The 113,612-nt window shown below is 56.7% G+C and carries 105 protein-coding genes, 1 tRNA gene, 2 pseudogenes and 1 riboswitch (1 of these 109 running past the window's edge); of the genes and pseudogenes, 65 read left to right on the forward strand and 43 right to left on the reverse strand.

Features of this window, described 5'->3' with window-relative positions; genetic code table 11:
- Nucleotides 1-194 precede the first annotated feature (194 nt).
- Genes ACHH0Z_RS13445 through ACHH0Z_RS13460 form a run of 4 tightly spaced genes read right to left on the reverse strand, consistent with a single transcriptional unit; the run spans nt 195 to nt 5,732 of the window.
- Complete coding sequence (locus tag ACHH0Z_RS13445; protein ID WP_017384060.1) at nt 195-623, reverse strand: hypothetical protein; 429 nt, start codon at nt 621-623, stop codon at nt 195-197.
- A gap of 3 nt (nt 624-626) precedes the next feature.
- Nucleotides 627-2,744, reverse strand: coding sequence for a hypothetical protein (locus tag ACHH0Z_RS13450; RefSeq protein ID WP_017384059.1), 2,118 nt, complete (start codon nt 2,742-2,744; stop codon nt 627-629).
- Nucleotides 2,732-4,498, reverse strand: a complete 1,767-nt coding sequence (locus ACHH0Z_RS13455; RefSeq protein ID WP_007897920.1) for a hypothetical protein — start codon at nt 4,496-4,498, stop codon at nt 2,732-2,734. The genes ACHH0Z_RS13450 and ACHH0Z_RS13455 overlap by 13 nt, the downstream gene beginning before the upstream one ends.
- Nucleotides 4,485-5,732: a site-specific integrase gene (locus ACHH0Z_RS13460; protein WP_007897923.1), complete on the reverse strand. Its 1,248-nt coding sequence runs from the start codon at nt 5,730-5,732 to the stop codon at nt 4,485-4,487. Before ACHH0Z_RS13460 ends, ACHH0Z_RS13455 begins: the two co-directional genes overlap by 14 nt.
- 589 nt (nt 5,733-6,321) lie before the next feature.
- On the opposite strand from ACHH0Z_RS13460, the gene ACHH0Z_RS13465 reads away from it, so the two are divergent.
- Nucleotides 6,322-6,981 (forward strand): hypothetical protein, encoded by a 660-nt coding sequence (locus ACHH0Z_RS13465; RefSeq protein WP_223826471.1) that lies wholly within the window; start codon nt 6,322-6,324, stop codon nt 6,979-6,981.
- Between the two features lie 135 nt (nt 6,982-7,116).
- On the opposite strand, the pseudogene ACHH0Z_RS13470 reads toward ACHH0Z_RS13465, so the two are convergent.
- Nucleotides 7,117-8,292: pseudogene (locus ACHH0Z_RS13470) on the reverse strand (YgiQ family radical SAM protein); the annotation flags it as partial.
- 199 nt (nt 8,293-8,491) lie between these two features.
- On the opposite strand from ACHH0Z_RS13470, the gene ACHH0Z_RS13475 reads away from it, so the two are divergent.
- Nucleotides 8,492-9,967, forward strand: a complete 1,476-nt coding sequence (locus ACHH0Z_RS13475; protein WP_008502992.1) for a TrkH family potassium uptake protein — start codon at nt 8,492-8,494, stop codon at nt 9,965-9,967.
- Between the two features lie 31 nt (nt 9,968-9,998).
- Here the strand turns inward: ACHH0Z_RS13475 and ftsP are convergent, their stop codons facing one another.
- The 4 genes from ftsP to ACHH0Z_RS13495 all read right to left on the reverse strand — a co-directional run bounded on the left by ftsP (nt 9,999) and on the right by ACHH0Z_RS13495 (nt 15,149).
- Complete coding sequence (gene ftsP, locus ACHH0Z_RS13480; RefSeq protein WP_008502991.1) at nt 9,999-11,411, reverse strand: cell division protein FtsP; 1,413 nt, start codon at nt 11,409-11,411, stop codon at nt 9,999-10,001.
- Between the two features lie 58 nt (nt 11,412-11,469).
- Entirely contained in the window at nt 11,470-12,207 is a 738-nt protein-coding gene (gene plsC / locus ACHH0Z_RS13485; protein ID WP_008502990.1) for a 1-acylglycerol-3-phosphate O-acyltransferase, read from the reverse strand.
- Nucleotides 12,208-12,370: 163 nt separating this feature from the next.
- Complete coding sequence (parC, locus tag ACHH0Z_RS13490) at nt 12,371-14,629, reverse strand: DNA topoisomerase IV subunit A (protein WP_045408929.1); 2,259 nt, start codon at nt 14,627-14,629, stop codon at nt 12,371-12,373.
- Between the two features lie 118 nt (nt 14,630-14,747).
- Nucleotides 14,748-15,149, reverse strand: a complete 402-nt coding sequence (locus ACHH0Z_RS13495; RefSeq protein ID WP_008502988.1) for a YgiW/YdeI family stress tolerance OB fold protein — start codon at nt 15,147-15,149, stop codon at nt 14,748-14,750.
- Between the two features lie 138 nt (nt 15,150-15,287).
- Between ACHH0Z_RS13495 and qseB the strand changes: the two genes are divergently transcribed.
- The 4 genes from qseB to ACHH0Z_RS13515 all read left to right on the forward strand — a co-directional run bounded on the left by qseB (nt 15,288) and on the right by ACHH0Z_RS13515 (nt 18,326).
- Complete coding sequence (gene qseB, locus ACHH0Z_RS13500; RefSeq protein ID WP_023326078.1) at nt 15,288-15,947, forward strand: quorum sensing response regulator transcription factor QseB; 660 nt, start codon at nt 15,288-15,290, stop codon at nt 15,945-15,947.
- Nucleotides 15,944-17,293, forward strand: coding sequence for a quorum sensing histidine kinase QseC (gene qseC / locus ACHH0Z_RS13505; protein WP_045408926.1), 1,350 nt, complete (start codon nt 15,944-15,946; stop codon nt 17,291-17,293). The genes qseB and qseC overlap by 4 nt, the downstream gene beginning before the upstream one ends.
- A gap of 105 nt (nt 17,294-17,398) precedes the next feature.
- Nucleotides 17,399-17,980, forward strand: a complete 582-nt coding sequence (locus ACHH0Z_RS13510; protein WP_014833281.1) for an NAD(P)H-dependent oxidoreductase — start codon at nt 17,399-17,401, stop codon at nt 17,978-17,980.
- A gap of 31 nt (nt 17,981-18,011) precedes the next feature.
- The gene (locus tag ACHH0Z_RS13515; RefSeq protein ID WP_008502984.1) at nt 18,012-18,326 is read left to right on the forward strand and encodes a putative quinol monooxygenase; all 315 of its coding nucleotides are present in this window, start codon (nt 18,012-18,014) and stop codon (nt 18,324-18,326) included.
- 96 nt (nt 18,327-18,422) lie between these two features.
- Here ACHH0Z_RS13515 and ACHH0Z_RS13520 read toward each other — a convergent pair whose 3' ends face one another.
- From ACHH0Z_RS13520 to ACHH0Z_RS13540, 5 genes are read right to left on the reverse strand one after another with little or no spacing between them, the layout of a single operon-like run.
- Entirely contained in the window at nt 18,423-19,310 is an 888-nt protein-coding gene (locus ACHH0Z_RS13520) for a MurR/RpiR family transcriptional regulator (protein WP_021242303.1), read from the reverse strand.
- Nucleotides 19,307-20,257 (reverse strand): iron-siderophore ABC transporter substrate-binding protein, encoded by a 951-nt coding sequence (locus ACHH0Z_RS13525; protein WP_045408937.1) that lies wholly within the window; start codon nt 20,255-20,257, stop codon nt 19,307-19,309. The genes ACHH0Z_RS13520 and ACHH0Z_RS13525 overlap by 4 nt, the downstream gene beginning before the upstream one ends.
- Before the next feature lie 9 nt (nt 20,258-20,266).
- Entirely contained in the window at nt 20,267-21,307 is a 1,041-nt protein-coding gene (locus ACHH0Z_RS13530; RefSeq protein WP_045408922.1) for an iron ABC transporter permease, read from the reverse strand.
- Nucleotides 21,304-22,287, reverse strand: coding sequence for an iron ABC transporter permease (locus ACHH0Z_RS13535; RefSeq protein ID WP_045408919.1), 984 nt, complete (start codon nt 22,285-22,287; stop codon nt 21,304-21,306). The genes ACHH0Z_RS13530 and ACHH0Z_RS13535 overlap by 4 nt, the downstream gene beginning before the upstream one ends.
- Complete coding sequence (locus tag ACHH0Z_RS13540) at nt 22,284-23,096, reverse strand: ABC transporter ATP-binding protein (RefSeq protein WP_045408935.1); 813 nt, start codon at nt 23,094-23,096, stop codon at nt 22,284-22,286. Before ACHH0Z_RS13540 ends, ACHH0Z_RS13535 begins: the two co-directional genes overlap by 4 nt.
- A 386-nt stretch (nt 23,097-23,482) precedes the next feature.
- Here ACHH0Z_RS13540 and ACHH0Z_RS13545 point away from each other — a divergent pair, with 386 nt between their 5' ends.
- Nucleotides 23,483-25,624 carry a TonB-dependent siderophore receptor gene (locus ACHH0Z_RS13545; protein ID WP_045408917.1) on the forward strand — a complete coding sequence of 714 codons (2,142 nt, stop codon included), beginning with the start codon at nt 23,483-23,485 and terminating at the stop codon, nt 25,622-25,624.
- Between the two features lie 83 nt (nt 25,625-25,707).
- Here ACHH0Z_RS13545 and parE read toward each other — a convergent pair whose 3' ends face one another.
- From parE to nudF, 5 genes are read right to left on the reverse strand one after another with little or no spacing between them, the layout of a single operon-like run.
- Complete coding sequence (parE, locus tag ACHH0Z_RS13550) at nt 25,708-27,600, reverse strand: DNA topoisomerase IV subunit B (RefSeq protein ID WP_045408915.1); 1,893 nt, start codon at nt 27,598-27,600, stop codon at nt 25,708-25,710.
- Between the two features lie 28 nt (nt 27,601-27,628).
- The gene (gene yqiA / locus ACHH0Z_RS13555; RefSeq protein ID WP_008502976.1) at nt 27,629-28,210 is read right to left on the reverse strand and encodes an esterase YqiA; all 582 of its coding nucleotides are present in this window, start codon (nt 28,208-28,210) and stop codon (nt 27,629-27,631) included.
- Nucleotides 28,210-29,037, reverse strand: a complete 828-nt coding sequence (gene cpdA / locus ACHH0Z_RS13560) for a 3',5'-cyclic-AMP phosphodiesterase (RefSeq protein WP_045408914.1) — start codon at nt 29,035-29,037, stop codon at nt 28,210-28,212. Before cpdA ends, yqiA begins: the two co-directional genes overlap by 1 nt.
- 27 nt (nt 29,038-29,064) lie before the next feature.
- Nucleotides 29,065-29,487, reverse strand: a complete 423-nt coding sequence (locus ACHH0Z_RS13565) for a DUF1249 family protein (RefSeq protein ID WP_003862516.1) — start codon at nt 29,485-29,487, stop codon at nt 29,065-29,067.
- Nucleotides 29,484-30,116: an ADP-ribose diphosphatase gene (nudF, locus tag ACHH0Z_RS13570; RefSeq protein ID WP_008502974.1), complete on the reverse strand. Its 633-nt coding sequence runs from the start codon at nt 30,114-30,116 to the stop codon at nt 29,484-29,486. Before nudF ends, ACHH0Z_RS13565 begins: the two co-directional genes overlap by 4 nt.
- Before the next feature lie 204 nt (nt 30,117-30,320).
- Between nudF and tolC the strand changes: the two genes are divergently transcribed.
- The 3 genes from tolC to ACHH0Z_RS13585 all read left to right on the forward strand — a co-directional run bounded on the left by tolC (nt 30,321) and on the right by ACHH0Z_RS13585 (nt 33,822).
- Nucleotides 30,321-31,799, forward strand: a complete 1,479-nt coding sequence (tolC, locus tag ACHH0Z_RS13575) for an outer membrane channel protein TolC (protein WP_008502973.1) — start codon at nt 30,321-30,323, stop codon at nt 31,797-31,799.
- A gap of 194 nt (nt 31,800-31,993) precedes the next feature.
- Nucleotides 31,994-32,659, forward strand: coding sequence for a DUF1190 family protein (locus tag ACHH0Z_RS13580; protein WP_008502972.1), 666 nt, complete (start codon nt 31,994-31,996; stop codon nt 32,657-32,659).
- A gap of 2 nt (nt 32,660-32,661) precedes the next feature.
- Nucleotides 32,662-33,822 (forward strand): glutathionylspermidine synthase family protein, encoded by a 1,161-nt coding sequence (locus ACHH0Z_RS13585; RefSeq protein ID WP_021242309.1) that lies wholly within the window; start codon nt 32,662-32,664, stop codon nt 33,820-33,822.
- 79 nt (nt 33,823-33,901) lie between these two features.
- Here ACHH0Z_RS13585 and ygiD read toward each other — a convergent pair whose 3' ends face one another.
- The gene (ygiD, locus tag ACHH0Z_RS13590; RefSeq protein WP_045408912.1) at nt 33,902-34,690 is read right to left on the reverse strand and encodes a 4,5-DOPA dioxygenase extradiol; all 789 of its coding nucleotides are present in this window, start codon (nt 34,688-34,690) and stop codon (nt 33,902-33,904) included.
- Between the two features lie 196 nt (nt 34,691-34,886).
- Here ygiD and zupT point away from each other — a divergent pair, with 196 nt between their 5' ends.
- From zupT to ACHH0Z_RS13615, 5 genes are all read left to right on the forward strand, one after another.
- Nucleotides 34,887-35,660 (forward strand): zinc transporter ZupT, encoded by a 774-nt coding sequence (gene zupT, locus ACHH0Z_RS13595; RefSeq protein ID WP_008502969.1) that lies wholly within the window; start codon nt 34,887-34,889, stop codon nt 35,658-35,660.
- Between the two features lie 332 nt (nt 35,661-35,992).
- Nucleotides 35,993-36,553, forward strand: a complete 561-nt coding sequence (locus ACHH0Z_RS13600) for a fimbrial protein (RefSeq protein WP_021242311.1) — start codon at nt 35,993-35,995, stop codon at nt 36,551-36,553.
- 78 nt (nt 36,554-36,631) lie between these two features.
- Nucleotides 36,632-39,070, forward strand: a complete 2,439-nt coding sequence (locus ACHH0Z_RS13605) for a fimbria/pilus outer membrane usher protein (RefSeq protein WP_045408910.1) — start codon at nt 36,632-36,634, stop codon at nt 39,068-39,070.
- 9 nt (nt 39,071-39,079) lie between these two features.
- A complete protein-coding gene (locus ACHH0Z_RS13610; protein WP_045408907.1) occupies nt 39,080-39,841 on the forward strand; it encodes a molecular chaperone in 762 nt (253 codons plus the stop codon).
- Nucleotides 39,825-40,886: a type 1 fimbrial protein gene (locus ACHH0Z_RS13615; RefSeq protein ID WP_021242314.1), complete on the forward strand. Its 1,062-nt coding sequence runs from the start codon at nt 39,825-39,827 to the stop codon at nt 40,884-40,886. The genes ACHH0Z_RS13610 and ACHH0Z_RS13615 overlap by 17 nt, the downstream gene beginning before the upstream one ends.
- 44 nt (nt 40,887-40,930) lie before the next feature.
- Here the strand turns inward: ACHH0Z_RS13615 and ribB are convergent, their stop codons facing one another.
- Nucleotides 40,931-41,584 (reverse strand): 3,4-dihydroxy-2-butanone-4-phosphate synthase, encoded by a 654-nt coding sequence (ribB, locus tag ACHH0Z_RS13620; RefSeq protein ID WP_008502964.1) that lies wholly within the window; start codon nt 41,582-41,584, stop codon nt 40,931-40,933.
- A 106-nt stretch (nt 41,585-41,690) separates the two neighbouring features.
- A riboswitch (FMN riboswitch) is annotated at nt 41,691-41,841 on the reverse strand.
- Nucleotides 41,842-41,960: 119 nt separating this feature from the next.
- Here ribB and ubiK point away from each other — a divergent pair.
- Nucleotides 41,961-42,257: a ubiquinone biosynthesis accessory factor UbiK gene (gene ubiK, locus ACHH0Z_RS13625; RefSeq protein WP_008502963.1), complete on the forward strand. Its 297-nt coding sequence runs from the start codon at nt 41,961-41,963 to the stop codon at nt 42,255-42,257.
- Between the two features lie 114 nt (nt 42,258-42,371).
- Here ubiK and hldE read toward each other — a convergent pair whose 3' ends face one another.
- The 3 genes from hldE to ACHH0Z_RS13640 are packed head-to-tail and all read right to left on the reverse strand — an operon-like array spanning nt 42,372 to nt 48,021.
- Nucleotides 42,372-43,802, reverse strand: a complete 1,431-nt coding sequence (gene hldE, locus ACHH0Z_RS13630; RefSeq protein ID WP_008502962.1) for a bifunctional D-glycero-beta-D-manno-heptose-7-phosphate kinase/D-glycero-beta-D-manno-heptose 1-phosphate adenylyltransferase HldE — start codon at nt 43,800-43,802, stop codon at nt 42,372-42,374.
- A 40-nt stretch (nt 43,803-43,842) separates the two neighbouring features.
- Nucleotides 43,843-46,698: a bifunctional [glutamate--ammonia ligase]-adenylyl-L-tyrosine phosphorylase/[glutamate--ammonia-ligase] adenylyltransferase gene (gene glnE / locus ACHH0Z_RS13635; protein WP_045408903.1), complete on the reverse strand. Its 2,856-nt coding sequence runs from the start codon at nt 46,696-46,698 to the stop codon at nt 43,843-43,845.
- Between the two features lie 21 nt (nt 46,699-46,719).
- Entirely contained in the window at nt 46,720-48,021 is a 1,302-nt protein-coding gene (locus ACHH0Z_RS13640) for an inorganic triphosphatase (RefSeq protein ID WP_023294576.1), read from the reverse strand.
- 229 nt (nt 48,022-48,250) lie between these two features.
- Here ACHH0Z_RS13640 and ACHH0Z_RS13645 point away from each other — a divergent pair, with 229 nt between their 5' ends.
- Together ACHH0Z_RS13645 and ACHH0Z_RS13650 are read left to right on the forward strand one after the other, a co-directional pair.
- Nucleotides 48,251-48,871, forward strand: coding sequence for a TIGR04211 family SH3 domain-containing protein (locus ACHH0Z_RS13645; protein WP_025912514.1), 621 nt, complete (start codon nt 48,251-48,253; stop codon nt 48,869-48,871).
- 60 nt (nt 48,872-48,931) lie between these two features.
- On the forward strand, nt 48,932-50,173 hold the full coding sequence (locus tag ACHH0Z_RS13650; protein WP_045408933.1) for a multifunctional CCA addition/repair protein: 1,242 nt from the start codon (nt 48,932-48,934) through the stop codon (nt 50,171-50,173).
- A gap of 10 nt (nt 50,174-50,183) precedes the next feature.
- On the opposite strand, the gene bacA is transcribed toward ACHH0Z_RS13650, so the two are convergent.
- Nucleotides 50,184-51,005 carry an undecaprenyl-diphosphate phosphatase gene (gene bacA / locus ACHH0Z_RS13655; protein WP_039265445.1) on the reverse strand — a complete coding sequence of 274 codons (822 nt, stop codon included), beginning with the start codon at nt 51,003-51,005 and terminating at the stop codon, nt 50,184-50,186.
- A 106-nt stretch (nt 51,006-51,111) separates the two neighbouring features.
- Nucleotides 51,112-51,480 (reverse strand): bifunctional dihydroneopterin aldolase/7,8-dihydroneopterin epimerase, encoded by a 369-nt coding sequence (gene folB, locus ACHH0Z_RS13660; RefSeq protein WP_045408901.1) that lies wholly within the window; start codon nt 51,478-51,480, stop codon nt 51,112-51,114.
- Nucleotides 51,481-51,587: 107 nt separating this feature from the next.
- Between folB and plsY the strand changes: the two genes are divergently transcribed.
- The 10 genes from plsY to ureG all read left to right on the forward strand — a co-directional run bounded on the left by plsY (nt 51,588) and on the right by ureG (nt 59,454).
- A complete protein-coding gene (plsY, locus tag ACHH0Z_RS13665; RefSeq protein ID WP_008502955.1) occupies nt 51,588-52,202 on the forward strand; it encodes a glycerol-3-phosphate 1-O-acyltransferase PlsY in 615 nt (204 codons plus the stop codon).
- A 90-nt stretch (nt 52,203-52,292) separates the two neighbouring features.
- Entirely contained in the window at nt 52,293-53,759 is a 1,467-nt protein-coding gene (locus ACHH0Z_RS13670; RefSeq protein WP_045408898.1) for an MFS transporter, read from the forward strand.
- Nucleotides 53,760-53,968: 209 nt separating this feature from the next.
- Entirely contained in the window at nt 53,969-54,796 is an 828-nt protein-coding gene (locus ACHH0Z_RS13675) for an urease accessory protein UreD (RefSeq protein ID WP_045408896.1), read from the forward strand.
- Between the two features lie 10 nt (nt 54,797-54,806).
- Nucleotides 54,807-55,109, forward strand: coding sequence for an urease subunit gamma (locus ACHH0Z_RS13680; protein WP_045408892.1), 303 nt, complete (start codon nt 54,807-54,809; stop codon nt 55,107-55,109).
- A gap of 10 nt (nt 55,110-55,119) precedes the next feature.
- Nucleotides 55,120-55,434, forward strand: a complete 315-nt coding sequence (locus tag ACHH0Z_RS13685) for an urease subunit beta (RefSeq protein WP_024906478.1) — start codon at nt 55,120-55,122, stop codon at nt 55,432-55,434.
- Complete coding sequence (gene ureC / locus ACHH0Z_RS13690; RefSeq protein WP_045408889.1) at nt 55,427-57,130, forward strand: urease subunit alpha; 1,704 nt, start codon at nt 55,427-55,429, stop codon at nt 57,128-57,130. The genes ACHH0Z_RS13685 and ureC overlap by 8 nt, the downstream gene beginning before the upstream one ends.
- 9 nt (nt 57,131-57,139) lie before the next feature.
- Nucleotides 57,140-57,604, forward strand: coding sequence for an urease accessory protein UreE (ureE, locus tag ACHH0Z_RS13695; protein ID WP_023294583.1), 465 nt, complete (start codon nt 57,140-57,142; stop codon nt 57,602-57,604).
- A 9-nt stretch (nt 57,605-57,613) separates the two neighbouring features.
- Nucleotides 57,614-58,153 (forward strand): HupE/UreJ family protein, encoded by a 540-nt coding sequence (locus tag ACHH0Z_RS13700; protein WP_032664479.1) that lies wholly within the window; start codon nt 57,614-57,616, stop codon nt 58,151-58,153.
- Nucleotides 58,153-58,827 (forward strand): urease accessory protein UreF, encoded by a 675-nt coding sequence (locus ACHH0Z_RS13705; protein ID WP_044597623.1) that lies wholly within the window; start codon nt 58,153-58,155, stop codon nt 58,825-58,827. The genes ACHH0Z_RS13700 and ACHH0Z_RS13705 overlap by 1 nt, the downstream gene beginning before the upstream one ends.
- A 9-nt stretch (nt 58,828-58,836) precedes the next feature.
- Nucleotides 58,837-59,454, forward strand: a complete 618-nt coding sequence (gene ureG / locus ACHH0Z_RS13710; protein ID WP_045408887.1) for an urease accessory protein UreG — start codon at nt 58,837-58,839, stop codon at nt 59,452-59,454.
- 87 nt (nt 59,455-59,541) lie between these two features.
- Here the strand turns inward: ureG and tsaD are convergent, their stop codons facing one another.
- The gene (tsaD, locus tag ACHH0Z_RS13715; protein ID WP_045408885.1) at nt 59,542-60,555 is read right to left on the reverse strand and encodes a tRNA (adenosine(37)-N6)-threonylcarbamoyltransferase complex transferase subunit TsaD; all 1,014 of its coding nucleotides are present in this window, start codon (nt 60,553-60,555) and stop codon (nt 59,542-59,544) included.
- Between the two features lie 236 nt (nt 60,556-60,791).
- Here tsaD and rpsU point away from each other — a divergent pair, with 236 nt between their 5' ends.
- The 3 genes from rpsU (at nt 60,792) to rpoD (ending at nt 64,869) form a co-directional block, all read left to right on the forward strand.
- Complete coding sequence (gene rpsU / locus ACHH0Z_RS13720) at nt 60,792-61,007, forward strand: 30S ribosomal protein S21 (RefSeq protein WP_001144069.1); 216 nt, start codon at nt 60,792-60,794, stop codon at nt 61,005-61,007.
- Between the two features lie 114 nt (nt 61,008-61,121).
- A complete protein-coding gene (gene dnaG / locus ACHH0Z_RS13725) occupies nt 61,122-62,867 on the forward strand; it encodes a DNA primase (RefSeq protein WP_023294585.1) in 1,746 nt (581 codons plus the stop codon).
- 154 nt (nt 62,868-63,021) lie between these two features.
- The gene (rpoD, locus tag ACHH0Z_RS13730) at nt 63,022-64,869 is read left to right on the forward strand and encodes an RNA polymerase sigma factor RpoD (protein ID WP_008503184.1); all 1,848 of its coding nucleotides are present in this window, start codon (nt 63,022-63,024) and stop codon (nt 64,867-64,869) included.
- 98 nt (nt 64,870-64,967) lie between these two features.
- Here rpoD and mug read toward each other — a convergent pair whose 3' ends face one another.
- Nucleotides 64,968-65,474, reverse strand: coding sequence for a G/U mismatch-specific DNA glycosylase (gene mug, locus ACHH0Z_RS13735; protein ID WP_032675517.1), 507 nt, complete (start codon nt 65,472-65,474; stop codon nt 64,968-64,970).
- Between the two features lie 124 nt (nt 65,475-65,598).
- On the opposite strand from mug, the gene ACHH0Z_RS13740 reads away from it, so the two are divergent.
- From ACHH0Z_RS13740 to ACHH0Z_RS13755, 4 genes and pseudogenes are all read left to right on the forward strand, one after another.
- A tRNA-Ile gene (locus ACHH0Z_RS13740) sits at nt 65,599-65,674 on the forward strand.
- A 164-nt stretch (nt 65,675-65,838) separates the two neighbouring features.
- Nucleotides 65,839-65,976: pseudogene (locus ACHH0Z_RS13745) on the forward strand (site-specific integrase); the annotation flags it as partial.
- 24 nt (nt 65,977-66,000) lie between these two features.
- Nucleotides 66,001-66,252 (forward strand): DUF2542 family protein, encoded by a 252-nt coding sequence (locus ACHH0Z_RS13750; protein WP_110915166.1) that lies wholly within the window; start codon nt 66,001-66,003, stop codon nt 66,250-66,252.
- Between the two features lie 478 nt (nt 66,253-66,730).
- Entirely contained in the window at nt 66,731-67,900 is a 1,170-nt protein-coding gene (locus ACHH0Z_RS13755; RefSeq protein WP_023326128.1) for a molecular chaperone DnaJ, read from the forward strand.
- On the opposite strand, the gene ACHH0Z_RS13760 is transcribed toward ACHH0Z_RS13755, so the two are convergent.
- The gene (locus ACHH0Z_RS13760) at nt 67,901-68,665 is read right to left on the reverse strand and encodes a siderophore-interacting protein (protein ID WP_045406995.1); all 765 of its coding nucleotides are present in this window, start codon (nt 68,663-68,665) and stop codon (nt 67,901-67,903) included.
- Nucleotides 68,666-68,813: 148 nt separating this feature from the next.
- Here ACHH0Z_RS13760 and ACHH0Z_RS13765 point away from each other — a divergent pair, with 148 nt between their 5' ends.
- Nucleotides 68,814-69,308 carry a PadR family transcriptional regulator gene (locus tag ACHH0Z_RS13765; protein WP_008503175.1) on the forward strand — a complete coding sequence of 165 codons (495 nt, stop codon included), beginning with the start codon at nt 68,814-68,816 and terminating at the stop codon, nt 69,306-69,308.
- Here the strand turns inward: ACHH0Z_RS13765 and ACHH0Z_RS13770 are convergent.
- Nucleotides 69,305-70,864 (reverse strand): methyl-accepting chemotaxis protein, encoded by a 1,560-nt coding sequence (locus tag ACHH0Z_RS13770; RefSeq protein WP_045406998.1) that lies wholly within the window; start codon nt 70,862-70,864, stop codon nt 69,305-69,307. The genes ACHH0Z_RS13765 and ACHH0Z_RS13770 overlap by 4 nt on opposite strands.
- 337 nt (nt 70,865-71,201) lie before the next feature.
- Entirely contained in the window at nt 71,202-72,722 is a 1,521-nt protein-coding gene (locus ACHH0Z_RS13775; RefSeq protein WP_045407000.1) for a PAS domain-containing methyl-accepting chemotaxis protein, read from the reverse strand.
- 436 nt (nt 72,723-73,158) lie between these two features.
- Between ACHH0Z_RS13775 and ygjG the strand changes: the two genes are divergently transcribed.
- From ygjG to ACHH0Z_RS13825, 10 genes are all read left to right on the forward strand, one after another.
- Nucleotides 73,159-74,538, forward strand: a complete 1,380-nt coding sequence (gene ygjG / locus ACHH0Z_RS13780; protein ID WP_008503172.1) for a putrescine aminotransferase — start codon at nt 73,159-73,161, stop codon at nt 74,536-74,538.
- Between the two features lie 510 nt (nt 74,539-75,048).
- Entirely contained in the window at nt 75,049-75,591 is a 543-nt protein-coding gene (locus ACHH0Z_RS13785; RefSeq protein WP_008503171.1) for a fimbrial protein BcfA, read from the forward strand.
- A 72-nt stretch (nt 75,592-75,663) separates the two neighbouring features.
- A complete protein-coding gene (locus tag ACHH0Z_RS13790) occupies nt 75,664-76,197 on the forward strand; it encodes a fimbrial protein (protein WP_021242352.1) in 534 nt (177 codons plus the stop codon).
- Nucleotides 76,198-76,242: 45 nt separating this feature from the next.
- Nucleotides 76,243-76,950 (forward strand): fimbria/pilus periplasmic chaperone, encoded by a 708-nt coding sequence (locus ACHH0Z_RS13795; RefSeq protein ID WP_008503169.1) that lies wholly within the window; start codon nt 76,243-76,245, stop codon nt 76,948-76,950.
- A 77-nt stretch (nt 76,951-77,027) separates the two neighbouring features.
- Nucleotides 77,028-79,655, forward strand: a complete 2,628-nt coding sequence (locus tag ACHH0Z_RS13800; protein ID WP_045407004.1) for a fimbrial biogenesis usher protein — start codon at nt 77,028-77,030, stop codon at nt 79,653-79,655.
- Nucleotides 79,656-80,663, forward strand: a complete 1,008-nt coding sequence (locus tag ACHH0Z_RS13805) for a fimbrial protein (protein ID WP_008503167.1) — start codon at nt 79,656-79,658, stop codon at nt 80,661-80,663. It begins immediately after the preceding gene.
- A gap of 10 nt (nt 80,664-80,673) precedes the next feature.
- Nucleotides 80,674-81,219, forward strand: coding sequence for a fimbrial protein (locus tag ACHH0Z_RS13810; RefSeq protein ID WP_021242355.1), 546 nt, complete (start codon nt 80,674-80,676; stop codon nt 81,217-81,219).
- A 9-nt stretch (nt 81,220-81,228) separates the two neighbouring features.
- Nucleotides 81,229-81,759 carry a fimbrial protein gene (locus ACHH0Z_RS13815; protein ID WP_023294617.1) on the forward strand — a complete coding sequence of 177 codons (531 nt, stop codon included), beginning with the start codon at nt 81,229-81,231 and terminating at the stop codon, nt 81,757-81,759.
- Between the two features lie 10 nt (nt 81,760-81,769).
- Nucleotides 81,770-82,471: a fimbria/pilus periplasmic chaperone gene (locus ACHH0Z_RS13820; protein ID WP_045407083.1), complete on the forward strand. Its 702-nt coding sequence runs from the start codon at nt 81,770-81,772 to the stop codon at nt 82,469-82,471.
- A 9-nt stretch (nt 82,472-82,480) separates the two neighbouring features.
- Nucleotides 82,481-82,768: a hypothetical protein gene (locus ACHH0Z_RS13825; protein WP_039265432.1), complete on the forward strand. Its 288-nt coding sequence runs from the start codon at nt 82,481-82,483 to the stop codon at nt 82,766-82,768.
- 101 nt (nt 82,769-82,869) lie between these two features.
- On the opposite strand, the gene lsrG is transcribed toward ACHH0Z_RS13825, so the two are convergent.
- The 6 genes from lsrG to lsrA are packed head-to-tail and all read right to left on the reverse strand — an operon-like array spanning nt 82,870 to nt 88,555.
- Entirely contained in the window at nt 82,870-83,163 is a 294-nt protein-coding gene (gene lsrG, locus ACHH0Z_RS13830) for a (4S)-4-hydroxy-5-phosphonooxypentane-2,3-dione isomerase (RefSeq protein ID WP_008503162.1), read from the reverse strand.
- On the reverse strand, nt 83,160-84,047 hold the full coding sequence (gene lsrF / locus ACHH0Z_RS13835; RefSeq protein WP_032664489.1) for a 3-hydroxy-5-phosphonooxypentane-2,4-dione thiolase: 888 nt from the start codon (nt 84,045-84,047) through the stop codon (nt 83,160-83,162). The genes lsrG and lsrF overlap by 4 nt, the downstream gene beginning before the upstream one ends.
- Before the next feature lie 11 nt (nt 84,048-84,058).
- Nucleotides 84,059-85,060, reverse strand: coding sequence for an autoinducer 2 ABC transporter substrate-binding protein LsrB (gene lsrB, locus ACHH0Z_RS13840; RefSeq protein ID WP_023326137.1), 1,002 nt, complete (start codon nt 85,058-85,060; stop codon nt 84,059-84,061).
- Between the two features lies 1 nt (nt 85,061).
- The gene (lsrD, locus tag ACHH0Z_RS13845; RefSeq protein WP_045407007.1) at nt 85,062-86,039 is read right to left on the reverse strand and encodes an autoinducer 2 ABC transporter permease LsrD; all 978 of its coding nucleotides are present in this window, start codon (nt 86,037-86,039) and stop codon (nt 85,062-85,064) included.
- Nucleotides 86,040-87,071, reverse strand: coding sequence for an autoinducer 2 ABC transporter permease LsrC (lsrC, locus tag ACHH0Z_RS13850; RefSeq protein WP_023326139.1), 1,032 nt, complete (start codon nt 87,069-87,071; stop codon nt 86,040-86,042).
- Nucleotides 87,068-88,555 (reverse strand): autoinducer 2 ABC transporter ATP-binding protein LsrA, encoded by a 1,488-nt coding sequence (gene lsrA / locus ACHH0Z_RS13855; RefSeq protein WP_045407009.1) that lies wholly within the window; start codon nt 88,553-88,555, stop codon nt 87,068-87,070. The genes lsrC and lsrA overlap by 4 nt, the downstream gene beginning before the upstream one ends.
- Before the next feature lie 215 nt (nt 88,556-88,770).
- On the opposite strand from lsrA, the gene lsrR reads away from it, so the two are divergent.
- From lsrR to ACHH0Z_RS13870, 3 genes are all read left to right on the forward strand, one after another.
- Nucleotides 88,771-89,742 (forward strand): transcriptional regulator LsrR, encoded by a 972-nt coding sequence (gene lsrR / locus ACHH0Z_RS13860; RefSeq protein WP_008503156.1) that lies wholly within the window; start codon nt 88,771-88,773, stop codon nt 89,740-89,742.
- A 33-nt stretch (nt 89,743-89,775) separates the two neighbouring features.
- On the forward strand, nt 89,776-91,356 hold the full coding sequence (gene lsrK, locus ACHH0Z_RS13865) for an autoinducer-2 kinase (protein WP_045407011.1): 1,581 nt from the start codon (nt 89,776-89,778) through the stop codon (nt 91,354-91,356).
- A gap of 185 nt (nt 91,357-91,541) precedes the next feature.
- Nucleotides 91,542-93,563 (forward strand): NADPH-dependent 2,4-dienoyl-CoA reductase, encoded by a 2,022-nt coding sequence (locus ACHH0Z_RS13870; protein WP_045407014.1) that lies wholly within the window; start codon nt 91,542-91,544, stop codon nt 93,561-93,563.
- Nucleotides 93,564-93,653: 90 nt separating this feature from the next.
- Here the strand turns inward: ACHH0Z_RS13870 and rlmG are convergent, their stop codons facing one another.
- Entirely contained in the window at nt 93,654-94,790 is a 1,137-nt protein-coding gene (gene rlmG / locus ACHH0Z_RS13875; RefSeq protein ID WP_008503153.1) for a 23S rRNA (guanine(1835)-N(2))-methyltransferase RlmG, read from the reverse strand.
- Nucleotides 94,791-94,873: 83 nt separating this feature from the next.
- On the opposite strand from rlmG, the gene ACHH0Z_RS13880 reads away from it, so the two are divergent.
- From ACHH0Z_RS13880 to sstT, 4 genes are all read left to right on the forward strand, one after another.
- Nucleotides 94,874-95,377: a YgjP-like metallopeptidase domain-containing protein gene (locus tag ACHH0Z_RS13880; protein WP_008503152.1), complete on the forward strand. Its 504-nt coding sequence runs from the start codon at nt 94,874-94,876 to the stop codon at nt 95,375-95,377.
- Nucleotides 95,378-95,447: 70 nt separating this feature from the next.
- Complete coding sequence (locus tag ACHH0Z_RS13885; RefSeq protein ID WP_021242366.1) at nt 95,448-96,446, forward strand: Gfo/Idh/MocA family protein; 999 nt, start codon at nt 95,448-95,450, stop codon at nt 96,444-96,446.
- 251 nt (nt 96,447-96,697) lie between these two features.
- Nucleotides 96,698-97,663 (forward strand): TerC family protein, encoded by a 966-nt coding sequence (locus ACHH0Z_RS13890; protein WP_021242367.1) that lies wholly within the window; start codon nt 96,698-96,700, stop codon nt 97,661-97,663.
- A 255-nt stretch (nt 97,664-97,918) separates the two neighbouring features.
- Nucleotides 97,919-99,160 (forward strand): serine/threonine transporter SstT, encoded by a 1,242-nt coding sequence (gene sstT / locus ACHH0Z_RS13895; protein ID WP_008503149.1) that lies wholly within the window; start codon nt 97,919-97,921, stop codon nt 99,158-99,160.
- Between the two features lie 86 nt (nt 99,161-99,246).
- Here sstT and ACHH0Z_RS13900 read toward each other — a convergent pair whose 3' ends face one another.
- Complete coding sequence (locus tag ACHH0Z_RS13900; protein WP_045407016.1) at nt 99,247-100,734, reverse strand: UxaA family hydrolase; 1,488 nt, start codon at nt 100,732-100,734, stop codon at nt 99,247-99,249.
- 17 nt (nt 100,735-100,751) lie between these two features.
- Complete coding sequence (gene uxaC, locus ACHH0Z_RS13905) at nt 100,752-102,164, reverse strand: glucuronate isomerase (protein WP_045407019.1); 1,413 nt, start codon at nt 102,162-102,164, stop codon at nt 100,752-100,754.
- Nucleotides 102,165-102,638: 474 nt separating this feature from the next.
- Between uxaC and ACHH0Z_RS13910 the strand changes: the two genes are divergently transcribed.
- The 11 genes from ACHH0Z_RS13910 to ACHH0Z_RS13960 all read left to right on the forward strand — a co-directional run bounded on the left by ACHH0Z_RS13910 (nt 102,639) and on the right by ACHH0Z_RS13960 (nt 110,001).
- Nucleotides 102,639-103,937, forward strand: coding sequence for an MFS transporter (locus ACHH0Z_RS13910; RefSeq protein WP_008503146.1), 1,299 nt, complete (start codon nt 102,639-102,641; stop codon nt 103,935-103,937).
- A gap of 180 nt (nt 103,938-104,117) precedes the next feature.
- Complete coding sequence (exuR, locus tag ACHH0Z_RS13915) at nt 104,118-104,894, forward strand: transcriptional regulator ExuR (RefSeq protein ID WP_008503145.1); 777 nt, start codon at nt 104,118-104,120, stop codon at nt 104,892-104,894.
- Nucleotides 104,895-105,238: 344 nt separating this feature from the next.
- Complete coding sequence (gene yqjA / locus ACHH0Z_RS13920) at nt 105,239-105,901, forward strand: DedA family general envelope maintenance protein YqjA (RefSeq protein ID WP_008503144.1); 663 nt, start codon at nt 105,239-105,241, stop codon at nt 105,899-105,901.
- A 2-nt stretch (nt 105,902-105,903) separates the two neighbouring features.
- Complete coding sequence (gene mzrA, locus ACHH0Z_RS13925; protein WP_023294631.1) at nt 105,904-106,287, forward strand: EnvZ/OmpR regulon moderator MzrA; 384 nt, start codon at nt 105,904-105,906, stop codon at nt 106,285-106,287.
- A 143-nt stretch (nt 106,288-106,430) separates the two neighbouring features.
- A complete protein-coding gene (locus ACHH0Z_RS13930; RefSeq protein WP_008503142.1) occupies nt 106,431-106,799 on the forward strand; it encodes a DUF1090 domain-containing protein in 369 nt (122 codons plus the stop codon).
- A 29-nt stretch (nt 106,800-106,828) separates the two neighbouring features.
- Nucleotides 106,829-107,134: a YqjD family protein gene (locus tag ACHH0Z_RS13935; protein ID WP_008503141.1), complete on the forward strand. Its 306-nt coding sequence runs from the start codon at nt 106,829-106,831 to the stop codon at nt 107,132-107,134.
- Between the two features lies 1 nt (nt 107,135).
- Nucleotides 107,136-107,534: a phage holin family protein gene (locus ACHH0Z_RS13940; RefSeq protein ID WP_014885329.1), complete on the forward strand. Its 399-nt coding sequence runs from the start codon at nt 107,136-107,138 to the stop codon at nt 107,532-107,534.
- Nucleotides 107,531-107,827 (forward strand): YqjK-like family protein, encoded by a 297-nt coding sequence (locus ACHH0Z_RS13945; protein WP_008503139.1) that lies wholly within the window; start codon nt 107,531-107,533, stop codon nt 107,825-107,827. Before ACHH0Z_RS13940 ends, ACHH0Z_RS13945 begins: the two co-directional genes overlap by 4 nt.
- 251 nt (nt 107,828-108,078) lie before the next feature.
- The gene (locus ACHH0Z_RS13950) at nt 108,079-108,471 is read left to right on the forward strand and encodes a DoxX family protein (RefSeq protein WP_023294633.1); all 393 of its coding nucleotides are present in this window, start codon (nt 108,079-108,081) and stop codon (nt 108,469-108,471) included.
- A 71-nt stretch (nt 108,472-108,542) separates the two neighbouring features.
- Nucleotides 108,543-109,529 carry a glutathione S-transferase family protein gene (locus tag ACHH0Z_RS13955; protein ID WP_023326148.1) on the forward strand — a complete coding sequence of 329 codons (987 nt, stop codon included), beginning with the start codon at nt 108,543-108,545 and terminating at the stop codon, nt 109,527-109,529.
- A 106-nt stretch (nt 109,530-109,635) separates the two neighbouring features.
- On the forward strand, nt 109,636-110,001 hold the full coding sequence (locus ACHH0Z_RS13960) for a DUF805 domain-containing protein (RefSeq protein WP_023294635.1): 366 nt from the start codon (nt 109,636-109,638) through the stop codon (nt 109,999-110,001).
- A 41-nt stretch (nt 110,002-110,042) separates the two neighbouring features.
- On the opposite strand, the gene yhaJ is transcribed toward ACHH0Z_RS13960, so the two are convergent.
- On the reverse strand, nt 110,043-110,945 hold the full coding sequence (gene yhaJ / locus ACHH0Z_RS13965; RefSeq protein WP_045407022.1) for a DNA-binding transcriptional regulator YhaJ: 903 nt from the start codon (nt 110,943-110,945) through the stop codon (nt 110,043-110,045).
- A gap of 104 nt (nt 110,946-111,049) precedes the next feature.
- On the opposite strand from yhaJ, the gene ACHH0Z_RS13970 reads away from it, so the two are divergent.
- The gene (locus ACHH0Z_RS13970) at nt 111,050-111,751 is read left to right on the forward strand and encodes a pirin family protein (RefSeq protein WP_008503134.1); all 702 of its coding nucleotides are present in this window, start codon (nt 111,050-111,052) and stop codon (nt 111,749-111,751) included.
- 61 nt (nt 111,752-111,812) lie between these two features.
- On the opposite strand, the gene ACHH0Z_RS13975 is transcribed toward ACHH0Z_RS13970, so the two are convergent.
- Nucleotides 111,813-113,114, reverse strand: coding sequence for a serine dehydratase subunit alpha family protein (locus ACHH0Z_RS13975; protein ID WP_045407026.1), 1,302 nt, complete (start codon nt 113,112-113,114; stop codon nt 111,813-111,815).
- Between the two features lie 20 nt (nt 113,115-113,134).
- Nucleotides 113,135-113,612: the 3' end of an amino acid permease gene (locus tag ACHH0Z_RS13980; RefSeq protein WP_045407029.1), read on the reverse strand. The gene runs 854 nt beyond the window's last position; the window shows 478 of its 1,332 coding nt (coding positions 855-1,332); its start codon lies beyond the right edge, outside the window; its stop codon occupies nt 113,135-113,137.

Here is a 113,612-nt window from a genome sequence, read left to right on the forward strand (position 1 = left end):
TAACCGCGTTCTGTTATCTGACGGACGGCTTCTTCCTTAAATTCAGGTGTAAATCGTGGTGTGCCCATACGCTCCTCCTATGCTCAAACTATAGGGCAGGATCGTCTACCGGGGCGGGGTCAGTCCATAAATGACTCTGAGGTGTCTGTTAAACGCGTGGCGATTCACCTCGCGTCCTTCCGTTCAGTATAGCCTCAGTCCCTGACACCACCCGAGAACGGAATGACGTCCCCTTTCTCCCTCCCGGTGTTGCGTTCAAGCTCCCTGACATACTGCTGTAAAAGTATAAGGTTATGTAACAGCTCTACATTTTCAGCCATCATCTTTTTGATTTCTTCCCTCAGCTCATTTCTCTGACGGCGATACTTTTCTTTCAGCTTGATCTGCTGCTCAATGCCCTGCTCATCAACCGGCGCGGTGCCCTGGCACGTTTTTTTCAGACTGCGGATAGCCTCCCTGACCTGCCTGTACTCAGGACAGTTATAATTCAGGGTGCCGTTTGCCAGCCCCGCTCGTTTTTCCACAGCATACTGGCTGATACGCTCCCCTGATAACATCAGTTCCCTCAGGGCCTGCTCTGCTCTTGCCTGTGTTTTTTTAACCCCCGACTGTTCGTTCGTCATGCTCTATTCATCCTTTTCAAAAAAGCGGACAGCATCTGCATAAAAATCTCTCTCAAGCATCAGAAAATCCCTGTCAGCCTGAGGAGCATTATTTCGCACGGCAATCTCCAGAAGGTTGTCATAATGAGCCATCCTGCGTTTCCACACGGGAACAGAATCAGCTCCGGCCAGCATGTTCTCACATCCCGGATTGCAGGACGCTGACTGAACAACCGCCTTAAACTCGCAGTCATGGCCATTCATGCAATAAAAACCGTTTCCAAGAGATACCAGTTTTTGCCCGCCTCGTTTAGCCATGCTCATCGCTTTTTTCAGTGTAGGAAACGTCATCTGATGTAAGTGCCCACCTCTCTGGGACATCAGTAACTTCCCGCCTTCGCCATAAAGCAGGCCTTCATGCTGATAAGAAACAGCCCTGGAAGCTGAGAGTTCGGTATCAACCCTTTCAATCTCGGCAGCGAATGCCTGAGGGATCGCCCGGCTAAAATGCGAAGCGTTGAGTGCACCGGACATATACCACTCCGTCATGCCTCTGATTAAGTGCTTAAACTGCCGGATAAGATCATTAGTAGAAATCAGATCAAGACGCCTGAGGTGTACAGCAAGTGAACGGCGAAACTGATGGGTTCGCAATGGCCAGAAAGCCCCCTCCCGAATCTCCATCGCAACGCGTTCATCATCACGTATGTTTGGATTTAAAAGCCTGAACTCATCAATATGGTCACGTCGGATGAACAGATGGTGTCTTTTCACAAATTTCTTTGCCCACTCAGTCTGGCGCTGCGTCCCCATAAAAGAGAGTTTTTGCTCCGAGAACCACGACCTGATATTTAAAGACAATGGAACATTGTCCAGCGTCTTCCCGTCCAGGCCTGTCATGATTTGATTAATTCTGCGTAAATGCTGAAAAGGCTTTTCCACATAGCGACAAACAACCCAGTCTTCGTGACTTCCACCTTCCGGGGCGAACTTATGCAACACCGAACGAAGTCCCAGGATATCACCATCATAAATCAGTGAACCGTGCATCACGCCAAGCACTTCGCTGTGTCTCATCCCCGACATGGCCTGTATCACATTCATGACTTTTAACGTCAGCTCAAAATGCCAGGTGTTCAGCTTTATGTGATCAACGCCAATAAAATCAGATCTCCAGCGCTTATTTTTATGTACCGAGAACCAGCCCTGCATCCCGGGGCCAAGTGTCGCGAAAAGCGCCCGAATTTCCCCGGCAACAATATTGTAGTAATACGCGGCCCGGTAATCCGGTATGCTTTTTGCTGTCCCTCTTTTACGGGCTTCCAGCATCGACGTATAGTAAGGCGAATCATAAAAACCGTTTATGATAGCGCACAGCCGGGAAAACCCGTCAAAATCGAAATCACTGATTTCAGCATCCAGTTCAGTAATCAGCCCTTCCCAGACAGACATCATAAGACTGAAAGGCATACAATATGTCTGGTTTGAATCATCCACACTGTTGTAACTGTCGAAGCTAATATCAGGAAAGTAACCGTATTTTCGAAGACGGGTATGACCTGTCAGCGAGATATCCGCCAGGTCCATAAAGTAATTACGTAATGTTCTTTCAGAACGCTTCCTGCCGTGCTCATCCTCCTCCTTCATCTTTACAATGAAAGCATTCCGGACAAGCGGAAAACGAAGCTGAAACAGACTGCGATACCCCATAGACTCAATAATACGGGCTCCCGCCACAATGTTTGCACATTTCCGGATCAGTGACTGCGTCTTCGCGGTCCTGCCGACAATCCAGAGCAGGCTGGCTGAGATGATTTTGGCTTCAAGACGCAGTTCAGGATCCCGTATGCCTGAAAAATTAACGGTTCTTAACGTTTCACCAATATGGGTTCTGACATAGCGATTGGTCCAGACATCATCCCTGAAATAAATATTCAGCGTCTCCTCATTGATAAAACGCATATCATGTTCATCTGAGCTGGCGATAACCAGGCAGTTATTCAGACGTTCAAAGCTTTTGTTTTCTAGTGCCTCACAGATGATATCCTCAGTCGGAAACTCATCCCCTGAACGAAGCGGCGTTCCGGCAGGAAACTCCGCCATTCGACTACGGCTTACCTCTTTTTTCTTCAAATCTGCCATACCGGAGCCACACCTTCTCGCTGAAGTTTAACGCGCGCTTTTTTCAGGGTCGCCTCATCTACCAGCCCAAGCCGTAAATCAATCTTCAGGAGTAACGTTTCATAACGCTCCACAGCATTGACCGAACCGATGTACAACGGTTTTCCATACTCGATAGCATGCCTGAATGACAGCAGGAGCCATACAGACTCCAGCGTTTCCACAACGCAACTTTTTGAACATTCGACACAATGAGAAAAATCCGCACAAGCCTTTGGTGTCCGGCCAAATCGTTTTTGCTTTTTTATAAAGCGCAATTCAATATCTGTAGGCGGCTCCTGCGATCGACATCCCAGGCCATTCAATAAAAGATCCACACCCTCATCGCTTCCACGCAGATCGATCCCCAGCTCATCAGCAACTTTTACCCGCTCGGATAACGCACGTGTCGCAATCCCCTGATTCATAAGCGTATCAAGTGCAGCACTGAAGTTTTCCTTCGCCCCCTGTGGGTTACCTGCAGCATAATTCCGCCTGTAAGTGCCCCAGTTATGCTGTGCTTTTTCCGCCGTAATCAGACCATTCTTTAATGTTCTGTCCGTATACTGCTCAGACGTTTTGCGCAAGCCAGAAACGGTAATTGATGGAAGCGAGGGATTAAGCTGCCGCATCGTGGCCCACGCCCCCTCAGAGTTAGAAAATTTAGTCAGATGACTGGGATTAAGAGAATAAAGCTTACGGAATTTCACCTGCGGCTCACTCAGAAACAGCGCCTGTACCGGAGGGAAGTTATCTGCGGAAACCAGATAGTTAACGATGTCGTCCCTGAGCCTGATAAAAGACAGAAACCAGTAATAGCCCGCACGTTTGGTCACATACTCCGATTTACCTATCGTCAGACGTATATACTTATTCGCTCTCCCCTTATAAACATAATCAGTGCTGATACCCTTTTCATCCAGATGTATATCATCCCGCGTCAGACCCAGAACCTGAGAGGTGTTTCCCCATGTGTGGTAACAGAACAGAAAAAAAGAAGTAAGAAAGTAATTTTCCAGAACGTCCCTGATGATGATCTCTGCCCTGCTGACCCCGTTCTCTCCCGGATACCGGAAATACGCTTCATAAACAGGTGCCAGCAAAGACGGTGAGAAATGCCGCACCCCTTTTTCCGATTTAGCGATATGCTCCCGGATACATCCCGCAAGGAACTCATTCATGGATGACAACTGCCTCAGGATCTCGGAAAGTTCATTCCTGGTATAGCTATCCCTTCCCTGCTGCTGATACGTTCCTTTCGGTAAGAATTCATATTCATACCGCCTCTGAATCTGCCCGCCCGTAAGCAAAAACCGGTTGACCACGGACAAGTAGTGTCTTGCCATCCTGACTGAAATTTTTCGCCGACGAATATCGTTCATGAGATGTTTAATATACATTTCAACGCCTTCAGCCGTGCCATAGTCATACTGATTGACTGACTGCCATATAAAAAACATATTGAGATAACGGAAAATGGTTAACCTTCCGGCGGGACGGTAAGACAGAAGAAATCGTTTCAGAGAGGCAATAAAATCGCGTTTTTCAGGGCGGGCAAGATGCGAATGTTCACTAAACCATCCGGGGAGCAACACATAATCTGAAAAATGAGCCTGAAGATAAACGTCAAGTAAATAATATCGGTTCAGATCCCGCTGAGTGATGTGTCCGCTGACCGTCTCCCATGACAGCACATTTTCGGCCATCCACGTTATCTGCGTTTCACTCCGGCTCATATATGGCTCCATCGCGACCTGCAGCACCGTCAATCAATGCGTCCATGACCCCGGCGACTGCATCAGAAATCTGGTTTTGCTGAAGAAAGACGATGTATTTCATCGTCGTATTTTCGCTTTTATGGCCCATCCAGTATTTTACTGTACCCAGCGCATTTGCGGCCTGATCGGGATAGCAACTCAGTGCCGAGCGTAAAAAATGGGTCGCAAACGTTGCCCGCAAATCATGGGGTTTATGTCTGAACACATTTCCCGGAGCAGACCGGGCCAGGCGATGGCGAAAACTGTACCAGCGGGAGTAAAAGGCTTTTTCAGACATCCGTTTCCCGTTTGCCATTAAAAATAAAGGCTCGTGCCGCCCTTCCCCACCCTGTCGTGCACGCCATTTTTGGATCTTCTTTTCATACTCCTCATCCGCCAGATAATCCAGAACCTGCTCGTACAATCGTCTGGTGATGAAGAGTTCTCGCGTCATCCCAAACTTCGTATGAACTCCGCATCTCGGACCAATATGAAGCCCCCTGATGGTCAACTCAGATACAGGGACACTGGCAAGGTACTCTTCAGTAAAGAGTGACGACGGCAGGGTCAGCATTTCATCCAGCCGTAGCCCACAATTTTTCATCAGCACAATCATTAAACTGAACAACCCGGACTCAGATTTCAGTGCCTCATCCAGGATATGAACCTCTGCATCATTCAGTGGGTTGATTGTCCTTTTTGTTGTGCTGGTTATCCTGATGGCAAGATCCGAACTTATCACCTTGCGTCGCCCGTCAACGACTTTTTCGACCAACGTAAAAAATGAGCTGGCAGCCAGCTCACCACACTTGCCCAGAAATACGTAAAACCGTCGGATAACGCTGATGTACACCGCCGCGGTGGATGAGGCGATGCGCCCCTGCCTTACGGCCCCCAGAAGATACTCCCTGAAGCCATATGTAGGGCTTTGGTATTTCAACGTTCCCGGGGTGAAAGGGTCAAGTCCGTTATCCTCCAGCCACCTTATCCAGCGTAAAAATGCCCGGGCTAAAGGCTTTAAATCCCTGGCCTGCAGGATAGCTTTATCCATAAGATAAAAGTGTACATATCGGCTCAGTTTTCGATTCTGGATGCCGCTAATATAAGGTATTTCAGCATACAGAAATCCGGGTTCAAATTTCAGTTTCGGCTCTGTTGCATCCAGTTTGCTGACACGCCCATAACGCGCATGAATGTTAGTGATTATCCTCACAGTCTGTCGCCCTGAAACGCCACCTCATGCCTACACTATAAATCCGGAAGAAGAAAAAACAAACAACCAGGTTGCCGGGAGTGAATATGCAAATCAGGAGGAAAGTAAAAGATGTAACGACACCATCACGATGCAATACATTGACCTCAACACGTTACCCGGACCATACGTGATAAACATCACAAATCCTTTGAGTGAAGAACTTAAGATGTGATTTTCATTTCCCGGCACAAACCGTGCCCTTAAAAAACAGGCAACGGATACATCTTAATGCCAGAAGTAAACCTTAATTGATTGAATACAGCCTGAGTCCATTGCAAAAATAACACACAGGGTAAATTCGCATATACAGAACCCAACGAAAAGCAAAAGAAACCTGTAACACATTTCGTTTACCTGTCACTTTCAATTGTAAAAGCCAGCAGAAAAAGCGCATATAACTATATTTATCCCTGCGGGGACTTTTGTTTGTGCTATATATTTTTTACAGAGAACCGCAACGCGTCCAAACACAAGAATATATTTACCTCTGGAAAATGGTCTGACTCCCTTTCACGTGGTTGTAGTGACCTGTTCTGTGATTCATGTAATGTCTTTTCTGGATGAGGAAAATATGTCATCACTGATATTTTATACAGACGAAGCACAAGCACTGATTGTAACAGATACCCTTGCCGTCACCGATAATGGGGAGCCGTTATCTTTTGTTTCCAAAGCAGGTTACATCCCCCAGCTAAGAACCATCATAGCAGGAACGGGGGCAGGTGGATTTTCTAACACCTGGTTGCTTGAAGCATCAACCAGAATGGTCGTATCAGGTATACAAAATCTCAATTATCATACATCGGCCTGTCTAAGGAGGCTGTGGAAACAATACAAGCATGACCATGCAATTCCCTCTTCTTCAACGGTGACAACCAGTGTTTATCAGTTCGCAATTTGCGAGGAAACAGGAAATATCGTTTCGTTCGCCTATCGCTCAGTCCATGATTTCGAATCAGAGCAATTACAATACGGAACAGGAGTAAAACCTGAGTGCCAAATCTTGGATGGGGATTTGTTGCAGACAATTCCTGTAATGATGAATGAACAAAGGGCTATACAGGCGACATACCCACACCCGGAACGGATCCATATTGGCGGTGAGATGATTGCGCATTATCTGACATCATCTATGTATCAATGCTTTAAGATTGGGGAATTTGAGGATTTCAGAACTCAGGGAGAGTATATATTGAGCAGGATTTAGGCAAAACGCGGTTCAGATAAAGTGCTTTTAACAGGCTTGCTGAACATTAAAAGGATATCTCTCAATTACGATGAATAGCTTGAATTCTAAAAATAGAAAAGTAGAGTTTAACTCTAAATACATAAAAACAAGAGTAAAGGAACAGCCACCGAAGCAGCCGCGCATGATGTTGATCGAGAAGCGGATCATCTCATACGCCGGGATGCGGGCGTTGCCGTACGCCGGGTGCGGCACGCGCTTGTACGGCAGCGCAAAGACGCTGTCCATCTCTTCGGTGGAGAGCGGGATCGCCGGCGGGTTGATCCAGATAAAGCGCTCGCCGTGCTTCTGCATCAGCGCGCGGGCGCAGCCCGGGTTGGTTTCATGGTGCAGAATACGGGACGCGTGCGCGTAGAGCACCTTGTCGGCTTTCACCTTCTCGTAGGACGGCAGCAGTACGTAGGTCTTTTCCCACGGCTTCGGACGCGGCGGCTGCACGACGATCGCCTTCGCTTCCGCCTTCTTTGGCTCTACCGGTTTGTTATCGGCACACGGCAGATCGTCGCCGTACGGATGTGGGATCGGGTCGATTTTGCCCGGCATATCGATGATGCGGGAATCTACCCCGCGCCAGCCCGGCAGCGCCTCTTTCACCATAATGGCGGTATTGCGCACGTCGCGGATGCTGCTCACCGGCTCGCCCTGCGACAGGCGGTGCGCCACTTCCACCAGCGGACGCTCGCCGTTTCCGTAAATCAGCATGTCGGCCTTGGAATCCACCAGCACCGAGCGGCGCACGGTATCTGACCAGTAGTCGTAGTGTGCGGTACGGCGCAGGCTCGCCTCGATGCCGCCCAGGATCACCGGCACGTCTTTCCAGGCTTCTTTGCAGCGCTGGGTGTAGACGAGGGTTGCGCGGTCCGGACGTTTGCCCGCCACGTTATCCGGCGTGTAGGCGTCGTCATGGCGCAGCTTACGGTCGGCGGTATAGCGGTTGATCATCGAGTCCATGTTGCCTGCGGTCACGCCGAAGAACAGGTTCGGTTTACCCAGACGCATAAAGTCGTCTTTGCTGTTCCAGTCGGGCTGGGAGATGATCCCCACGCGGAAGCCCTGCGCTTCGAGCATACGGCCACAGATGGCCATGCCGAAGCTCGGGTGGTCAACGTAGGCATCGCCCGTGACCAGAATGATGTCGCAGCTGTCCCAGCCCAGTTGGTCCATCTCTTCCCGGGACATCGGCAGGAACGGCGCCGGTCCAAAGCAGGCCGCCCAGTACTGGGGCCAGGAGAAGAGGTCACGATCCGGCTGGATCAGGGAAATTGCGCTCATAATGCTTCCGAAGAAAAAATAAACAAAAGGAGCGGGATTATACGCTGTTCATCTGCCAGATTTGAAGAAAAGGATGCAGGAAGCAGGCAGATATTCACGGAAGTCGTTAAAATACGCCGCCCTGATAATTTTGGATCATAATATTCACTCTATTTTCCGGTGATTTGCCCCGGAATGCGTGTTTGTGCGGAGCTCAGTTGTGAAGCCCAACGATTCGTTACATGTCTCCCAGCTGCGGGTTGTCCTGCACCTCTGCGGTTTCCTTGTGCTGCTGTACAGCCTTTCCATGCTGCCGCCGATGGTTATCGCCCTGCTGAACAAAGAGCGGACCTACTTTGCCTTCCTGACCACTTTTTTAACCTTTTTTAGTCTCGGAGGCTTAACCTGGCGGGCAACCCGTCACGCCGGCATCCAGCTGCGCACCCGCGACGGTTTCGTGATTATCGTGCTGTTCTGGCTGCTGTTTTCATTGATTAGCGCCATGCCGCTCTGGATGGATGACGGGCTTCAGCTCTCCTTTGCTGACGCGCTCTTTGAAGGGGTTTCCGGGATCACCACTACCGGAGCGACGGTGATCGGGGACGTCAGCGCCCTGCCTAAGTCGTACCTGTATTACCGCGCTCAGCTGAATTTCATTGGCGGGTTAGGCGTCATCGTGCTGGCCGTCGCGGTCCTGCCGCTGCTGGGCATTGGCGGCATGAAGCTCTATCAGTCAGAGATGCCGGGGCCGTTCAAGGAGGAGCGTCTGACGCCCCGCCTTGCCGATACCGCGCGCACGCTGTGGGTGACCTACTTCGCGCTGGGCGTGGCCTGCACTCTGGCCTACTGGCTGGCGGGAATGTCCTTTTTTGACGCCGTCTGTCACGGGCTTTCGACCGTGTCACTGGGCGGCTTCTCCACCCGCAGCGAGAGCATTGGTTTTTATGACAGCCACGCAATCGAGCTGGTTGCCGGGGCGTTTTCGCTGCTCTCCGCGTTTAACTTCACCCTCTGGTACGTCGCCATTGTCCGACGCACCCTGAAGCCGATTCGTCGCAGCCCGGAGGTTAAATTCTTCCTGAGCGCCGCTGCGGCGATTATCCTCATCACCGCCTGGCAGGTCTGGCATGCAGGCATGTACAGCCCCACGGATAGCCTGGTGCACGCCTTCTTCCTTGCCAGTTCGATGATGACCGATAACGGCCTGTCGACCGCCGACTACGCCCAATGGCCCACCCACACCATCTTCCTGCTATTGAGCGCCAGCTTTTTTGGCGGCTGCGTAGGCTCGACCTGCGGCGGGATCAAAGCCCTGCGTTTTTTGATTATGTTCAAGCAGAGTATTCAGGAGATGAACCAGCTGGCGCATCCGCGCGCGCTGCTGAGCATTAAGGTGGGCAAAAGCGTGGTGAATGAACGCGTCCTGCGCTCGGTCTGGAGCTTCTTCTTTCTCTACGTGATGATCACGGGCTTTTTTGTCTGGGCGCTTAATCTGATGGGCTACGATCTGTTTACGTCATTCGCGACGGTCGCCGCATGTATCAACAACATGGGGCTGGGATTTGGCGAGACGGCGTCGACGTTCGGCACGTTAACAGAAGGGGCTAAGCTGTTGATGTGCGCGGCGATGATCTTAGGGCGTCTGGAAATTTACCCGGTGCTGATTCTGTTCTCGCGCTTTTTCTGGCGGGCATAAACCATTCCCGGCGAACCGGGAATGTCAGTGGTTATGGCGCGGGGTTGATCAGCATCTGCCCTACGGAGCCCCTGTCCATCATCTCCAGCGTCTGGCTGTGGAACAGGAACGGGAAGTGCGGCCACGAAGGCTGGCCGTAGTAGACGAGCAGTTCAACCTGACCGTCCACCCAGACGGTGTCTTTCCAGCCGCGATCTTCCGGGAACGGCATCGCGCCGTTAACGTTGCGGATCAGGAAGCTTACCCCTTCAATATGGAACGACTGCGGCATATCTGAACGCACCGTCCAGCGCTCCCAGGTGCCCTGCTGCGCGGTGATGTCGATACGGTTGACGTCCCACAGCGCACCGTTGATGCCCGGATCGTCGCCCAGGCTGATATCACGGCTGCGCACCGGGGAGCCGCTCATGATCTCCTGCGGCAGCAGGCGCATGGGCAGGCTATCGGTCACCAGCGGCAGCAGGCCGGTTGGACGCAGGGTCAGCACCAGGGTCGAGACAAGAATGCTCGACGGTTCAAAGAACCCGCGAATACGGTCAACAATGCTTGCCGCTTCGCCGCAGGTCACAGAGACTTCATCCCCATTGGTCATATCAATGAGAATTTCGCGACGCTCACCCGGCGCGAGCGCCAGCTGTTTGACGGACACCGGTGCCGGTAAAAAACCCTGATCGCCGGAGATCACGTGCAGCGGACGGCCATCGCTCATTTGCAGCTGATAGCGGCGCGAGTTAGACGCGTTGAGCAGGCGCAGGCGCACCCAGCCACGGGACACTTCGACATACGGGCTCTGCGCGCCGTTAACCAGCAGCGTATCGCCAACGAAGCCACCGCTCCCCGGTTCGCTGTATTCCGGCGTACCGAAATTATCCAGACGTTTGTCCTGGATGATAATCGGGAAGTCATCCACGCCGTAGTGGTTCGGGATCGGCAGGGATTTGCTGACTTCATCTTCCACCAGCCACATGCCGGCCAGGCCGTTATAGACCTGCTGCGCCGTGCGGTTAGGGGTGTTGGCGTGATACCACAGGGTTGCCGCGCTCTGGCGAATCGGCAGAACGGGCGCCCAGTCGGCGCTGGGCGACATCATGCGCGCCGCACCGCCAATCAGCGGGCCAGGCACCTGCAGGCCGCTGATGGTCATGGCGACATTTTCAGGGGTACGGTTACTGTAGATGAGCTTTACGTCATCGCCATTCCACACGCGTATGGTCGGCCCAAGGTAACGTCCGTTAATGCCCCAGACCGGCGCACGCGTCCCCTGGGTAAAGGACCAGTGGCTGCGCTGCAGCGTCAGGAAAAGCGGCTGGCCGCGACGGGATTCAATGAGTGGCGGAATAGGCAGCGGCTGTTGCTGCCCGGCGGCGCTGGCTGTCAGCGGCATCGCACCCGCACAAAGGGCGATCCCCGAAGCCTGAATAAACTGACGCCGACTGAGTGACATATAAGCTCCATCTGAAACGACTAACAACGCGGGAATTCGTTTTCCCTTCAACGCCGGGTTAGATCTTACCGGCGGCTTCTCTCTCTGCGACTTCTTTGTCGAGCAGCGCAATATGCTCAGCCATCAGATCACGGCAGTGCGCTGCCAGCTCGCGCACCTGATCTTTACCGTATTTGCTGGTATCGACGGGTGGCAACATTTCGACAATCACCAGCCCGTTATTCAGGCGGTTAAGATTAATCTTATTCGAAGTATTGGAAACGCACACAGGAATAATTGGAACACCTGCCGCAATTGCGGCATGAAACGCACCGGTTTTAAACGGCAGCAGGCCGCGGCCGCGGCTGCGCGTCCCTTCCGGGAACATCCAGATTGAGATCCTGCGCTTTTTAAAATGATTCACCACTTCTGCAATGGTGCCGTGCGCTTTTGCACGGTTATTACGGTCAATCAGCAGGTTACCGGTAAGCCAGTACAGCTGACCAAAAAACGGGATCCACAGCAGGCTTTTTTTGCCCACCGTCACGGTCGGTGGAAGCACGATATTGGAGGCCGTCACCATATCGTAGTTGTTCTGATGGTTGGCGATATAGATGGCGTTACCGAAATTCTCCGCTCCTTCCGGCAGGCGTTTTTCAACTTTCAGACCAAACAGCGGCGCAAGACGCCCGAACATATGGCCAAAGGTGGCGACATGCTTCGGATTACGCGGGCTGAACAGGCAATAAATAGAGCCGAAAATACAGACCAGAATACAGTAGATAACGGTAAGAATAAGACGAACAATATATAGCATAGCGACCTCTGAAGCCCTGACAGCTGACAATTATACTTCACCTGTGGCCAGGTAAGGACTTTATTACGAGCGCGTATTGTTAATCGCAACGCACGAATTAACAACGATTTTACGGGAAATTTTATTGAAATTCCCCCTCCGGACAGAGGGGGATATCATGACATTACTCTTCGCTGTCACCCGCCGCGCTGCGTGCAGGAGAGTCAATCTCCACGCGGTCGATACGCTGCAGGCCGCGCATCAGCGAGCCGCGGCGACCGCGCTCGCCCACCACCTTCTGCAGCTCTTCCGGACGAAGCTTGATTTTGCGCTTGCCGACGTGAATGGTCAGCGTGCTCTGCGGCGGCAGCAGGAAGAGGTGCGCCAGGCCATCTTCGCCTTTCGCGGCCTCCGCCGACGGGATGTTGATGATCTTGTTGCCCTTGCCTTTTGACAGCTCCGGCAGATCGCTGACCGGGAACATCAGCATACGCCCGGCGGTGGTGATCGCCAGCAGCATGTCGCTTTCGTTCTCGATCACCAGCGGTGCCATTACGTGAGCGTTGTCCGGCAGGCTAATCAGCGCCTTACCGGCACGGTTGCGGGAAACCAGATCGTTGAAGGTACAGATAAAACCGTAGCCCGCGTCAGACGCCAGCAGCAGCTTCTGGTCATCGGCTTCCATCAGCATATGGTCAACCGTCGCGCCCGGCGGCAGCGTCAGCTTGCCGGTCAGCGGTTCACCCTGCCCGCGCGCGGAAGGCAGCGTGATCGGGTCAATGGCATAGCTGCGACCGGTGGAGTCGATAAACGCCACCGGCTGGTTGCTCTTGCCTTTCACCGCCGCTTTGAAGCTGTCGCCCGCTTTGTAGCTGAGCCCCGGCGCGTCGATATCGTGGCCTTTGGCGCTGCGCACCCAGCCGCTCTGCGACAGGACAATGGTCACCGGCTCGGACGGCTGCATGTCGTGCTCGTTCATCGCCTTCGCTTCTTCGCGCTCGTGCAGCGGAGAACGACGGTCGTCACCAAACGCGTCGGCATCAGCCTGCAGCTCTTTCTTCAGCAGGTTATTCATCTTGCGTTCGGACGCGAGGATCGCCTGCAGCTGATCGCGCTCTTTTTCCAGCTCGTTCTGCTCGCCGCGGATCTTCATCTCTTCCAGTCTGGCGAGATGGCGCAGCTTCAGCTCGAGGATCGCTTCGGCCTGGGTTTCGCTGATGCCAAAGCGCGACATCAGGGCGGGCTTCGGCTCGTCCTCGGTACGGATGATCTCAATCACCTCGTCGATATTGAGGAACGCCACCAGCAAACCTTCGAGGATATGCAGGCGCTTAAGCACTTTCTCCAGACGATGGTTCAGACGACGGCGTACCGTATCGCGGCGGAACGTCAGCCATTCGGTGAGGATCTCCAGCAGGTTTTTCACCGCCGGGCGTCCGTCGAGGCCGATCATGTTCAGGTTAATGCGGTAGCTTTTTTCCAGATCGGTGGTGGCGAACAGGTGGTTCATCACCTGCTCCATGTCCACGCGGTTAGAACGCGGCACGATCACCAGACGGGTCGGGTTCTCGTGGTCAGATTCATCACGCAGGTCGTCCACCATCGGCAGCTTTTTATTGCGCATCTGGGAGGCGATCTGCTCCAGCACTTTGGCACCGGAAACCTGATGCGGCAGCGCGGTGATCACCACGGCGCCGTCTTCTTTATTCCACACCGCGCGCATGCGCACGGAGCCGCGACCGTTCTGGTAGATTTTGCGGATTTCCGCGCGCGAGGTGATGATCTCGGCTTCGGTCGGGAAGTCCGGGCCCTGCACGATATCCAGCAGATCGTCGAGCGAGGTTTTCGGCTGCTCAATCAGGGTGATGGCGGCTTTCGCCACTTCACGTAGGTTGTGCGGCGGAATGTCCGTCGCCATACCGACCGCAATCCCGGTGGTGCCGTTCAGCAGGATGTTCGGCAGACGCGCGGGCAGCATCTTCGGCTCCTGCAGCGTACCGTCGAAGTTCGGTACCCAGTCAACGGTCCCCTGACCCAGCTCGCCCAGCAGCACTTCGGCATATTTAGAGAGGCGGGACTCGGTATAACGCATCGCCGCGAAGGATTTCGGGTCGTCCGGCGCCCCCCAGTTCCCTTGACCATCCACCAGCGGGTAGCGGTAAGAGAACGGCTGCGCCATCAGCACCATTGCTTCATAGCAGGCGCTGTCGCCGTGCGGATGGTATTTACCCAGCACGTCACCGACGGTACGGGCGGATTTCTTGAACTTGGCGGTGGCATTCAGCCCCAGTTCGGACATCGCATACACGATGCGGCGCTGAACGGGCTTCAGGCCATCCCCGATAAACGGCAACGCCCTGTCCATGATGACGTACATGGAGTAGTTCAGGTAGGCGTTTTCCGTGAATTCATGTAGCGCGAGGCGCTCTGCCATATCGCTCATTACGTGTGATTCCTCAACTCAGAAACCGAAGGGTTTCAGGCAATATTGCCGCAGATACTACCCTATCTGACGAGTTGAGTCACAAAGAAAAAGGGCCGCTTATGCGGCCCTTTTCGGGTTATTTGTTCAGCTTGATGACCTGCTTCACGTCGATTTCAAAATCGTTCCACTCTTTATCGACCTTGCCCTGGATTTCCACTTTATCCTGCGGGGTGACGGTCACGCCGTTCCAGCGCTTGTGGTCAATTTCCACGTTCACCGTGCCGGTCTCATCGCGGAAGGTGTAGCGGTCATCGGACAGGCGCTGGGTGATGTTCCCGCGCAGCTTCACCCAGCTGTCGTCCTTCATCTCTTTCACCTTCACCGCGGTGGTGAGGTTGGCGTCGTTATCGACAAAACCGCCTGCCTGCGTCTGGGTCTGGGTTTGCGTGGCGGACGGGCCGTTAAATCCGCCCTGCGCAGCAAAAACGGGGGCAGTGGCCATCATCATGATGGCGGCAATGGCAGCGAATTTTTTCATATTAACTCTCCCTTTAATCTGGTTTCGCAGTCCATTAAACAGGGTAATCCTTAACAACTTCTTAAGGGAAAAATTTATTTATTATTGCTGTACAGCAGGCGCTTACAGAGGGTTTACTGACGGCATCAAGGAGGGAACATGCGCATTTTACTGGTAGAAGACGACACGTTAATCGGCGACGGTATCAGGGCGGGTTTAAGCAAAATGGGCTTTAGCGTGGACTGGTTTACCGATGGTAAAACCGGTCAGGCCGCGCTCGCGTCTGCACCCTATGATGCCGTGGTGCTGGATCTGACGCTGCCGGAAATCGACGGCCTGGACATCCTGCGCGCGTGGCGCGAAAGCGGGCGCAGCGAGCCGGTATTGATCCTGACCGCGCGGGATGCGCTTAACCAGCGCGTGGAAGGTCTGCGTCTTGGCGCGGATGATTATCTCTGCAAGCCGTTCGCGCTGATTGAAGTGGGTGCCCGCCTCGAGGCGCTGGTCCGCCGCAGCCACGGCCAGACGCATAGCGAGCTACGCCACGGCAAGGTCACGCTCGATCCGACCCGTCTCGTCGCCACGCTGGACGGTGAACCGCTGACGCTGAAGCCGAAAGAGTTCGCGCTGCTGGAACTGCTGATGCGCAATGCAGGCCGCGTGCTCCCTCGCAAGACGATTGAGGAAAAACTGTATACCTGGGACGACGACGTCTCCAGCAACGCGGTAGAAGTCCACGTTCATCATCTGCGCCGCAAGCTTGGCAGCGAGTTTATCCGCACCGTGCACGGCATCGGCTATACCCTGGGTGACGCATGAAGCTGACGCAACGCCTGAGCCTGAAGCTGCGCCTGACGCTCCTCTTTTTAGCGCTCTCCCTGACGGCATGGTTTGCCGCCAGCCTGGTGGCCTGGCAGCAGACCACCCACAAGCTGGATAAGCTCTTCGACACGCAGCAGATGCTGTTTGCCAAACGGCTGCTGACGATGGATCTGGACGAGATCCGCGCCCCCGAGCGGATGCGCGAGATCCCGAAAAAAGTGAAGCATGGCCGTCTCGATGACGACGCGCTGGCTTTCGCCATTTACAGCGTCGAGGGCAAAATGCTCCTGAACGACGGCGAGAACGGGCGCGATATTCCGTACCACTATCGCCGCGACGGGTTTGCTAACGGGCAGCTCCAGGACGACAACGACGAATGGCGCTTCCTGTGGCTGACCTCACCCGACGGGAAATACCGCGTGGTGGTCGGTCAGGAGTGGGAGTACCGCCAGGATATGGCGCTGGACGTGGTCAGCTCGCAGCTCACGCCCTGGCTGGTGGCGCTGCCGGTGATGCTGCTCTTGCTGGTTCTCCTCCTGATCCGGGAGCTGAGGCCGCTCAAAAAGCTGGCGCAGACCCTGCGCTCCCGCTCGCCGGATGCGACCGAGGCGCTTGTGCTTCAGGGTGTGCCCACGGAAGTGCGCCCCCTGCTCGACTCGCTGAATCACCTCTTCGCACGTACCCAGGAGATGATGACCCGCGAGCGCCGCTTTACGTCCGATGCCGCCCACGAGCTGCGCAGCCCGCTGGCGGCCCTGAAGGTGCAAACTGACGTGGCGCAGCTCTCGCAGGACGATCCGCAGGCGCGGGAAAAAGCGCTGGCACAGCTGCATGCGGGAATCGACCGCGCTTCGCGGCTGGTGGATCAGCTCCTCACCCTGTCGCGTCTGGACTCGCTGGATAACCTTGACGATGTCGAACCGATAACGCTTGCCGATTTACTTCAGTCGGCGGTGCTGGATATCTGGCATCCGGCGCAGCAGGCAGGGATTGATATTCGCCTCTTCAACCATGCCCCGCAGGTCAAACGTCAGGGGCAGCCCCTGCTGCTCAGTCTGCTGGTGCGCAACCTGCTGGACAACGCCATCCGCTACAGTCCGCGCGGCAGCGTGGTGGACGTGACGCTGGACGCGCGTAGCTTTAGCGTGCGCGACAACGGTCCCGGCGTTGACCCCGAGGTGCTGGCGCGCATCGGCGAGCGTTTTTATCGGCCACCGGGGCAGAACGCCACGGGCAGCGGGCTGGGGCTTTCTATCGTCAGGCGCATTGCCGCGCTGCACGGGATGCGCGTCTCGCTGAGCAATGCGGCGGAAGGCGGCTTTGAGGTGAAGGTCAGCTGGTAACGGATTATTGCATCTCCAGCAAAAGACTTTGCACATTTTGCTCATTTTTCCGCTCCGTCCTCGCGCGTAGAATACCCGGCATACTCTCATCGTCGAGGACAAAAAATGAGCAACATTCTGATTATTAACGGTGCAAAAGAATTTGCGCACTCTAAAGGCCAGCTGAATGACACCCTGACCGAGGTCGCGGACGGTTTCCTGCGCGACGCCGGGCATGATGTTAAGGTCGTGCGTGCAGACAGCCACTACGACGTGAAAGCCGAAGTGCAGAACTTCCTGTGGGCTGACGTGGTGATCTGGCAGATGCCAGGCTGGTGGATGGGCGCGCCGTGGACCGTGAAAAAATACATGGACGACGTGTTCACCGAAGGTCATGGCTCGCTGTATGCCAGCGATGGGCGCACCCGCTCTGACGCGTCCAAAAAATACGGTTCAGGCGGCCTGATTCAGGGCAAAAAATATATGCTATCACTGACCTGGAACGCCCCGCTGGAAGCCTTCACCGAGAAAGATCAGTTCTTCGAGGGCGTGGGCGTGGACGGCGCGTACCTGCCGTTCCACAAGGCGAATCAGTTCCTGGGCATGGATCCGCTGCCGACCTTTATCGTCAACGACGTGATTAAAATGCCTGATGTCCCGCGCTATATCGCAGAATATCGCAAGCATCTCGCGGAAATTTTTGCTTAACTGGTAGCCTGGAATTAAAGGAGTAGTAAACATGCTTACCGTTATCGCAGAAATCCGTACTCGTCCAGGTCAACATCACCGTCAGGCGGTGCTGGATCAGTTCGCGAAAATTATCCCGACCGTACTGAAAGAAGAAGGCTGCCACGGCTACGCGCCGATGGTGGATGCCGCCACTGACGCCAGCTTCCAGGCGACCGCGCCGGACTCGATCATCATGGTTGAGCAGTGGGAAACCGTCGCGCATCTTGAAGCGCATCTGCAGACCGCGCACATGAAAGCGTGGAGCGACGCGGTGAAGGGCGACGTGCTGGAAACCCACATCCGCATCCTGGAGCAAGGGGTTTAGGTTCGTGGAATTTGCCGGGTGGCACTGCGTTTACCCGGCCTACAAAACCTGAACCGTAGGCCCGGTAAGCGCTAGCGCCACCGGGCTTTGTTGTTTTTAGCTGCTTTTCTTCCCCGGCTTTAACCCGCGATGGAGTTCGTTGATGCGCTTCATCGACTTGATGGCGCGCTGCGGTTCGGTGGCGGCGACGGATAAAATGATCATCTCCAGACAGAGCAGCACCGTGCCGTGGAGCGGGATTTTACCCTTTTCACCGCCGCGCGGAACGTGGATCACCACGCTGGCCTCCTTACTGAAACGCGAATCAAGGGCGTTGGTCAGCAGGATGGTGGGAATGCCCAGACGTTTAGCTTCACGCAGGGTGGTTTGCCCTTCCCGGTGCGCGGATTTCTGCGCCATCATCACCAGCACGTCACCGCGCTGAAGCGCAATCAGCTGTTCGGCAAGCCCGATCCCGGTGCGGTTAAGCGGCGTGGCGGGTAACCCCATACGGCTGAACAGCCTGGCGGTGTACTCGGCCAGAATGCCGGAGGCGCCAATGCCAAATATGGCAACCTGCCTTGCCTGCGCCAGCAGTGAGACCGCCTGCGCCATCGCGTAGCGGTTGTGGGGCTCGGATAACACCTCGCAGGTGTGCTGATGCCCCTCCAGCACGAAATCAATGCTCGCGTTGACGTCGCTGGCGAGCGTGTTCACCGTGGTGGACATCTTTTCGCTGGAGGTGACCACCGGGCCAAACCACTGCTCCAGCGTCTGCTTGAGATCGCGCAGCCCGGCGAACCCCAGCGCCTGTATGGCGCGGACCACCGTGGCATCCGAGGTTTTCACTACGGCGGCAATCTCCATGGCGGTCTGCTCCATCACCGCTTCGCGGTTGTCATGGATATAGCGTGCGACCTGCAGCAGACGCGGCGTCAGCTGATGCGCCCGCGCGCGAAAGCGGTCGCCATAGACATCCACGCGCCCCTTCTCTTTGCGGATCACCGTGAGGCCTCCGGCAGCGGACGCCCGGCAATCTGTGACTGCACCTGCGCGGCCATCAGCCCTAAAGACGCGAACGAATTCGAGATCGCCTCTTCACGCGAGATCAGCACGTAGTACCCGCGCCGGCAGGCAGTCAGGAACTGACACCAGCCCGGCATCACCGCCTCCATCGCTGCCAGCTCGTCCTGCGGTTTACCGCCCGTATCCCCGCGCCAGGTAGCAAAGACGAAATCGGCATCCAGCTCCGGCAGGCGCTCGGCGCTGACGTCGATGCGCCCCCCTTCCGGGATGGCCTCAATCAGTGGCGGGAATTTGAATCCGGCGTCGCGCAGAACGCGGCCCAGCGAGTGGTAGCTGTGCATGGCGTTGATTTTCCCCTGATTGGCCTGAATCACCGATACGGTGATTTTGCGCGTGTCGATGGTCGCCTTCAGCGCCTTGATTTGCTCCTGATATCGCCGCTCCAGAACCTTGAGCCGCGCCTGCGTTCCTGTCAGTTGAGCCAGCTTGCGGTAGATTTCCGGCGCGCCGCCGTCGAGATGATCGATGCTCACCGTCGGGGCAATTTTCGCTAATTGTTCCACCGGCGTGTTGCGGGTCGGCTCGGTAACGATCAGGTCAGGTTTGGCGGCGGCGATGGCTTCGATGTCAATATCCGCCGTACCGATAAATTTGATATCGGAATTATCGAAGTCGACGCCGGTTAACATGCCGCTGGAGCGCAGAAAATGGCTGCCGTCCGGCCGCGTGCGGCCATGGCTCGCCACCGGCGGCACGCCAAGCTCAATCAGCGGAATGGTGATGTCCAGATCGTGTAAGGAGACAATCCGTTTCGGGTGCACCGGCACCACCACCTTTCGGTTCAGATCGTCAGTAAAGGTCTGCGTCGGCTCCGCCGCGCTCACCGCGAATCCCACCAGCAACAGCATCGAAAACAGTACGCGCATCATAATCCCCTAAAATCTGTCCCGACGCTGCCAGAGCAGCAGCAGGAAAAACGGTCCGCCAATCAATGAAATCACAATCCCCGCCGGCAGCTGCAGCGGGAGGAATGCCAGACGTCCGACGTTATCCGCCAGCAGCACCAGCAGCGCGCCCAGCACGGCGCTTCCCGTCAGGAGCGCGGTCTGACCACCGTGCAGCAGCAGGCGCGCCATATGCGGGGCAATCAGCCCCACGAAGCCAATGCTGCCCACGCAGGAGACGCAGGCCGCCGTCAGCACCACCGGAGCGAGAACCCGCAGCAGCGCCAGCCGGGTTGTGCGCACGCCAAGGCCCGTAGCGGCCTGATTGCCGAGCAACGCCACGTCCGCGGCCCGGGCGGTAAACAACAGCAGCGCAAACGCGGGGGCGGCCCAGAGTGCGGCCAGGCCCACCAGCGTCCAGTTTGCCGCATGCAGGCTTCCCGCCAGCCACAGCATCGCCGTCTGCACGTCGCGCACGTCGGCGGTGGTCATAAAGACGCCCATCGCTGCGGCAAACGCCCACGACACGCCGATGCCGATCAGGATGAACCGCGGGCGCGAGATATCGCGCGCCAGGACGATCACCAGCAGCGCGGTGAGCAGCCCACCGGCCATGCCGACCAGCGGACGCCAGGCCAGGCTCAGCGCCGGGAACTGAAAAATCAGCAGCAGTACCGCCGCGCTACAGCCCTCCTTCACGCCGATAAGCCCCGGGTCAGCCAGTCCGTTGCGGGTGATGGACTGCATCGCCGCCCCCGCCATCCCGAGCATCGCGCCGCACAGCACCGCCATCAGCAGGCGCGGCAGGCGGATATCCATCACGACGTAGCGCGTCTCCGCCGTCAAAGTTTCAGGCGAAAACAGCGCCCGCCCGATGGCAGAGGCGGGAATGGGCAGAGAACCGTGCGTCAGGCCAAAGCCCAGCAGGCCTAGCGCCATCAGCGCGAAAAGCGACAGGCACGCCAGCGCCTTCGGGCGAACCAGCGCCGACAGGCGACCAACACGGATCGCGCGGAGTCCGGCCCGGTTCATTTGAACATCCTCGAGGCCATAAGGATGAACACGGGCGCGCCGACAAGGGCCGTCATGATGCCGGTTGCCAGCTCCCAGGGGGTAAACAGCGTGCGGGCAGCGATATCCGCCAGCAGCAGCACCAGCGCGCCGCACAGGGCCGACAGCGGCACCATCACGCGCAAATCGACCGACACCAGACGGCGGATGAGCTGCGGCACCACAAGGCCGATAAAGCCAATCGGTCCGGCGAGGGAGACGGCCGCGCCGCAGAGCAGCGCAATGGCCAGCAGGGCAAGGAGGCGGGTTTTCAGCAGCGACACGCCAAGCCCCTGCGCCATTCTGTCGCCCAGCGCCAGCATGTTGAGTGAGGGCGACAGCCCGATAGCAAGAACAAAACCAGCGGCTGCCGCCCACAGGGCGCTCTGGAGCATCTGCGCGTTGATCCCGGCGATATCACCCGCCAGCCAGGTGCGCAGAGAGAGTAGCGTCTGTTCATCCAGGATTAACACCGCGGCGGTAATCGACGAGGCAAACGCCGACATCGCCACGCCGCACAGGGTGACCTTCATCGGCGTGAGCCCGGTGCGACCGGTCGAGGAGAACATCAGCACCAGCAGAAACAGCGCGGCGGCACCGGCGGCGGCAATCAGCGGACGACCAAACGGCAGCGAAAGCCCAAGCGCGCTGGTCACCACCACCGCGAGCGCTGCCCCGGCGTTGAGCCCCAGAATATGCGGCTCGCCGAGCGGGTTGCGGATCACGGACTGCAGCAGCACGCCCGCCACGCCGAGCGAGGCGCCGGTAACCATTGCGGCGCAGAGGCGCAGCAGCCGTAGTCTGATGATGATGTTATGGTCGAAATTGCGCGGGTCGAAGTGAAAGAATGCCTCCACTACCGTTTGCGGGGCGATAAAGCGTGCACCGATCCCCAGATGAGCAATCGCCCCCATTGCCAACAGCAATGTAAACATCAGGAAGGCGAGAGAAGCGCGCATCATGGCTGTTCAAGGCTCTGGCGAAACGGCATAAAGAACGGTTTTCCGGTTAGCGGGTTAATCGACATATGCACGTCCACATCAAACACCGCTTTGATCAGATCCGGCGTGCAGGCGTCGCCTTCATGTAACACCCCCTCGACTTTTCCCTGGCGTAAAAAGACCAGGGAATCACCGTAGTTCACGGCAAAGTTAAGATCGTGCAGCACCACCACGACGGTACGCCCGTGCTGGCGGGTCAGGGCGTGCAGCAGTTCCAGGATCTCCACCTGATAGCGAAGATCGAGGAACGTGGTGGGTTCATCCAGCAGGATATACGGCGTTTGCTGCGCCAGCGCCATGGCGATCCAGCAGCGCTGACGCTGGCCGCCGGATAAGCTTTCCACCGGCATATGGGCAAACGCTGCCGTGCCGGTCAGGCGCAGGGCCTCTTCCACCGCCAGTTCGTCCTCGTCGCTCCACTGGCGCATAACGTTTTGCCAGGGAAAGCGCCCGCGCGAGACCAGCTCAAAAACGGTTAACCCTTCCGGGAGCAGCGGGGACTGCGGGAGAATACCAAGCTGGCGAGCGACGGCTTTGGTCGGCTGCTCGTGGATCGCCTTGCCGTCGAGAACCGCCGCGCCGCCAAGCGGATGGAGCAGCCGCGCAATGGTGCTCAACAGCGTGGATTTCCCGCAGCCGTTTGCGCCCACCAGAACGGTTATTTTCTGCTGGGGGATCGCAAGGGAGATATCATCAACGATGATTTTTTTCTGATAGCCCGCAGAGAGGTTCTCCAGAACCAGTCCCGGTTGTTTTGTGTTGTGAGCCACGTGAACGCCAACGTAATAAAAAAAGCGCAACAAATATAAATAAAAATCATTCTCTTTTGAGAGTTTGACGCCACGCCATGTAGTAGTCAAGAGAAGAAACACCCTGAAAAAACCAGGGGTAACGGAGCGTTACCGTGCAGACCACAAAATTAATAAATCATTATTTTTCAATTAAATAATTCATTACCCTTGTACTTTCCCGTTGCGTTTCATGCATGTAGCCGATTTTTATCATTTTTCATTTACTACTACATTCCCGCATGATTGAATGATTCTCAATTACATGTTCGATGCCGGTTCTGGCTAACGAGCAGAGCATAAAAGGGCAATGACTCACACATTCTTCCGTGAAGGTGATTCACGGATATTTTGGGATAACAGATGTAATGGCTACGTTCACACCTTCACTCTCTGGGGTAAAAGGGCGCGCGCTCTTTTCACTGCTGTTTATGGCGCCGCTGGCCCAGGCGGCGGACACCACCGCGGCTAAAGACGGCGAAACGCTTACCGTCACTGCCGATCCAAATACGCCGGCGGAAGCCACCAACGGCTACCAGCCGCTGAACACCTCCACCGCAACGCTGACCAACATGCCGATGCTGGATATCCCGCAGGTGGTGAATACCGTCAGCGATAAAGTGCTGGAGGATCAGCACGCCACCACGCTGGATGAGGCGCTCTACAACGTTAGCAACGTGGTCCAGACGAATACCCTCGGCGGTACGCAGGATGCCTTCGTGCGCCGCGGGTTTGGCGCGAACCGGGACGGCTCGATCATGACCAACGGCCTGCGCACCGTCCTGCCGCGCAGCTTTAACGCCGCCACCGAGCGCGTGGAGGTACTTAAAGGCCCGGCCTCAACGCTGTATGGCATTCTCGATCCGGGCGGCCTGATTAACGTCGTCACCAAACGCCCGGAGAAAACCTTCGGTGGTTCTTTGTCCGCCACCTCCTCCAGCTTTGGCGGCGGCACCGGACAGGTCGATGTGACCGGCCCGATCGACGGCACGCGTCTGGCGTATCGCCTCACGGGTGAGTATCAGGACGAAGATTACTGGCGTAATTTTGGCAACGAACGCAGCACCTTTATCGCCCCGTCGCTCACCTGGTTCGGCGATGATGCCACCGTGACCGTGCTCTATTCGCATCGCGACTATAAAACGCCGTTCGATCGCGGAACGATCTTCGATCTCAACACCAAAAAGGCCGTTGATGTCGATCGTAAAACCCGCTTTGACGAGCCGTTTAACGTGACCGATGGTCAGTCCGATCTGGCGCAGCTGAACGCGGAATACCGTCTTAACAGCCAGTGGACCGCGAAGTTCGACTACAGCTACAGCCAGGACAAATACAGCGATAACCAGGCCCGCGTGATGGCCTACGATGCAAAAACCGGCAACCTGACCCGCCGCGTGGATGCGACCCAGGGCTCGACCCAGCGCATGCACAGCACCCGCGCGGATCTGCAGGGGAATGTCGATATTGCAGGCTTTTACAATGAGATCCTGACCGGCGTGTCGTATGAGAATTACGATTTGCTGCGTACGGACATGATGCGCTGTAAGAACGTCAAAGGTTTCAACATCTACCATCCGGTTTACGGCAAACTCAACAAGTGTACAACCGTCTCCGCCGCAGACAGCGACCAGACGCTCAAGCAGGAGAGTTATTCGGCCTACGCGCAGGATGCCCTGTACCTGACGGATAAGTGGATCGCCGTCGCCGGGATGCGCTACCAGTATTACACCCAGTACGCGGGTAAAGGTCGTCCGTTCAACGTCAACACCGACAGCCGCGACGAACAGTGGACGCCAAAGCTGGGGCTGGTTTACAAGCTCACGCCATCCGTCTCGCTGTTTGCCAACTACTCGCAGACGTTTATGCCGCAGTCGTCCATTGCGAGCTACATTGGCGACCTGCCGCCGGAAACCTCAAACGCCTACGAAGTGGGCGCGAAGTTCGACCTGTTCGACGGCGTTACCGCCAATATCGCGCTGTTTGATATCCACAAACGCAACGTGCTGTACAACGAAAGCGTGGGAGGTGAAACCATCGCCAAAACGGCGGGCCGCGTGCGATCCCAGGGCGTGGAGGTGGATCTTGCCGGATCGCTGACCGAGAACACCAATATTATCGCCAGCTACGGCTATACCGACGCGAAGGTGCTGGAAGACCCGGACTACGCGGGCAAACCGCTGCCGAACGTGCCGCGCCACACCGGCTCCCTGTTCCTGACGTACGACATTCATAATGCGTTTGCCGGGAATACCCTGACGTTGGGCGGCGGCGGACACGGCGTGAGCCGTCGTTCAGCGACCAACGGCGCGGATTATTATCTGCCGGGCTATTTTGTGGCGGATGCCTTTGCGGCCTATAAGATGAAGCTGCAGTATCCGGTGACGCTGCAGGTCAACGTGAAGAACCTGCTTGATAAGACCTACTACACCTCGTCCATTGCGACCAACAACCTGGGCAACCAGATTGGCGACCCTCGCGAAGTGCAGTTTACGGTGAAGATGGAGTTTTGATGTAAAAAAGCCCGGTGGCGCTGGCGCTTACCGGGCCTACGATCCATTCCCTCTCCCTGCGGGAGAGGGTTAGGGTGAGGGCATCAAGCCTCAATATCCGCCATATCACCTTTCTCCTGCAGCCAGTTACGACGGTCTTCCGAACGTTTCTTGGCAAGGAGCATATCCATCATGGCGTTGGTCTGCTGTTCGTCTTCATCGCTGATCGTCAGCTGCACCAGACGGCGCGTGTTCGGATCCAGCGTCGTTTCGCGCAGCTGCATCGGGTTCATCTCGCCCAGCCCTTTAAAGCGCTGCACGTTCGGTTTGCCCTTCTTGCGCTTCAGCTGTTCCAGCACGCCCGCTTTCTCTTCTTCCGTCAGGGCGTAGTAAACCTCTTTGCCGAGGTCGATACGGTACAGCGGCGGCAGCGCCACGTAAACGTGACCGTTTTTCACCAGCGTACGGAAGTGCTTCACAAACAGTGCGCACAGCAGCGTGGCGATGTGCAGACCATCGGAGTCCGCATCCGCGAGAATGCAGATCTTGCCGTAGCGCAGCTGGCTCAGATCGTCGCTGTCCGGATCGATGCCGATCGCGACCGAGATATCGTGGACTTCCTGCGAGGCCAGCACTTCATCAGACGAGACTTCCCAGGTGTTCAGGATCTTACCCTTGAGCGGCATGATCGCCTGATATTCACGATCGCGCGCCTGCTTGGCCGACCCGCCCGCCGAGTCCCCTTCCACGAGGAACAGCTCGGTGCGGTTGAGATCCTGCGCGGTACAGTCCGCCAGCTTGCCCGGCAGCGCAGGGCCGCTGGTCAGCTTTTTACGCACCACTTTCTTGGCGGCACGCAGACGACGCTGGGCGCTGGAGATCGCCATTTCGGCCAGCATCTCCGCCGCCTGAACGTTCTGGTTCAGCCACAGGGTAAAGGCATCTTTCACCACGCCGGAAACGAACGCCGCGCACTGGCGTGACGACAGACGTTCTTTGGTCTGACCGGCAAACTGCGGATCCTGCATCTTCACGGAGAGCACGTAGGCGCAGCGGTCCCAGATATCTTCCGCCGACAGCTTCACGCCGCGCGGCAGGATATTACGGTATTCGCAGAATTCGCGCATCGCGTCCAGCAGCCCCTGACGCAGGCCGTTGACGTGGGTCCCGCCGAGCATGGTGGGGATCAGGTTAACGTAGCTTTCGGTCAGCAGCTCGCCGCCTTCCGGCAGCCACAGCAGCGCCCAGTCCACCGCTTCGGTATCGCCGCTAAAGTTGCCGACGAACGGTTTTTCCGGCAGCGTTGGCAGGCCGTTTACCGCTTCGCACAGGTAGTCGTTCAGGCCATCGGCGTAGCACCAGGTCTGCTCAGTATTGTTAACGTGATCTTTAAAGGTGATTTCCACGCCCGGGCAAAGCACCGCTTTGGCTTTCAGCAGGTGCGTCAGGCGGGATACGGAAAAGCGCGGGCTGTCGAAGAAACTCTCGTCAGGCCAGAAGTGGACGCTGGTGCCGGTGTTGCTTTTGCCGCACGTGCCGACAACCTGCAGATCCTGCACCTTCTCGCCGTTTTCAAACGCGATGTTGTAGACCTGACCATCGCGACGGACGTTCACTTCCACGCGTTTGGACAGGGCGTTGACGACGGAAATCCCCACGCCGTGCAGGCCACCGGAGAACTGGTAGTTTTTGTTGGAGAACTTACCGCCAGCATGCAGACGACAGAGGATCAGCTCAACGGCCGGGACGCCCTCTTCCGGGTGGATATCCACCGGCATGCCGCGCCCGTCGTCAATAACTTCCAGCGACTGATCGGCATGCAGGATGACGTCAACGCGTTTGGCATGGCCCGCCAGCGCTTCGTCCACACTGTTATCAATAACTTCCTGGCCCAGATGGTTTGGGCGCGTCGTATCGGTGTACATCCCCGGGCGGCGGCGAACCGGCTCAAGCCCGGTGAGGACCTCAATGGCATCAGCGTTATAGGTTTGCGTCATGATTTAAACTAGCAATTCGCATTGATTGTCAGTGGCTGTGCAGTCCAAGAAAATCGACAATCTGGGTGAAATGATTCTCAAAGCCCGTGAAAGCATGGTTTCCGCCCTCTTCTATAGTCTGGCGGCAGGAGGCGTAATACGCCACTGCCTGGCGGTAATCCAGCACTTCATCACCCGTCTGCTGCAGCAGCCAGATGAGATCCGGCGCCTCGAGCGGGTCGACCTGCATAACTTTGAGATCGTAAATATGGCGTGACTCTAGCACATATTGCTGGCCGGTGTAGGGGTTCTCGTTTTCGCCAAGAAAGTCCCGCAGCAGCTCAAATGGCCGTACCGCCGGATTAACCACCACGGCGGGCAGCATAAAGCATTGCGAGAGCCAGGTGGCGTAATATCCCCCCAGCGATGAACCGACCACACCAAAGGTTTCGCCGCCGTGCGCAAGCACGATGGATTCCAGCATTTCCGCGGCTTCTGCCGGGTAAGGCGGCAGCTGTGGGATAATCATCTCAACGTCAGGGTGATGCTCGCTCAGCCACTGGCGAAACTGTGTCGCTTTTGCGGAGCGCGGCGAACTGTTGAATCCGTGCAGATAAAGGAGCGTAGACATCAATAGCCTTCTGAAGCGGTGTCCGGGCGGAACTGTGCGCCGGTCAAACGGCAGACTTCCGTGGTCAGCGTGCCATCGGGATGCAGTTCCAGCCAGCGCCAGCCTGGCGCGATGGTATCCAGCGTAAAGTTGGCGCAGTGCGGCTTAAACTGAACGCAGGTCGACGGCGTCGCCAGCATGCGGCGTCCGTTCCAGTCGAGATCCTGCTCCTGGTGAATATGCCCACACAGCAGATTTTTCACCCGCGGGAACTTCGCCAGCACGCGATCCAGCGCCGCGGAGTTGCGCAGGCTGTGCTGATCGAGCCAGCTGCAGCCCGCCGGCAGAGGATGATGATGAAGCAACAGCAGCGTGTGACGTTCAGGTTCAGCGGCCAGTTTGGTCTCCAGCCAGTCGAGCTGAAACTCACTTAGTTCACCGTGCGGGACGCCGAACAACTGGCTGTCCAGCAGCAGGATCTGCCACTGTTCACCCGCAAAAACACATTTCGCCGGAGAAATCCCCGCATCCTGGAGAGAACTGTACATTGCGGGCTGAAAATCGTGGTTACCCGGCAGCCAGACGCAGGGCGCGCTAAAGCTCGCGATGCCTTCAGCAAAATGCTGGTAGGCCGCGGAAGATTGGTCCTGCGCCAGATCGCCCGTTGCGACAATCAGATCGCATGCACGGTTTTCAGCGTGAATGGCGCTCAGTACCGCCTGATAACTCTCCCAGGTATTCACCCCCAGCAGCGTTTCATGCTTTTCGGCAAAAAGGTGGGTATCGGTGATTTGTAATATCCTGACTGGCGCCCCACCAGCAACAGTCAGGTTCAACAGGCTTTCCAAATGGTGTCCTTAGGTAGGTTTATGACGCTAACAAACCGGAATCGCCATTGCTCCATGTGCTAAACAATACCTTAGCCAGTCGGCTAAAAACTGGTTAATTTGATGCTTTTCGTCGCGTTGATGCAACTTTTTATTCGGGTAATCATACCGCGCCTTGAAGCGAAAGATCTGCTGGCTTGAACACACTTCAGCGACCATCGCGTCGTGATAGAGGCGTACCGTCATCGACGGCAGGCTCCAGTAGCTAATACTGGGTGCCGTTTGCTCAATCTCCACCAGCGTAGTGTAGCGCGTTGATTCTGTTATCGTTAATCGATACTGCGCGTTGCTCACCTGATAGCTTACCGTTTCGCCGGGTGCGTCGTTTCTCGGCAGCAGGCGGCGCAATTGTGCGAAATTGGTTTCGCACAGGCGCATCATTTCTGGGAAGTCAGGCGTATAGCGCTTCATTTTTTCCACTCGTTTCGTAATGTCTGATAATGCAGCTGCAGCCATTGCAGGGCGATGACAGACGCTGCGTTGTCGATTTTCCCCTCTTCTACCCACTGATAAGCCTGTTCCCGGCTCACCACATGAACCCGAATATCTTCGTTTTCATCAGCCAGACCGTGAATGCCTTCCGCGGTCGTGGCATCCACTTCGCCCACCATAATGGATAAGCGTTCGCTGGTGCCACCCGGACTCGCCAGATAGCTCAACACCGGTTTGGTGCGGCCCACCACCAGCCCCGCCTCTTCCAGCGCCTCGCGCCGGGCGACGTCTTCAACCGTCTCGCCTTCTTCGATCATCCCGGCCACCATCTCCAGCAGCCAAGGGCTCTCACTGACGTCATAAGCGGCGATGCGGATCTGCTCCACCAGCACGACTTCGTCACGCACTGGGTCAAAGGGTAGCAAGACTGCCGCATGCCCGCGCTCAAAAATTTCGCGTCTGATTTCGCCGCTCATTTCACCGTTAAACAGGCGATGCCTGAAACGGTAAAGATCCATTGAAAAAAAACCGCTATAAAGCGTTTCTCGTGCAATAATTTCTACATCGTTTTTGGCGAATGTCACGGGCAACTTTTCTGGTTTTTGCATGAGTCGAGTCCTGGTAGCAATGGTGATGAAATTGTGAATTTCAAGGCTGTTTGGCTGCCGTTTGTAAGGCTATATGATAGATTGGTGCAAATTACCGCCAGATGGCACGTAACGCCAACCTTTTGGTGTGGATGATTCTGTTAGAATCGGCAATTATTTTTTAATTAGATCAGCGCTAATACTGCTTCACAACAAGGAATGCAAATGAAGAAATTGCTCCCCATCCTTATCGGCCTGAGCCTGACGGGCTTCAGTGCAATGAGCCAGGCGGAAAACCTGTTACAGGTCTACCAGCAGGCACGTCTGGGCAACCCTGATTTACGTAAATCAGCGGCCGATCGTGATGCTGCGTTTGAAAAGATTAACGAAGCGCGTAGCCCCTTGCTGCCACAGTTAGGGTTAGGTGCAGATTATACCTACAGCAACGGTTTTCGCGACGCTAACGGCGTAAACTCCAATGCTACCAGTGCCTCACTGCAATTAACACAGACGCTGTTTGATATGTCCAAATGGCGTGCCCTGACCCTGCAGGAAAAGAGCGCGGGCATCCAGGATGTGACCTATCAGACCGACCAGCAGACGCTGATCCTGAACACAGCTACGGCGTACTTCAACGTGCTGAGCGCCATTGACGCGCTCTCCTACACCGAAGCGCAGAAACAGGCCATTTACCGTCAGTTAGATCAAACCACCCAGCGCTTCAACGTTGGTCTGGTGGCGATCACCGACGTGCAAAACGCCCGTTCACAGTACGACACCGTGCTGGCCAACGAAGTGACCGCGCGTAATAACCTCGACAACGCGCTGGAATCCCTGCGCCAGGTGACCGGGAACTACTATCCTGAGCTGGCCTCCCTTAACGTCGACAGCTTCAAAACGGATAAGCCGCAGGCCGTTAACGCCCTGCTGAAAGAGGCGGAAAACCGCAACCTGACGTTGCTGCAGGCGCGCCTGAGCCAGGACCTGGCCCGCGAGCAAATTCGTCAGGCGCAGGACGGCCATCTGCCAACCCTGAGCCTGAGCGCCTCTACCGGCGTTTCTGACACCACCTACAGTGGCTCTAAAACCAATTCTGCCCAGTATGACGACAGCAATATGGGTCAGAACAAAGTGGGCCTGAGCTTCTCCCTGCCGCTGTATCAGGGCGGTCAGGTTAACTCCCAGGTGAAACAGGCGCAGTACAACTTTGTTGGCGCGAGCGAGCAGCTGGAAAGCGCCCATCGTAACGTGGTGCAGACCGTACGTTCATCCTTCAACAACGTGAACGCCTCAATCAGCAGCATCAACGCCTATAAACAGGCCGTTGTGTCTGCACAGAGCTCCCTGGACGCGATGGAAGCGGGTTACTCGGTCGGTACACGTACTATCGTTGACGTGCTCGACGCGACCACCACGCTGTACAACGCGAAGCAGCAGCTCTCAAGCGCGCGTTATCAGTACCTGATTAACCAGCTGAACATTAAGCAGGCTCTGGGTACGCTGAACGAGCAAGACCTGCAGATGCTGAACAGCGCACTGGGCAAGCCGGTCTCTACCTCACCGGACAGCGTTGCACCGGAGAACCCGGAGCAGGTTGCCGCGGTTGATAACTTCAACGCTAACGGCACTACCCCTGCTGCACAGCCTGCTGCCGCGCGCACCACAGCGCCTGCCAGCAAGGGCAACAATCCGTTCCGTAACTGAGCATTGCCCGATGGCGCTTCGCTTATCGGGCCTACTGAATCGTAGGCCGGGTAAGCGCAGCGCCACCCGGCGCAAAATCCCCCTCGAACGTAAGCCAACGTAAAGATCCCCCTGATTCCGCCCCTCTTCGCTTCATTTTCAACCACTCATCCTCTATCCTGAGCGTTATTACCACTGGGTCCTGGAAGACAAACATGAAACGGACAAAAACGATCAATCACGCGTCGTTCCGCAAGAGCTGGAATGCACGTCACCTCACCCCTGTTGCGCTGGCGGTTACCGCTGTCTTTATGCTGGCAGGCTGTGAGAAAAACGATGAAACGGTTTCGCTGTATCAAAACGCAGACGACTGCTCTGCCGCCACCGGTAAAGCGGCCGAATGTAAAACGGCCTACACCAACGCGCTGAAAGAAGCGGAACGCACCGCGCCGAAATATGCCTCACGCGAAGACTGCGTAGCGGAATTTGGTGAAGGTCAGTGCCAGCAGGCACCGGCTCAGGCAGGCACGGCACCTGAAAATCAGGCACAGGCGCAGTCCAGCGGCAGCTTCTGGATGCCGCTGATGGCAGGCTACATGATGGGCCGTCTGATGGGCGGCGGTGCGGGCTACCAGCAGCAGCCGCTGTTTAGCTCGAAAAACCCGGCCAGCCCGGCTTACGGTCAATATACCGATGCCAGCGGTAAAGGCTACGGCGCAGCGACTCCGGGCCGCACCGTAACCGTACCGAAAACCGCGATGGCGCCGAAGCCTGCGACCACCAGCACCATCACCCGCGGCGGGTTCGGTGAGTCTGTGGCGAAACAGACCAGCATGCAGCGCAGTGCATCAGGCACCTCTACTCGCTCAATGGGCGGCTGATCATGGAACGAGTCAGTATTACCGAGCGCCCGGACTGGCGCGAAAAAGCCACCGAGTACGGCTTTAACTTCCACACCATGTACGGCGAGCCGTACTGGTGTGAAGACGCTTACTACAAGCTCACCCTGGCCCAGGTTGAGAAGCTGGAAGAGGTCACGGCTGAGCTGCACCAGATGTGCCTCAAGGTGGTGGAAAAAGTCATCGACAGCGACGAGCTGATGGCCAAGTTCCGCATTCCAAAGCACACCTGGAGCTTTGTCCGCCAGTCGTGGAAAACGAATCAGCCTTCGCTTTACTCTCGCCTGGATCTGGCGTGGGACGGCGTGGGTGAACCGAAGCTTTTAGAAAACAACGCCGATACGCCAACCTCCCTCTATGAAGCGGCATTCTTCCAGTGGATCTGGCTGGAAGACCAGATGAACGCCGGAAACCTGCCGGAAGGCAGCGACCAGTTCAACAGCCTGCAGGAGAAGCTGATCGAGCGCTTTGCCGAGCTGCGCGAGCAGTTTGGCTTCAACCTGCTGCATCTCGCCTGCTGCCGCGACACGGAAGAAGATCGTGGCACGGTTCAGTATCTGCAGGACTGCGCCGCCGAAGCGGAAGTGGCGACCGAGTTCCTCTATATCGAGGATATCGGCCTGGGTGAAAAAGGTCAGTTTACGGACATGCAGGATCAGGTCATCAGCAACCTGTTCAAGCTCTACCCGTGGGAGTATATGCTGCGCGAGATGTTCTCCACCAAGCTGGAAGATGCGGGCGTGCGCTGGCTGGAACCGGCCTGGAAGAGCATTATCTCCAACAAGGCCCTACTGCCGATGCTGTGGGAGATGTTCCCGAATCACCCTAACCTGCTGCCAGCGTACTTTGCGGAAGATGATTACCCGCAGATGGAGAAATACGTCGTTAAGCCGATCTTCTCCCGCGAAGGCGCGAACGTGTCGATCATCGAAAACGGTAAAACGCTGGAAGCGGTTGAAGGGCCTTACGGCGAGGAAGGGATGATCGTCCAGGCGTTCTATCAACTGCCGAAATTTGGCGACAGCTATACGCTAATTGGCAGCTGGCTCATTAACGATCAACCTGCCGGAATTGGCATTCGCGAAGATCGCGCGCTGATCACGCAGGATCTGTCGCGGTTCTACCCGCATATTTTTGTGGAGTAAGATCTGCCGGGTGGCGGCTTCGCCTGACCCGGCCTACGGTTTTGTAGGCCCGGTAAGCGTAGCGCCACCGGGCATATTTTCACCCTACCTGCACCGACAGCATACTCAGACTTCCCATCTCTATTCCATCGACCGGGATCGTAACCGGCTCCTGACCGTCCCACGCGCCAAGCACGTACAGCAGCGGCAGGAAGTGTTCCGGCGTCGGGTTAGAGAGCGAACCGCCCTCATGCTCCAGATAGTTCACCAGCGGATGCGCCTCAGCCGGGCCTTGCCAGGTCAGGTTCGCTTTAACGTAGTCGTTAAAAGCGGTCGCCCACGGATATGGCGTGTTTTCGCCATGCCAGCGCGCCGTACGCAGGTTGTGCACCACGTTGCCGCTTGCCACCAGCATGATGCCTTCATCACGAAGCGTCGCCAGCTTGCGCCCCATCTCCAGATGCCAGGCAGCCGGTTTGGTGCTGTCGATGCTCAGCTGCACCATCGGGATATCCGCATCAGGATACATTTTTATCAGCACGCCCCATGAGCCATGGTCATAGCCCCAGGCTTCTTTATCCAGCGCAACCGGAACAGGCGACAGCAGATCCACCAGCCTTTGTGCCAGCTCAGGCGAGCCGGGGGCCGGATAATGCGTGTCATACAGCGCCTGCGGGAAGCCACCAAAATCATGAATGGTCTTTGGCGCTTCCATGGCGGTCACGCCCGTGCCGCGGGTGAACCAATGCGCAGATACCACCACAATCGCTTTTGGACGCGGCAGCGTCTCGCCCAGATGACGCCATGCGCGGGTATAGACGTTATCTTCCAGAACGTTCATTGGGCTGCCGTGGCCTAAAAACAGGGCTGGCATACGGGATGAAGTCATGATGATATCCTTACAGAAGGTGTCAATTTAATGGTGCTACATTACGCGCAATCGGACAAAGATGAACGCTGATAAGCGTGAAGATCATCATCAGGAATTTTGAATGTAAGGAATGTGTAAAGCCGGGGTTCGCCCCTCGCTTTGCCAGAAATGAATCATTTATATTAATGATAATCATTATCATAAGGAGCAATCCATGTCAGTCCCTCTGATCCTGACCATACTGGCGGGCGCCGCGACCTTTATCGGCGCAATCCTCGGCGTGCTTGGTCAGAAGCCGTCAAACCGCGTGCTGGCCTTCTCGCTGGGCTTTGCTGCCGGGATCATGCTGCTTATCTCCCTGATGGAGATGCTCCCTGCTGCGCTGGGGACCGACGGGATGTCTCCCCTGCTTGGCTACGGCATGTTTGTCGTTGGCCTGCTGGGTTACTTTGCCCTCGACCGGATGCTACCCCACGCGCATCCGCAGGATTTAATGCAGAAAAACGTAACGCCTGTGCCGCGGAATATTAAGCGAACGGCGGTTCTGCTCACGCTGGGGATTAGCCTGCATAACTTCCCGGAAGGGGTCGCGACCTACGTGACGGCCAGCAGCAATCTGGAAATGGGCTTTGGCATCGCGCTGGCGGTGGCCTTACACAATATTCCTGAAGGACTGGCGGTCGCCGGACCGGTGTATGCCGCCACGGGCTCGAAACGTACCGCGGTATTCTGGGCAGGAATTTCCGGGATGGCTGAAATCCTCGGCGGTGTCCTGGCCTGGTTGATTCTCGGAAGCCTGGTCTCCCCTGTCGTGATGGCCGCCATTATGGCCACAGTTGCCGGGATTATGGTGGCGCTTTCCGTCGATGAATTAATGCCGCTGGCGAAAGAGATCGATCCCAATAACAACCCCAGCTATGGCGTGCTGTGCGGAATGTCGGTCATGGGCTTAAGCCTGGTGTTATTGCAATCTGCAGGTATCGGTTAGGATTAGTCTGCCTCCGTATAATACGGAGGCAGACTTTCGAAACGTTAAGATATAGATAGAAATGATACGTTATTTTGTTGCCTACAAAGCCCTTGCAAAATATATAGCTCATAGAAATAGAATGATGAAACTTTATCAGTCCATTATCTGAGTTACTGCATATATTATGAATGTTAGCCGATGCTTACAATCAACATTAATTATATATTAATATAATCTTAAAATAGCTTTAAGATGCAGTAATCGCATCTCCCCTTCGTCCTCCCATATACTCCATTTGCGTTTTGAAACTTATATTCAGAGTATGAATTCGTTTGAAAAAGGATATTTTCATGTATATGGGTAAAAAAATTCTATTAGCTGTAACTATCGCTGCCGCAGTATCGGGTTCCGCCTTTGCTGCCGAGCAGGGGTCGGGAAAAATCAAATTCAAAGGCGTTGTGATTGATGCGCCTTGCAGCATTGCACCAGACAGCGTTGATAAAGAAGTCGATCTCGGTGAAGTGACCACAGCCGTGATCAATGCCAACAAGAAGTCTTCCGCAGTTCCGGTTGATATCAATCTGGAAAACTGCCAGCTCGACGATCCAGCCGACGAGACTGACACACCAGTGACCAAAGTCGATGTCACGTTTACCAGTTCAGCGACAGACGCGACCGACACCAGTCTGATGACCAATACCTATGCAAGTGGTGCACAGAACGTGGGCGTTCGTCTTCTGAATAACGCCGAAGCCAACATTACGCTGGGTGCTGCTAATGAGGTTGCTCTGCTGGCAGGTTCAACGACTCAAACGCTGCACTTCAAAGCATTAATGGAAGTGGTAACGGGTAAAACGGCGACTGCTGGCCAGGTGGAAGCTACAGCCAACTATATTCTGGCGTATAAATAACTACGCCATGTTTCAAATTAAACCGGCTGGCATTTAATGTCAGCCGGCGTTGAATGTATTTATTTGAGTAACAGGGCGATGACATATAAATTACAATGCATAATTATTATGACGTCCCTGTTTATGGTGGAACTTGCCTCCGCCACCGAATTTAACATCAATGCCATCGATAAAGATCAGCGTGGCAGCGTTGATTTATCTCTTTTTAAAGATCAAATATCGATCACACCAGGCGACTATTTTGTTACCGTTTCAATTAATGATATCCCGCTGGCAAATGGCTGGCAGCTCCGCTGGCAGGAGATAAACAAGAGCGTACAAGTCTGTATTCCAACTGAACTGGCCGATACATTTGCTCTGCAGGACAATATCCGTAGCGCATTGGCGGAAAAAGACGGGTGCGTCGACTTTGCATCAAAACCGGATATTAAATTTAATTTTGAGCAATCCAGCCAGACGCTGAAGGTCACGATACCTCAGGCCTGGTTACAGTACCGTGCCGCAGACTGGATGCCCCCTTCAACCTGGGACAACGGCGTGCCGGGCGTACTACTGGATTACAATCTTTTTGCCAGTCATTACCAGCCGAACGATGGCAGCAGCACGGATAACGTCAACACTTATGGCACTGCCGGCGCGAATATGGGCGCGTGGCGACTGCGCGGTGATTATCAGTATACTCAAACCCATACCGACGCAGGTTCAGAGAATGACGGGCGCTTTTCACGCCTCTATATGTTCCGTCCTCTCCCCTCGCTCGGAGCCAAACTCACACTGGGTGAAACGGATTTCCAGTCCGCTATTTTTGATGCCTTCACCTATACCGGAGCCTCCCTGATTAGCGATGAGCGCATGCTGCCATGGTCGCTGCGCGGCTACGCGCCACAAATTACCGGCATCGCGCAAACTAACGCCACGGTAACGGTTAGCCTGGCTGACCGTGTCATTTACCAAAGCAACGTTCCGCCAGGGCCGTTTGTTATTCAGGATCTAAACCAGTCTGTACAGGGTACGCTGGACGTCAAAGTGACAGAAGAAGATGGGCGCGTAAGCACCTTCCAGGTTTCTGCGGAATCGGTGCCTTTTTTAACCCGCAAAGGTCAGGTTCGCTATAAGCTGGCGGCAGGAAAAGCACGCAAAGACGCCTCGCATGACGTTGAAGATAACGCGTTTATGAGCGGCGAATTCTCCTGGGGGATGCTGTCACAAACCTCCCTCTACGGCGGTACGCTCGCCGATGGCGATCGCTACCGGTCCGTTGCCGCCGGAATAGGTCAAAACATGGAGTACCTGGGCGCGCTCTCTTTTGACGTGACGCAGGCAACCAGCCAGTTGCCCAATCAGAATAGCCAGACAGGTTACAGCTACCGTTTCAACTACAGTAAGCGTTTCGATACCACCGGCAGCCAGCTTACGCTCGCCAGTTATCGCTATTCCGACCCGCAGTTTCTCAGCTACGCCCGTTTTCTGGATGATGACAATAACGATCGGCAGTCAGAAAAACAGACGCTCAGCGTGACGGCAAGCCAGTACATTTCGGCGCTATCGCTCAACCTCTATGTGAACATGCTGCGTCAAACCTGGTGGAACGATTCCTCCTCCACGACGGGCAGCGTGACCGCAGGCTATAACTTTGATATCGGTCGCTGGAAAAATCTGGGCCTCACCGTGTCGTGGAGTAAAACCCACTATGAGGACGAAGACGACGATACGCAGTTCTATCTCTCACTGAGCGTACCGCTCGATCCCGATCATCGTCTGAATTACGACCTGCGCAACAGCGAGAGTCTGAGCCAGAACGTATCGTGGTACGACACATCAGACCGCAACAACACCTGGGGCGTTTCGGCAGGTACCGAAAGCGAGAAGTCAGATGCCGGCGCGCAGGTGAGCGGCAACTATCAACATTATTCTCCTTATGGCGACCTGAATCTCTCCGGGAGCGTTAAGGCTAACGAATACAATTCCCTGAGTGCCAGTTGGACCGGTTCATTCACCTCGACGGCAAAAGGCGCTGCGCTGCACCGCCGCAGCTACGGTAACGAGCCGCGCGTGATGGTCAGTACCGATGGCGTAGGCAACATCCCGCTGAACATGTCGCGGGATGAAACCAATCGCTTCGGGATTGGCGTTTTACCGTCCATCTCCAGCTATTCGCCTTCCAGCGTGCAGGTCAATATGAACAACCTGCCCGATGGCGTAGACGTTGACACCCGCGTCGTCACCTCAACCTGGACGGAAGGTGCCATCGGGTACCGTCAGATTGCGACGCGTGCAGGCAATGATATCGCAGGCATCTTACGTACTTCATCTGGCACGCCGCCGCTGGGCGCCGTTGTTCGCCAGCTTGAAGACGATCGGCAGATTGCCATGGTCGCCGATGACGGCCACGTCTGGCTCGGCGCCGTAGAGCCACAACAACAGTTTCGCGTGACGTGGGGAGACAATCAGCAGTGTCGCTTCACGTTACCTTCACACCTTGAAAACAGTATGCAGTTGATACTGCCATGTCAGTAAGAAATCATGATGAAATTAACCTTACTCAAAAGCCTGTGCCTGATGCTGGTCGGCACAGCATTCACCACTCACGCGGCCGTAAACCTGGACCGCACGCGCATTGTCTTTCCGGAAAGCGACAAGGCCAGCAGCCTGAAGATTGAAAACCAGAGTAAAGCGCTGCCCTATCTGGCGCTCTCCTGGATTGAAGATGAGAAAGGCCGTAAAGAAGACAGGCATTTCATGGCGCTGCCTCCAATTCAACGCATTGAAGCGGGTTCCGCATCGCAGGTCAGGATCGTTAAGCAAGCGGCCACCAGTCAGTTACCGAAAGACAGAGAATCCCTGTTTTATTTCAACCTGCGCGAAGTGCCGCCGAAAAGCACCAGCGCCAGCGATGCACGCAGCGTCATGCAGGTGGCGATGCAGAGCAGGATCAAGCTGTTCTGGCGCCCTAAAGCGATTACCAAAAAACCCGGCGAGCAGGCGGAAATGCGGATGGAAATTTCAGCTACTGCGAAAGGGCTGACCATACATAACCCGACGCCGTACTACATCACGCTGGCGTGGCTCAGTAAGAATGCCAGAACCATGCTGCCGGGCTTCGACAGCCTGATGCTTGCGCCTTTCGCGACAGCAACAACCTCTACGGGTGACTACCACGGTAACTATTACAGCATCGGTTATATCGACGATTACGGCGCGCTGAAAAAGGTCGACGTACAGTGCGCGGGAACGGCGCAGTGCTCGCTCACCGAACGGAAGATCGAAAAAGATGCGCAATCTCGCTAACGTATTGTTCATAGTGCTGCTCTCAGTGCTGCCTTTAAGAGAAGCGCTGGCGCTCGACTGCTACCTGGGCGGTTCGGGCGGCCCCGTAGAAGAAACTAAAACGATCTCGCCGTTTGCTATCCCCAGTAATGCACAGGCAGGTGAGAAAATTTGGGAATCGGATGACATCAAAATCCCGGTGACATGCAACCACAATGTCACAAGCAGCTTTCAACCGGAGGATATTTTTGGCTGGGTGAATCCTTATCCTTCAACCTCCGATCCCTATTATGAACTGGGCGTAACCTATGAAGGGATAGACTACGATGCAAAAGGCCAGCCTAACGGCGTCGATACCCGACAATGTCTGGACAACCAAAACATCACGATTTATACCCCCGAGCAGATCCGACAAATGGGATGGGAAAATCGTATCTGTTCCGGTAACCCGGATGATATCCACACTTCACGAACCTTCATTGCTCGTCTGCGCTTATACGTAAAAATTAAAGCCATGCCGCCTCACGGCTACGTCAGCTCGCTGAGCGATTACATCGTTGTCCAGTTTGACGGAAAAGGCGGCGTGAACCAGATGTCGGATGCGAAAAACCTCAAATATCACATCAACGGGCTGCAAAATATTACCGTTCTGGACTGCGGGGCAACGTTCAGTATTTACCCTGAGAACCAGGAGATTGATTTCGGCACCTTTAGCGCACGCGATATTGTGAATCAACAGACGCGTAAACGGACCTTTTCGGTGAAGACGACGAAAGTGCAGGATGCCCAATGTTCAGATGGCTTCAAAATGGACTCGTCGTTCTATACAAATGAAGCGCTTACCGCCAACGATACCGCACTGCTGATAGGCAATGGCCTGAAGCTGAGGATCCTTAACGGAACCGAGCCCTACACCTTTAACCACTACAACGAATACGTGGATTTTACGGGCAGCACGCTTGAGCATGAGCAGCAATACACCGCAGAGCTGTCGCCGGTCGAAGGAAAAGCGATCCAGTCCGGGCCGTTCGAAACGGTGGTGCTGTTCAAAATTAACTACCACTAGAGACAAAAAAGCCGGGTTTCCCCGGCTTTTTCACATCAGCCATTTCAGCTGGCTTTGCGCTCGTGCGCCTGGCGATACTCGATCAAATCTTCAATCGTTACCACCGGCATGTTGTGCAGACGTGCGAAGGTGATGCACTCTGGCGCACGCGCCATGGTGCCGTCATCGTTGGTCAGTTCACACAGCACGCCCGCAGGTTTGAAGCCAGCCAGCGTCACCAGGTCGATCGTCGCTTCGGTGTGACCGCCGCGGGTCAGCACGCCACCCGCCTGCGCGCGCAGTGGGAAGACGTGGCCTGGACGATGCAGATCGGATGGCTTCGCATCATCAGCAATCGCGGCACGTACGGTGGTCAGACGGTCAGCCGCAGACACACCGGTGGTCACGCCATGCGCCGCTTCAATGGTCACGGTAAATCCGGTACCAAAGGCGCTGGTGTTGTTTTCGACCATCATCGGCAGCTCGAGCTGCTTACGACGATCTTCGGTAATACACAGGCATACGATGCCGCTGCCGTGACGGATGGTCAGCGCCATCTGTTCAACGGTCATGTTTTCGGCGGCGAAAATCATGTCGCCTTCGTTTTCACGGTTTTCATCGTCAAGCACCATCACACCGCGGCCTTCGCGCAGTGCATCCAGTGCATGTTCAACACGTTGAGTTGAAGTGCCAAAAGAGGAAAGTAGCGTCTGATTCATGGTAAAAAAACCTCATTAACATTATGGTTACCAGAATCAGGGCAGTCTTAGGAGCGCCGTATAAGCGGCAAAAAGATAACGTGAGCGGGCCCATGCCCGACTGGATCGTTACTCTCTCCCATCCGGACTCTAACCGTCGGCCCCGGAATTACACCGGATCTGCTGACCTTTGAGAATTCACCCAAAGCGCTCGCGGGCTTTCAGCGTTAAGCTGATTTACCGCCGGTGGGGAATTTCGCCCCGCCCTGAGAATAAGCGAGATAACTATAACGCTATTGATTATCCTGGGCAATGCATAAGCATCAAACAATTTTGTTTACCCCGGGCATGACGCGCTACAATGGACACTAACACCTTTTCATCAAGGGAAACGACAATGATTGACCCGAAGAAAATTGAGCAAATTGCGCGTCAGGTTCACGAGTCTATGCCAAAAGGCATTCGTGAATTTGGTGATGACGTTGAGAAGAAAATCCGCCAGACGCTGCAGGCGCAGTTGGTTCGCCTTGATCTCGTCAGCCGCGAAGAGTTTGACGTGCAGACCCAGGTTCTGCTGCGCACCCGCGAGAAGCTGGCACTGCTGGAACAGCGTCTGACCGAGCTGGAAAACCGCAATGCGCCGGAAGAAGTGAAGCCAGCGCCAGCCATTCCGCCGGTGGATAACCAGGAGTAAGTGCGGCCTGTTGAGCCCGGTGGCGGCTACGCCTTACCGGGCCTGAATGAACGCGTAGGTCGGGTAAGGCGCAGCCGCCACCCGACATAAAAAACGGGCCAATAGGCCCGTTTTTTACTGACTGTCTTTCTGGATCTTCTTGATGATGTTGGTGGTGGAACACCCATCCTCAAAGTTAAGCACCATCACCTCACCGCCGTTGGCCCAGACCTCTTCGCTACCCGCGATTTGCTCCGGCTTGTAATCCCCGCCCTTCACCAGCAGGTCCGGCAGAATACCGGCAATCAGGCGCTGCGGGGTGTCTTCTTCAAACGACACCACCCAGTCCACGGCTTCCAGCGCGCCGAGCACGATCATACGCTGCTCAAGCGGGTTCACCGGACGCGTTTCACCCTTCAGGCGCTTCGTCGACGCATCGCTGTTCACCGCCACAATCAGGCGATCGCCCAGCTTTCGCGCATTCGCCAGATAAGAGACATGGCCCGCGTGCAGGATGTCGAACACGCCGTTAGTCATCACCACTTTTTCACCGCGCTTGCGCGCGGCAGCAACGGCCACTTTCAGTTCCTCTTCGGTCATCACACCGAAACCGGTGTCCGCACGGCCGCGCACCGCGTTTTCCAGCTCGATTGGGGAAACGGTTGAGGTACCGAGTTTACCGACGACCACACCTGCCGCGGCGTTGGCGAAGTAGCACGCTTCTTCCAGGGAGTTCCCCGCCGCCAGCGTCGCTGCCAGCACGCCGATCACCGTATCACCGGCACCGGTCACGTCATACACTTCCTGCGCCTGGGTTGGCATATGCAGCGGCGCCTTGCCCGGCTGCAGCAGCGTCATCCCCTGCTCGGAGCGGGTCACCAGCAGCGCAGATAATTCGAAGTCAGCAATGATCTTCATGCCGCGCTCAACCAGCTCTTCCTCGGTTTTGCATTTGCCCGCCACCGCTTCAAACTCGGAGAGGTTTGGCGTCAGGAGGGTTGCGCCGCGATAGCGCTCAAAGTCGGTGCCCTTAGGATCGATCAGCACCGGTACGCTGGCCTTACGCGCCAGCTGGATCATCGTCTGCACGCTGGCCAGCGCGCCTTTCGCGTAGTCGGACAGCACCAGCGCGCCGATATTGCCTAACGCCTGGTTAATGCGCTCGTGCAGCGGCTCGGGATCAACGCCTTCGAACCCTTCTTCAAAGTCAAGGCGGATCAGCTGCTGGTTACGTGACAGCACGCGCAGCTTGGTGATGGTCGGGTGGGTCGGAACAGAAACGAAGTCACACTTCACGTTCACGTCCGCCAGCGACTTGCTCAGCGCGCGCGCCGCATCGTCGATACCGGTCAGGCCAACCAGACGCGAGTGCGCGCCCAGAGAGGCTATGTTCATCGCCACGTTTGCCGCGCCGCCGGGACGCTCTTCAATGGTGTCGACCTTAACCACCGGTACCGGTGCTTCCGGAGAGATGCGGCTGGTCGGGCCGTACCAGTAGCGATCCAGCATCACATCCCCAACAACCATTACCCCAGCACGTTCAAACTCTGGCAGTGTTACTTTCATTCCTGACTCCAGAAAGATTCACAATTTGCGCGCGATAATATCACACTTGATTTGTTACGCACGGTTCCACCAGCCACTTCTGCCAGCTGGCCGTTACCTGAGCGCGCTCTGCGACAAAACAGTCCAGCGCCACGTGCCCCGGCTGCTCCTGTAGCGCCAGGTGATGCAGCTCGTCGCGCAGCGTGGTGTAGGCGCGGGTTAAAGCCTGCGCCTCCTGCTCGTCCATAATGTCGTTTTGCGCCAGCAGCTCCAGAATGCGCACGTTATCCGACCAGCGGGTCAGCTTCGGCTTGTCGTGCGCGTGGAGCAGCACCAGATACTGGGTAATGAACTCAATATCGGTAATCCCGCCCTCGTCGGCTTTGATATCAAAGCGATCGCGGTGTTTATTACCCAGGTGCGCGCGCATTTTCTCGCGCATTTCGCGCACTTCCGTCTGCAGCGTACTGCCCTCGCGCGGGGTGGTCATGACCTCCTTACGGACGGCATCGAACTGCGTTTTAAGCTGCGGATCGCCATACACCACGCGGGCGCGCACCAGCGCCTGATGCTCCCAGGTCCAGGCTTCATTCTTCTGATAATCGGCGAAGGACTCCGTTGAGGTGACCAGCATACCCGCCGCGCCGGACGGACGCAGGCGGGCATCGACTTCATACAAAATGCCCGACGAAGTGCGGGTGCTGAACAGGTGCATGATGCGCTGGGCCAGGCGCAGATAGAACTGACGCCCGTCAATCTCACGCTCGCCGTCGGTCATCACGTCCGCCGGGCAGTCGTGCAGGAAAATTAAATCCAGATCGGAGCTGTATCCCAGCTCCCAGCCGCCGAGCTTGCCGTAACCGACCACGGCAAAGCCTCGCCCCTCCCGGTCAGCAAGGTGCTTCGGCTGGCCGTAGCGGGCCACCATCTGCACCCACGCCTGCTGCACGACCGCGTCGATGATCGCTTCCGCGAGCCAGGTTAAGTGATCGCTCACTTTCATTACCGGCAGCGTTCCGGCGATATCCGCCGCCGCCACGCGCAGCATCTGGGCCTGCTTAAACTGTCGCAGCGCCTCCAGCTGCTGCTCTTCGTCCTCTTCCGGCACGCGCAGCAGATACTGACGCAGCTCGTCACGGTAGGCATCCGTCGCCGTGGGTTGATACAGGGTGTTCGGGTCGAGCAGCTCATCCAGCAGCAGAGGGTAGCGCGCCAGCTTGTTGGCCACCATCGGGGAGGCGGCGCAGAGGGAAATCAGGTGCTTCAGCGCCCCCGGAAACTCGCTCAAAAGCTCAAGGTACGTGGTGCGCGTGATGATCCCGCTCAGCAGCGGCATCATGCGCGACAGCGGCACCGGCGCATCCGCCCGCGAGCAGACCTCGCTCAGCAGGTGCGGCATCAGGTGATCCAGTACCTGACGGCCGCGCGGGCCAATGGCGCGCTTGTTCAGCTCAAGACGGAAATCGGCAATCAGCGCCACCACGCGATGGCGCGCGTCGTCGGTTAGGTGCGACAGCACCGGCGTGGTGTCATCTTCCTGGAGCGCGTCCTGCCACAGCTCACGCCAGTGCTCGGAAAGGGCATCGTCCTGCGATTCGCTTTCGTCATCACCGATCAGCTCGTTGAAGATGCGGCGCACGCCTGCCATATGGGCATCGAGCCGTTCGGTCAGCGTTGACCAGTCATCCACGCGCATCCCCCAGGCCAGACGCGCCCGGTTAAGGTCATCCCCCGGCAGGGTCTGGGTCTGTTCGTCGTTGATGCTTTGCAGCAGGTTTTCCAGACGGCGCAGGAAAAGATAGGCCTCGCGCAGGGTTTGCGCGTCGCCGTCCGGCAGCAGGTGAAGCTGCTCAATGGCGCTCAGCGTCGGCAGCAGCGAGCGGGACTGTAGCGACGGCTCGCGCCCGCCGCGAATCAGCTGGAAGACCTGGACGATAAATTCGATTTCGCGAATGCCGCCCGCGCCGAGCTTGATGTTGTCCTTCAGACCGCGACGGCGCACCTCACGGGCGATCATCCCTTTCATATTACGCAGGGACTGGATGACGCTGAAGTCGATGTAGCGACGGAACACGAACGGGCGCAGCATGGCGCGCAGCTCGTTGGCGTAGGCGTCATCGCTGTCGCCCATGATCCGCGCTTTGACCATCGCGTAACGCTCCCAGTCGCGCCCCTGCTCCTGGTAGTAATCCTCCAGCGCGGCAAAGCTCAGCACCAGCGGCCCGCTGTCGCCGAACGGACGCAGGCGCATGTCCACGCGGTAGACAAAACCGTCCTGCGTCGGCTGATCCAGCGCCTTAATCAGACGCTGACCGAGGCGGGTAAAGAACTGGGCGTTGTCCAGCTCGCGACGGCCGCCGCGCGTGGAGCCGTTCTCAGGCCAGGCGAAAATCAGGTCGATATCGGAGGAAAAGTTCAGCTCGCAGCCGCCCAGCTTGCCCATCCCCAGAATCAACAGCGGCTGAGGAACCCCTTCCTCGCTGCACGGCGTGCCCCACTCTTTACAGCAGGCGGCGTAGAGCCAGTCGCGCGCGGCGACAATCAGCGTCTGCGCCAGCTCGCTTAACTGCTGCAGCGTACTCTCTTCACTCACCAGCTCCAGCGCCTGCGCCCAGGCAATGCGCACCATCACACGACGGCGGAACTGACGCAGGACGCGCATCAGCGTCGCCTCATCCGCGACGTCTTCAAGCGCGGCATGCAGCCAGCCGGCATAGTGCCGCCACTCGTCCGCCTGCGGCGGTGCGTTCTCAAGCTCCGCCAGCCAGTCCGGGTAGACGGCGATGCTTTCCTGCACAAAATCACTGAAGACGAGCACGCTTTTCGCCTGCTCGCTTAACGATGACGCCGGTAATGACTCAGGCAGACGTTCGCAAACGGTCTGCCACTGCTGCTGTAACGGTGAAGAAAGCGGCATTCTAGGGGTTCCTTGCCAGAGTTAACGTTTTCCGCTGTGCAGCCAGTACGGCTCCTGCGAAATGGCCTCGTTACGGAAATGCTCTATCTCAATATGCTGACGGGTTTCGATGGCATGCTTCAGCCCCTGCCAGTTTTCCAGCCACGCCTGCGCCTGTGGCCCGTCGTAGGCACCGGAAAGGAGCAGCATGCTGTCGATGTTGCGCGAAAGACGGGGAAGCTGATCGCCATACTTATCGCCGAGCGGATATGCAAAGGTGCTCTTCAGTTCGGCCGCATGACGGGAAAGATGAATATCTGCGAAACGCTTAAAGTTTTCCGCGATTTTAGCCTCGGCTTTCGCATCCAGGAAGGCGCGCCAGCCGCGCGTCACCAGAAACTCGGTCAGCGCCAGTTTTGCCGAAGCGGCTTGCGGACTGTAGATCGCCGTCTGCGCAGAGACGTCCGAGAGCATCAGCGTTTCGGTTTGCGTCAGCAGATCACGTAAGTGAGCGCTCGCTTTGCGAGGAACAATACCGCCGAAGAGCGTCAGGGTATGGCGCACCAGGGCAATGGCCGCCAGCACGTGGGATTTGGCGTTTTTCACATTTCGTACCCACAGCTCTTCATGGTACTGCCACTGAGAAAGCGCCAGCTCCAGCGCGGCTTCCAGCCCCTGCTCAACGCTGGCTTTCGGCGCAACGCGCAAAATGGTCGTCTCTTTCAGCACGCGCGGCGCATTTCCGGCGGCCAGATGGTAACCCCGCGCGGCTTTGCTCAGGCTCCCCTGGCGCAATCCGGACTGGTTCACCAGCCTGCGCGCCAGCTTCAGCACGTCATTTGCATCCCCTTCCAGCAGCTCAAGCTCCAGTTCGCAGATCGGCTCCTGGTACTCACCCGCCTTCACCTCACCCAGATCGAGGGCGATTTCGATGCGGCTTTTACCTTCCGTCACCAGCCATTTCTCGCGCCAGAAATCGGTGCTGAACAGCGGCTGCACCTGCTCCGCCAGCGTGGCAGGCAGCTCGCCTTCCGGCCAGACGTCCGCCGGAAAACGTTCCAGCTCAAGTTCTGGCTGACTGATGTCGATATTGTATTCCGGACGCTGATGTAACCCGCCGACCACGCGGCCGGCAATTTTCATCGTCATCTCGTAGCGCCCACTCGCGCCACGGATGCGCAACCCCATATCGTGGCGGCGTAGCCAGTTATCCGGCGTTTCGTAATAGATATTAAGCAGTTGTACCGGTGCATGGTGTTCGCCGGAGAGCGTATGCAGATGCTGGCGGAGTGCGTCAACGCTGTCTTTTTCGACGATAAATTTTAATTCGATTTCCTGAGCCATAGCCTTGTACTTTTGCGGGCGTCACAGACGCGTCAATGAGGGCGAACTTCCTCGCCATTTGTTTGTCAGTACATAGTATTTTGCGCCAAATTGCCATGCAATGAGCAATTTGACGGGCGTAAATGTGTAGAGTCGTGACACAGATGATTCTGATTGCTGATGAATGCTTTGCGTAGAGACACTGTTGCCACTACTATCGTTCCACTATTTATGAAAATAACGACTAATGATGCTTAAATTACGCCTGATTGGACTTACTTTACTCGCTTTTAGCGCCGCAACCGCAGTGCACGCTGAAGAGAAGCGTTACGTTTCTGACGAACTGAACACCTGGGTACGCAGTGGCCCCGGAGATAATTATCGCCTCGTGGGTACGGTGAATGCCGGCGAGGAAGTCACCCTGTTACAGACCAACGCGGACACCAACTACGGTCAGGTTCGCGACAGTTCTGGCCGTACGTCCTGGATCCCGCTGAAAGAGCTGAGCACCGTGCCAAGCCTGCGCACCCGCGTACCGGATCTGGAAAATCAGGTGAAAACCCTGACCGACAAGCTGAACAATATCGACGGAACCTGGAACCAGCGTACCGCCGAGATGCAGCAGAAAGTGGCGCAGAGCGACGGGGTGATTAACGGCCTGAAAGAAGAGAACCAGAAGCTGAAAAACGAGCTGATTGTCGCGCAGAAGAAAGTGAATGCCGCCAACCTGCAGCTCGATGACAAACAGCGCACCATCATCATGCAGTGGTTTATGTATGGCGGCGGCGTGCTGGGCGTCGGCCTGGTGCTGGGTCTGGTTCTGCCGCACCTGATCCCAAGCCGTAAACGTAAAGATCGCTGGATGAACTAATTCGTCTTCTCTGCCAGACTTACGTATCATTCTGGAAAAGAGAAAACGGGAGTGTCAGGCGTGAAGAGTTATCTGGTCGGTGGTGCGGTACGTGATGCGTTGTTAGGTCTGCCGGTCAAAGATAAAGACTGGGTGGTGGTTGGCGCCACCCCGGAAGAGATGCTCGACGCGGGCTACCAGCAGGTAGGCCGCGATTTTCCCGTCTTTTTACACCCGAAAAGCCGCGAAGAGTATGCCCTGGCGCGTACCGAGCGGAAGTCAGGTTCGGGCTATACGGGCTTCACCTGCTATGCCGCGCCGGACGTCACGCTGGAGGACGATCTCCTGCGTCGCGATCTGACCATTAACGCGCTGGCGCAGGACGAGCACGGCCAGATTATTGACGCTTATGGCGGCCAGGACGATCTGCGCAACCGTCTCTTACGTCACGTCTCTCCGGCGTTTTCTGAAGATCCGCTCCGCGTGCTGCGCGTGGCGCGTTTTGCCGCGCGTTACGCCCATCTCAGCTTCCGCATTGCCGATGAGACCATGGCGCTGATGACCGTCATGACCGAGGCGGGCGAGCTTGAACACCTGACGCCAGAGCGCGTCTGGAAAGAGACCGAGAATGCGCTCACCACGCGTAACCCGCAGGTCTTTTTCCAGGTGCTGCGCGACTGCGGCGCCCTGAAGGTGCTGTTCCCGGAAATAGACGCGCTGTTTGGCGTACCGGCTCCGGCGAAATGGCATCCGGAGATTGACACCGGCGTGCACACGCTGATGACCCTGAGCATGGCGGCCATGCTCAGCCCTGACGTGGACGTGCGCTTTTCCACCCTGTGCCACGATCTCGGCAAAGGCTTAACGCCAAAAGAGCTTTGGCCGCGGCATCACGGGCACGGTCCGGCAGGGGTGAAGCTGGTCGAAGGGCTGTGCCAGCGCCTGCGCGTGCCGAACGAAATCCGCGATCTGGCGAAACTGGTGGCCGAATTCCACGACCTGATCCACACCTTCCCGATCCTGAAACCGGCCACCATCGTTAAGCTGTTCGATAACATCGACGCCTGGCGCAAACCCCAGCGCGTGGAGCAGATCGCGCTCACCAGCGAGGCTGACGTGCGCGGGCGCACCGGGTTTGAAGCCTGTGACTACCCGCAGGGACGTTTACTGCGTAAAGCCTGGGAGGTAGCCAAAGCGGTGCCGACGAAGGACGTTGTCGAGGCGGGATTCAAAGGACCGGAGATTCGGGAAGAGCTGACAAAACGGCGAATTCAGGCGGTATCAGAGTGGAAGGAAAAGCATTGCCCTCAGCCAAAAGACTGAGGGCAGTCGGTCAGAAGAAGACCACGTACACCGCAGCGGCAACGATAAAGCGGTAGATCGCGAACGGAATGAACGAGATACGCTTAATCAGCTGCAGGAAGGTTTTGATGGCAATCAGCGCCACGATAAACGCGGTGATGAAGCCGACGGCGAACATCGGAATGTCGCCCGTGGTGAGGAAACCGATGCTTTTATAGAGGTCAAGCGCGGTGGCGCCCATCATCATCGGCACCGCCAGCAGGAATGAGAACTCTGACGCGGCGTAACGGCTTACGCCCATCAGCATCCCACCGGAGATGGTTGCGCCTGAACGGGAAAAGCCCGGCCACAGCGCCAGACACTGGAAGCAGCCAATGATAAACGCCTGACGATACGTCATATCATCCAGACCTTCCGCGCGCGGCGTTTTTGGCTTCAGCACTTCCGCAGCGATCAGCAGGAAGCCGCCCACCACCAGCGCGTACATCACGTTAATCGGGTTGAACAGTGATTTAATGGTGTCGTGGAATACCAGGCCCAGCACCACCGCCGGGATCATCCCGAGCAGAATATGGATCAGCGACAGGCGGCCTTTACTCATCCCTTCGTGCTGCGGCGGGCGGCCAAAATGGATACCGATCAGGCCAAACAGACGGCGCCAGAACATCACCACCACCGCCAGAATCGAACCCAGCTGGATAACCACTTCAAACGTTTTTGCAGTATCGCCTTCAAAGCCCAGCAGATGACCAACAATAATCATATGGCCGGTACTGGAAACCGGTAAAAACTCCGTCAATCCTTCGACCACACCCAGTATTGCCGCCACCAGCAGCGAGTGCATATCGCTCATCTATAAACCCCTAAAAAAATATAAAAAAAACGGTCGCCCCAACGGCTACCGTGAAAGATACAGCTTTAAGACCGGTATAACCTAAAATGGTTTAGCTATTATGACGTTAAATCTTGCCTTTCAGATTTGTGCCACGCTCGATAATGACGCCCACGTTGGCCGCGCGCGCCACCGCGCCCGGTTTGCTCAGCTTGATGCGCACCCACGGTGAGTTGAATTTTTCCAGCAGCAATTCTGCGACCTCTTCCGCCACCCGTTCGACCAGCGCAAAACGTTGCCCTTCCACGTGGCCGATGACCGTTTCACTGATGTCGGCGTAGCTGAGACAGTCGTTCACGTCATCGCTTTTTGCCGACTTGCGGTTATCCCATCCCATTTCGATATCGAACACGAGCTTCTGCTCGATGGTCTGTTCCCAGTCGTAAACACCAATAGTGGTGATTACCGAAAGTTGCTCTATAAATACAATATCCATCACGACCTGCCTGCTTTTTGGCTAAACCGGATACCACTTCCGGCGAATTATGCGTATTATCCACAGATGCTGAGAATACAGATACATTTTCAAAACGGAACAGCGTTATGAGTGCAATCGCGCCTGGAATGATCCTCCTCGCCTATCTTTGCGGCTCAATCTCCAGCGCCATTCTGGTCTGCCGCATCGCCGGGTTACCTGACCCGCGTGAAAGTGGTTCCGGGAATCCGGGAGCGACCAACGTACTACGAATTGGCGGCAAGGGAGCAGCCGTAGCGGTTTTGATTTTTGATGTTCTGAAAGGGATGCTACCCGTCTGGGGCGCGTATGCGCTGGGCGTCACGCCGTTCTGGCTGGGCCTCATTGCCATTGCTGCCTGTGTCGGCCACATCTGGCCCGTATTCTTCGGTTTTAAAGGCGGTAAAGGCGTGGCAACCGCCTTTGGTGCCATTGCACCTATCGGCTGGGATTTAACCGGCGTGATGGCTGGCACCTGGCTGCTCACCATTCTGCTGAGCGGCTATTCGTCGCTGGGCGCGATCGTCAGCGCGCTGATTGCCCCGTTCTACGTCTGGTGGTTCAAACCTCAGTTCACCTTCCCGGTATCGATGCTCTCCTGCCTTATCCTGCTGCGTCATCACGACAATATTCAGCGCCTGTGGCGTCGTCAGGAGACCAAAATCTGGACGAAGCTCAAGAGGAAGAAAAAAGACGCTCCGTAAGGTTAGTTATGCCTTATAGCCAAATGTGATTTTGGTCACCTTCTGCCTGTGGTAACTGTTAATGACACAACACAACCACATAAGAAGAAAATGGCAGAAATCACAGAAACAACTCCCCTTTCAACGGCAGGAAAACGTTCCGATGGCGACATCCAGTGGGTGCGCAGCGCATCGGATGTTTCACGCCTCGTTAATGATGGTTCTCAGGGCCGGGCCAATGCTCGCATCGTGATCGGTATCGCGCTGGGCGGGATTTTCCTCGATGCCTACGATCTGGGCGCGCTGGCCTTCGGCATAAAAGATATCACCCGCGAATTTAACCTGACGCCCGCCGGTACCGGCATGGTGGCGTCCGCCATTACGTTTGGCGCGATTGTCGGGGCGCTGCTCGGCGGTTATCTCACGGATAAAATCGGGCGCTATCGCGTCTTTATGGCCGACATGCTCTTCTTCGTGGTGGCCGCCATCGCCTGTGCGCTGGCCCCGAACGAATATGTGCTGGCGGGTGCCCGCTTTGTCATGGGGCTTGGCGTCGGGATCGACCTTCCCGTGGCGATGGCATTTTTAAGCGAGTTCGCCAGGCTAAAAGGCCCCGGCAATAAGGCCTCCAGCGTCGCCATGTGGTGCCCCACCTGGTATGCCGCCATCAGTATCTCCTACCTGCTGGTGCTCTTCTTCTACGCCGTACTGCCGGAAAGCCACAGCGACTGGCTGTGGCGTTTGATTCTCGGCTTTGGCGCAGTGCCCGCGCTGGTGATTATTGCCATCCGCAGCCGCTACATGAGCGAATCGCCGGTCTGGGCGGCAAATCAGGGCAACCTGAAGGAGGCGGCGTCCATTTTACGTCAGTCGTATAACATCAATGCCCACGTGCCGCAGGATGCGCTCAGCCAGCCAGCTCCCGTCGTGAATAAAGCGAAATGGTCCAACTATCTGAACCTGTTCCGCGGCGTCTACTTACGCCGCACGACGCTCGCCACGCTGCTGTCCGTCGTCTCTTCGTTCGCCTATAACGCGGTGGCGTTTGGTCTGCCGGTGATCATCTCCAGCTTCTTCGTCCAGTCGATGCTGACCACCATCCTGATTTCTCTGGCGCTTAACCTGCTGTTTGCCTTCGTTGGCGGACTGCTGGCGGTACGCTACGTGCCGCGCTTCGGCGCCTGGCGGATGTCGCTGGCGGGTTACGCCTGTCAGCTGGTCGCGCTGCTGGGCCTGGGGCTGATTGGTCGTCCGGAAGGCGCCACCGAAGGCGTGCTTGCCGTGGCAATGCTGGCGCTCTTCCTGTTCGGCCAGGGCTTCGGCCCGGGCGCGCATACCATGACGTTTGCCTCACTGAGCTACCCGACCTCGCTGCGCGGCGTCGGCGTTGGCCTTAACCAGACGCTGATGCGCACCAGCTCGACGCTGTCGCTGTTCCTGTTCCCGCTGCTGGTCGCCTCACTCGATACCGCCGTGTTCTGGGTAATTGCACTGGCGCCGTTTATCGGCCTGGCCTCGCTGCTGGCGATCCGCTGGGAGCCGTCGGGGTATGATGTGGATGCGGAGGATTACCGCTAGCCTTTCCTGCCGGGTGGCGCTGCGCTTACCCGGCCTACATTGCGCATTCTCTTGTATGCCCGTGCAAGCGTAGCGCCGCCGGGCGATTATCAAAAGTTTGAAACCGGCTCATATGAGCCGTTTTTTTATCCATAAGCGACTCATATGACAGCCTTCAATTCTGCCAGGGCATACTGAAACGACCCCGATGATGCGCAGATGGATGCAGCATGTTAGCAGCTCAGGTCACTGATAATTCTTACAAAGGCTGGCAGGCGTCGCTTGCCCTGCAGTTTTGTCACACCCCTGAGAAAACCCTCCTGCACTCCGCTCATCACGTCGGGCCGCTTACCGTTCAGCGTCCGTTTTACCCTGAAGGCGAGACCTGCCACCTTTACCTGCTGCACCCGCCGGGCGGGGTTGTGGGCGGCGATACGCTGGACATTTCCGTTCGGCTGGACGCCAAAAGCCACACGCTTATCACCATGCCCGGCGCCAGCAAGTTTTATCGCAGCAGCGGCCCGCAGGCGCGTCTGAGCCAGCACTTTTACCTTGATGAAGACGCCACGCTGGAGTGGCTGCCGCAGGACACCATTATCTTCCCCGGGGCGAATGCCGCGCTGCGCTCCGTCTTCCACCTGAAGGCCTCCAGCACGCTGCTGGCGTGGGAGCTGTACTGTCTGGGACGCCCGGTGATCGGTGAGACCTTCAGCCACGGCACGCTGGAGAGCCGCCTTGAAGTCTGGGTTGAGGACGAGCCGCGCCTGATTGAGCGCCAGCACCTCGGCGACGGCGATCTCACGCCCGTTGCCGGACACCCGTGGATCGGCACGCTGCTGTTCTATCCGGCCAATGAAGAACATCTCGACGCGGTGCGCGCGCTGCTCGCGCCTCTGGGCCATTTTGCGGGGGCAACGCTCACCGACGAGCTGCTGTCGGTGCGTTTTCTCTCCCACGATAACCTGATTTGCCAGCGGGCGATGCGCGACATCTGGCAGTCGCTTCGCCCGCTCCTCACCACCAAAACCGCCTGTTCGCCGCGTATCTGGCAGACATAAGAGAAACGTTATGGAACTGACCTCCAGAGAAAAAGACAAGCTGTTGCTGTTTACCGCCGCGCTGGTTGCCGAACGCCGCCTTGCGCGCGGGGTAAAGCTCAATTACCCGGAATCGGTCGCGTTGATCAGCGCCTTCATCATGGAAGGCGCGCGCGATGGTGAAACCGTCGCCTCGCTGATGGAGGCGGGCCGCCACGTCCTGACGCGCGACCAGGTAATGGAGGGCGTGCCGGAGATGATCCCGGATATCCAGGTGGAAGCCACCTTCCCGGACGGGTCCAAGCTCGTCACCGTCCACAACCCGATCGTCTAAGGAGCGCGTGATGATCCCAGGCGAATACCAGATCCAGCCCGGCGCGATTGCGATCAACGTCGGGCGCGAAACCCAAACCGTGATTGTCGAAAACCACGGCGACAGGCCGATCCAGGTCGGATCGCACTATCACTTTTACGAGGTCAACCCGGCGCTGAAGTTTGACCGTGAGGTCACCCGGGGCTACCGGCTGAACATCCCGGCAGGCACCGCCGTGCGCTTTGAGCCCGGCCAGAAGCGCGAAGTGACGCTGGTTCAGGTCACGGGTGCGCAGCGCATTGTCGGCTTTCGCGGCGAGGTAATGGGTGAGGTGAAACATGGCTGAGATTTCGCGCCAGGCCTATGCCGATATGTTCGGCCCCACCACCGGCGATAAAGTGCGGCTGGCCGACAGCGAGCTGTGGATTGAAGTGGAAGACGATCTCACGATCTACGGCGAAGAGGTCAAGTTCGGCGGCGGGAAGGTGATCCGCGACGGCATGGGTCAGGGGCAGATGACCGCAGACGACTGCGTGGATCTGGTGCTGACCAACGCGCTGATCGTCGATCACTGGGGGATCGTGAAAGCCGATATCGGCGTCAAGAACGGGCGGATCTTTGCCGTCGGTAAAGCCGGGAACCCGGACATCCAGCCCGGTGTGACGATCCCGATTGGCGCGGCGACGGAAGTGATTGCCGCCGAAGGGAAGATCGTTACCGCTGGCGGGATCGACACCCACATCCACTGGATCTGCCCGCAGCAGGCGGAAGAGGCGCTGGTCTCCGGCGTCACCACCATGATCGGCGGCGGCACCGGTCCGGCGGCGGGTACCAACGCCACCACCTGCACGCCGGGGCCGTGGTATATCGCCCGCATGCTGCAGGCTGCCGATACGCTTCCGGTGAATATCGGCCTGCTCGGCAAGGGGAACGGCTCCAACCCGGATGCCCTGCGCGAGCAGATTGCCGCGGGCGCCATCGGGCTGAAGATCCACGAAGACTGGGGCGCCACGCCTGCGGCGATCAACTGCTCGCTGGAGGTGGCCGAAGAGATGGACATTCAGGTGGCGCTGCACAGCGACACGCTGAACGAGTCCGGGTTTGTCGAAGATACGCTGGCCGCCATTGGCGGGCGCACCATCCACACCTTCCACACCGAAGGGGCGGGCGGTGGCCACGCGCCGGATATCATCACCGCCTGCGCACACCCGAATATTCTGCCCTCCTCCACCAACCCGACGCTGCCCTACACGGTCAATACCATCGACGAGCATCTCGACATGCTGATGGTTTGTCATCACCTCGATCCGGATATCGCCGAGGACGTGGCGTTTGCCGAATCCCGCATTCGTCGTGAAACCATCGCCGCGGAAGACGTGCTGCACGACATCGGCGCGTTTTCGCTAACGTCGTCAGACTCGCAGGCCATGGGCCGCGTCGGGGAAGTGATTATCCGCACCTGGCAGGTCGCGCACCGCATGAAGGTTCAGCGCGGCGCGCTGCCGGAAGAGACCGGCGATAACGACAACTTCCGCGTGAAGCGCTATGTCGCCAAGTACACCATTAACCCGGCGCTGACCCACGGTATCGCCCATGAAGTGGGCTCGATTGAGGCGGGCAAGCTGGCAGATCTGGTGGTCTGGTCCCCGGCGTTCTTCGGCGTCAAGCCCGCCACCATCGTCAAGGGCGGGATGATCGCCTGCGCGCCGATGGGCGACATCAACGCTTCAATCCCCACGCCGCAGCCGGTCCATTACCGCCCGATGTTTGGCGCGCTGGGCGCCGCGCGCCACGCCACGCGACTGACGTTTGTCTCGCAGGCGGCTCACGCGAACGGTATCCCCCAGCAGCTCAACCTGCAGAGCGCCACGGCGGTGGTGAAAGGCTGCCGGACGGTGAAAAAGGCCGACATGATCCATAACGCTCTGCAACCGAACATCACCGTCGACTCGCAAACCTACGAGGTGCGCGTCGACGGCGAACTGATAACCAGCGAACCGGCTGACGTTCTGCCGATGGCGCAACGCTATTTCCTGTTTTGAGGAGTGATGATGATTTATCTGACCCAACGTCTGGACCACGCGCACCCGACTACCGCCAGCGTCACGCTGCCGATTGACGTGCGGGTGAAAAGCCGCGCCCGCGTAGCGCTGAACGACGGGCGCGAAGCCGGGCTGATGCTGCCGCGCGGCCTGCTGCTGCGCGGGGGGGACCTGCTGACCACCGACGACGGCAGTGAGGTGATCGAAGTGATCGCAGCGGCTGAGTCCGTCTCCGTGGTGCGCTGCGCCGACCCGTTCCTGCTGGCCCGCGCCTGCTACCACCTGGGCAACCGCCACGTGCCGCTGCAGGTGATGCCCGGCGAGCTGCGCTATCACCACGATCACGTTCTCGACGATATGCTGCGCCAGTTTGGGCTGGAGGTGACCTACGCCAGCCTGCCGTTTGAACCGGAAGCGGGCGCGTATGCCAGCGATGCCCATAGCCATAGCCACGCTCACGCCCATTCACATTAAGGATCCATCATGCGCAAGTTACTCCCCCTGTTACTGCTGGCTTTTTCCGTTCCCGCGCTCGCGCATCCCGGCCACGGTGCCGACAGCTTTCAGGCTGGTTTTTTCCATCCGCTGACCGGGCTCGATCATCTCCTGATGCTAGCGGGCGCAGGCGTGCTCTCGGCACTGAGCGGCCGCAAGCTCCTGCTGCCGTTTGCCACCCTCGGGATGATGCTTGTCGGCGCCGTTGCGGGCAGCCTGCTCGGCGGCTTTAGCGGCATGGAGATGCTGATTATCGCCTCGCTGGCGGTCAGCGGCGTGATGATGTTTAAGACTGAAAACCGTCTGCTGCTGGCGGTGCCTGCCCTGGCGATGTTCCACGGCTGGGCGCACGGCGTGGAGATGTCCGGCCATAACTTCTGGCTCTTCACCAGCGGGTTTATGTTCGCCAGCGCCACGGTGCTGTGCGCCAGTTTCGCCGCAGGCTTGCTGCTGCGCCGTCACGACGGGCTGCGTAAAACCTTCGGCGGCGGGCTGATCGTCTCCGCCCTGCTGGCGCTGATGAGCTGATGGAGCACGCCCGCCAGTGGCTGCGCCTGATGCAGCTCTCCAGCAGCAGCCTGCCGGTCGGGTCGTTTACCTGGTCGCAGGGGCTGGAGTGGGCCGTGGAGGCGGGCTGGGTCACGGACGCCGACGCCTTTAAACGCTGGCAGATCCAGCAGATGGAGCAGAGTTTTTTCTGCGTCGATCTGCCGCTGTTTCACCGTCTCTGCCAGGCCTGCAATCGGAACGACCTGGCGACGGCCAAACGCTGGACGGCATACCTGCTCGCCTGTCGGGAAACGCGCGAGCTGCGCGAAGAAGAACGCAACCGCGGAGCGGCCTTTACGCGTCTCATCAAAAGCTGGGAGCCGGACTGCCCGACAGAATGGCTGGCGCTGTGCAGGCAAAGCCAGCTCTGCGGCATGGCGTGGCTCGGCGTGCGCTGGGGCATTGACGTGCGCGAGCTGGCGCTGAGCCTCGGTTACAGCTGGATTGAGAGCGCGGTCATGGCAGGCGTCAAGCTGGTGCCGTTTGGGCAGCAGGCCGCGCAGCAGCTGATTATCGAGCTGAGCGACCATTTTGCCGCCGGGCTTGAACAGGCATTTTTACGTCGCGACGACGCGCTGGGGGCAGCTACGCCGCTGTCCGCCATCGCCTCCGCGCGCCACGAAACCCAATATTCACGACTATTCCGTTCCTGAGGAGTCAACATGGCTGATTACAAACATCCCCTGCGCGTGGGCGTGGGTGGCCCGGTAGGGTCGGGCAAAACCGCGCTGCTGGAAGCGCTCTGCAAGGCAATGCGCGACACATATCACCTGGCGGTGGTGACCAACGATATCTACACCAAAGAGGATCAGCGCATCCTGACCGAGGCGGGCGCGCTGGCGCCGGAGCGCATCGTGGGCGTGGAGACCGGCGGCTGCCCGCATACCGCCATCCGCGAAGACGCCTCGATGAACCTGGCGGCGGTGGAAGCGCTCAGCGAGAAGTTCGGCAATCTGGATCTGATCTTCGTGGAAAGCGGCGGGGACAACCTGAGCGCGACCTTCAGCCCGGAGCTGGCGGATCTGACCATCTACGTGATTGACGTGGCCGAAGGGGAAAAAATTCCGCGCAAGGGCGGGCCGGGGATCACCAAGTCCGATTTTCTGGTGATCAACAAAACCGATCTCGCGCCGTACGTCGGCGCCTCGCTGGAGGTGATGGAGCGCGACACCAACCGCATGCGAGGCGAGCATCCGTGGACCTTTACTAACCTGAAAGCGGGAGACGGTCTGGGAACGATCATTGCGTTTCTGGAAGAGAAAGGGATGCTGCGGGTGTAGTGCGGGTTATTGCCGGGTGGCGGCTTCGCCTGACCCGGCCTACGGTTTTGTAGGCCCGGTAAGCGCAGCGCCACCGGGCAAAAAAACTCACGCCTCAGGCAGTTCCGCCAGCGGCCAGCGCGGACGCACGGACACGCTCAGGTCAGACGTTGCGCCAGCGTTCAGGCGCACCATACCGGCGTAGGCAATCATCGCCCCGTTATCGGTACAGAATTCGGGACGGGCGTAGAACACTTCCCCACGACGCTTTTGCATCATCTCGGCGAGCTTCGCGCGCAGCGTGCGGTTGGCGCTGACGCCGCCCGCCATCACCAGACGCTTGAAGCCGGTCTGTTCCAGCGCGCGCTTGCACTTGATCATCAGCGTATCCACCACCGCATCTTCAAACGCGCGGGCGATATCGGCGCGGGTCTGCTCGCTGTCGTCGTTATTGCGGATCGTGTTGGCCGCGAAGGTTTTCAGCCCGGAGAAGCTGAAGTCCAGCCCCGGACGGTCGGTCATCGGACGCGGGAAGACAAAGCGCCCTTCCGTTCCCTGCGCCGCCATTTTGGACAGCATCGGGCCGCCTGGGTAATCGAGTCCCAGCAGCTTGGCGGTTTTGTCGAACGCTTCACCGGCAGCGTCGTCGATTGACTCGCCCAGCAGCTCGTACTTGCCAATGCCCGTGACGCTAATCAGCTGCGTATGGCCGCCGGAGACCAGCAGCGCCACAAACGGGAATTCAGGCGGATTCTCTTCCAGCATCGGCGCCAGAAGGTGCCCTTCCATATGGTGAACCGGGATGGCCGGCACATCCCACGCGAAGGCCAGCGAACGGCCAACCGTCGCGCCGACCAGCAGCGCGCCGACCAGACCCGGCCCCGCGGTGTAGGCTACGGCATCAATATCGGTTGAACTTAACCCGGCCTCTTTCAGCGCCGCCTGAATCAGGGGAACGGTTTTACGCACGTGGTCACGAGAGGCCAGTTCAGGCACGACGCCGCCGTAGTCAGCGTGCAATTTCACCTGACTATACAGTTGGTTGGCCAGAAGCCCTTTTTCGTCGTCGTAAATGGCGATGCCGGTTTCATCGCAGGATGTTTCAATACCCAGTACACGCATGACTTGTTTTACCTCGTTTCAATACCGCGCAGTGTAGAGCCTGGGCGGGTTGATGTAAAACTTTGTTCGCCCCAGGAAGAAGGCTCGTGTATACTCCTCCCCCTTATTAAAGTCCCTTTCAAAATCGCATCGGTGCTTTACAAAGCAGCAGCATTTGCAGTAAAATTCCGCACCATTTTGAAATAAGCTGGCGTTGATGCCAGCGGCAAACCGAATTTATTAAAGGTGAGAGTTACATGCCGGTAATTAAAGTACGTGAAAACGAGCCGTTCGACGTAGCACTGCGTCGCTTCAAACGTTCATGCGAGAAAGCAGGTGTTCTGGCTGAAGTTCGTCGTCGTGAGTTTTATGAAAAACCAACGACCGAACGTAAGCGCGCTAAAGCTTCCGCTGTGAAACGTCACGCGAAGAAACTGGCTCGCGAAAACGCACGCCGTACTCGTCTGTACTAATTGGTTGAGGGCCTCAGCCCTCAATTGACAGACAGAGTAGTAGTCGTAAGGCCGTGCTTCCGGAAGGAATGCGCGGCTTGTTTTCGTTTATAAGTCGCTTAAATTTTGGGGCATATGGCCGGAAGAATCCCACGCGTTTTCATCAATGACCTGCTCGCCAGAACCGACATCGTCGATCTCATCGACGCGCGGGTAAAGCTGAAGAAGCAGGGCAAGAATTACCATGCGTGCTGTCCGTTCCATAACGAAAAAACCCCCTCCTTCACCGTAAACGGTGAAAAGCAGTTTTACCATTGCTTCGGCTGTGGTGCTCACGGTAATGCCGTCGATTTTTTAATGAACTACGACAAGCTCGAGTTCGTTGAAACCGTCGAAGAGCTGGCGGCAATGCATAACCTTGAAGTGCCGTATGAAGCTGGCAGTGGGCCAAGTCAGATCGAGCGCCATCAACGGCAAACGCTGTATCAACTGATGGATGGCCTGAATTCGTTTTACCAACAGTCTCTTAAGCACTCTGCGGCTGAACCTGCGCGTCAGTATCTGAACAAGCGCGGACTGAGCGACGATGTCATTGCGCGTTTCGCTATTGGCTACGCCCCGCCCGGCTGGGACAACGTGTTAAAACGTTTTGGCGGCAATAGCGAAGATCGTAAGTCTCTCATCGATGCAGGCATGCTGGTCACCAACGACCAGGGACGAAGCTACGACCGCTTCCGCGAACGGGTAATGTTCCCAATCCGCGACAAGCGAGGCCGGGTAATTGGTTTTGGTGGTCGCGTGCTGGGTGATGCCCTGCCGAAGTACCTCAACTCCCCGGAAACCGATATTTTCCATAAGGGCCGCCAGCTTTACGGCCTTTATGAGGCGCAGCAGGATAACGCGGAACCTCCGCGTCTTCTGGTCGTCGAAGGCTATATGGACGTCGTTGCGCTGGCGCAGTACGACATTAACTACGCGGTTGCGTCGTTAGGAACGTCCACGACGGCGGATCACATCCAGCTGCTGTTCCGCGTGACCAACAACGTGATTTGTTGTTACGACGGAGACCGCGCCGGACGCGATGCCGCCTGGCGCGCGCTGGAAACCGCGCTACCCTATATGACCGACGGGCGTCAGTTGCGCTTTATGTTCCTGCCCGACGGTGAAGACCCGGATACGCTGGTGCGTAAAGAGGGCAAAGCGGCGTTTGAAGCGCGGATGGAGCAGGCACAGCCGCTCTCCACGTTTTTGTTTAACAGCCTGATGCCGCAGGTTGATTTGAGTACCCCTGACGGGCGCGCGCAGCTCAGCACGCTGGCGCTGCCGTTAATCAGTCAGGTGCCCGGCGAAACGCTGCGCATCTACCTGCGTCAGGAGCTAGGCAACAAGCTCGGCATTCTGGATGACAGCCAGCTTGAACGTTTAATGCCTAAACAGGCTGAAAACGGTGCGGTTCGCCCCGCGCCTCAGCTAAAACGCACAACCATGCGTATACTGATAGGGTTACTGGTACAAAACCCCGAGCTGGCGCCACAGGTGCCGTCGCTGGCGGGTTTGAACCACGAAAAATTGCCTGGGCTTGGCTTATTTTCAGAACTGGTCAACACCTGTTTGTCTCAGCCAGGTCTGACCACCGGACAACTTTTAGAGCATTATCGCGGCACAAAAGAGGCCGCTACCCTTGAAAAATTGTCGATGTGGGACGATATAGCAGATAAGGACATTGCAGAAAAAACGTTCACCGACTCACTCAACCATATGTTTGATTCGATGCTTGAGCTGCGCCAGGAAGAGTTGATAGCTCGCGAGCGCACACACGGTTTGAGCAGCGAAGAACGCCGGGAGCTCTGGATGATTAACCAGGAACTGGCGAAGAAATAAATAAATTTAACGGCTTAAGTGCCGAATATCGATCGGGAAGCCCCCGGCAGCCGCACTGAGAGGCAGCGGCAAAAATATAAGTACGCCCTCGCTTTAAAGGTTGGCAGCCCCATCGCCGACACCAATCAAACGAATTAAGTGTGGATACCGTCTTATGGAGCAAAACCCGCAGTCACAGCTGAAACTTCTTGTCCAACGTGGTAAGGAGCAAGGCTATCTGACCTATGCCGAGGTCAATGACCATCTGCCGGAAGATATCGTCGATTCAGATCAAATCGAAGACATCATCCAAATGATCAATGACATGGGCATTCAGGTGATGGAAGAAGCACCGGATGCCGATGATCTGTTGCTGGCTGAAACCTCCAACAACACTGACGAAGATGCGGAAGAAGCTGCTGCACAGGTACTGTCCAGCGTGGAATCTGAAATCGGGCGTACCACTGACCCGGTCCGCATGTACATGCGCGAAATGGGTACCGTTGAACTGTTGACCCGCGAAGGCGAAATTGACATCGCAAAACGCATCGAAGATGGGATCAACCAGGTTCAGTGCTCTGTTGCTGAGTACCCGGAAGCGATCACCTATCTGCTGGAGCAGTACGATCGCGTTGAAGCGGAAGAAGCGCGCCTGTCTGACCTGATCACCGGTTTTGTCGACCCGAACGCTGAAGAAGATATGGCGCCTACCGCCACTCACGTCGGTTCTGAACTGTCTCAGGAAGAGATGGATGATGACGAAGACGAAGATGAGGAAGAGAGCGACGACGACAGCGCCGATGATGACAACAGCATCGACCCGGAACTGGCGCGCGAGAAGTTTGCCGAGCTGCGTACTCAGTACGAAGTGACGCGTGACACCATCAAAGCGAAAGGCCGCAGCCACGCAGCCGCTCAGGAAGAGATCCTGAAACTGTCTGAAGTGTTCAAACAGTTCCGCCTGGTGCCAAAACAGTTCGACTACCTGGTGAACAGCATGCGCGTGATGATGGATCGCGTACGTACCCAGGAACGCATCATCATGAAGCTGTGCGTTGAGCAGTGCAAAATGCCGAAGAAGAACTTCATCACCCTCTTCACCGGCAACGAAACCAGCGAAACCTGGTTCAACGCGGCTATTGCGATGAACAAGCCGTGGTCTGAAAAACTGCACGACGTGAAAGAAGACGTGTATCGCGGCCTGCAGAAGCTGCAGCAGATTGAAGAAGAGACCGGCCTGACCATCGAGCAGGTTAAAGATATCAACCGTCGCATGTCCATCGGTGAAGCGAAAGCCCGCCGTGCGAAGAAAGAGATGGTTGAAGCGAACCTGCGTCTGGTTATCTCTATCGCCAAGAAATACACCAACCGCGGTCTGCAGTTCCTGGATCTGATTCAGGAAGGCAACATCGGTCTGATGAAAGCGGTAGACAAGTTTGAATACCGTCGTGGTTACAAGTTCTCCACCTACGCAACCTGGTGGATCCGTCAGGCTATTACCCGCTCTATCGCGGATCAGGCGCGCACCATCCGTATTCCGGTGCATATGATTGAGACCATCAACAAGCTCAACCGTATTTCCCGCCAGATGCTGCAGGAGATGGGTCGCGAGCCGACGCCGGAAGAGCTGGCCGAGCGCATGCTGATGCCGGAAGACAAGATCCGTAAAGTGCTGAAGATCGCCAAAGAGCCAATCTCCATGGAAACACCAATTGGTGATGATGAAGATTCGCATCTGGGTGATTTCATCGAGGATACCACCCTCGAGCTGCCGCTGGACTCTGCCACCACCGAGAGCCTGCGTGCCGCAACGCACGATGTTCTGGCTGGCCTGACCGCCCGTGAAGCGAAAGTGCTGCGTATGCGTTTCGGTATCGATATGAACACCGACCACACGCTGGAAGAAGTGGGTAAACAGTTCGACGTTACCCGCGAACGTATCCGCCAGATCGAAGCGAAGGCGCTGCGTAAGCTGCGTCACCCAAGCCGCTCTGAAGTGCTGCGTAGCTTCCTGGACGACTAATCTGTTCTGACAGTGAAAAAGCTCCCCTCGGGGAGCTTTTTTTATTGCCTCGACCTGTGGGAAAGGGTCAGGGTGAGGGCATCAGGCCGTAGAGGTCCCTAAAGCCCCCGCACCATCAGCGCCTCATCCAGCTCCCTGTAGGCCTCCACCAGCTTGTCCAGCGTCGCCCTGTTGAGCCCGCTCGGGTTCGGCAACACCCACACCTGCGTAACGCCAATCATGATGCTCTGCTTACCCCACTTAGCCCCGCGCTGGCTGAATGCCTGCTCGTAGGCCTGCTTGCCGAGGATCGCCAGTGCGGCCGGCTGGTAGTCTTCAATCTTCTTCACCAGCTCCCGCCCGCCGCTGCGCAGCTCATGCAGGTTGACCTCGCTTGCCTGCACCGTCGGCCGCTCGACCAGCATGGTAATTCCGCAGCGCGTATCCAGCAGGTGCAGCTCCTCTTCGGGCTTGAGTAACCTGTCGGTAAATCCGGCCTGATAGATCACCTTCCAGAAGCGATTGCCCGGATGGGCAAAGTGAAAACCGGTGTGCGCCGAGGACTTGCCCGGGTTGATTCCGCAGAACACCACCCGCAGGCCAGGGGCCAGAATGTCGTTGATCATCTTTACTCCCGCTGATACATCGTTATGGAAGTATAAAGGATTGATTATGCGTTGTTTATAAAAACAGCAGGCAGGTGTGAATGGCTGGATTGCTGCGGGGAGTTACTTTATAATTCACCGCCACGGCCCCTTAGCTCAGTGGTTAGAGCAGGCGACTCATAATCGCTTGGTCGCTGGTTCAAGTCCAGCAGGGGCCACCAAATTTTATCAGTAAATACATATACTTAGGCCACTCACGCGAGTGGCCTTTTTGTTTATTTAAATCCCGTTGGCAGCGAAATGGCAGCAGGAGTTCCATAAAAAAACCCGCCAGCAGCGGGCTAGTACGAAAGTTGTTGATGCAACCCCTTCGGATGCAGAGGTTATGATGCGCGGGGGCAACATCCTTGTACTCCAGCGCATTCCTGGACACACTGATATTAAGGTAACGATGCGCTACGCTTACTTTGCACCTGACCACCTGAACGAAGCGACATTGCCCAACCCTCCAACAATTTTATAAGACATTGTTTTTAGAAGACAATATATGGAATGGGATACATTATTAGTATTGATCTGTGTACTTCTTTGCGGATTGTGGATGATTTTTCATTCAGCAAAAGCTCTTAGAAGTGGGGTCTTCGTCGGTTGGTATAAAGGCACATATGAAAACTACTACATCTACCGATCCGAAACACCTATCTACTTCTACTGGTATAACACTGTGTTTTCGCTGTTCGGCTCCTTTATGATTGGTTTAGCCCTTTACCTATTGAATGGCGATTATCATTTTTTATAGGCATCGTTGGCAGCAAACCTATTCACTATGCTTTCATATTTGACATTATTCGATGCAAAAACCCATAAAAAAACAAACTAACTTATTGTTTTATAAATCTTTAAAATGGAGCTCAGAATCGCCAGGTCGCGAGTTCTAGTCCAGCAGGGGATATCAAATTTAAGCTGTAGAATCATATGATTAAGCCACTCGATTGAGTGGCTTTTTTGTTGGCTGAATAACGGGTGCCCCCTTGTTGTCCCCTGAGTTTTCCCCCAAGCATTCGCCAGGCTGTATCCCGCCTCTGATTTTTGCTGCACCCTATGCAAGCACATACGTAATTAATCACACATAGTCCGGCCTGCCGCTCACCCTCACAAACCCTAAAAACTAAAGAAATCCCCCATCGCGCCGATCATCATCCGTGTGTATTATTTCCTGTAGCTTTTACAACAACTAACCTTAACTCAAATACTTAAGCGCCAAAGCGAAAGGCATCATGAGCACACCGATCAAACGGCTAGAAATCATTAAAAATGCCATTGAACTGGAAGATGACGACATCATCCAGAGCCAGCTGACACGCCTGAAAAATGAAGCGTTTGACGATGATCTACAGGCAATCGTCGTGGCGCTTGAGGAGAAGAACTACACCGCGGCCATGGCGGCCATTACCGCCTGGCTGCAGGGCCAGCGCGCCGTGACGCCGTGGCGCGATCCGCAGGTGGCGGCCAGCAAGCTGGAGCTGAAGGCGCTGGAAGAGCGTCTGCGCGATCTGATTGACCGCCGCAACGCGCGGGTGCAGCAGCTTGATGAGTTCAACGATCTCTATTTCTCCCGCCTGGGGCCGCTGATGCAGCAGATCCTCGCCCTGCGTAAAACGCTGGCGGAGCTGAACCTGCGTCGTCAGCAGGCGGAAGCGCGTCGTCGCGAGGAGGATTACCGTCGCTGCCAGCACTATATGGCGCAGGCGGTAGAGGTGCTGGCGACGCTGACCCAGCGCTGGCGCGATCTCCCGGCGGACTCCGTGCAGGCCGCCGAGGCGCGTAAGCATCTGGAGCAGCAAAGCAATCTGATTGCCAACCTGCTGGCCGAAGCGCTGGAGCTGGAGAGCGGCTTAACGCGCGAAGAGGAGCCTGCGCGTCAGGCGCGCGACGAGGCGAACGAAGAGTACGAGAAGTATCGCGAACAGCATCACGATGCCGAAGTGCGGCTGCGCAAAGGTAAGCATCTTTCACAAGAGGACCAGAACGAGCTCAAGCGTCTCTGGCGGCAGGCGAGCAAGCTCTGCCACCCGGATCTGGTGGCGGACGATTTGAAAGAAGAAGCCAACAACATGATGGTACAGCTTAACCAGGCGAAGCAGCGCGGCGATGTGAAAGCCATTCGTTCGTTGGTGGCCCGCCTGCAGCAGGGCTTCGAGCCATTGATGGCAAGCGACAGGCTGAACGATCTGGAACGTATCCGCAAAAAAATGGCGCAGGTTCGCGAGCAAATCGACATTTTAGTGAACGAGCTGGCGGAGCTGGAGAAAGAGGAGTCCTGGCTGCTGGTCTCGTCGCTGAGCAATATGGAAGCGTACTTTGCTCAGCAGGAGAAAGCGCTGCACGAGGTCCGCGCCTCGCTCGAACATCAGGTGAGCGAAGCGCAGCTGGATTCGGCAGCCTGATTATTTGGCGTGCCAGTATGCGCTGGCACGCACCAGCTGTGGGTCAATGGCGTCGGTTTCAAACTGACGGCTCAGGCGTTTCACCACCTTCCCTTCCCCGGTCAGCCAGATAAAGTAATCGTCCTCCGGAACGGTCAGCGCCGCCAGATGGTCAGCGACTGCCTGCTCGCTGTGGCCCACCACCCACGTGATATTGAACGCGCTCAGGTCCGCCAGATAGTCCTGGTACGATTCATCCCCAACCGTCACGACCGCGTGTATGTCCGGGCGAACCGGCAGTTGAGCAATGCTCTCTAAGCGTCGGCGCAGCGCGGGCATGCCGGATTCATCGCACACGTACAGCTGCCAGGCGTAATCCTCCGGCACCACCAGCGAACCGCGCGGGCCGCCGATGGTCAGCTTGTCTCCCGCTTTCGCCTCAACCGCCCAGCTGCTGGCAATGCCGCCGTCATGAATGAAGAAATCGAGAACCAACTCATGATTTGCCTCATCGTATAGCGGCGTATAGTCGCGCGCCTGCGGACGCACGCCGTCGCCCCAGTCGATGCCTTCATCGGTGACCACCGGCGGCGTAAACGTCGTCCCGGGTGCCGGGAAAAAGACTTTGGTATGGTCGTCGAAACCGCGGGAGCTAAAGCCCTCCAGCGCCTCGCCGCCTAAAACAATGCGCTGGAAACCCGCGCTGGCGCGCTCAACGCGGAGCACCGTCAGCTCGCGAAAACGCAGGTCATTACGAACACGCTGTGGATAACGAGTAGATGCCATTTTTAGACCCTTTTCTGGTGAATACGATATATCTAAATCAATTTTCAAATGATAATGATTACTAATAAGGAAAAATGCAAGATCTTTTAGATTGCATCTGAATATATCTTAGATATAGTTTAGATATATCAAAAAAAAAGGGAATACTATGCGACACGAACACGAGGGCGGCGGACGTCGGCCGCGTTTTTTCGGCCACGGCGATTTGCGGCTGGTGATTCTGGATATCCTGACCCGCAACGCGAGCCACGGCTATGAGCTGATTAAAGAGATCGAGAACCTGACCCAGGGGAACTACACCCCGAGCCCGGGCGTCATCTATCCAACCCTGGATTATTTGCAGGATCAGGCGTTTATCACCATTACAGAAGAAGAGAACGGGCGTAAGCGCATTGCGATTACCGCTGAAGGACAACGCTGGCTGGACGAAAACCGGGAACAGCTGGAACAGATACAGGTGCGTATCAAAGCGCGCAGCGTCGGCTTTCAGCTGCGCAAAAACCCACAGATGAAGCGGGCGCTGGATAACTTCAAGGCGGTATTAGACCTGAAGGTGAATCAGGGAGAGCTCAGCGACGCGCAGCTTAAGCAGATTATCGGCGTAATCGACCGCGCGGCGCTGGAGATCTCCCAGCTGGATTAAGCCAGTGCGTGCTCGCTCACGCGGAAGACGCGTACCAGCTCTTTCAGGTGCATCGCCTGTTCGTTAAGCGATGCCGCCGCCGCGACGGATTCCTCCACCAGCGCGGAGTTTTGCTGGGTAGTGGCATCAATCAGGCCAATCGCGCTGTTGATCTGCGAGATCCCCTCCGTCTGCTCATGGCTGGCCTGACGGATCTCGCGCAGGATCGCATCCATCTCCTCCACGTTGCCAACCATGCCGTTGATCAGCCCACTCGCTTTTTCGACCAGGTTCATCCCGTCCTGGGTCTGGCTGGTGGAGCTCTCAATCAGCTCGCGGATTTCGCTGGCAGACGACGCGCTCTTCTGAGCAAGCTGGCGCACCTCTCCTGCCACCACCGCAAAGCCGCGGCCGTGCTCACCGGCGCGCGCCGCTTCCACCGCCGCGTTCAGCGCCAGAATGTTGGTCTGGAACGCAATAGCGTCGATCAGGTCGATAATGTCGGACATCCGGTTGGAGGTCTCGTTAATCAGGCGCATTTTGCTGGTCACCTGCTTCATCATCTCACCGTTGTTTTTGACCACCGTGGCGGCATCGGCAGAAAGGTTGGTCGCTTCACCGGTATGCGAGGCGGTATTTTTCACCGTGGCGGTGATCTGCTCCATCGAGGCGGCAGTCTGTTCAACGGAGCTGGCCTGCTCTTCCGTGCGTGCGGCCAGATCCTGGTTCCCGGCGACAATCTGCGCGGCTGCGCTGGAGATATTCTCCGAGCCGGTTTGCACCTGCTGCACAATGTCCAGCAGTCGCGTCTTCATCTCCATCAGCGCATGCAGCAGCAGGCCCGTTTCGTCTTTGCCGTGCGGCGTAATGCTGCCCGTCAGATCGCCCTCTGCAATGGCTTTTGCAAAATTCACCGCCTCACCGAGCGGGCGGGTGATAGCGCGCACGATAAACCAGCCAATCAGGCTGCCTGCCGCAACGCTAAAGAGCGTGAGCAGGATCAGCAGCAGACGGTTAGACCTGAAATCCCCTTCCACCTGCGTACCCGCACGCTGCATCTCGCTGTTCTGAATGGCGATCAGCTCCTTCACCTTCGCTTTATAAGCCTGCTGCACGGCGAGGGTGGTAGTCATCATTTCCTGTATGGCGCCCGCACGGTTGTTGTTCTGCACCGCCTGCAGAATGCGGTAGCGTGAATCCAGGTACTGCTGGCGCACGCTGCGGATCTCCGCCAGCACCTGCTGAGACTTTTGATCCTGCAACGCGGTGTTCAGCTCGTCCAGGATCACCGTGATATGCTCGCTGATCTCTTTCAGGCGCTGCTGAGATTGCCCCGTGTAGGTACCCTGCTCGTCCAGCAGCATCAGCTGTTGAGTGCTAATAAATTCCTGGAAGTTATCAATTAACTGGTTCGCTTTTACCGTGGTCGGATAGTCATGGGTAACAATGGACTGCATCCCATTATTTGCCCGGTTCAGGCTCAGCAAAGACACACTTGCGCTGATCGCCATCAGGACAATAAAGAACCCAAACGCCAGAAATAATTTCGTGCCGATCTTTACGTCATGAAAGAACATATTTTCTCCATCGATGTGATTATTTCTCAGACGATCGCTGTTATCGGTAACGATTTCGCTAACTTTATGAGTTTGATCGTTTTTTTATTTCATAACCCTCACAATACATAGGTGCAGGCTATTAATATGGCCTCATCGATCGTTACCAGACCGCCAAACGGGGTATTTTCGAAATAGCATTCTGAAGAACTGACTTAGGCAGGAATAAATAACTGAGGCACTTTCTTTAGTTATTTAATATTAAATTAACAACAAACCCCATTAATAGTCACAATCAGAAAAATAAAAAACCGTTTATTCCCTACGGTATAAACGGTTTTTTTGGAACATGACTGACTCAATGGAGCACGGTCACCGCATCCTTAAGGCGTCCGGCGCGGTGCTTCACCATGGCCGAAATGTGCGCGCTCTCCTCGACCAGATCGGCGTTTTTCTGCGTGATGCTGTCGAGTTCAGCTACCGCGCGGGTTAGCTCTGATAAGCCGGTTGCCTGCTCGGAGGTCGCGTGGCTGATCTGGGCGATAAGCTGGGTCACGTTTTTCACCTGCACAACGATATCATCCATCGTACGGCCCGCGGCGTGAACCCGCTCAGAGCCGGACTGCACCTTGCTGGCGCTGGCATCAATGAGTTTACGAATATCGTTAGCCGCACTGGCGCTGCGGCTGGCGAGATGACGGACTTCGCCCGCGACCACGGCAAACCCTTTACCCTGCTCCCCTGCCCTTGCCGCTTCAACTGCCGCGTTCAGCGCCAGAATATTGGTCTGGAACGCGATATCGTTAATCAGAGAGGTAATCGAGCCAATGCGCTGCGTGCTGTCGGCAATGTCATCCATCGTTTTAACCACGGTTTGCATCGCGTTGCCCCCTTTCGTCGCCGCGCTGCTGGCGGCCACGGAGAGTTTGTCCACCTCGGCGGCGGTCTCGGAGTTACTCTGAACGGACGCGGCCATCTGGTTCATTGTCGCGACGGTCTGCTGCACGTTCGCGACGGTCTGACGAGTCCGATCGTTCAGATCTTCATTTCCCTGCGCCAGCCTGTCGCTCCCGTCACGGACGCTCACCACCTGGCTCGACACGTCATTGATCAACCAGCGGCACATCAGGCCAAGTTGTCCTACCGCGCGCAGCGTCAGGCCCAGCTCATCGCTGCGGTTAAGATGTTGCACGCTGTTGCGCTCGCCGGTGGCGACCTTCAGTGCCTGTCGCGCCACATTCTCTATCGGGCGGACAATCTGTTGCTCAAACAGCAGCGTTCCCATCAGCATCACCACCGCAGCGGCGGCAAGCGGTAACCAGCCTGCGGAGGTGGCGGCCAGCGTGGCGGCGAGTCCGGCAAAGAGCACCGCCATCACGCTGCGCACGCGCCAGCGCAGCGGCATGGCCGGGAGTTTACCCAGCCAGCCCTTTCCCACCACCAGCCCTTTGTGAATACGTTTTTTACAGCGCCCGTCGTTCAGCGCCCGGTAGAGCGGCTCCACGGCGGCGATCTCTTCCGCTGTGGCTCTGGTGCGAATCGACATATAGCCCGTCACCTGCCCGCGACGCACCATCGGCACCGCGTTAGCACGCACCCAGTAGTGGTCACCGTTTTTGCGCCGGTTTTTGACAATCCCGCTCCACGGCTCGCCCTGCTGCAGCGTGTACCACATATCGGCAAACGCAGCTTTTGGCATATCGGGATGGCGCACCATATTGTGCGGCTGGCCCGTCAGCTCATCGAGCTGATAGCCGCTCACCTGAACAAAGGTGTCGTTGGCGTGGGTGATGTAGCTGTGGACGTCTGTGGTAGACATTAAGGTGGTGTCATCGTCCAGAGGATATTCATTCTGGGTGACATAGGTTGGAGAGGACATCGTGAGCATCCCTTGCAGGTTATTTGAATGTTAATTTTGTGGGTCAATGTTTTTTCGGCGGTAAACAATTTATCTTTAGTTGTTAAACTTGATGAAGATCGCAGATTTGACTTAAACCATACTTTTTGTACGATATTTTAATTCATTGATTTCAAATACTTTCGTAGAGAAATTACCGACAAAGTATGACCTGTTAATGCCCGCTTAAGTTGCAGCGTATGCACCTCTTTAGTGCAGCGACGCTCTTCCCCCCTTTCTTAATACTTGCTGCCCCGTACCGCTAAATCCCGTTTGGCTTCTATCGGCATGATTAAATATTGTGCAACATTATTTTAACCTGGCGTTTATCCCGATTTTCGTTAAGGCCTCTGAAGTGGCGTAATCCCTGCAATACTTAAACCAGTATCATGTGATACGCGATCCCCGGGAGCACATTTTGAACAGGTTACCTTCCAGCGCCTCGGCTCTTGCCTGTACCGCGCACGCACTGAATCTCATTGAGAAGCGAACGCTTGATCATGAGGAGATGAAACAACTTAACCGTGAGGTCATCGATTACTTTAAAGAGCACGTCAATCCAGGGTTTCTGGAGTATCGCAAATCTGTTACCGCCGGCGGGGATTACGGAGCCGTAGAGTGGCAAGCGGGAAGTCTCAACACGCTTGTCGACACCCAGGGACAGGAGTTTATCGATTGCCTGGGAGGTTTTGGAATTTTCAACGTGGGGCACCGTAATCCAGTTGTGGTTTCCGCCGTACAGAATCAACTTGCGAAACAACCTCTCCATAGCCAGGAACTGCTCGACCCGCTTCGCGCCATGCTCGCGAAAACGCTGGCGGCCTTAACGCCCGGCAAACTGAAATACAGCTTCTTCAGCAACAGCGGCACAGAATCGGTCGAAGCGGCGATTAAGCTCGCCAAAGCGTACCAGTCACCGCGCGGGAAATTCACCTTTATCGCCACCAGCGGCGCGTTCCACGGTAAATCCCTCGGCGCACTGTCGGCGACCGCGAAATCCACTTTCCGCAAACCGTTTATGCCGCTGCTGCCGGGCTTCCGCCACGTGCCGTTCGGCGACATTAACGCCATGCGCACCGTGCTGAGTGAATGCCGTAAAACCGGCGATGACGTGGCGGCGGTGATCCTGGAGCCCATTCAGGGTGAAGGCGGCGTCATCCTCCCTCCGCAGGGCTATCTGCCTGCCGTGCGTCAGCTGTGCGACGAGTTTGGCGCGCTGCTGATCCTCGACGAAGTCCAGACCGGCATGGGGCGTACCGGCAAGATGTTCGCCTGCGAGCACGAAAACGTGCAGCCGGACATTCTGTGCCTGGCGAAAGCGCTCGGCGGCGGCGTGATGCCGATTGGCGCGACGGTCGCCACCGAAGAAGTTTTCTCGGTGCTGTTCGACAATCCGTTCCTGCATACCACCACCTTTGGCGGTAACCCGCTGGCCTGTGCGGCGGCGCTGGCGACCATCAACGTGCTGCTGGAGCAAAACCTGCCTGCGCAGGCGGAGCAAAAAGGCGACATGCTGCTGGACGGCTTCCGCCAGCTGGGCCGGGAATACCCTGACCTTGTGCAGGAAGCGCGCGGCAAAGGGATGCTGATGGCGATTGAGTTCGTTGATAACGAAATCGGCTACAGCTTCGCGAGCGAGATGTTCAGGCAGCGAGTGCTGGTGGCCGGAACGCTTAATAACGCAAAAACCATTCGTATTGAACCGCCGCTTACGCTGACCATTGAGCAGTGTGAGCAGGTGCTAAAAGCGGCACGTAAAGCGCTGGCAGCACTCAGAGTGCGCGTAGAAGAGATCTGATCAATCCCCCCTCTTAACCGAGGGGGATTTCATTTTTCTGGTATAAATATTACAAATTGAAATAATAGTATTATATTTCAGACATACATTTATACTTTTAAAATTATAAAGTTCCTTTTCTCTTACATGATTTTTTTGCAACCAAACCGATATCCATACACCACCTTTATCTATTTGACCGCAAACAGGGCGCCCATTGTTAAAATCCGGTAAAAACACCACCACTCACATCATTCAAAAATATTAATTAATTCTAATATTATACCTAAAAAAAACTAACGGCATATTATACCACCATACATTGAAATAATATTTCACGACTCCTAGAATACCTGCCGCGGAACATCATAAACATGATGAAAAGAGCTTTTCAATAAGCCCGTCCATTATGCGAAATGCATATTCTAAATAACGGAACTTGTTAAACGTTATTCAAGTTCACGCTGTGAAAGCATATAGCTTTTACTCAATTTCAATTTGACAGAAAGATGTTTATTTAAAAGGATTTGTATGAAAAAGCACGTTTTAGCAATGGTCATTGCAACGGCAATGGTAAGTGGCGTAGCGATGAACGCACAGGCAGACACCGTCACGGTTTCTGGCGGTACGGTTAACTTCGTTGGCCAGGTTGTTAATGCTGCATGTTCGGTCGCAGCTGACTCCGTAGATCAGACTGTAACGCTGAGCCAGGTTCGTACTGTGAAATTGACGACAAAAGGAATGCAGGCGAACCAGAAAGAAGATTTCAAAATCGTTCTGGAAGATTGTGACACCACGGTAAGCCAGAACGCCGCTGTGATTTTCAACGGTCAGCAAGACGCAGCACTGGCAGGTTCACTGGCTAACACAGCGGGAGCTGGCTCAGCAACTAACGTCGCACTGCAACTGTTCGGACCGGATGGTAACGTACTCAATATCGGTGATACCTCCTCCAACGTGAAGCTGATCAATGGCGAGAACACCATCCCGCTGAGCGTTGACTACATCGCTACCGGTGCGGCCACGCCGGGTAACGTATCCTCGACTGCAACATTCCAGATGGTTTACTCCTGATTCGTTAGCAGCAGTAACACCCTCGGAATCTGATTCGGGGGTGTTTTGCCGATCCATCGAAACGGAGTCACTATGCGACAGGTCACCAGGCAATCAGTGCTGTTTTTCAGCGTATTGCTGTGCGTTGCACTGCCCGCCTCGGCAATTGACGACGGAAGCGTGCATTTTCAGGGGCAAGTCGTCAACACCGGCTGTTCCGTCAGTGCAGAAAGTCAGGACCAGATTGTGCGTATGGGCCAAATACGCAATAACGAATTTGCCGCAACGGGCGATTGGGCAGCACCAACAGCCTTTCAGATAACGCTAGAAGACTGCGATACCAGCGTCAGTCAACGTGCGGGCGTACTGTTCAGCGGCGAGTCCGATGCAAAAGACCCGCAAATTTTTCGCGCAGGTTATGGCGCAGGCGCAGCGCAGGGGATTGGTGTGGGAATATTTGACGCAACCGGTCATCTACTTATTCCGGATACAGCCCCGCCCTGGTACGCCCCCTTGCAGAACGGCGCCAATGTTCTGCGTTTTATGGCGAAATACCGCTCCACACAACCGCACGTTCAGGCTGGTACGGCCGACGCCCAGGTATGGTTTAACGTCGTCTACCAGTAAAACACTCAGAGGCCCGAGTGCCTCGTCATGAGAATTGAGGGAACAATGCAAATGAACACATCACCTACGTCTTTGTCTCGCCTGATGATGGCTGGTACGTTGCTGCTGACAATGGGTCTGGCAACGAATGCCTCAGCAGGTGGAATTGCTTTAGGGGCTACCCGCGTCATTTATCCGCAGGGGGATAAACAGGTTTCATTACCGGTGATCAATTCGTCGGCAGACAATACGTTCTTAATACAATCATGGGTAGCCAACGTTGAGGGTATCAAGTCACCAGACTTTATCCTTACGCCACCGTTGTTTGTTATCCACCCCAAGAAAGAGAACACGCTGCGTATTATGTATATCGGCCCCGACCTTCCTGCCGATCGCGAAACTGTTTTCTATCTGAACAGCAAGGCTATTCCGTCTGTCGATAAAAATAAGCTTCAGGGCAATACGCTGCAAATAGCAACACAGAGTGTGATTAAGTTATTCATTCGCCCTAAGAAATTAACATCCCTTTCCGTGGATGCGCCCAAAACGCTGACGTGTCGGACAGAAAATGGAAAAGTCATCATAACGAATCCATCACCGTATTACGTATCGTTGGTGCAGTTCTTTGTTGGGGGAACCCGTCTTCCCAATTCAATGGTCGCACCTAAAAACACGTTGACGGTGGATATCCCCGGCGGCGGTTCCGGCAGTGTGAAATTCCAGACAGTGAATGATTTCGGCGCAAATACCCCTACGCAGATTTGTTCCCATTAACAACCTGAAATGAAATAGCAGACCTGCATTTTGTCTTCAAGGAAGGAAGTACTTAGCATTTACTGCAGGGAAAAGAGATGAAACGTAATACTTCACTGATTTTTAGCACATTTTCTTTAACATCCCTTACGCCAGTGGCGATGGCGATAGCAGGATTGCTATCGCCATCAGATGCAAGTGCAGAATATTTTTTCAACCCGGCATTTTTGTCTAGCGATCCCTCTGCCGTTGCTGACCTGTCGCGGTTTTCCACCAATGGCCAGGCACCTGGCGTCTATCGTGTCGATCTCTGGCTTAACGGGGCGTTTGTGGCGACTCGCGATATCACCTTTACGGCAAGAAATACGGCGTCGACGGCACAACCGCAGGCGGATGATACCGGTCTGACCGCCTGTTTATCAGCAAAAGCGCTGGAAAACCTGGGCGTTAACCTTCAGGCGTTTCCTGCCCTGACGGCGGAAAAAACGGACAGCTGTATTGATATTGCGTCAATCATTCCCGCCTCATCAACTACCTTTGACTTTGAGCATCAGCGGCTGGATATCAGTATTCCGCAAGCCGCCCTGAGGAATAGCGCACGCGGATATATTCCGCCTGAACAATGGGATGAAGGCATTAATGCCCTCCTGCTGAATTATAACTTCACCGGCTCTCGTAGCCGCGATCGGGGGGAGAGCAACTCAACCAGTAAAAGCTATTTCCTCGGACTTAACAGCGGATTAAACCTTGGCCCGTGGCGGTTAAGAGATTACTCAAGCTGGAATTATCACAACAGCGATGACTCACGCAGCGACAACTGGCAGCACATTAATACCTATGTTGAACGCGCGGTCATTCCGCTGAAAGGAAGACTGACGCTGGGCGACAGCTACACCCCATCAGACGTATTTGACAGCCTCCCTTTTCGCGGTGCGCAAATCGCCTCTGATGACAATATGCTGCCCGATAGCCTGAAGGGTTTCGCGCCCACGATCCGGGGTATCGCAAAAAGCAATGCTCAGGTAACCATTAAGCAAAATGGCTACACCATTTATCAAAGCTATGTTCCACCGGGTGCATTTGCGATTAGCGACCTGTTTCCCACGTCCTCAAGCGGTGACCTCAGTGTTGAGGTAAAAGAATCTGACGGTAGCATCAACAGCTATTCCGTGCCGTATTCCACCGTTCCCGTACTCCAGCGTGAAGGCCGCGTAAAGTACGCATTAACAGCGGCCGAATACCGCAGCAGCAGCGATCAACAGGATGAGGTTAATTTCGTTCAGGGGTCTCTAATCTGGGGGCTTTCGCATGGCTTCACGCTGTATAGCGGATCGCAGATAACCAACGATTACCACTCGCTGGCATTCGGAACCGGCCTGAATATGGGTGAACTGGGCGCTATCTCTGCGGATGTGACTCACGCGAAGAGCACGCTGGCGGATGACAGCACGCATTCAGGGCAATCGATCCGTTTTCTGTATGCAAAATCCCTTAACGGCCTCGGCACTAACTTTCAGCTGCTGGGCTACCGGTACTCGACCTCGGGATTCTATTCCCTGGATGAAACAGCCTATAAGCAAATGCGCGGCTACACAGGTGACCACGAGGACAACGATACCGAACAGCAAAATCCCTGGATGGATTATTACAATCTGTACTACACCAAGCGAGGAAAGGTTCAGTTCAACATCTCTCAGCAGCTTGGTCATGCAGGTTCGCTCTTTGTCACGGGCAGCCAACAGACCTACTGGCATACCGATGAAAAAAATACGCTACTCCAGGTAGGCTTTAGCGGGACCATTAAAGATGTGTCCTACAGCCTGTCCTACAACTACAACAAATCACCGGGCATGTCGAAAAGCGACGAGATTTACGCGCTGAATTTGTCGCTGCCATTGAGCCTGTGGCTGCGTCCACAAAACGATGTCAGCCAGAAGCATAACTATGCTTATGCCACCTACAACATCAGCACCGACAAAAAGGGTGAAACCTCGCAAAATGCCGGGATCAACGGCACATTGCTTGAGGATAACAACCTGAGCTACAGCGTTCAGGAAGGGTATTCAAGCCAGGGGACAAAATCACAAGGCTCCAGCAGCCTTGAATACGATAGCGCCTATGGCAATGCGAACGTGGGCTATAACTACAGCGGAAACGGCGACTACCAGCAGGTGAACTACGGTTTGAGCGGCGGCGTCATTGCTCACCGGAACGGCATCACCCTTAGCCAGCCGCTGGGTGATACCAACGTGCTGATTGCCGCTCCGGGCGCGAGTAACGTCAAGGTCGAGAACGAGCCAGGTATTCATACCGACTGGAGAGGCTATGCCGTGGTTCCCTACGCGTCCTCGTATCATCTCAACCGCATGGCACTGGACATCAACTCACTGGCTGACGATATGGATATCGATGATGCCGTAACCAATGTGGTCCCAACCCGTGGCGCGGTTGTGCGTGCAACCTTCAAAGCCCGGCCTGGTACGCGTGCGTTAATGACCTTAACCCATCGGGGCAAACCCGTTCCTTTCGGCGCCATGGTGTCACGTGATGACAATGGCAGCGATACGATTGTGGGTGAAGACGGAGAGGTCTATCTCTCTGGCCTGAGCCCGGCGGGAACGCTGAAAATTCAGTGGGGTGAAGGGTCAGACAAGCAATGTAGCGTGAAGTATCAATTACCTGAAAGTAAACAGCCGCTGCTGCGGTTGAAAACGGAGTGTATATAAATGAAATTATGGATGATTTTATTTTATGTGGTCGGGCTGGCATTCTCACCTTATGGAATAGCCGATATTTGTAAAAATGCTAACGGTGGCATCTCGATTGTTAACTATGATTTGACCACCACGCTGAACACCAATCAGAACATTAAAGGTGGCTCCACAGAGCTGGAAAAAAATCAGGATGTGCAGGTTAACGCCACCTGTCCACCGGGTGAGTGGGAAAAACGCACCTATCGCTCCTATTTGAGCCCTTTTCCGGTCGTCAAAACGGATGGTGAATGGAAATATCTCCAGCTTGACCCGGATTATATTATTGGCGCCATGAAAATAAATGACGCAACCATTGGTGAGTTTTATCCCCCCATTGAGTACGTTCACATGGGCGGCCACGATGAAGTGGATACCGGCGGCGTTTTCCCGGTCAACGATAATGACCTGATCTTTAAATTACAAATTGTCAGGCCTTTTATCGGCACCGTGGTTATCCCGCCAAAATTGATGTTCAATGTGTACGTCACCACGACGAATAACGATCGCCTGACCAATATTGTCTACCAGATTACCTACAGTGGCGTTATTACCGTGCCGCAAAACTGCGTCATTAATGCCGGGCAAACCGTAACGGTAGATCTGGGTTCTCTTTATCACGGTGATTTTACGCGCGCCGGGCAGATGCCGGACAACGCTCAGCCCAAAACCTTCAATGTGCCCATTGAATGTAATGCTGACGTGAACTCGCCGGCACAATTAACCTTGCGCGTTATGGGCACATCGGACCCTCGCTACCCGGAAGCACTGGCATCGGATAATCCTGATGTTGCCGTCGTGGTTACCAGTGAGCAAGACAACATACTGAAACCGAATGTCTTTTCAAGTAGCGCACCTTTTACGACTGATGAGGCGGGCAAGGCCAACGTGACGCTGAAAGCATATCCAATCAGCACAACGGGCAATTCCCCGGAACTGGGCGTGTTCACCGCTCTGGCCTTGTTACGCGTTGATTTCGCATAAGGATTGGGTGATGAAAAAGCGCAATTTTCTCCTGTTTCTGCTGGCAAATCTGGCGTTGTCCTTACAGACAGCCAGAGCAGAAAATGACAGTTTCAATGTGCAGTTTATCGGCACCATCGTGGGGGAGTCCTGCAACGTCGACACAGGCAGCGTTGAGCAGACGGTCGAACTCGGTGACTTTACCGCAGATGATTTCCCGTCGGTTGGCACCACAACGCCGGATACAAAGTTTGATATCACGTTGAAAGGTTGTACCCGCGCCATTACCGGCACCAAAGTTTGGTTTACCGGGAATGTGGATGCGAACAACCCGACATTGCTGGCACTTTCAGATAACGGAAAGGGAACGCCTGGCAGGATGGCAACGGGCCTCGGCGTTGAGCTACTGGATTCCAATCGCACCCCAATACCGATCAATAATACGGAGTCCTCGCTTTATCCGCTGCTGCCGGGGGATAACACGCTCACGTTTTATTTGCACTATAAATCCACGCTGCCCGTTGTGACGTCAGGAAATGCGACTGCCGTTATGTATTTTGACCTGCTTTATCAGTAAGGAATATGAATGAAACCGTTTCTCCGGTTATTTTTCTTCTGCATCATCCTGATGCACCTGGGCAGTGCGAGTACAATGGCGCACGACGGGACCGTTTATATTGTAGGCACCGTAAAAAGCAAAACCTGCATCATATCGCCTGATTCGGAAAATCTTATCGTTCGTATGAGCGACGTCGCCACAGGGCAATTTACGAACCAGAAAAATAATACGCCATGGGAACATTTTGCTATCAATCTTGAAAACTGCGGCGCAGGGTTGAATAACATCAGTACCCATTTTGAAGGCACACCCAATCAGGGCAACGCAGATTTGCTTTCGCTGACAGGCGGTCCGGGTTATGCCAGCGGCGTGGCTATCGGTATTTATAATCCGGACAAAACGCTTATACCGCTGGGCGATGAAAGCCAGCTGTTTACGCTGTCAAATAACCAGCTTACTGCCACCCTTGATTTTTATGCCCGTTATCTTGCTGACGGAGGCGCTGTATCGCCCGGAACAGCCAATGCTGCAGCAACCTTTATTTTGACTTATGCCTGATAACACCGTGATGAAACTGCGCATCCTGATCCCTGTTTTAGCCATCTTAACGTTCATCTCTTTTGCGCATGCAGGCGTCGTGATAGGGGGGACACGCTTCGTCTATCCTGAAAAACAGCACTCCATTACCGTTTCAGTGCGCAATAAATCCACGCTTCCCTGGCTGGTCAGCGCAAAAATTTATGCTGGCGGAAACTGGCCAGGGGCAACCTCTGTCCCCCAGGCGACCTCGGCGCTTGTTGCAACGCCCGCGCTTTTTGCACTACAGGGCGGACGCGAAAATAGCATCAGGATTTTTCGTGCCGATGAGGGGTTGCCTGCTGACCGTGAAACGCTTTTCACCCTCAGCATCTCAACCATTCCAGCCAGTAAGACCAGCAGCGACAACGTGCAAATGGCCGTACGTTCGAGCTTCAAAGTGTTCTATCGCCCTGAGGGATTAAACGGCAATCCAGAAAACGCGTATCGGGAAATCCTCTGGTCATATTCAGCAAACCAGCTCGTGGTGAAGAACCCGACCCCCTACTACGTGACGCTCTTCCAGACGCGTATTAACAACAAATCCATTGATAACGCGGGCATCATTGCCCCTTTTAGCCAGCGAACAATGGACGAGTGCCAGAAGGCGCCTCGCTGCGAAATACGCTGGCAAACCATAAACGACTATGGCCGGGTTATGCCGCCCGTGGTTAACATCCTTAATCTGAAATGAGTACCCATCATGTTTTTCATAAAGCACCCCTTCCTCGTTCTGACCGTTTTCGTCACGCTGACCGCACCGGCGCTGAGCCAGGCCGCTGAGTTTACCGCTGAGCAGAAGACGGAAATCGGCAAAATCGCCGAGGATTACTTTACCGCCCATCCGGAAAAAATGGGTGAAGCGATATCTATCTACCTGGCTAATCATCCTGAGTTTCTGGTTGCCGCGAGCGAAAACCTACGCCAAAGCCAGCAAGCGGCCTCGCAAAAAATGAAAGAGATGCAGGACGCAGCCAAAAAAGCGCAGTAAAGCAAAATCTAAAGCCGGGCGGACTACGCTCATCCGGCCTACAAAACCATTCCACCTTTTCCCCAAAAGCCCGGTAAGCGCAGCGCCACCGGGCAAGACCATTACTCCGGCAATAACCCGACAAAGCTGCGTTTTTTGCGCGGCTCCGACATCAGCTCCTCCAGCTTATCCACGCACGCGAGATAGTGCGGGGTTTGCTTATGCGCCAGCACCGCCTCTTCGTCTTTATAGGCTTCGTAGATAAAGAACCGGGTTTTCACCCTCGGGTCCTGCAATACGTCAAAACGCAGGTTCCCCGGCTCCTGGATTGCGCCCTCGTGGTTGGCGCGAAACACCTCCAGAAACTCGTCCACCCGCTCGGGCTTAATGTTGATCTCTACCAGCGTCACGTTCATTTTGCTTCTCCCTGTTTCTCTTCCTGCCAGAACTGGAACGCATCACGGGCATTCCAGCTATCGTGCACCACTTTCTTCACCGCCTTCAGCATGGCGAGCGGCGCGCTGGACTGGAAGATGTTGCGCCCCATGTCCACGCCGGACGCGCCCTGGTCTATCGCGCGCCAGCACATCTCCAGCGCCTCGTGCTCCGGCAGCTTTTTGCCCCCTGCGATAACGATCGGCACCGGGCAGCTGGCGGTCACTTTTTCAAAACCCTGATCCACGTAGTAGGTTTTGACGAACTGCGCCCCCATTTCGGCGGCGATGCGGCTTGCCAGCGAGAAATAGCGCGCGTCACGCGCCATCTCTTTCCCCACGCCCGTTACCGCCAGCGTCGGCATGCCGTAGCGCGCCCCTGCATCGACAAGCTTGATGATGTTGTTGATCGACTGATGCTCAAACTCGCTTCCGATGTACACCTGCGCCGCCACCGCGCAGACGTTCAGGCGCAGGGCGTCTTCCATCGCCACCGCCACGCACTCGTTGGAAAGTTCGCCCAAAATCGAGTTACCGCCGGAGGCGCGCAGCACCACCGGTTTGTTCGTCGCGGCGGGCACCTGGCTCCTGAGGATGCCGCGGGTACACATCAGCACGTCGGTTTCACCAAACAGCGGCGCGATAGAGAGGTCGATACGCTCAAGGCCGGTAGTCGGCCCCTGAAAGTAGCCGTGGTCAAAGGCCAGCATCACCGTACGGTTGCTCTGCGGATTGAAGATGCGCGCCAGCCGCGACTGCATGCCCCAGTCCAGCGAGCCGCAGCCCTTCAGGGTGAACGGCACATTTTGCTGCGGCGTGCCGATGCCAAAATCCTTGCCGTCTTTGATGTCGTCTAAATCAGCCATTTGCTCCCCCGTCAGAAATCGTATTTGCTGATGTTCTCTTTGGTGAACACCACGCGTTCCGGCAGCAGCACGATGCCGTTGCCCTTCGCCTCATACTGGTAGCCCTGCACGCTGTTCGGCTCGACCTTCAGCGTCCCGATATTTTTCACGTCCACGCTGTCGCCAACGTTAAGATCGCCTTTTTTCAGCAAACGATCGGCGACATTGACCGCAATTTTGCCCTGTTGCACCACGTCCCACAGGCCGAAGGCCTTCACCGTGCCGCGCTCAACGTACGGGCGCATCACGTTCGGCGTGCTGAACCCGACAATCGCCACCCCTTCCCGCTTCAGGTTTTCTGCCGCCTGCGCGGCAGCAGGAAGCGCGTTGGCGTCCGGGGCGACGATCGCATCCAGATCCGGATAGGCTTTTAAGATCCCTTCGGCGGTCTGCAACGATTTGGTGGCGTCGTTATAGCCAAACTGGGTGGTGACGATCTGCCACTGGGGATGGTCTTTCTCGATTTTGGCCTTCGCCTCTTTCACCCACTGGTTCTGATCGGTAACGGTCGGGCTGGAGTAGAAGAACGCCACTTTCGCGTTCGGTTTGGTGACCTGCTTGCCCGCCATCTCCACCAGCAGGCCGCCCAGCTGTTCCGGCGTGCCCTGGTTGATGTAGATGCTGCGGCACTCCGGTTTGGTGTCGGAATCCCAGGTCAGGACCTTGACGCCGCGCTGCATCGCGCGCTTCAGCGCCGGACACAACCCATCCGGCGACACGGCGGAGACGATAATGGCGTTATAGCCCTGGTTGACGAAGTTATTGATGAGCTGCACCTGGCCGGAGACGCTCGGCTCGGTCGGGCCGTCGTAGGTCACGTCCACGCCAAGATCTTTCCCCGCCTCTTTCGCACCGTTGCCGCCGCTGGTGAAGAAGCCGACGCCCACCAGCTTCGGGATAAAGGCAATGCGGTCCGCCGCCTGCGCCGAAGCGAAGCTGAGGGCCATTGCCAGGACGAGCAGTTTTGTTTTCATCTTACGCTCCGGATAGTTTTCTAAAGAGAGATCGCACCCATTCGCGGTGCAGACTCAGCGAACGCCCCATCACCACCACAACCAGCAGCGCCCCCGACAGCGCGCTCGACACCTGGTTGGGGATGCCGACCATCTGTAAACCCTGTTGCAGGTACCCCACCAGCAGCGCCGCCAGCGCCGTACCGACAACCGAACCTGACCCGCCGTAGATATTGGCTCCGCCGAGCACGGCGGCGGTGAGCGCAGGCATTAAAAGATCGCGCCCCAGATCCGAACGCGCGGAGCCGAAATAGGAGACCATCACCAGCGCGGCAATCGCCGAGGCCACGCCCACCAGGCCGTACAGCAAGTAGGGCATGCCGTTCACCGGCAGCGCCGCATAGCGCGCCGCGCGCGGATTCTGCCCAATCAAAAACAAATGACGGCCAAAGCGCCCGCGGTGGGTAATGAGCCAGAAGAAGACGGTGATTACCGCGAACAAGACCAATGGGATCGGCAGACCCAACACCGTGAGGTTAGCGAACGCCGTGAAGCTGTCCGGGAAGCCGCCGATGCCCTCGTAGCCCGTCGCGCCCGCCATGCCGGAGAGCAGCAGCGCGCCGCCGCCGTAGAGGTAGAGCGTGCCGAGGGTGATCACCAGCGGGCTGATGCCGGTGTAGTGGATCAGCGCCGCATTCACCAGCCCGCACAGCAGACCCAGCAGCAGCGTCAGCGGAACGGCGACCGCCATCGGCCACCCCGCCTGCATCATCACCCCAAGCGCAATGGCGCACAGGCCGATGGTCGAGCCGAGGGAGATGTCGATCCCGCCGCTGATAATCACCAGCGTCAGCGGCAGCGCCACAATGCCGATGCAGATGAAGTCGCTGGTGCTGAACAGCAGCATGTTGATATCGAGCATCCGCGGGTTGATGGCCCCGAAAAGCAGGATCTCCAGCACCAGCAAAATGAGCAGCGCGCTTTCCCAGTTAAGCCTCATTTACGCCACCTCTTTTTTACGTTTGGGAAAGGGGGTGACGTGCTTTCCCCCTCTGTTGCCCGGCTGGAAACGACCGTACTTCAGCGCCCGCTGATGCCGCGCCAGCGCCTGACGCAGACGCCCGTCGAGCACCAGCACGCCCAGCAGCACCAGCCCGGCGATAAAGTCGTTCCACCAGGCCGGAAGCCTGAACAGCACCAGCACGGTGTCGATTTGCGTCAGGAAGAACGCACCGAGTAGCGCGCCGATCAGCGTGCCCGTGCCGCCCAGCAGTGAAATGCCCCCCAGTACGCAGGCGGCGATGGCCTTCATCTCCAGCCCGCTGCCGGTCTGGTTGGGCACGAAGCCAATCTGTGCGGCAAAGACAATCCCGGCGCAGGCCGCCAGCATGCCGTTGAGGGTAAAGGCGATCATGCGGGTGCGATTCACCGCCACGCCCAGCTGGCGCGCGGCAGCGAGGTTATCCCCCACCGCGTAGAAATCACGCCCGAACGCGGTGCGCGACAGCGTCCACGCGCCGGTGACCACGATAATCAACACCACCATGCCAAGGGGCGACACGCCGATGGCCGCAGGCTCAGAGAGGGATTTCAACCCCGGCGGCAGCCCTTCAATCCACTTTCCGCCCGTCCAGAGCAGCATCGCTCCACGGTACAGCCCCAGCGTGCCGAGGGTGGCGACAATCGCCGGGATGCGTAATCCCACCACCAGAAAACCGTTGAATGCCCCCGCCAGCGCGCCAACTGACAGCGCGAAGAGAATGGAAACGGGCAGGCTGTAGCCACTGTTCAGCGCCACGCCGACGGCGATGGCGGACAGCCCGACGGTAGACCCCACTGAGACGTCGATATTGCGGGTCAGCATCACCAGCGCCGCGCCGATCGCCAGCAGGATCAGGATCTGCGAACTGGCGAAGATCATCCCCAGCGTCTGCAAACTCAGGTACGACGGATTGAGCGCCACCAGCACGGCGAACAGCGCCAGAATGGCGAGAAACGCGCTCAGCTCGCGGTTTTTCAGTAAGATCTTCATGATTGCCCTCCAAACGCCAGCGCCATCATGCGATCGAGGCTGACGGCATGGCGCGGCAGCTCGCCGCTGAGTACGCCCTGATGCATCACCAGCACGCGATCGGCAAGGCCCGGAAACTCATCGAGATCGCTTGAGATCATCAGCACCGCCACGTTCTGCGCCGCCACGCTTTTGATAAGCTGGTAGATATCGGCGCGCGCCGAGACGTCCACGCCGCGCGTCGGTTCATCGACGATCAGCAGTAACGGGTTGGCCTCCAGACAGCGTGCCAGCAGCACCTTCTGCTGGTTGCCGCCGGAGAGCGTGCGCACGGTTTGATCCGCATGGTTGAGCTTGATCCCCAGCGCCCGGTGATAGCGCTCCACCACCGCGGACTCTCTTTTCCGCTGCTGCCAGAGCGACGGCTCGTTCAGCGCCACGGTGTTCCAGCGGATCGGCGCGTCGAGGAACAGGCCGGACACCTGCCTGTCTTCCGGCAGGTAGACCAGGCCTTTGTCCAGACGTGAACTTACCGGTGCGGCGGTGATGTCCTGGTTCTCCAGCCAGACGCGCCCCCCGCGCACAGGCCGCAGGCCATAGAGCGTTTCGGCAAACTCGGTGCGCCCGGAGCCTACCAACCCGGCCAGGCCGACGATCTCCCCGGCGTAGATCTCAAGGCTGAGATCGATAAACCCTTCCCCGGTAAGATCCTCCACCCGGAGCACCGGAAAGTCCTGCGGCTGGGTGCGACGGTTGCCCGGCAGCGCCAGCCACAGCTTTTGCGTATCGCTGAGGGATTTCTCGCGGCTTACCGGCGTCATGGCGGCGATCAGGGCGTTATCGTCGAACTGCGCGGTTTCACCGCTGAGCACCACCGCGCCGTCGCGCATCACCGAGACGTGGCTCGACAGCATGCGAATTTCCGGCAGCTTGTGCGAGATAAACACGATCCCGACGCCGAGCGCCTGCAGGGCGCGGATCTGACGAAACAGCCGCTCGGTTTCGCCCGGCGTGAGGGAGGCCGTAGGTTCGTCGAGGATCAGGATCCTCGCGTTGCGCATTAATCCGCGCAGGATCTCTACCATCTGCTGATCCGCCACTTCCAGGGTGCTGGCGGCGGCGTCGAGGTTCAGCCGGCACTGCAGCTGCTCAAGTTTCTCCGCCAGCCGCTTTTCCCGATCGCGTTCGCGCGGCAGGCGGAACAGGATGTTTTCCCGCACCGTCAGGTTGGGGAACAGCAGCGGCTCCTGCGGCACGAGGTAAATGCCGAGCCTGTGCGCCTGCACGGGCGTCAGCCGCGCATATGACTGCCCCTCGATGGAAAGTTCACCCTCATCCGGCGTCTCGACCCCGGCGATGATCTTCATCAGCGTCGATTTTCCCGCGCCGTTACCGCCCATCAGCGCGTGCACCTGGCCCGCAAGCAGCGTGAAATCAATGCCTTTTAGAACCGGCACGCCTGAGAACTGCTTGCTGATACTTCGCGCGTCGAGAAGTGGGGTCATCATCGCTCCGCTATTGAACAAATGATTTTTAGATTTAATAATGTTCAAAAGCGTAGACGGTGAACTATATTTACAACCGTGCAGGGATCACAGTTTTATCGATTGAGATTCAGATAAACCAGAAACGATCGAAATGATCCGTTTTGTCGCGTGGCTCACACTTTCCCTCCGCGTCATCACGAACATATGATCTAAATTTTTATAAGAGTTCAACTATGAGCGATAAACGCACTGCGGAAGAAGGACGGTTTGCCGGACTGGCGCTGGCGGAAGAGGAGCTGGTGGCGCGCGTAGCCTGGTGCTACTACCACGACGGGCTGACCCAGAACGATATCGGCGAACGCCTCGGGCTGCCGCGATTAAAAATCTCCCGCCTGCTGGAGAAGGGCCGCCAGTCCGGGGTGATCCGCGTGCAGATTAACTCCCGCTACGAGGGCTGCCTGTCGCTGGAAACCGAGCTACAGCAGCGCTTTGGCCTGAAGCTGGTGCGCGTGATGCCTGCCCTAAATACGCCGCCGATGAACGTGCGGTTAGGCATTGGCGCGGCGCAGTCGCTGATGGGCGTGCTGGAACCCGGCCAGCTGCTGGCGGTGGGGTTCGGTGAAACCACCATGAGCAGCCTGCAGCACCTGAGCGGCTTTATCAGCTCGCAGCAGATCCGCCTCGTGACGCTCTCCGGCGGCGTCGGGCCGTATATGACCGGTATCGGCCAGCTGGACGCGGCCTGCAGCGTCAGCATGATCCCCGCCCCGCTTCGCGTGTCTTCCGCCGAAGTGGCCGGGATCTTAAAACGCGAGACCAGCGTGCGGGACGTGATCCTCGCCGCCACCGCAGCCGACGTGGCGGTAGTTGGTATTGGTTCAGTAAACCAGCGCCGTGACGCCACGATCCTGCGCTCCGGCTATATCAGCGAAGGTGAACAGCTGATGTACGCCCGCAAAGGCGCGGTCGGCGACATTCTCGGCTATTTCCTCAATGCCGAAGGGGAGTGCGTTGAGGAGCTGGAGATCCACAAAGAATTACTCGGCGTCTCGCTTGATGAGCTGGCGCAGCTGCCCACCATCGTTGGCGTGGCCGGCGGGGAAGAGAAAGCCGATGCGATTTATGCCGCACTGAAGGGTCGCCGTATCAATGGCCTGGTGACGGAAGAGACGACAGCCCGCGCGGTGCTGGCTCTGGCCAAATAAGAGCCCGCCCTGCGCTAACAGCGAGGCAAGCTCATGAGTTACCTTTTAGCGTTAGATGCAGGGACCGGCAGCGTTCGCGCCGTGATTTTCGATTTGCAGGGCAACCAGATTGCCGTCGGCCAGGCCGAGTGGAAGCACCTGAGCGTGGAGAACGTGCCGGGCTCGATGGAGTTCGACCTCGACACCAACTGGCAGCTGGCCTGCCGGTGCATTCATCAGGCGCTGGAGCGTGCGCGCCTGAGCGCGGCAGATATTCAGTCCGTCGCCTGCTGTTCGATGCGCGAAGGGATCGTGCTGTACGACCGCAGCGGCGAGGCCATCTGGGCCTGCGCCAACGTCGACGCCCGCGCCAGCCGCGAGGTGGCCGAACTCAAAGAGATCCACGACAACCGTTTTGAATCCGAAGTGTATGACGTCTCCGGCCAGACGCTGGCGCTGAGCGCCATGCCGCGCCTGCTGTGGCTGGCGCACCACCGTCCGGATATTTACCGCAGGGCCGCGACTATCACCATGATCAGCGACTGGCTGGCGGCGAAGCTCTCCGGCGAGCTGGCGGTCGACCCGTCGAACGCGGGCACCACCGGCATGCTGGATCTCTTCTCCCGCGACTGGCGTCCGGCGCTGCTCGACATGGCCGGGCTGCGCGCCGATATCCTCTCCCCGGTGAAAGAGACCGGCACCGTACTGGGTGCTATAACCCGGGAGGCCGCGCAGCAGAGCGGTCTGCGCGAAGGCACGCCGGTGGTGATGGGCGGCGGCGACGTGCAGCTGGGCTGTCTGGGGCTGGGCGTGGTCCGCGCCGGACAAACGGCGGTGCTGGGCGGCACCTTCTGGCAGCAGGTGGTCAATCTGCCGCAGGTACGCACCGACCCCGACATGAACATCCGCGTGAATCCGCACGTCATCCCCGGCATGGTGCAGGCGGAGTCGATCAGCTTCTTTACCGGGCTGACCATGCGCTGGTTCCGCGACGCCTTCTGCGCGGAGGAAAAGCTGATTGCCGAGCGGATGGGGATGGACACCTATTCCCTGCTGGAAGAGATGGCCAGCCGGGTGCCGGCGGGCTCCCACGGGGTAATGCCAATCTTCTCCGACGCAATGCATTTCAAGCAGTGGTACCACGCCGCGCCGTCGTTTATTAACCTCTCCATCGACCCGGAAAAATGCAATAAAGCGACGCTGTTCCGCGCCCTGGAGGAGAACGCGGCGATTGTTTCGGCCTGCAACCTGGCGCAGATTTCACGCTTTTCCGGCGTGACGTTTGAGAGCCTGGTGTTTGCGGGCGGCGGGTCAAAAGGTGCCCTGTGGAGCCAGATCTTAAGCGACGTCACGGGCCTGCCGGTGCGCGTGCCGGAAGTGAAAGAAGCCACGGCGCTGGGCTGCGCGATTGCCGCGGGTACGGGCGCGGGGCTGTTTGCCGATATGGCCTCAACGGGCGAGCGGCTGGTGAAATGGAGCCGCGAGTTCACGCCAAACCCGGCGCACCGCGAGCTGTACGACGGCATGATGCAGAAATGGCAGGCGGTATACGCGGACCAGCTCGGGCTGGTGGACAGCGGACTGACCACGTCGATGTGGCAGGCGCCGGGGCTGGTGCGGGCAGCGGCGCCGTAAATAACGCCGGATGGCGCTACGCTTATCTGTCCTGGGGATTTGTATACCCGGTAAGCGCAGCGCCACCGGGGAAGTTCTTTGAGATCTATCACAATCATTCGATCCCGCTTTTACCTTTCCGCTGCCGCTGGCTAAATTAGTAACTCATCCGACCACATAACAATAATTTTACACTGGAAGAGACTATGAGCCGCTACCCGTCGTTATTCGCCCCTCTCGATCTGGGGTTCACCACACTCAAAAACCGCGTGTTGATGGGCTCGATGCACACCGGGCTCGAGGAACATCCGGACGGGGCCGAGCGTCTGGCGGCTTTCTATGCCGAGCGCGCGCGCCACGGGGTGGCGCTGATTGTCACCGGCGGCGTGGCCCCTTCCCCTTCCGGCGTCGGCATGGAGGGCGGTGCGGTGCTGAACGATGCAGCACAGCTGCCGCATCACCGCATTGTGACCGACGCGGTACACAACGAGGGCGGTAAAATCGCCCTGCAAATTCTGCACACTGGACGCTACAGCTATCAGCCGAATCTGGTTGCGCCATCGGCCATTCAGGCGCCGATTAACCGCTTCACTCCGCATGCTCTGAGCCACGACGAGATCCTGGCGCTGATTGACGACTTCGCCCGCTGCGCCGCGCTGGCGCGTGAAGCGGGCTATGACGGCGTTGAGGTGATGGGCTCCGAAGGCTACCTGATTAACGAGTTCCTCGCCGCCCGCACCAACCAGCGCGACGACGAATGGGGCGGCGACTATGCCCGCCGGATGCGCTTTGCCGTGGAGGTGGTGCGCGCGGTACGTGAACGTGCGGGTGCGGACTTTATCATCATCTTCCGCCTGTCGATGCTCGACCTGGTGGAGGGCGGCGGCACGTTTGACGAAACCGTGCAGCTGGCGCAGGCGATAGAAGCCGCGGGCGCCACGATTATCAACACCGGCATCGGCTGGCACGAGGCGCGCATCCCGACCATCGCCACGCCGGTGCCGCGCGCGGCGTTCAGCTGGGTAACGCGCAGGCTGAAAGGAAAAGTCTCCGTTCCGCTGGTCACCACCAACCGCATTAACGATCCGCAGGTGGCGGACGATGTGATTTCGCGCGGCGATGCCGACATGGTCTCGATGGCGCGCCCGTTCCTGGCCGATGCCGAGCTGCTGTCCAAAGCGCAAAGCGGCCGTGCGGATGAGATCAATACCTGCATCGGCTGTAATCAGGCCTGTCTGGATCAGATCTTCGTCGGGAAGGTCACCTCCTGCCTGGTTAACCCCCGCGCCTGCCATGAAACCAAAATGCCGAGCGTTCCGGCGGTCAATAAAAAACGCCTGGCCGTCGTGGGTGCTGGCCCGGCAGGCCTGGCGTTTGCGGTCAATGCCGCCTCGCGCGGGCACGGCGTGACGCTGTTTGATGCGTTGGGAGAGATTGGCGGGCAGTTTAATATCGCCAAACAGATCCCCGGCAAAGAGGAGTTCTACGAAACGCTGCGCTACTACCGCCGGATGATCGAGCTGACGGGCGTCGAGCTGCGGCTTAACCAGTTTGTCCACGCGGCGGATCTGTCTGATTTTGATGAGGTGATCCTGGCGAGCGGGATCGTACCGCGCACGCCTGCGATCGAGGGTATCGATCATCCAAAAGTGCTGAGCTATCTCGACGTGCTGCGTGACAAAGCGCCGGTTGGCGAGAAGGTGGCGATTATCGGCTGCGGCGGGATCGGTTTTGACACCGCGATGTATTTAAGCCAACCGGGCGAAGCCACCAGCCAGAACATTGCCGAATTCTGCGTGGAATGGGGTATCGACACCAGCCTCAGCCAGTCCGGCGGCCTGCGACCCGAAGGGCCACAGCTGCCGAAAAGCCCGCGCCAGATCGTGATGCTGCAGCGTAAAGCCAGCAAACCGGGCGAAGGGCTGGGGAAAACCACCGGCTGGATCCACCGCGCCACCCTGCTCTCGCGCGGGGTGAAGATGATCCCGGCGGTGAGCTACCAGAAGATCGACGACGACGGGCTGCACGTCACGATCGGCGGCGAGCCGCAGCTGCTGCGCGTGGATCAGGTGATTTTGTGTGCCGGGCAGGAGCCGAAGCGGGATCTGGCGGATCCGCTGCGCGAGGCCGGTAAAACGGTGCATCTGATTGGCGGGTGCGACGTGGCGATGGAGCTGGATGCGCGGCGCGCGATTGCGCAGGGGACGAAGTTAGCTCTGGTGATCTAGGGCATTGCCGGGCGGCGCTTCGCTTGCCCGGCCTACGGGTTCGAGGCCATTGTAGGCCCGGTAAGCGAAGCGCCACCGGGCAAAACCATCTTAACGACGACGTCCCAGCTTCACCGACTTCAGCACCACAAACTTATTGTTCGTCGCAATGGTCACGCAGTTACCGAAAATCTTCTTCAGCTTGTGGAAGTAGTCCAGGTGGCGGTTCGCCACGATGTACAGCTCGCCGTTAATCTTCAGGCAGCGGCGCGCGTGGTGGAACATCTCCCAGGCGACGTTATCCGTCAGGGCGTGCTTCTGGTGGAACGGCGGGTTACAGAACACGGCGTTGAAGCGGAAAGGCTCTACCCCCGACAGCGCGTTGTTGATCATAAACTCGCAGCGGTCCAGCGCGTCCGGCATATTGGTTTCCACGTTCAGACGGCTGGAGGCCACCGCCATCGGCGATTCGTCGCTGAACACCACGCTGGCCTCCGGGTTCTTCGCCAGCAGCGTCAGGCCAATTACGCCGTTGCCGCAGCCCAGATCGACAATTTCCCCTTCCAGATTTTCCGGCAGGTGTTCCATAAAGAAACGCGCCCCGATATCCAGACCGGTACGGGAGAAGACGTTCGCATGGTTGTGGATGGTCCAGTCGGTCCCTTCCAGTTTCCAGCTCAGCGTGTCCGGCGCGTCGGCCAGCTCGGGTGCGGCGAACGTACAGTTGATCAGGCGCGCTTTTTTCCAGGCCAGCGTCGTGGTGGTTGGGCCAAGGACCTTCTCAAACAGCTCCAGCGTCGAAGTGTGAATATCACGCGCTTTGGCACCCGCGATGATGCGGGTTTCTGGCGTGACGACCTTACGCAGCGCGCGCAGCTGTTGCTCCAGCAGCGCCATGGTTTTTGGCACTTTGATGAGCACCACGCCCGGCGCCTGTGGGTAGTCCGCGGTGCTGTCGAGGAACTTCACGCTGGATTCGTCGATGTCGTTATGGCGCAGGTTTTCACGCGTCGCCAGCTCGCTTAAGTAGGAATCGCCGATGCTGTACGGCGTGTGCTCCGCCAGCGCGCAGCCCAGCGCGCCGAAGGCGTCATTCAGGATCAAAACCGGGCCGCGGATTTCAGTCTCATCCAACTGCTGCAGCAGATATTCATCCGCCGCTTCCCACGCCTGAAGCGGGTTAACGTCGTCCGTCTCCGGGAAACGTTTAAGGTTGAGTGAACGGAAACCGTTGTCTAAGTGGCTCATCGGCCCTCCTGAATGGTAAAATTTGGCGTATCCCTGAAAAGGGTGCGTGAGTATACCCGTTTTATTGTCGATTTGGGGCGTTGATGAACCAACTTACTTATCTCCAGGGCTACCCGGAGCATTTACTTTCTCAGGTTCGCAGCCTGATTGCCGAGCAAAAGCTCGGCGCGGTGCTGGAAAAACGCTACCCCGGCACCCACGATTTCGCGACCGATAAAGCCCTCTGGCAGTATACGCAGGATCTGAAAAACCGGTATTTGAAGAGCGCGCCGCCGATCAACAAGGTGATGTACGACAACAAGATCCACGTGCTGAAAAACGCGCTCGGCCTGCACACCGCCGTCTCCCGCGTGCAGGGCGGCAAGCTGAAGGCCAAGGCGGAGATCCGCGTCGCGACGGTTTTTCGCAACGCGCCGGAAGCCTTTCTGCGGATGATTGTGGTGCACGAACTCGCACACCTGAAAGAGAAAGAGCACGACAAAGCGTTCTATTCTCTGTGCTGCCATATGGAGCCGCAGTACCACCAGCTGGAGTTTGATACCCGGCTGTGGCTTACGCATTTATCGTTAAAAGGTAATGCGGAATAGCGCACGCGAATTGTCATGATGACGTGCTACAGTGGCTAAAGGTTCCCCGCTACGGAGTACGTAAACGTTTATGATACGTTTCGCAGTCATTGGAACGAACTGGATCACGCGCCAGTTCGTCGACGCCGCCCACGAAACCGGCAAACTGAAACTTACCGCAGTCTATTCCCGCAGCCTTGAGCAGGCGCAGAGTTTTGCCAACGATTACCTGGTCGAGCATCTCTTCACCTCGCTTGATGACATGGCGCAAAGCGACGCCATTGACGCGGTCTATATCGCCAGCCCGAACGCCCTGCACTTCCCGCAAACGAAGCTGTTCCTCAGCCATAAAAAGCATGTGATTTGCGAAAAGCCGCTGGCGTCGAACATCGAAGAAGTGGAAGCCGCCATCGCGCTTGCCCGCGAAAACCAGGTGGTGCTGTTCGAAGCGTTCAAAACCGCCAGCCTGCCGAACTTCCTGCTGCTGCAGCAGTCCCTGCCGAAGGTGGGCAAAGTGCGCAAAGCGTTTATCAACTACTGCCAGTACTCGTCGCGCTACCAGCGCTATCTCGACGGCGAGAACCCGAACACCTTTAACCCGGCCTTCTCGAACGGCTCGATTATGGATATCGGTTTCTACTGCCTGGCCTCTGCCGTGGCCCTGTGGGGCGAGCCGCACGGCGTCACGGCCACCGCCAGCCTGCTGGAGAGCGGCGTGGATGCGCACGGTGTCGCGGTGCTGGATTACGGTGATTTCAGCGTGACGCTGCAGCACTCCAAGGTGAGCGATTCTGTCCTGCCGAGCGAAATTCAGGGCGAAGCGGGCTCGCTGGTTATCGAGAAGATCTCCGAGTGCCAGAAGGTGAGCTTTGTCCCGCGCGGCGGCAAAGCGCAGGAGCTGACGCAGCCTCAGCATATTAACACTATGCTTTATGAGGCAGAGGTCTTCGCCCGTCTGGTGGAAGACAACGAAGTGAATCACCCAGGCCTTGCGGTGAGCCGCACCACGGCGAAGCTGCAAACGGAGATCCGCCGTCAGACCGGCGTGGTGTTCCCGGCAGACGGCGTGAGCGCGGAAGTTATCGCGTAAAGCTGTGTAATGAAACGGCGCAGATCATTGACGAAACCGATGGTCTGACATATTTTGTTACCTGCAAAGGGGAGTAACTTCTTCGTCGGTGGATCGTCATTACGATGCGTACAATACCGCATCCGGTCGCCGGGCAACCCTCGTGGTTGTAAGTGAGACCTTGCCGGAAGGCGAGGTCTATGCATAAAAAGCTAACGGCTATCGTCTTCTGACCATGGCCGTTTTTGTTTTTTATGTGTAAGGAAAATAGTATGCATTCTGTCGGCACTCCAATGTTGTGGGGCGGATTCGCGGTTGTCGTGCTCATCATGCTGGCGATCGACCTCTTTTTGCAGGGCCGTCGCGGCGCGCACGGCATGACCATGAAACAGGCCGCCGCCTGGTCGCTGGTCTGGGTTACTCTCTCCCTGCTCTTCTGCGCCGCCTTCTGGTGGTATCTGGCCTCGACCGAAGGCCGCGCGGTGGCCGATCCTCAGGCGCTCGCCTTCCTCACCGGCTATCTGATTGAAAAAGCCCTGGCGGTTGATAACGTCTTCGTCTGGCTGATGCTGTTCAGCTACTTCGCCGTGCCTGCGGCTCTGCAGCGTCGCGTGCTGGTGTACGGCGTGCTGGGCGCAATTATCCTGCGTACCATCATGATCTTCGCTGGCAGCTGGCTGATTACCCAGTTCGAGTGGCTGCTGTACGTCTTCGGCGCGTTCCTGCTGTTCACCGGGGTCAAAATGGCGCTGGCGAAAGAGGACGGCTCCGCGATTGGCGATCGCCCGCTGGTGAAGTGGATCCGCGGCCATCTGCGCATGACCGACAAGATCGAGAGCGAGCACTTCTTCGTGCGCAAGAACGGCCTGCTGTTTGCCACCCCGCTGCTGCTGGTGCTGATTCTGGTTGAGCTGAGCGACGTGATTTTCGCCGTGGACAGCATTCCGGCCATTTTCGCGGTGACCACCGACCCGTTCATCGTCCTGACCTCTAACCTGTTCGCCATCCTCGGCCTGCGCGCGATGTACTTCCTGCTGGCGGGCGCGGCGGAGCGCTTCTCCATGCTGAAGTACGGCCTGTCGGTGATCCTGGTGTTTATCGGTATCAAGATGCTGATCGTCGATTTCTACCATATCCCGATCGCCATTTCGCTCGGCGTGGTGTTTGGCATTCTGATCGTGACGCTGATTATCAATACCTGGGTTAACCGCCAGCACGATAAGAAGCAGCAGGCTTAATGCGTTTTGCCCGGTGGCGCTGCGCTTACCGGGCCTACAACGTCACCCCGTAGGCCGGGTAAGCGCAGCGCCACCCGGCACTTTCGTTAATCAATAGTTAAAAAACATGACGCAACACGTAAAATCCAGCATTTTACGCTTCCCTCCTTTCGCGCATTCCCTATACTCGACCAGGCAAACATTTACTTACATCCGGACATAAATGTGACTAAGAGCACATTCGGAATGGAACGCAATTTCACTCAGGAATAATGTATGAGCACACAATCGACGGGTCTTTTTGCGCGCCTGGCGCAGGGAAGTCTGGTTAAACAAATTCTGGTAGGACTGGTGCTGGGTATTCTGCTGGCCATGGTGTCAAAACCTGCTGCGGAGGCCACGGGGCTGCTCGGGACGCTGTTTGTGGGCGCCCTGAAAGCCGTCGCGCCGGTACTGGTTCTGATGCTGGTCATGGCATCGATTGCCAACCACCAGCACGGACAAAAAACCAACATTCGCCCTATTCTGTTCCTGTATCTTCTGGGAACCTTCTCTGCAGCCTTAACGGCCGTGGTGTTTAGCTTCCTGTTCCCGTCCACGCTGCACCTGACCAGCGCGGCCGGTGATATCACGCCGCCGTCCGGGATTGTGGAAGTCCTTCGCGGTCTGCTGATGAGCATGGTCTCTAACCCCATCACCGCGCTGATGAGCGGAAACTACATTGGCATCCTGGTCTGGGCGATTGGTCTGGGCTTCGCGCTGCGTCACGGCAACGAAACCACGAAAAACCTGGTCAACGATTTGTCCAACGCTGTCACCTTTATGGTGAAGCTGGTGATTCGCTTTGCGCCAATCGGTATTTTCGGCCTGGTCTCCTCCACGCTGGCAACCACCGGTTTTGACGCGCTGTGGGGCTACGCGCAACTGCTGGTTGTGCTGGTCGGCTGTATGCTGCTGGTGGCGCTGGTGATCAACCCGCTGCTGGTGTTCTGGCAGATCCGCCGCAACCCGTATCCGCTGGTGCTGACCTGCCTGCGCGAGAGCGGCGTGTATGCCTTCTTCACCCGCAGCTCTGCGGCGAACATACCGGTGAACATGGCGCTGGCGGAGAAGCTGAACCTGGATCGCGATACCTATTCCGTGTCGATCCCACTGGGTGCGACCGTGAACATGGCGGGTGCGGCGATTACGATCACTGTACTGACCCTGGCGGCGGTGCATACGCTGGGTATTCCGGTGGATCTGCCAACCGCGCTGCTGCTGAGCGTAGTGGCATCGCTGTGCGCCTGCGGCGCATCCGGTGTGGCGGGCGGTTCGCTGCTGCTGATCCCGCTGGCGTGTAATATGTTCGGTATCCCGAACGAGATTGCCATGCAGGTTGTCGCCGTCGGCTTTATCATCGGCGTGCTGCAGGACTCCTGCGAAACCGCGCTGAACTCCTCTACCGACGTGCTGTTTACCGCGGCGGCCTGTCAGGCGGAAGACGCGCGTTTAGCGAAGAACGCCCTCCGCAGTTAAAAAGAAAAGCCCGGTGGCGGCTACGCCTTACCGGGCCTACAGGGTTTAGTAGGTCGGGTAAGCGCTAGCGCCACCCGACAAAGTACTTACAGCGTCACACCGCTCTTAAAGATTGCCAGCTCGCGGAAATCGTTCTTCTCGTTGCAGGTCTGCTTGCCGCTGGCAATTTCCACAATCGCGTCCACGAATTCCGTCAGCAGCTGCGGCATCGCCTTGCCGTGGATAAGCTGCCCGGCATCAAAGTCAATCCAGTGTTTTTTCTTCGCCGCCAGCTCGCTGTTGGTGGCGATTTTCACCGTCGGCACAAAACCGCCGTACGGCGTGCCGCGACCGGTGCTGAACAGCACCATATGGCAGCCGGCTCCCGCCAGCGCGCTGGTGGCGACCGCATCGTTACCGGGCGCGCTCAGCAGGTTCAGACCGTGCGTTTTCAGGCGCTCGCCGTAGCGCAGAACGTCAACCACCTGGCTCGCGCCTGCTTTCTGGGTGCAGCCGAGGGATTTCTCTTCCAGCGTGGTGATCCCCCCCGCTTTGTTACCCGGCGACGGGTTCTCGTAAATGGGCTGATTGTGGGCAATGAAGTACTGCTTGAAGTCGTTCACCATGGTGACGGTCTTCTCAAACGTCTCTTCGTCGCGGCAGTGGCTCATCAGAATACGTTCCGCACCGAACATCTCCGGCACTTCGGTCAACACCGTCGTGCCGCCGTTGGCAATCACGTAATCCGAGAAGCGGCCCAGCATCGGATTGGCAGTAATACCGGAAAGGCCATCAGACCCGCCGCACTCCAGCCCAAACTTCAGCTCGCTCAGCTTGCCCGGCTCGCGCCTGTCGTGGCGCATCACCTCATAAAGCTGGTGAAGCTGTTCAACGCCCGCTTCCACTTCGTCATCCTGATGCTGGCACACCATAAAATGCACGCGCTCAGGATCGAACTCGCCCAGCGTGTCGCGGAAGGCGTCCACCTGATTGTTCTCGCAGCCCAGGCCAATCACCAGCACCGCGCCCGCGTTCGGGTGGCGCACCATGTTTTGCAGCATGGTTCGGGTATTGATGTGGTCGTCACCCAGCTGGGAGCAGCCGTAGGTGTGGCTGAACAGATGCACGCCGTCAGTGCCTTCGGCATCGTTGGTCTCTTTCAGGAAGCGCGTCTGGATCTGACGCGCAATCCCGTTCACGCAGCCGACGGTCGGGAGGATCCACAGCTCGTTGCGGATCCCCACGTCGCCGTTTGCGCGGCGGTAGATCTGCACCTCACGATCCGCCGACTGCTCTTGTGCCGCAGGTAAATCAGGTTGATAGCTGTACTCGTCCAGATCGCTCAGATTTGTGCGGGCGTTGTGGGAATGGATGTATTCACCCGGCGCGATATCCGCCAGCGCATGACCGATGGGCAGACCGTACTTCACCACGTTTTCCCCTTTGGCAATGGGGATCAGGGCAAACTTGTGTCCACGTCCAACGGACTGGCGTAACGTCACCGACTGGTTGTCGAAGGTGACTTCCGTGCCTTCGGTTAAATCTGCCAGCGCGACGGCCACGTTATCCAGCGAATGGATTTTGATGTATTGCATATCAACCTCAAACGGCCCTAGTTCAGTTCAATGGCGAAGTAGTCACGCGCATTGTTAAAGCAGATGTTTTTCACCATGTCGCCCAGCAGCTGGATATCCGCCGGCGCTTCGCCTGCGTGCACCCAGCGGCCAATCATCTGGCACAGAATGCGGCGGAAGTATTCATGACGGGTATAGGACAGGAAGCTGCGGCTGTCGGTCAGCATGCCGACAAAGCGGCTCAGCAGGCCAAGCTGCGCCAGCTGCGTCATCTGACGCTCCATGCCGTCTTTCTGATCGTTGAACCACCAGCCGGAGCCGAACTGCATCTTGCCCGGCATCCCTTCGCCCTGGAAGTTGCCGATCATCGTGCCCAGCACTTCGTTATCGCGCGGGTTCAGGCAGTAGAGAATGGTTTTCGGCAGCAGGTTTTGTTCGTTCTGTTTGCTCAGCAGTTTTGACAGCTCTTCCGCCAGCGGACGGTCGTTGATGGAGTCAAAGCCCACGTCCGCACCCAGCAGTTTAAACTGGCGCTGGTTGTTATTGCGCAGCGCACCGATGTGGTACTGCTGTACCCAGCCGCGACGCGCGTATTCGGCACCGAGGAACACCAGTACCGCCGTTTTGAACTGCGCCACTTCGTGCTCGCTAAGCGATTCACCGGAGAGGCGACGCGCCAGAATACCGTCCAGCTCGGCCTCGTTTGATTCCGCAAACAGCACCACGTCCAGCGCGTGGTCAGAGACTTTACAGCCGTGGGCCGCGAAGTGATCCAGACGTTTGGTCAGCGCGGTTTGCAGATCGGCGAAACGACGGATGTCGGTATCGGACACTTCCGCCAGCTTCGCCATGTAGTCGTTGAACGTGGCCTGCTCAATGTTGAAGGCTTTGTCCGGGCGCCAGCTTGGCAGCACTTTGATATCAAAAGAGGTGTCTTTGGCGACAACGGCATGATGCTCCAGGGAGTCGATCGGGTCGTCGGTGGTGCCCACCATCTTCACGTTCATCTGCTTCATGATGCCGCGCGCGGAGAAGTTCTCCTGCGCCAGGAGCGCATTGCACTGGTCCCAGATTTCATCGGCGGTCGTTGGAGAGAGCAGTTTGCCGGTGATGCCAAACGGGCGACGCAGCTCAAGGTGCGTCCAGTGATAGAGCGGGTTACCGATGGTGTGCGGGACGGTCGCCGCCCAGGCGTCAAACTTCTCGCGATCGGTCGCATCGCCGGTGCACAGGCGCTCAGCCACGCCGTTGGTGCGCATCGCACGCCATTTGTAATGGTCACCCTTCAGCCAGATGTCATACAGGTTTTTGAAACGGTAATTTTCGGCAACCTGCTGCGGCGGCAAATGGCAGTGGTAGTCGAAAATCGGCTGATCTTTTGCATAGTCGTGGTACAGGCGGCGAGCAAATTCGGTATCTAACAGAAAATCGTCGGTCATAAACGGCGTCATTATCGTCTTCCTCATTACGGGAGCGTCAGAAAGCGTATGTTCATATGCTGCAAAGTTATCACACCAATTTCCACCATCCGACGTTTTTTTCGTGAGTGAGATCAATAAACGCAGACAAATACATTATCCAAATTGGGGTAAATCCTTCTACAAGCCGCGCCAGTACTGGCTTGAAGCGACACGAATAATGTCCCCACAAAGAATCATACATTTGTGATGTCACTCACCTTTTAAAGCTGTATGACAAGTTATCTTTTCGCCGTCGCAAACTATAAGCCGACGGAATGCATTCCTGGTGTCAGTTACACCAGATTTAACGGTACGGAAACCGACTTATGCAGATGACTTTTGGCAAGGTTCGGGCCGTTCCGGGACATTTCCCGGTTACGCCCCTCCCGTTACTGAACGGCTCCCGGCAACGGTCGAGCGGTTACCGTGTCCCGGCACGGCAATACTATAACGATGAGGTTTTACATGCGTAAAATTAAAGGGTTACGTTGGTACATGATCGCACTGGTGACGTTAGGCACCGTGCTGGGCTACCTGACGCGTAACACCGTCGCAGCCGCAGCGCCGACGTTAATGGAAGAGCTGCATATCTCCACGCAGCAATACTCCTACATCATTGCTGCCTATTCCGCGGCGTACACCATCATGCAGCCTGTTGCAGGCTACGTGCTGGATATCCTCGGTACCAAAATCGGCTATGCCTTCTTCGCCATCGCCTGGGCGGTGTTCTGCGGAGCCACCGCGCTGGCGGGCAGCTGGGGCGGCCTGGCGCTGGCGCGCGGTGCGGTCGGTGCGGCAGAAGCCGCGATGATCCCGGCAGGACTGAAGGCCAGTTCCGAGTGGTTCCCGGCAAAAGAGCGCTCTATTGCTGTCGGCTACTTCAACGTGGGTTCGTCCATCGGGGCGATGATTGCGCCGCCGCTGGTGGTGTGGGCTATCGTGATGCACAGCTGGCAGATGGCTTTCATCATTTCCGGCGTGCTGAGCTTCGCCTGGGCAATCGCGTGGCTGGTTTTCTATAAGCACCCGCGCGATCAGAAAAAACTCTCCGAAGAAGAACGCGAGTACATCATTGGTGGTCAGGAAGCGCAGCATCAGACCAACAACGGCAAAAAAATGACCGTCTGGCAGATCCTGGGCACCCGTCAGTTCTGGGGTATCGCCCTGCCGCGTTTCCTGGCGGAACCGGCCTGGGGGACCTTCAACGCGTGGATCCCACTGTTCATGTTTAAAGTCTACGGCTTTAACCTGAAAGAGATCGCGATGTTCGCCTGGATGCCGATGCTGTTCGCTGACCTGGGCTGTATCGTGGGCGGCTACCTGCCACCGCTGTTCCAGCGCTGGTTTGGCGTGAACCTGATCGTTTCCCGTAAAATGGTGGTCACCATGGGCGCACTGCTGATGATTGGCCCGGGCATGATCGGCCTGTTCACCAGCCCGTACGTGGCCATCGCCCTGCTGTGCATCGGTGGTTTTGCGCACCAGTCCCTGTCCGGCGCGCTGATTACGCTCTCGTCTGACGTCTTCGGTCGCAACGAAGTGGCCACCGCCAACGGCCTGACCGGGATGGCCGCCTGGACCGCGAGTACGATGTTCGCGCTGGTCGTCGGCGCGCTGGCGGATACCATCGGCTTCAGCCCGCTGTTTGCGGTACTGGCGGTCTTCGACCTGCTGGGCGCGGTGGTGATCTGGACGGTGCTGAAAAGCAAATCGGCAGAGGAGCTGGCAAAAGAGTCCCTCGGGAAACCGGCCACGCAGAGTTAGCCTTGCTGTGCCGGGTGGCGCTACGCTTACCCGGCCTACAAAACCCGTAGGCCCGTGCAAGCGAAGCGCCGCCGGGCATTTAAAGGCCACTCAGTAGCGGCTTTTTTAATGGCAAAATCTGGAGAGTGGCACGCAAAAGTGGTATAACAAATCATCTGCCGTACCCTGCCTGGAGCGCATATGGAAATCACCGAACCACGTCGTTTATATCAACAACTTGCTGCGGAGCTGAAAGATCGCATCGAGCAGGGTGTCTATCTTGTCGGTGATAAACTGCCCGCCGAGCGCTTTATCGCGGATGAAAAAAGCGTCAGCCGCACCGTGGTGCGCGAAGCGATCATCATGCTGGAAGTCGAAGGCTACGTTGAGGTACGCAAAGGCTCCGGCATTCACGTCATTTCCAATCTGCCGAAACACTCTCCCGTCGCGGACGAAAGTCTGGAATTCGCCAGCTACGGTCCGTTTGAGCTGCTCCAGGCTCGCCAGCTGATTGAAAGCAACATTGCCGAATTTGCGGCGACGCAGGTGACCAAGCAGGACATCATGAAGCTGATGGAAATCCAGGAGAATGCCCGCAAGGAAAAATGTTTCCGCGATTCAGAGTGGGATCTGCAGTTCCACGTTCAGGTCGCCCTGGCAACCCAGAATACGGCGCTGGCGGCAATCGTTGAGAAAATGTGGACTCAGCGCGTTCACAACCCGTACTGGAAAAAACTGCACGACCATATCGATTCCCGTACCGTCGACAACTGGTGTGACGATCACGATCAAATCCTTAAAGCGCTGATTCGTAAAGATCCGCACGCCGCTAAGCTGGCGATGTGGCAGCACCTGGAAAACACTAAGCAGATGCTGTTCAATGAAACCAGCGACGACTTCGAATTTAACGCTGACCGCTATCTTTTCGCCGATAATCCCGTTGTTCATCTCGATACGGTCCCCAGTGCCGCAAAATAGATGACCTTCCCGCTGGCAGGCGCTTCGCTGCGCCTTCCGGCGAACGTGGGTAAGCAAAACATATATAGTGTCAGCCTTTGTAAATCCCCTCGCTCACTTTCTGGGCTTACGCCAAAATCAACTCACGCCTGCAAATTCTGTGACGCAGAACGTTGGGCTTTGTTACAATTGGATTCACTTCGTTATTTTGTAAGTTAGTGCTTGCTAACCAGCCAATTAACAGGGAACAGTGTTGGCCACACCGCAATGTGTCCGCGAGCGACCATAATGAAATCACAACCATGTCGCCGTGCTGTTTGTCCCGGATAACAGGCATGACGTTAACCGATTTCCAGGAACACTGAATGGAACTTTTGACCCAACTACTGCATGCCCTCTGGGCGCAGGATTTTGAAACGCTGGCCAACCCTTCCATGATTGGCATGCTCTATTTCGTCTTGTTTATGATCCTGTTCCTTGAGAACGGCTTGCTGCCTGCTGCTTTCCTGCCCGGTGACAGTTTACTGGTGCTTGTCGGCGTGCTGTGCGCCAAAGGGGCGATGGCATTCCCGCAAACTATTTTGTTACTGACCGTCGCCGCGAGTCTCGGCTGCTGGGTCAGCTACATCCAGGGAAGATGGCTGGGCAATACCCGGATCGTCCAGAACTGGCTCTCGCACCTGCCTGCACATTATCACCAGCGGGCGCACCACCTTTTCCATAAGCACGGGCTTTCTGCGCTGCTGATTGGCCGCTTTATCGCCTTTGTACGCACCCTGTTGCCGACCATTGCCGGTCTGTCGGGGCTGAGCAGCGCGCGCTTCCAGTTCTTTAACTGGATGAGCGGCCTGCTGTGGGTACTGATTCTGACGACGCTCGGCTATGCGTTGGGGAAAACGCCAGTCTTTATGAAATATGAAGACCAGCTGATGTCCTGCCTGATGCTGCTGCCTGTGGTGCTGCTGGTCTTCGGTCTGATCGGCTCGCTGGTCGTCCTGTGGAAAAAGAAATACGGAGCCAGAGGCTAACGATGGCTATCTCACCGCTCGCCCTGCGCCGTTTTGCCTGCGCCGTGATAACACTGGTGGTGCTCAGCGCCATGCTGCTGGCATGGAGCGCGCTTTCGCACCAGGAATCCACGCTGGCCATTCGCCCGGTGAACCAGGGTGCCAGCGTGCCTGACGGTTTTTCTGTCTGGCACCATCTGGACGCGAACGGGATCCGCTTTAAAAGCATCACCCCGCAGGACGATGTTTTACTGATCAAGTTTGATTCCCGTGCGCAAAGTGCCGCCGCAAAAGTGGTTCTCGACCGTACGCTGCCGCACGGGTATATCATCGCTCAGCAGGAAGATGACAGCCAGCCTGCTGCCTGGCTGTCGCTGATTCGCGATACGTCGCATCGGTTTGGATAATTACCAGGATTCCGAATCTTTTCACTCACTTTGGTGAATCCCCCGTTTACTTACTATGCTTAAGTACGCGGAGCACCCCTCGACTGTACTCCGCATAACTTTGGATAGCGGCTTACGCCGCAACACAATGGAAGGTTTCGATAATGAAATTCCGCATGACTCTGGCTCTGGCCCTTTTTTCTTTAAGCACAGCATCCTTCGCAAATTCTCTCTGTCAGGAGAAAGAACAGGATATTCAGCGTGAGATCGGTTATGCCGAAAAGCATAACAATCAGCACCGTGTTGATGGTCTTAAAAAAGCGCTGAGCGAAGTGAAAGCGAACTGTTCAGACAGCAAGCTGCGTGCCGACCACCAGAAGAAAATCGCTGAACAGAAGGACGAGATAGCCGAGCGCCGTCGCGACCTGCAGGAAGCGAAAGAGAAAGGGGATGCGGAAAAAATTGCTAAGCGCGAGAAGAAGTTGAAAGAAGCGCAGGACGACCTCAAAGCGCTGGAAGCTCGCGATTATTGAGTTAACGGAAATCTCAACAGGAGAGAATCATGTCAAAAGATACGACGTCTGAACATCTGCGCGCTGAACTGAAATCCCTGGCCGATACCCTGGAAGAGGTGCTGAACTCCTCTGCTGACAAGTCAAAAGAAGAGGTCAGCAAGCTACGCAGCAAGGCGGAGCAGGCGCTGAAAGAGAGCCGCTATCGCCTGGGTGAAACCGGCGATGCGCTGGCAAAACAGACCCGCGAAGCGGCCGCGCGTGCGGACGAATACGTGCGTGATAATCCATGGACGGGTGTCGGGATTGGTGCCGCAGTCGGTGTGGTACTGGGTGTCCTGCTGACGCGTCGTTGATATGGAAGATCCTCGTCACGCACAAGGGCCTGCTAACAACGTCCTCGGCATCGGCCAGCGTATTTTGACGACGCTGGTCGGGATTGCCGAAACGCGCGTCCGGCTGGCAGTGGTCGAACTGGAGGAGGAGAAAGCGAACCTCTTCCAGATGCTGCTGATGCTTGGACTGACCATGCTCTTCGCCGCGTTTGGTCTGATGAGCCTGATGGTGTTAATCATCTGGGCCATTGACCCGCAGTATCGTCTTAACGCCATGATTGCCACGACCGTCGTTCTGCTGGTCGCGGCGCTGATTGGCGGCATATGGACGCTGCGTAAAGCGCGTAAGTCCACGTTCCTGCGCCATACGCGTCAGGAGCTGGCTAACGATCGCGCCCTGCTGGAGGATGACAAGCCGTGAGCGGTAAAGCCGAACGTCAAAAGCGAAAAGCGTACCTGCTAAGCCAGATCCAGCAGCAACGGCTGGATCTGTCGGCCAGCCGTCGCGACTGGATTGACGCGACGCGACGGTTTGACCGGGGCTGGAACACCTTCCTGAGCCTGCGTTCATGGGCGCTGGTCGGCAGCAGCGTGATGGCTATCTGGACGGTTCGTCACCCAAATATGCTCATCCGCTGGGCGCGCCGTGGTTTTGGTGCCTGGAGCGCCTGGCGTCTGGTGAAAGCCACGATCCGTCAGCAGCAATTACGCTAGCCTTCTCGCCGGGTGGCGGCTACGCCTTACCCGGCCTACTTACACTCGTAGGCCGGGTAAGCGCAGCGCCACCCGACAAAATCCTCCCCCTCCCTTACTCAATATCTTTGAAGAAGATTGACAGTTTTCCTTGCTAACAATCGCCCACCGTCACGTTTATGATGCTCTCCATCGACAGCAACGACGCGGTATCTACCCGGAATTGCAGACAAATAACGTTCAGCCGCTGATGTGGTTTCCTGGAGAGTAAAATGAAAAAATTAGAAGATGTTGGTGTACTGGTCGCGCGTATTCTGATGCCAATTCTGTTCATCGTGGCAGGTTGGGGCAAAATCACCGGTTATGCGGGTACCCAGCAGTATATGGAAGCCATGGGCGTTCCGGGGTTCCTGTTGCCACTGACCATTCTTCTTGAGTTCGGCGGCGGCCTGGCAGTGCTGTTCGGCTTCCTGACCCGCACCACCGCGCTGTTTACCGCAGGCTTCACCCTGCTGACCGCGTTCATCTTCCACAGCAACTTTGCGGAAGGCGTGAACTCACTGATGTTCATGAAAAACCTAACCATCGCGGGTGGCTTCCTGCTGCTGGCCGTCACTGGCCCGGGCGCATACAGCATCGACCGCGTTCTGAATAAGAAATGGTAAGCACGCTATACTGAATAAACACAAAGCGAGGAGACATCTCCTCGCTTTTGCTATCTGACGGAGGAGAAAAAATGGGACAACTCGTAGACGGCGTCTGGCAGGATGTCTGGTATGACACCAAATCCACCGGAGGTCGCTTTAAGCGCTCTGTTTCGGCCTTCCGTAACTGGCTGACCGCCGACGGCGCACCAGGCCCGAGCGGCGAAGGCGGCTTCGCGGCTGAGAAAGATCGTTATCATCTTTATGTTTCCCTCGCCTGCCCGTGGGCCCACCGCACGCTGATCGTGCGCAAGCTTAAAGGTCTCGAATCCTTCATTCCGGTTTCCGTGGTCAACCCGCTGATGCTGGAAAATGGCTGGACGTTTGACAGTGATTTCCCTGCAGCGACCGGCGACGATCTTTATCACCACGATTTCCTGTACCAGCTCTATCTGCGCGCCGATCCGCACTACACCGGGCGCGTGACCGTGCCGGTACTGTGGGACAAGAAAAACCAGACGATTGTCAGCAATGAGTCTGCGGAAATCATCCGCATGTTCAATACCGCGTTTGACGCGCACGGCGCCCGTGCCGGAGATTACTATCCGGTGGAACTGCGCGAGAAAATTGATGAGCTGAACGGCTGGATTTACGACAACGTCAATAACGGTGTCTATAAGGCCGGTTTCGCCACCAGCCAGGAAGCGTATGACGAAGCGGTCGGAAAGGTGTTTGAATCGCTGGAACGCCTGGAACAGATCCTGGGCCAGCATCGCTACCTGACGGGCGATCGCCTGACGGAAGCGGACATTCGCCTGTGGACCACGCTGGTTCGCTTTGATCCGGTCTATGTCACCCACTTTAAGTGCGACAAGCACCGCATCAGCGACTACCTGAACCTGCATGGTTTCCTGCGCGACATCTACCAGATGCCGGGCATCGCGGAGACGGTCGACTTCGACCATATTCGCACCCACTATTTCCGCAGCCACAAGACCATCAACCCGACGGGTATTATCTCCATCGGTCCGTGGCAGGATCTGGATGAACCGCACGGGCGCGACGTCCGTTTTGGATAAATATTAAGGGCATCACCAGATGCCCTTTTTTAATTCACAATCTCCATCTATTCTTACCTCGATCGCTTAGAAAACAAGTGATTGACTGACTAATGAGGCAAGGAAAATGGACTGGTATTTAAAAGTACTGCGCAACTACATTGGATTTGGTGGCCGCGCCCGCCGCAAAGAGTACTGGATGTTCGTTCTGGTGAACTTCATCCTCATCATGGTGCTGGGTATTGTGGATAAAATTCTTGGCTGGGAGCGGGCTGGCGGTGAAGGCGTGCTGACCACCATTTATGGCCTGTTAGTCCTGCTGCCATCGTGGGCGGTATTGTTCCGTCGGCTGCACGACACCGATCGTTCAGCGTGGTGGCTATTGCTGCTGTTGATCCCGATCGTGGGCTGGATCGTGATTCTTATCTTCAACTGCCAGAGCGGCACCCCAGGTGAAAACCGCTTTGGTCCCGATCCTAAGATCGGCGCGTAAAATAACGCCCGGTGGCGCTTACGCTTACCGGGCCTACTCGTTTATTTATTCTGGTGGGCGAAGAGTTTGGGTATTTCGCGCAGGCACCATGATTTGGCTTCGCCCATGCTGTCGCGACGCCACGCCATAATGATATCCACTTCGCTGGTGTACTCCGGACTCACGACCCGCAGCCGCCCTTCCGCAATATCTTTCTCCACAAACGGGTACGGCATCGTCGCCACGCCCAGACCGGCCAGCAGCGCCTGCCGTTTGTCTTCCAGTGAGGTCACCGTCAGACGTGGCTGTTTATCCAGCAGCTGCACCGTCAGCACCGGACGCTCGCGCGCGGTATCCGCGACCGCCACGCCGCGATATTTCACGCGCGTCACTTCAGAGAGCGGCTCCGGCTCCTGGTGAATCGGATGGTTGGGGGCGGCAACGTAGACGTTCATGACACTGTAGAGTTTGCGCGAGTTGATTTCTGACGATGAGCGGAAGTGCATGTCCGGCGCAATAACAATATCTGCCCTGCCCGTCTCCAGACGTTCCCACGCCCCTGCCAGCACCTCGGTGATGATCGACAGCTGCGTATTGGCCTTCGCCGCCAGGCGGTCCACCAGCGGGAACAGCGCTTCGGTCGGCACCAGCGCTTCGGTCACGAGCGTCAGATGGGTTTCCCAACCGCGCGCCAGCGCTTCGGCGTCGGTCGTCAGCTTATCAGCCGCTTCCAGCAGCACGCGGCCGCGCTCCAGCAGCATTCGGCCGACATTGGTGAATTTTGTTCGATGACCGGAGCGGTCAAAAAGCACCACGTCCAGCTCTTCCTCCAGCTTCTGCATGGTGTAGCTCAGCGCAGACGGAACGCGCCCCAGTTCATCGGCCGCCGCCGCAAAACTGCCGCGCCGGTCAATCGCGTCCATGACGCGAAGCGCCTCAAGCGTCAATGCTCTCTCTTTAGCCATCTCGTTCTCATTCAGGAAATTTGAACATACCAGGCAGAATATCTGGCTAACAATGAAGCGTCCATACCTTTACCATTGTTTTAGTGTAAAGAGAGGTCAAGTTTATGATTACGACAAGAACAGCTAAACAGTGCGGACAAGCCGATTTCGGTTGGCTGCAGGCCCGCTACACCTTTTCCTTTGGACACTACTTTGACCCTAAACTCCTCGGTTACGCTTCACTGCGCGTGTTGAACCAGGAAGTGCTCGCCCCGGGCGCCTCCTTCCAGCCGCGTACGTACCCGAAAGTCGATATCCTGAACCTGATCCTGGAAGGCGAGGCAGAATACCGCGATAGCGAGGGCAATCATGTCCAGGCAAAGGCTGGCGAAGCGCTGTTAATTTCCACGCAGCCGGGCATCAGCTACAGCGAGCATAACCTCAGCAAAGACAAAACGCTGACCCGCATGCAGCTGTGGCTCGACGCCTGCCCTGAGCGGGAAAATCCGCTGGTACAGAAGTTAGATTTAACGGGCGATAAGCAACAGCTGATTGCATCCCCTGATGGCAGTAAAGAGAGCCTGCAGCTGCGTCAGCAGGTGTGGCTGCACCATATCGAGCTGAAGAAAGGTGAGCAGGCAAGCTTCCAGCTTCACGGCCCGCGCGCCTATCTGCAGTCGATTCACGGTACGGTGCATGCGGTGACGCACGCGGAAGAGAAAGAAGCGCTCACCTGCGGCGACGGCGCGTTTATTCGTGATGAAGCGAATATTACCCTGGTGGCGGATACGCCGCTGCGCGCGCTGCTGATTGATTTGCCGGTTTAAAGAACGCCCTCACCCTAACCCTCTCCCACAGGGAGAGGGAACCGATAGAGCTCTGAACTCGCTACACCTTACTCGCCATGATCTCAATAATCTGCCGGTCCGTGGCCTGCATCGAGCGGCACGCCAGGGCGCACAGGTTCGCGATCGACTGCTCCACATCGTGCGCGACAATCCCCTCGTTGCCCGTCACGCCCGACTCATCCAGCGCCATCATCACCGCTTTCCAGGCGCTACTGACGCTGGTGGAGACCTTCATGGCGCAGCTGTTTGACGCCCCGTCGCAGATCATCCCGCTGACGTCACCGATCATACTGCCGATCGCCATTGCGATGGTCTGGTAACGGCCACCCATCAGCCACGCCATGCCCGCCGCAGCGCCCATCGCCGCCGTTGTCGCCGCACACAGTGCGGACAGGCGTGGAAGCTGATAATGGATATAGATCGCCGACAAATGCGACAGCATCAGCGCCCGCGCCAGCCGTTCGTCACCGGCCTGAAGGTGCTCAGCCACAACAACGACGGGCATGGTGGCGGTGATCCCCTGGTTACCGGAGCCCGAATTGCTCATCGCCGGCAGCGTTGCGCCCCCCATCCGGGCATCCGAGGCGGCGCTGGTGCGAATAACAATGTCCGAACCCAGATCCTGCGCCAGCCATCCGCGCGAGCGCTGCTTTTCAAGCGTTGCGCCAATGTGCAGCCCCCACTTCCCGCTGAGCCCTTCGCGGGAGAGCGCATCATTCAGTTGCCCTGCTTCCAGGATGAAGCGAATGGCCTCAAACGGCACCTGCTCGACAAATTCCAGGATCTGCGACAGCGTAGCGTGTGACAGTACCGCCAGCGGGTCGTCATCCACCTCGGTCACGGGCTTATCCAGCGTAAAGCGCGTTTCCCCCTGGCAAACCACTTCCACCACCCGGGTATGCCCGCCCGCGATGGTCACCATTGCCGAGAGATCCCCGGCATAAACGCAGGCACGGGAATAGAGGACCTCATCGCAGGGCTCCTGCAGTTTTACCTGCACTTGCCCTGCCTCAAGCAGGGCTTTGGCGCGGACCAGTGCATCGGCTGTGGCATCTTTCAACACCTCCAGTCCGGCGTGCGCATTACCGCCAATTGCGCCCAGCGCCGCAGCAATGGGCAACCCGACCATGCCCGTACCCGGCACCGTTACGCCCAGCCCGTTTTTCATCAGGTTCGGCGAGACCCACGCCTCAATCCGTGTGACCTCCCCCGGCAGGAGGTCTGCGGCCATCGCACAGGCCAGTGCCAGAGAGACGGGCTCGGTGCACCCAAGGGCAGGCTTCACTTCTTCCTGCACCGCGCGAATAAATTGATTCCATAAAGGATGAGTTTGCTCAGACATCGTTACGACCTTAATTACCCTCAGGAGAATGCGAGGAAAGGAGAAACACAAAGCAGCAGTCCGGTAATGACAATAATCACCAGCGATACGCCTTTATATTTATGCAGCGCCGGTACCTTGTAGACCAGCCATGCCGGGATCAGACAGCCCACCATGCCGAAGATGGGGCTGCAAATGGAGGTGAAGCTCAACACCGGCGCGTTCAGGACTATCGCGCTCCAGGCCAGCAGAATGGCGAACAGCATAATCCCGCGCTGGACGGCGTTTTCATTGATTCTTTCTGCCGGCATTTTGCGGCGCAGGATGTTCATGACGATACCCTGCGTGGCCTCGCGGAAGCCGAGGTAGACGCCGAAGAATGCGGTCATCACGGCGAAGATATTGAGGATCACGCTGACGATTTTGACCCAGCCCGCGCCGTCGCCGCTGATAAACTGCGCCGCAATCGCCAGGGCAGAGATATTCTGCTCGTAGGCTTTGACCGCCTCATCGTGCCCC

Source organism: Enterobacter cloacae complex sp. 2024EL-00227 (genome assembly GCF_043945315.1).
GTDB classification, from domain to species: Bacteria; Pseudomonadota; Gammaproteobacteria; order Enterobacterales; family Enterobacteriaceae; genus Enterobacter; species Enterobacter roggenkampii.

What these genes read in the sequence shown, in the direction of transcription:
- ACHH0Z_RS13815 (WP_023294617.1), top strand. Translation starts at nt 81,229, where the DNA reads ATGAAACCGTTTCTCCGGTTATTTTTCTTCTGCATCATCCTGATGCAC.
- ACHH0Z_RS13890 (WP_021242367.1), top strand. Translation starts at nt 96,698, where the DNA reads ATGCATTCTGTCGGCACTCCAATGTTGTGGGGCGGATTCGCGGTTGTC.
- ACHH0Z_RS13950 (WP_023294633.1), top strand. Translation starts at nt 108,079, where the DNA reads ATGAAAAAATTAGAAGATGTTGGTGTACTGGTCGCGCGTATTCTGATG.
- lsrF (WP_032664489.1), bottom strand. Translation starts at nt 84,047, where the DNA reads ATGGCTGATTTAGACGACATCAAAGACGGCAAGGATTTTGGCATCGGC.
- ACHH0Z_RS13910 (WP_008503146.1), top strand. Translation starts at nt 102,639, where the DNA reads ATGCGTAAAATTAAAGGGTTACGTTGGTACATGATCGCACTGGTGACG.
- lsrC (WP_023326139.1), bottom strand. Translation starts at nt 87,071, where the DNA reads ATGAAGATCTTACTGAAAAACCGCGAGCTGAGCGCGTTTCTCGCCATT.
- lsrD (WP_045407007.1), bottom strand. Translation starts at nt 86,039, where the DNA reads ATGAGGCTTAACTGGGAAAGCGCGCTGCTCATTTTGCTGGTGCTGGAG.
- folB (WP_045408901.1), bottom strand. Translation starts at nt 51,480, where the DNA reads ATGGATATTGTATTTATAGAGCAACTTTCGGTAATCACCACTATTGGT.
- ACHH0Z_RS13675 (WP_045408896.1), top strand. Translation starts at nt 53,969, where the DNA reads ATGTTAGCAGCTCAGGTCACTGATAATTCTTACAAAGGCTGGCAGGCG.
- ACHH0Z_RS13670 (WP_045408898.1), top strand. Translation starts at nt 52,293, where the DNA reads ATGGCAGAAATCACAGAAACAACTCCCCTTTCAACGGCAGGAAAACGT.
- ureE (WP_023294583.1), top strand. Translation starts at nt 57,140, where the DNA reads ATGATTTATCTGACCCAACGTCTGGACCACGCGCACCCGACTACCGCC.
- ACHH0Z_RS13880 (WP_008503152.1), top strand. Translation starts at nt 94,874, where the DNA reads ATGAACCAACTTACTTATCTCCAGGGCTACCCGGAGCATTTACTTTCT.
- ACHH0Z_RS13885 (WP_021242366.1), top strand. Translation starts at nt 95,448, where the DNA reads ATGATACGTTTCGCAGTCATTGGAACGAACTGGATCACGCGCCAGTTC.
- ACHH0Z_RS13645 (WP_025912514.1), top strand. Translation starts at nt 48,251, where the DNA reads ATGCTTAAATTACGCCTGATTGGACTTACTTTACTCGCTTTTAGCGCC.
- lsrA (WP_045407009.1), bottom strand. Translation starts at nt 88,555, where the DNA reads ATGACCCCACTTCTCGACGCGCGAAGTATCAGCAAGCAGTTCTCAGGC.
- ACHH0Z_RS13495 (WP_008502988.1), bottom strand. Translation starts at nt 15,149, where the DNA reads ATGAAAAAATTCGCTGCCATTGCCGCCATCATGATGATGGCCACTGCC.
- ACHH0Z_RS13755 (WP_023326128.1), top strand. Translation starts at nt 66,731, where the DNA reads ATGAGCACACCGATCAAACGGCTAGAAATCATTAAAAATGCCATTGAA.
- ACHH0Z_RS13445 (WP_017384060.1), bottom strand. Translation starts at nt 623, where the DNA reads ATGACGAACGAACAGTCGGGGGTTAAAAAAACACAGGCAAGAGCAGAG.
- parC (WP_045408929.1), bottom strand. Translation starts at nt 14,629, where the DNA reads ATGAGCGATATGGCAGAGCGCCTCGCGCTACATGAATTCACGGAAAAC.
- ACHH0Z_RS13970 (WP_008503134.1), top strand. Translation starts at nt 111,050, where the DNA reads ATGATTACGACAAGAACAGCTAAACAGTGCGGACAAGCCGATTTCGGT.
- ACHH0Z_RS13775 (WP_045407000.1), bottom strand. Translation starts at nt 72,722, where the DNA reads ATGTCCTCTCCAACCTATGTCACCCAGAATGAATATCCTCTGGACGAT.
- exuR (WP_008503145.1), top strand. Translation starts at nt 104,118, where the DNA reads ATGGAAATCACCGAACCACGTCGTTTATATCAACAACTTGCTGCGGAG.
- lsrG (WP_008503162.1), bottom strand. Translation starts at nt 83,163, where the DNA reads ATGAACGTGACGCTGGTAGAGATCAACATTAAGCCCGAGCGGGTGGAC.
- yqjA (WP_008503144.1), top strand. Translation starts at nt 105,239, where the DNA reads ATGGAACTTTTGACCCAACTACTGCATGCCCTCTGGGCGCAGGATTTT.
- tolC (WP_008502973.1), top strand. Translation starts at nt 30,321, where the DNA reads ATGAAGAAATTGCTCCCCATCCTTATCGGCCTGAGCCTGACGGGCTTC.
- qseC (WP_045408926.1), top strand. Translation starts at nt 15,944, where the DNA reads ATGAAGCTGACGCAACGCCTGAGCCTGAAGCTGCGCCTGACGCTCCTC.
- dnaG (WP_023294585.1), top strand. Translation starts at nt 61,122, where the DNA reads ATGGCCGGAAGAATCCCACGCGTTTTCATCAATGACCTGCTCGCCAGA.
- ACHH0Z_RS13705 (WP_044597623.1), top strand. Translation starts at nt 58,153, where the DNA reads ATGGAGCACGCCCGCCAGTGGCTGCGCCTGATGCAGCTCTCCAGCAGC.
- ACHH0Z_RS13525 (WP_045408937.1), bottom strand. Translation starts at nt 20,257, where the DNA reads ATGCGCGTACTGTTTTCGATGCTGTTGCTGGTGGGATTCGCGGTGAGC.
- ACHH0Z_RS13785 (WP_008503171.1), top strand. Translation starts at nt 75,049, where the DNA reads ATGAAAAAGCACGTTTTAGCAATGGTCATTGCAACGGCAATGGTAAGT.
- ureG (WP_045408887.1), top strand. Translation starts at nt 58,837, where the DNA reads ATGGCTGATTACAAACATCCCCTGCGCGTGGGCGTGGGTGGCCCGGTA.
- ACHH0Z_RS13610 (WP_045408907.1), top strand. Translation starts at nt 39,080, where the DNA reads ATGAAATTAACCTTACTCAAAAGCCTGTGCCTGATGCTGGTCGGCACA.
- yqiA (WP_008502976.1), bottom strand. Translation starts at nt 28,210, where the DNA reads ATGTCTACGCTCCTTTATCTGCACGGATTCAACAGTTCGCCGCGCTCC.
- ACHH0Z_RS13820 (WP_045407083.1), top strand. Translation starts at nt 81,770, where the DNA reads ATGAAACTGCGCATCCTGATCCCTGTTTTAGCCATCTTAACGTTCATC.
- ACHH0Z_RS13545 (WP_045408917.1), top strand. Translation starts at nt 23,483, where the DNA reads ATGGCTACGTTCACACCTTCACTCTCTGGGGTAAAAGGGCGCGCGCTC.
- ACHH0Z_RS13535 (WP_045408919.1), bottom strand. Translation starts at nt 22,287, where the DNA reads ATGATGCGCGCTTCTCTCGCCTTCCTGATGTTTACATTGCTGTTGGCA.
- lsrR (WP_008503156.1), top strand. Translation starts at nt 88,771, where the DNA reads ATGAGCGATAAACGCACTGCGGAAGAAGGACGGTTTGCCGGACTGGCG.
- ACHH0Z_RS13465 (WP_223826471.1), top strand. Translation starts at nt 6,322, where the DNA reads ATGTCTTTTCTGGATGAGGAAAATATGTCATCACTGATATTTTATACA.
- ACHH0Z_RS13605 (WP_045408910.1), top strand. Translation starts at nt 36,632, where the DNA reads ATGACATATAAATTACAATGCATAATTATTATGACGTCCCTGTTTATG.
- ACHH0Z_RS13960 (WP_023294635.1), top strand. Translation starts at nt 109,636, where the DNA reads ATGGACTGGTATTTAAAAGTACTGCGCAACTACATTGGATTTGGTGGC.
- ACHH0Z_RS13900 (WP_045407016.1), bottom strand. Translation starts at nt 100,734, where the DNA reads ATGCAATACATCAAAATCCATTCGCTGGATAACGTGGCCGTCGCGCTG.
- ACHH0Z_RS13530 (WP_045408922.1), bottom strand. Translation starts at nt 21,307, where the DNA reads ATGAACCGGGCCGGACTCCGCGCGATCCGTGTTGGTCGCCTGTCGGCG.
- ACHH0Z_RS13760 (WP_045406995.1), bottom strand. Translation starts at nt 68,665, where the DNA reads ATGGCATCTACTCGTTATCCACAGCGTGTTCGTAATGACCTGCGTTTT.
- ACHH0Z_RS13565 (WP_003862516.1), bottom strand. Translation starts at nt 29,487, where the DNA reads ATGAAGCGCTATACGCCTGACTTCCCAGAAATGATGCGCCTGTGCGAA.
- ACHH0Z_RS13795 (WP_008503169.1), top strand. Translation starts at nt 76,243, where the DNA reads ATGCAAATGAACACATCACCTACGTCTTTGTCTCGCCTGATGATGGCT.
- plsC (WP_008502990.1), bottom strand. Translation starts at nt 12,207, where the DNA reads ATGCTATATATTGTTCGTCTTATTCTTACCGTTATCTACTGTATTCTG.
- ACHH0Z_RS13800 (WP_045407004.1), top strand. Translation starts at nt 77,028, where the DNA reads ATGAAACGTAATACTTCACTGATTTTTAGCACATTTTCTTTAACATCC.
- mug (WP_032675517.1), bottom strand. Translation starts at nt 65,474, where the DNA reads ATGATCAACGACATTCTGGCCCCTGGCCTGCGGGTGGTGTTCTGCGGA.
- ACHH0Z_RS13450 (WP_017384059.1), bottom strand. Translation starts at nt 2,744, where the DNA reads ATGGCAGATTTGAAGAAAAAAGAGGTAAGCCGTAGTCGAATGGCGGAG.
- qseB (WP_023326078.1), top strand. Translation starts at nt 15,288, where the DNA reads ATGCGCATTTTACTGGTAGAAGACGACACGTTAATCGGCGACGGTATC.
- ACHH0Z_RS13770 (WP_045406998.1), bottom strand. Translation starts at nt 70,864, where the DNA reads ATGTTCTTTCATGACGTAAAGATCGGCACGAAATTATTTCTGGCGTTT.
- ACHH0Z_RS13680 (WP_045408892.1), top strand. Translation starts at nt 54,807, where the DNA reads ATGGAACTGACCTCCAGAGAAAAAGACAAGCTGTTGCTGTTTACCGCC.
- ACHH0Z_RS13585 (WP_021242309.1), top strand. Translation starts at nt 32,662, where the DNA reads ATGGAACGAGTCAGTATTACCGAGCGCCCGGACTGGCGCGAAAAAGCC.
- glnE (WP_045408903.1), bottom strand. Translation starts at nt 46,698, where the DNA reads ATGCCGCTTTCTTCACCGTTACAGCAGCAGTGGCAGACCGTTTGCGAA.
- ureC (WP_045408889.1), top strand. Translation starts at nt 55,427, where the DNA reads ATGGCTGAGATTTCGCGCCAGGCCTATGCCGATATGTTCGGCCCCACC.
- yhaJ (WP_045407022.1), bottom strand. Translation starts at nt 110,945, where the DNA reads ATGGCTAAAGAGAGAGCATTGACGCTTGAGGCGCTTCGCGTCATGGAC.
- ACHH0Z_RS13685 (WP_024906478.1), top strand. Translation starts at nt 55,120, where the DNA reads ATGATCCCAGGCGAATACCAGATCCAGCCCGGCGCGATTGCGATCAAC.
- ACHH0Z_RS13955 (WP_023326148.1), top strand. Translation starts at nt 108,543, where the DNA reads ATGGGACAACTCGTAGACGGCGTCTGGCAGGATGTCTGGTATGACACC.
- ribB (WP_008502964.1), bottom strand. Translation starts at nt 41,584, where the DNA reads ATGAATCAGACGCTACTTTCCTCTTTTGGCACTTCAACTCAACGTGTT.
- ubiK (WP_008502963.1), top strand. Translation starts at nt 41,961, where the DNA reads ATGATTGACCCGAAGAAAATTGAGCAAATTGCGCGTCAGGTTCACGAG.
- ACHH0Z_RS13455 (WP_007897920.1), bottom strand. Translation starts at nt 4,498, where the DNA reads ATGAGCCGGAGTGAAACGCAGATAACGTGGATGGCCGAAAATGTGCTG.
- ACHH0Z_RS13825 (WP_039265432.1), top strand. Translation starts at nt 82,481, where the DNA reads ATGTTTTTCATAAAGCACCCCTTCCTCGTTCTGACCGTTTTCGTCACG.
- rpsU (WP_001144069.1), top strand. Translation starts at nt 60,792, where the DNA reads ATGCCGGTAATTAAAGTACGTGAAAACGAGCCGTTCGACGTAGCACTG.
- ACHH0Z_RS13750 (WP_110915166.1), top strand. Translation starts at nt 66,001, where the DNA reads ATGGAATGGGATACATTATTAGTATTGATCTGTGTACTTCTTTGCGGA.
- hldE (WP_008502962.1), bottom strand. Translation starts at nt 43,802, where the DNA reads ATGAAAGTAACACTGCCAGAGTTTGAACGTGCTGGGGTAATGGTTGTT.
- rlmG (WP_008503153.1), bottom strand. Translation starts at nt 94,790, where the DNA reads ATGAGCCACTTAGACAACGGTTTCCGTTCACTCAACCTTAAACGTTTC.
- ACHH0Z_RS13870 (WP_045407014.1), top strand. Translation starts at nt 91,542, where the DNA reads ATGAGCCGCTACCCGTCGTTATTCGCCCCTCTCGATCTGGGGTTCACC.
- ACHH0Z_RS13515 (WP_008502984.1), top strand. Translation starts at nt 18,012, where the DNA reads ATGCTTACCGTTATCGCAGAAATCCGTACTCGTCCAGGTCAACATCAC.
- parE (WP_045408915.1), bottom strand. Translation starts at nt 27,600, where the DNA reads ATGACGCAAACCTATAACGCTGATGCCATTGAGGTCCTCACCGGGCTT.
- tsaD (WP_045408885.1), bottom strand. Translation starts at nt 60,555, where the DNA reads ATGCGTGTACTGGGTATTGAAACATCCTGCGATGAAACCGGCATCGCC.
- ACHH0Z_RS13975 (WP_045407026.1), bottom strand. Translation starts at nt 113,114, where the DNA reads ATGTCTGAGCAAACTCATCCTTTATGGAATCAATTTATTCGCGCGGTG.
- ACHH0Z_RS13930 (WP_008503142.1), top strand. Translation starts at nt 106,431, where the DNA reads ATGAAATTCCGCATGACTCTGGCTCTGGCCCTTTTTTCTTTAAGCACA.
- ACHH0Z_RS13805 (WP_008503167.1), top strand. Translation starts at nt 79,656, where the DNA reads ATGAAATTATGGATGATTTTATTTTATGTGGTCGGGCTGGCATTCTCA.
- ACHH0Z_RS13580 (WP_008502972.1), top strand. Translation starts at nt 31,994, where the DNA reads ATGAAACGGACAAAAACGATCAATCACGCGTCGTTCCGCAAGAGCTGG.
- ACHH0Z_RS13640 (WP_023294576.1), bottom strand. Translation starts at nt 48,021, where the DNA reads ATGGCTCAGGAAATCGAATTAAAATTTATCGTCGAAAAAGACAGCGTT.
- ygiD (WP_045408912.1), bottom strand. Translation starts at nt 34,690, where the DNA reads ATGACTTCATCCCGTATGCCAGCCCTGTTTTTAGGCCACGGCAGCCCA.
- ACHH0Z_RS13935 (WP_008503141.1), top strand. Translation starts at nt 106,829, where the DNA reads ATGTCAAAAGATACGACGTCTGAACATCTGCGCGCTGAACTGAAATCC.
- ACHH0Z_RS13615 (WP_021242314.1), top strand. Translation starts at nt 39,825, where the DNA reads ATGCGCAATCTCGCTAACGTATTGTTCATAGTGCTGCTCTCAGTGCTG.
- bacA (WP_039265445.1), bottom strand. Translation starts at nt 51,005, where the DNA reads ATGAGCGATATGCACTCGCTGCTGGTGGCGGCAATACTGGGTGTGGTC.
- zupT (WP_008502969.1), top strand. Translation starts at nt 34,887, where the DNA reads ATGTCAGTCCCTCTGATCCTGACCATACTGGCGGGCGCCGCGACCTTT.
- ACHH0Z_RS13940 (WP_014885329.1), top strand. Translation starts at nt 107,136, where the DNA reads ATGGAAGATCCTCGTCACGCACAAGGGCCTGCTAACAACGTCCTCGGC.
- ACHH0Z_RS13810 (WP_021242355.1), top strand. Translation starts at nt 80,674, where the DNA reads ATGAAAAAGCGCAATTTTCTCCTGTTTCTGCTGGCAAATCTGGCGTTG.
- ACHH0Z_RS13510 (WP_014833281.1), top strand. Translation starts at nt 17,399, where the DNA reads ATGAGCAACATTCTGATTATTAACGGTGCAAAAGAATTTGCGCACTCT.
- ftsP (WP_008502991.1), bottom strand. Translation starts at nt 11,411, where the DNA reads ATGTCACTCAGTCGGCGTCAGTTTATTCAGGCTTCGGGGATCGCCCTT.
- ACHH0Z_RS13765 (WP_008503175.1), top strand. Translation starts at nt 68,814, where the DNA reads ATGCGACACGAACACGAGGGCGGCGGACGTCGGCCGCGTTTTTTCGGC.
- mzrA (WP_023294631.1), top strand. Translation starts at nt 105,904, where the DNA reads ATGGCTATCTCACCGCTCGCCCTGCGCCGTTTTGCCTGCGCCGTGATA.
- ACHH0Z_RS13790 (WP_021242352.1), top strand. Translation starts at nt 75,664, where the DNA reads ATGCGACAGGTCACCAGGCAATCAGTGCTGTTTTTCAGCGTATTGCTG.
- sstT (WP_008503149.1), top strand. Translation starts at nt 97,919, where the DNA reads ATGAGCACACAATCGACGGGTCTTTTTGCGCGCCTGGCGCAGGGAAGT.
- rpoD (WP_008503184.1), top strand. Translation starts at nt 63,022, where the DNA reads ATGGAGCAAAACCCGCAGTCACAGCTGAAACTTCTTGTCCAACGTGGT.
- ACHH0Z_RS13600 (WP_021242311.1), top strand. Translation starts at nt 35,993, where the DNA reads ATGTATATGGGTAAAAAAATTCTATTAGCTGTAACTATCGCTGCCGCA.
- nudF (WP_008502974.1), bottom strand. Translation starts at nt 30,116, where the DNA reads ATGCAAAAACCAGAAAAGTTGCCCGTGACATTCGCCAAAAACGATGTA.
- plsY (WP_008502955.1), top strand. Translation starts at nt 51,588, where the DNA reads ATGAGTGCAATCGCGCCTGGAATGATCCTCCTCGCCTATCTTTGCGGC.
- lsrB (WP_023326137.1), bottom strand. Translation starts at nt 85,060, where the DNA reads ATGAAAACAAAACTGCTCGTCCTGGCAATGGCCCTCAGCTTCGCTTCG.
- uxaC (WP_045407019.1), bottom strand. Translation starts at nt 102,164, where the DNA reads ATGACGCCGTTTATGACCGACGATTTTCTGTTAGATACCGAATTTGCT.
- ACHH0Z_RS13700 (WP_032664479.1), top strand. Translation starts at nt 57,614, where the DNA reads ATGCGCAAGTTACTCCCCCTGTTACTGCTGGCTTTTTCCGTTCCCGCG.
- lsrK (WP_045407011.1), top strand. Translation starts at nt 89,776, where the DNA reads ATGAGTTACCTTTTAGCGTTAGATGCAGGGACCGGCAGCGTTCGCGCC.